At 42.8% G+C, this 115,343-nt stretch carries 97 protein-coding genes and 2 tRNA genes (1 of these 99 running past the window's edge); 60 read left to right on the top strand and 39 right to left on the bottom strand.

What is annotated here, in order from left to right:
• The 3 genes from efp to accC all read left to right on the top strand — a co-directional run.
• A protein-coding gene (efp, locus tag H1A14_RS16155; RefSeq protein WP_194777315.1) for an elongation factor P crosses the window boundary here: on the top strand, positions 1–405 show its 3' portion. The gene continues 159 nt to the left of window position 1, outside the view; the window shows 405 of its 564 coding nt (coding positions 160–564); its start codon lies beyond the left edge, outside the window; the stop codon is at positions 403–405.
• A 101-nt stretch (positions 406–506) separates the two neighbouring features.
• Complete coding sequence (gene accB, locus H1A14_RS16150) at positions 507–989, top strand: acetyl-CoA carboxylase biotin carboxyl carrier protein (protein ID WP_194777314.1); 483 nt, start codon at positions 507–509, stop codon at positions 987–989.
• 31 nt (positions 990–1,020) lie between these two features.
• A complete protein-coding gene (gene accC / locus H1A14_RS16145) occupies positions 1,021–2,370 on the top strand; it encodes an acetyl-CoA carboxylase biotin carboxylase subunit (RefSeq protein ID WP_194777313.1) in 1,350 nt (449 codons plus the stop codon).
• A 199-nt stretch (positions 2,371–2,569) separates the two neighbouring features.
• Here the strand turns inward: accC and H1A14_RS16140 are convergent, their stop codons facing one another.
• Complete coding sequence (locus H1A14_RS16140) at positions 2,570–4,384, bottom strand: serine hydrolase (protein WP_194777312.1); 1,815 nt, start codon at positions 4,382–4,384, stop codon at positions 2,570–2,572.
• A gap of 438 nt (positions 4,385–4,822) precedes the next feature.
• Here H1A14_RS16140 and H1A14_RS16135 point away from each other — a divergent pair, with 438 nt between their 5' ends.
• From H1A14_RS16135 to H1A14_RS16120, 4 genes are read left to right on the top strand one after another with little or no spacing between them, the layout of a single operon-like run.
• On the top strand, positions 4,823–7,135 hold the full coding sequence (locus H1A14_RS16135; RefSeq protein WP_194777311.1) for a PSD1 and planctomycete cytochrome C domain-containing protein: 2,313 nt from the start codon (positions 4,823–4,825) through the stop codon (positions 7,133–7,135).
• Between the two features lies 1 nt (position 7,136).
• On the top strand, positions 7,137–8,594 hold the full coding sequence (locus H1A14_RS16130; RefSeq protein WP_194777310.1) for a DUF1501 domain-containing protein: 1,458 nt from the start codon (positions 7,137–7,139) through the stop codon (positions 8,592–8,594).
• Positions 8,595–8,622: 28 nt separating this feature from the next.
• Positions 8,623–10,764 (top strand): c-type cytochrome domain-containing protein, encoded by a 2,142-nt coding sequence (locus tag H1A14_RS16125; protein ID WP_194777309.1) that lies wholly within the window; start codon positions 8,623–8,625, stop codon positions 10,762–10,764.
• An 11-nt stretch (positions 10,765–10,775) separates the two neighbouring features.
• Positions 10,776–11,510: a sugar isomerase domain-containing protein gene (locus H1A14_RS16120; RefSeq protein ID WP_194777308.1), complete on the top strand. Its 735-nt coding sequence runs from the start codon at positions 10,776–10,778 to the stop codon at positions 11,508–11,510.
• 4 nt (positions 11,511–11,514) lie between these two features.
• On the opposite strand, the gene H1A14_RS16115 is transcribed toward H1A14_RS16120, so the two are convergent.
• The 5 genes from H1A14_RS16115 to H1A14_RS16095 all read right to left on the bottom strand — a co-directional run bounded on the left by H1A14_RS16115 (position 11,515) and on the right by H1A14_RS16095 (position 22,378).
• Positions 11,515–12,255: a porin family protein gene (locus tag H1A14_RS16115; protein ID WP_228527820.1), complete on the bottom strand. Its 741-nt coding sequence runs from the start codon at positions 12,253–12,255 to the stop codon at positions 11,515–11,517.
• Positions 12,256–12,422: 167 nt separating this feature from the next.
• Entirely contained in the window at positions 12,423–16,502 is a 4,080-nt protein-coding gene (locus H1A14_RS16110) for a hybrid sensor histidine kinase/response regulator transcription factor (protein ID WP_194777307.1), read from the bottom strand.
• 437 nt (positions 16,503–16,939) lie between these two features.
• Entirely contained in the window at positions 16,940–17,962 is a 1,023-nt protein-coding gene (locus tag H1A14_RS16105) for a ScyD/ScyE family protein (protein ID WP_194777306.1), read from the bottom strand.
• Positions 17,963–18,293: 331 nt separating this feature from the next.
• On the bottom strand, positions 18,294–19,490 hold the full coding sequence (locus tag H1A14_RS16100) for a carboxypeptidase-like regulatory domain-containing protein (protein ID WP_194777305.1): 1,197 nt from the start codon (positions 19,488–19,490) through the stop codon (positions 18,294–18,296).
• Between the two features lie 293 nt (positions 19,491–19,783).
• Positions 19,784–22,378: a family 20 glycosylhydrolase gene (locus H1A14_RS16095; RefSeq protein WP_194777304.1), complete on the bottom strand. Its 2,595-nt coding sequence runs from the start codon at positions 22,376–22,378 to the stop codon at positions 19,784–19,786.
• A 597-nt stretch (positions 22,379–22,975) separates the two neighbouring features.
• On the opposite strand from H1A14_RS16095, the gene truA reads away from it, so the two are divergent.
• Positions 22,976–23,779 (top strand): tRNA pseudouridine(38-40) synthase TruA, encoded by an 804-nt coding sequence (gene truA / locus H1A14_RS16090; protein ID WP_194777303.1) that lies wholly within the window; start codon positions 22,976–22,978, stop codon positions 23,777–23,779.
• A gap of 18 nt (positions 23,780–23,797) precedes the next feature.
• On the opposite strand, the gene H1A14_RS16085 is transcribed toward truA, so the two are convergent.
• A complete protein-coding gene (locus tag H1A14_RS16085; RefSeq protein WP_194777302.1) occupies positions 23,798–25,576 on the bottom strand; it encodes an alpha-L-fucosidase in 1,779 nt (592 codons plus the stop codon).
• 103 nt (positions 25,577–25,679) lie between these two features.
• Here H1A14_RS16085 and H1A14_RS16080 point away from each other — a divergent pair, with 103 nt between their 5' ends.
• Positions 25,680–26,489, top strand: a complete 810-nt coding sequence (locus H1A14_RS16080; protein ID WP_194777301.1) for an endonuclease/exonuclease/phosphatase family protein — start codon at positions 25,680–25,682, stop codon at positions 26,487–26,489.
• Positions 26,490–26,640: 151 nt separating this feature from the next.
• Complete coding sequence (locus H1A14_RS16075; protein WP_194777300.1) at positions 26,641–27,855, top strand: glycoside hydrolase family 88 protein; 1,215 nt, start codon at positions 26,641–26,643, stop codon at positions 27,853–27,855.
• Positions 27,856–28,184: 329 nt separating this feature from the next.
• Here the strand turns inward: H1A14_RS16075 and H1A14_RS16070 are convergent, their stop codons facing one another.
• From H1A14_RS16070 to H1A14_RS16045, 6 genes are all read right to left on the bottom strand, one after another.
• Positions 28,185–29,600 carry a Gfo/Idh/MocA family protein gene (locus H1A14_RS16070; RefSeq protein ID WP_194777299.1) on the bottom strand — a complete coding sequence of 472 codons (1,416 nt, stop codon included), beginning with the start codon at positions 29,598–29,600 and terminating at the stop codon, positions 28,185–28,187.
• Between the two features lie 138 nt (positions 29,601–29,738).
• Positions 29,739–30,659 carry a hydroxypyruvate isomerase family protein gene (locus H1A14_RS16065; protein ID WP_194777298.1) on the bottom strand — a complete coding sequence of 307 codons (921 nt, stop codon included), beginning with the start codon at positions 30,657–30,659 and terminating at the stop codon, positions 29,739–29,741.
• A gap of 17 nt (positions 30,660–30,676) precedes the next feature.
• Positions 30,677–31,996: a Gfo/Idh/MocA family protein gene (locus H1A14_RS16060; RefSeq protein WP_194777297.1), complete on the bottom strand. Its 1,320-nt coding sequence runs from the start codon at positions 31,994–31,996 to the stop codon at positions 30,677–30,679.
• Between the two features lie 18 nt (positions 31,997–32,014).
• On the bottom strand, positions 32,015–33,013 hold the full coding sequence (locus H1A14_RS16055) for a formylglycine-generating enzyme family protein (RefSeq protein WP_228527819.1): 999 nt from the start codon (positions 33,011–33,013) through the stop codon (positions 32,015–32,017).
• 178 nt (positions 33,014–33,191) lie between these two features.
• Positions 33,192–33,905 (bottom strand): Crp/Fnr family transcriptional regulator, encoded by a 714-nt coding sequence (locus H1A14_RS16050; protein WP_194777296.1) that lies wholly within the window; start codon positions 33,903–33,905, stop codon positions 33,192–33,194.
• A gap of 137 nt (positions 33,906–34,042) precedes the next feature.
• Positions 34,043–34,513, bottom strand: a complete 471-nt coding sequence (locus tag H1A14_RS16045) for a type I restriction enzyme HsdR N-terminal domain-containing protein (protein WP_194777295.1) — start codon at positions 34,511–34,513, stop codon at positions 34,043–34,045.
• A gap of 51 nt (positions 34,514–34,564) precedes the next feature.
• Here H1A14_RS16045 and H1A14_RS16040 point away from each other — a divergent pair, with 51 nt between their 5' ends.
• The gene (locus H1A14_RS16040) at positions 34,565–36,196 is read left to right on the top strand and encodes an amidohydrolase (RefSeq protein ID WP_194777294.1); all 1,632 of its coding nucleotides are present in this window, start codon (positions 34,565–34,567) and stop codon (positions 36,194–36,196) included.
• A gap of 27 nt (positions 36,197–36,223) precedes the next feature.
• On the opposite strand, the gene H1A14_RS16035 is transcribed toward H1A14_RS16040, so the two are convergent.
• Entirely contained in the window at positions 36,224–36,925 is a 702-nt protein-coding gene (locus tag H1A14_RS16035; protein ID WP_194777293.1) for a ComEA family DNA-binding protein, read from the bottom strand.
• Positions 36,926–37,156: 231 nt separating this feature from the next.
• Between H1A14_RS16035 and hemA the strand changes: the two genes are divergently transcribed.
• Both hemA and H1A14_RS16025 read left to right on the top strand, forming a co-directional pair.
• A complete protein-coding gene (gene hemA / locus H1A14_RS16030) occupies positions 37,157–38,425 on the top strand; it encodes a glutamyl-tRNA reductase (protein ID WP_194777292.1) in 1,269 nt (422 codons plus the stop codon).
• An 88-nt stretch (positions 38,426–38,513) separates the two neighbouring features.
• Complete coding sequence (locus H1A14_RS16025) at positions 38,514–40,076, top strand: WG repeat-containing protein (protein WP_194777291.1); 1,563 nt, start codon at positions 38,514–38,516, stop codon at positions 40,074–40,076.
• 27 nt (positions 40,077–40,103) lie between these two features.
• On the opposite strand, the gene imm31 is transcribed toward H1A14_RS16025, so the two are convergent.
• The 5 genes from imm31 to H1A14_RS16000 all read right to left on the bottom strand — a co-directional run bounded on the left by imm31 (position 40,104) and on the right by H1A14_RS16000 (position 43,954).
• Positions 40,104–40,403, bottom strand: a complete 300-nt coding sequence (gene imm31 / locus H1A14_RS16020) for an Imm31 family immunity protein (protein WP_194777290.1) — start codon at positions 40,401–40,403, stop codon at positions 40,104–40,106.
• A gap of 62 nt (positions 40,404–40,465) precedes the next feature.
• The gene (gene floA / locus H1A14_RS16015) at positions 40,466–41,461 is read right to left on the bottom strand and encodes a flotillin-like protein FloA (RefSeq protein ID WP_194777289.1); all 996 of its coding nucleotides are present in this window, start codon (positions 41,459–41,461) and stop codon (positions 40,466–40,468) included.
• A 3-nt stretch (positions 41,462–41,464) separates the two neighbouring features.
• Positions 41,465–41,926 (bottom strand): NfeD family protein, encoded by a 462-nt coding sequence (locus H1A14_RS16010; protein ID WP_194777288.1) that lies wholly within the window; start codon positions 41,924–41,926, stop codon positions 41,465–41,467.
• Between the two features lie 137 nt (positions 41,927–42,063).
• A complete protein-coding gene (locus tag H1A14_RS16005) occupies positions 42,064–42,996 on the bottom strand; it encodes a DUF6089 family protein (protein WP_194777287.1) in 933 nt (310 codons plus the stop codon).
• Between the two features lie 85 nt (positions 42,997–43,081).
• Positions 43,082–43,954 (bottom strand): mechanosensitive ion channel family protein, encoded by an 873-nt coding sequence (locus H1A14_RS16000; protein ID WP_228527818.1) that lies wholly within the window; start codon positions 43,952–43,954, stop codon positions 43,082–43,084.
• Positions 43,955–44,160: 206 nt separating this feature from the next.
• Between H1A14_RS16000 and H1A14_RS15995 the strand changes: the two genes are divergently transcribed.
• The 4 genes from H1A14_RS15995 to H1A14_RS15980 all read left to right on the top strand — a co-directional run bounded on the left by H1A14_RS15995 (position 44,161) and on the right by H1A14_RS15980 (position 49,077).
• A complete protein-coding gene (locus tag H1A14_RS15995) occupies positions 44,161–45,702 on the top strand; it encodes a bifunctional GNAT family N-acetyltransferase/carbon-nitrogen hydrolase family protein (protein ID WP_194777286.1) in 1,542 nt (513 codons plus the stop codon).
• Between the two features lies 1 nt (position 45,703).
• Positions 45,704–46,252 (top strand): KdsC family phosphatase, encoded by a 549-nt coding sequence (locus tag H1A14_RS15990; RefSeq protein WP_194777285.1) that lies wholly within the window; start codon positions 45,704–45,706, stop codon positions 46,250–46,252.
• 166 nt (positions 46,253–46,418) lie between these two features.
• Positions 46,419–47,267 carry a 3-deoxy-8-phosphooctulonate synthase gene (gene kdsA / locus H1A14_RS15985; RefSeq protein WP_194777420.1) on the top strand — a complete coding sequence of 283 codons (849 nt, stop codon included), beginning with the start codon at positions 46,419–46,421 and terminating at the stop codon, positions 47,265–47,267.
• 160 nt (positions 47,268–47,427) lie between these two features.
• On the top strand, positions 47,428–49,077 hold the full coding sequence (locus H1A14_RS15980) for a L,D-transpeptidase family protein (protein ID WP_194777284.1): 1,650 nt from the start codon (positions 47,428–47,430) through the stop codon (positions 49,075–49,077).
• A 2-nt stretch (positions 49,078–49,079) separates the two neighbouring features.
• Here H1A14_RS15980 and H1A14_RS15975 read toward each other — a convergent pair whose 3' ends face one another.
• A complete protein-coding gene (locus H1A14_RS15975) occupies positions 49,080–49,802 on the bottom strand; it encodes a murein L,D-transpeptidase catalytic domain family protein (protein WP_194777283.1) in 723 nt (240 codons plus the stop codon).
• A 378-nt stretch (positions 49,803–50,180) separates the two neighbouring features.
• Between H1A14_RS15975 and H1A14_RS15970 the strand changes: the two genes are divergently transcribed.
• The 12 genes from H1A14_RS15970 (at position 50,181) to hemL (ending at position 61,819) form a co-directional block, all read left to right on the top strand.
• Positions 50,181–50,597 (top strand): 6-pyruvoyl trahydropterin synthase family protein, encoded by a 417-nt coding sequence (locus H1A14_RS15970; RefSeq protein WP_194777282.1) that lies wholly within the window; start codon positions 50,181–50,183, stop codon positions 50,595–50,597.
• Complete coding sequence (gene folE / locus H1A14_RS15965) at positions 50,551–51,249, top strand: GTP cyclohydrolase I FolE (RefSeq protein ID WP_194777281.1); 699 nt, start codon at positions 50,551–50,553, stop codon at positions 51,247–51,249. The genes H1A14_RS15970 and folE overlap by 47 nt, the downstream gene beginning before the upstream one ends.
• Before the next feature lie 114 nt (positions 51,250–51,363).
• Positions 51,364–52,050 carry an SDR family NAD(P)-dependent oxidoreductase gene (locus H1A14_RS15960; RefSeq protein WP_194777280.1) on the top strand — a complete coding sequence of 229 codons (687 nt, stop codon included), beginning with the start codon at positions 51,364–51,366 and terminating at the stop codon, positions 52,048–52,050.
• A gap of 83 nt (positions 52,051–52,133) precedes the next feature.
• Complete coding sequence (locus H1A14_RS15955; RefSeq protein ID WP_194777279.1) at positions 52,134–52,397, top strand: hypothetical protein; 264 nt, start codon at positions 52,134–52,136, stop codon at positions 52,395–52,397.
• 19 nt (positions 52,398–52,416) lie between these two features.
• Positions 52,417–52,860, top strand: a complete 444-nt coding sequence (locus H1A14_RS15950; protein WP_194777278.1) for a hypothetical protein — start codon at positions 52,417–52,419, stop codon at positions 52,858–52,860.
• Positions 52,860–53,486 carry a flavin reductase family protein gene (locus tag H1A14_RS15945; protein WP_194777277.1) on the top strand — a complete coding sequence of 209 codons (627 nt, stop codon included), beginning with the start codon at positions 52,860–52,862 and terminating at the stop codon, positions 53,484–53,486. Before H1A14_RS15950 ends, H1A14_RS15945 begins: the two co-directional genes overlap by 1 nt.
• Positions 53,487–53,543: 57 nt before the next feature.
• Entirely contained in the window at positions 53,544–54,548 is a 1,005-nt protein-coding gene (locus H1A14_RS15940; RefSeq protein WP_194777276.1) for a ligase-associated DNA damage response exonuclease, read from the top strand.
• 152 nt (positions 54,549–54,700) lie between these two features.
• Positions 54,701–55,456 (top strand): hypothetical protein, encoded by a 756-nt coding sequence (locus H1A14_RS15935; protein WP_194777275.1) that lies wholly within the window; start codon positions 54,701–54,703, stop codon positions 55,454–55,456.
• 121 nt (positions 55,457–55,577) lie between these two features.
• Entirely contained in the window at positions 55,578–56,477 is a 900-nt protein-coding gene (locus H1A14_RS15930) for a phosphotriesterase family protein (protein WP_262893969.1), read from the top strand.
• A gap of 583 nt (positions 56,478–57,060) precedes the next feature.
• Complete coding sequence (gene guaA / locus H1A14_RS15925) at positions 57,061–58,590, top strand: glutamine-hydrolyzing GMP synthase (protein WP_194777273.1); 1,530 nt, start codon at positions 57,061–57,063, stop codon at positions 58,588–58,590.
• A 261-nt stretch (positions 58,591–58,851) separates the two neighbouring features.
• A complete protein-coding gene (locus tag H1A14_RS15920; RefSeq protein ID WP_194777272.1) occupies positions 58,852–60,519 on the top strand; it encodes an ABC transporter substrate-binding protein in 1,668 nt (555 codons plus the stop codon).
• A gap of 10 nt (positions 60,520–60,529) precedes the next feature.
• Entirely contained in the window at positions 60,530–61,819 is a 1,290-nt protein-coding gene (gene hemL / locus H1A14_RS15915) for a glutamate-1-semialdehyde 2,1-aminomutase (RefSeq protein ID WP_194777271.1), read from the top strand.
• 106 nt (positions 61,820–61,925) lie between these two features.
• Here the strand turns inward: hemL and H1A14_RS15910 are convergent, their stop codons facing one another.
• Positions 61,926–62,420: a DUF4168 domain-containing protein gene (locus H1A14_RS15910; RefSeq protein ID WP_228527817.1), complete on the bottom strand. Its 495-nt coding sequence runs from the start codon at positions 62,418–62,420 to the stop codon at positions 61,926–61,928.
• Positions 62,421–62,513: 93 nt separating this feature from the next.
• On the opposite strand from H1A14_RS15910, the gene H1A14_RS15905 reads away from it, so the two are divergent.
• A complete protein-coding gene (locus H1A14_RS15905; protein ID WP_194777270.1) occupies positions 62,514–62,867 on the top strand; it encodes a Spx/MgsR family RNA polymerase-binding regulatory protein in 354 nt (117 codons plus the stop codon).
• A 28-nt stretch (positions 62,868–62,895) separates the two neighbouring features.
• Here the strand turns inward: H1A14_RS15905 and H1A14_RS15900 are convergent, their stop codons facing one another.
• Together H1A14_RS15900 and H1A14_RS15895 are read right to left on the bottom strand one after the other, a co-directional pair.
• Entirely contained in the window at positions 62,896–63,687 is a 792-nt protein-coding gene (locus tag H1A14_RS15900; protein WP_194777269.1) for a (Fe-S)-binding protein, read from the bottom strand.
• A 77-nt stretch (positions 63,688–63,764) separates the two neighbouring features.
• Positions 63,765–65,087, bottom strand: a complete 1,323-nt coding sequence (locus H1A14_RS15895; RefSeq protein ID WP_194777268.1) for a 4Fe-4S dicluster domain-containing protein — start codon at positions 65,085–65,087, stop codon at positions 63,765–63,767.
• A 103-nt stretch (positions 65,088–65,190) separates the two neighbouring features.
• On the opposite strand from H1A14_RS15895, the gene H1A14_RS15890 reads away from it, so the two are divergent.
• The 14 genes from H1A14_RS15890 to H1A14_RS15825 all read left to right on the top strand — a co-directional run bounded on the left by H1A14_RS15890 (position 65,191) and on the right by H1A14_RS15825 (position 80,507).
• Positions 65,191–65,263 (top strand) — tRNA-Phe (locus H1A14_RS15890).
• Between the two features lie 573 nt (positions 65,264–65,836).
• Positions 65,837–66,958 (top strand): hypothetical protein, encoded by a 1,122-nt coding sequence (locus H1A14_RS15885; protein ID WP_228527816.1) that lies wholly within the window; start codon positions 65,837–65,839, stop codon positions 66,956–66,958.
• Between the two features lie 54 nt (positions 66,959–67,012).
• Complete coding sequence (rimO, locus tag H1A14_RS15880; protein ID WP_194777417.1) at positions 67,013–68,329, top strand: 30S ribosomal protein S12 methylthiotransferase RimO; 1,317 nt, start codon at positions 67,013–67,015, stop codon at positions 68,327–68,329.
• A 96-nt stretch (positions 68,330–68,425) separates the two neighbouring features.
• Positions 68,426–69,358: a sugar phosphate isomerase/epimerase family protein gene (locus tag H1A14_RS15875; RefSeq protein WP_194777267.1), complete on the top strand. Its 933-nt coding sequence runs from the start codon at positions 68,426–68,428 to the stop codon at positions 69,356–69,358.
• Between the two features lie 81 nt (positions 69,359–69,439).
• Entirely contained in the window at positions 69,440–70,309 is an 870-nt protein-coding gene (locus H1A14_RS15870; protein WP_194777266.1) for a glycerophosphodiester phosphodiesterase family protein, read from the top strand.
• A gap of 108 nt (positions 70,310–70,417) precedes the next feature.
• The gene (gene carB, locus H1A14_RS15865) at positions 70,418–73,237 is read left to right on the top strand and encodes a carbamoyl-phosphate synthase large subunit (protein WP_194777265.1); all 2,820 of its coding nucleotides are present in this window, start codon (positions 70,418–70,420) and stop codon (positions 73,235–73,237) included.
• A 60-nt stretch (positions 73,238–73,297) separates the two neighbouring features.
• Entirely contained in the window at positions 73,298–73,549 is a 252-nt protein-coding gene (locus tag H1A14_RS15860; protein ID WP_194777264.1) for a DUF4834 family protein, read from the top strand.
• A gap of 238 nt (positions 73,550–73,787) precedes the next feature.
• Entirely contained in the window at positions 73,788–74,027 is a 240-nt protein-coding gene (locus H1A14_RS15855) for a hypothetical protein (RefSeq protein ID WP_194777263.1), read from the top strand.
• Between the two features lie 155 nt (positions 74,028–74,182).
• Positions 74,183–74,731 (top strand): hypothetical protein, encoded by a 549-nt coding sequence (locus H1A14_RS15850; protein WP_194777262.1) that lies wholly within the window; start codon positions 74,183–74,185, stop codon positions 74,729–74,731.
• 198 nt (positions 74,732–74,929) lie between these two features.
• A complete protein-coding gene (locus H1A14_RS15845; protein WP_194777261.1) occupies positions 74,930–75,862 on the top strand; it encodes a transporter in 933 nt (310 codons plus the stop codon).
• A 6-nt stretch (positions 75,863–75,868) separates the two neighbouring features.
• Complete coding sequence (locus H1A14_RS15840; RefSeq protein WP_194777260.1) at positions 75,869–77,410, top strand: phosphatase PAP2 family protein; 1,542 nt, start codon at positions 75,869–75,871, stop codon at positions 77,408–77,410.
• On the top strand, positions 77,411–78,568 hold the full coding sequence (locus tag H1A14_RS15835) for a DUF3179 domain-containing (seleno)protein (protein ID WP_194777259.1): 1,158 nt from the start codon (positions 77,411–77,413) through the stop codon (positions 78,566–78,568).
• A gap of 143 nt (positions 78,569–78,711) precedes the next feature.
• A complete protein-coding gene (locus H1A14_RS15830; RefSeq protein WP_194777258.1) occupies positions 78,712–79,260 on the top strand; it encodes a hypothetical protein in 549 nt (182 codons plus the stop codon).
• Positions 79,261–79,397: 137 nt separating this feature from the next.
• Positions 79,398–80,507, top strand: a complete 1,110-nt coding sequence (locus H1A14_RS15825; protein WP_194777257.1) for a hypothetical protein — start codon at positions 79,398–79,400, stop codon at positions 80,505–80,507.
• A 34-nt stretch (positions 80,508–80,541) separates the two neighbouring features.
• Here H1A14_RS15825 and H1A14_RS15820 read toward each other — a convergent pair whose 3' ends face one another.
• Complete coding sequence (locus H1A14_RS15820; RefSeq protein ID WP_228527814.1) at positions 80,542–81,315, bottom strand: zinc metalloprotease; 774 nt, start codon at positions 81,313–81,315, stop codon at positions 80,542–80,544.
• Between the two features lie 107 nt (positions 81,316–81,422).
• A complete protein-coding gene (locus tag H1A14_RS15815) occupies positions 81,423–83,060 on the bottom strand; it encodes a carbon starvation CstA family protein (protein WP_194777256.1) in 1,638 nt (545 codons plus the stop codon).
• Between the two features lie 187 nt (positions 83,061–83,247).
• Between H1A14_RS15815 and H1A14_RS15810 the strand changes: the two genes are divergently transcribed.
• The 7 genes from H1A14_RS15810 (at position 83,248) to murQ (ending at position 89,793) form a co-directional block, all read left to right on the top strand.
• A complete protein-coding gene (locus tag H1A14_RS15810) occupies positions 83,248–84,318 on the top strand; it encodes a mechanosensitive ion channel family protein (protein WP_194777255.1) in 1,071 nt (356 codons plus the stop codon).
• An 86-nt stretch (positions 84,319–84,404) separates the two neighbouring features.
• A complete protein-coding gene (gene accD / locus H1A14_RS15805; RefSeq protein WP_194777254.1) occupies positions 84,405–85,247 on the top strand; it encodes an acetyl-CoA carboxylase, carboxyltransferase subunit beta in 843 nt (280 codons plus the stop codon).
• 126 nt (positions 85,248–85,373) lie between these two features.
• Positions 85,374–86,678, top strand: a complete 1,305-nt coding sequence (nqrF, locus tag H1A14_RS15800; RefSeq protein WP_194777253.1) for an NADH:ubiquinone reductase (Na(+)-transporting) subunit F — start codon at positions 85,374–85,376, stop codon at positions 86,676–86,678.
• Between the two features lie 83 nt (positions 86,679–86,761).
• Positions 86,762–87,913, top strand: a complete 1,152-nt coding sequence (locus H1A14_RS15795) for a formimidoylglutamase (protein ID WP_194777252.1) — start codon at positions 86,762–86,764, stop codon at positions 87,911–87,913.
• Entirely contained in the window at positions 87,913–88,143 is a 231-nt protein-coding gene (locus H1A14_RS15790) for a cytochrome b5 domain-containing protein (protein ID WP_194777251.1), read from the top strand. The genes H1A14_RS15795 and H1A14_RS15790 overlap by 1 nt, the downstream gene beginning before the upstream one ends.
• A gap of 1 nt (position 88,144) precedes the next feature.
• On the top strand, positions 88,145–88,987 hold the full coding sequence (locus H1A14_RS15785) for an ROK family protein (RefSeq protein WP_194777250.1): 843 nt from the start codon (positions 88,145–88,147) through the stop codon (positions 88,985–88,987).
• Positions 88,984–89,793 (top strand): N-acetylmuramic acid 6-phosphate etherase, encoded by an 810-nt coding sequence (gene murQ, locus H1A14_RS15780; protein WP_194777249.1) that lies wholly within the window; start codon positions 88,984–88,986, stop codon positions 89,791–89,793. The genes H1A14_RS15785 and murQ overlap by 4 nt, the downstream gene beginning before the upstream one ends.
• A gap of 1 nt (position 89,794) precedes the next feature.
• Here murQ and H1A14_RS15775 read toward each other — a convergent pair whose 3' ends face one another.
• The 4 genes from H1A14_RS15775 to era all read right to left on the bottom strand — a co-directional run bounded on the left by H1A14_RS15775 (position 89,795) and on the right by era (position 93,002).
• A complete protein-coding gene (locus H1A14_RS15775) occupies positions 89,795–90,418 on the bottom strand; it encodes a SprT family zinc-dependent metalloprotease (protein ID WP_194777248.1) in 624 nt (207 codons plus the stop codon).
• A gap of 81 nt (positions 90,419–90,499) precedes the next feature.
• A complete protein-coding gene (locus H1A14_RS15770; RefSeq protein WP_194777247.1) occupies positions 90,500–90,709 on the bottom strand; it encodes a hypothetical protein in 210 nt (69 codons plus the stop codon).
• 76 nt (positions 90,710–90,785) lie between these two features.
• Positions 90,786–92,099 (bottom strand): ribosome biogenesis GTPase Der, encoded by a 1,314-nt coding sequence (gene der / locus H1A14_RS15765; protein WP_194777246.1) that lies wholly within the window; start codon positions 92,097–92,099, stop codon positions 90,786–90,788.
• A 12-nt stretch (positions 92,100–92,111) separates the two neighbouring features.
• Positions 92,112–93,002, bottom strand: a complete 891-nt coding sequence (era, locus tag H1A14_RS15760; RefSeq protein ID WP_194777245.1) for a GTPase Era — start codon at positions 93,000–93,002, stop codon at positions 92,112–92,114.
• Positions 93,003–93,394: 392 nt separating this feature from the next.
• Here era and H1A14_RS15755 point away from each other — a divergent pair, with 392 nt between their 5' ends.
• Entirely contained in the window at positions 93,395–93,763 is a 369-nt protein-coding gene (locus tag H1A14_RS15755; protein WP_194777244.1) for a hypothetical protein, read from the top strand.
• 125 nt (positions 93,764–93,888) lie between these two features.
• Here H1A14_RS15755 and H1A14_RS15750 read toward each other — a convergent pair.
• Positions 93,889–93,961 (bottom strand) — tRNA-Met (locus H1A14_RS15750).
• Between the two features lie 576 nt (positions 93,962–94,537).
• On the opposite strand from H1A14_RS15750, the gene H1A14_RS15745 reads away from it, so the two are divergent.
• The gene (locus H1A14_RS15745) at positions 94,538–95,098 is read left to right on the top strand and encodes a type 1 glutamine amidotransferase domain-containing protein (protein ID WP_194777243.1); all 561 of its coding nucleotides are present in this window, start codon (positions 94,538–94,540) and stop codon (positions 95,096–95,098) included.
• Between the two features lie 128 nt (positions 95,099–95,226).
• Positions 95,227–96,528, top strand: coding sequence for a M23 family metallopeptidase (locus H1A14_RS15740; protein WP_194777242.1), 1,302 nt, complete (start codon positions 95,227–95,229; stop codon positions 96,526–96,528).
• A 104-nt stretch (positions 96,529–96,632) separates the two neighbouring features.
• On the opposite strand, the gene H1A14_RS15735 is transcribed toward H1A14_RS15740, so the two are convergent.
• From H1A14_RS15735 to H1A14_RS15720, 4 genes are read right to left on the bottom strand one after another with little or no spacing between them, the layout of a single operon-like run.
• Positions 96,633–97,673, bottom strand: coding sequence for a metallophosphoesterase (locus tag H1A14_RS15735; protein WP_194777241.1), 1,041 nt, complete (start codon positions 97,671–97,673; stop codon positions 96,633–96,635).
• Positions 97,673–98,128 (bottom strand): hypothetical protein, encoded by a 456-nt coding sequence (locus H1A14_RS15730; RefSeq protein ID WP_194777240.1) that lies wholly within the window; start codon positions 98,126–98,128, stop codon positions 97,673–97,675. Before H1A14_RS15730 ends, H1A14_RS15735 begins: the two co-directional genes overlap by 1 nt.
• Positions 98,129–98,139: 11 nt before the next feature.
• Positions 98,140–99,552 carry a SusD/RagB family nutrient-binding outer membrane lipoprotein gene (locus H1A14_RS15725; protein WP_194777239.1) on the bottom strand — a complete coding sequence of 471 codons (1,413 nt, stop codon included), beginning with the start codon at positions 99,550–99,552 and terminating at the stop codon, positions 98,140–98,142.
• Positions 99,553–99,570: 18 nt separating this feature from the next.
• Positions 99,571–102,663 (bottom strand): SusC/RagA family TonB-linked outer membrane protein, encoded by a 3,093-nt coding sequence (locus H1A14_RS15720; RefSeq protein WP_194777238.1) that lies wholly within the window; start codon positions 102,661–102,663, stop codon positions 99,571–99,573.
• Between the two features lie 354 nt (positions 102,664–103,017).
• Between H1A14_RS15720 and H1A14_RS15715 the strand changes: the two genes are divergently transcribed.
• The 5 genes from H1A14_RS15715 to argJ all read left to right on the top strand — a co-directional run bounded on the left by H1A14_RS15715 (position 103,018) and on the right by argJ (position 108,373).
• Entirely contained in the window at positions 103,018–103,767 is a 750-nt protein-coding gene (locus H1A14_RS15715) for a DeoR/GlpR family DNA-binding transcription regulator (RefSeq protein WP_194777237.1), read from the top strand.
• A gap of 344 nt (positions 103,768–104,111) precedes the next feature.
• Positions 104,112–104,912 carry an acetylglutamate kinase gene (gene argB / locus H1A14_RS15710; RefSeq protein ID WP_194777236.1) on the top strand — a complete coding sequence of 267 codons (801 nt, stop codon included), beginning with the start codon at positions 104,112–104,114 and terminating at the stop codon, positions 104,910–104,912.
• 3 nt (positions 104,913–104,915) lie between these two features.
• Positions 104,916–106,127, top strand: coding sequence for an aspartate aminotransferase family protein (locus H1A14_RS15705; protein WP_194777235.1), 1,212 nt, complete (start codon positions 104,916–104,918; stop codon positions 106,125–106,127).
• The gene (gene argC, locus H1A14_RS15700; RefSeq protein WP_194777234.1) at positions 106,114–107,151 is read left to right on the top strand and encodes an N-acetyl-gamma-glutamyl-phosphate reductase; all 1,038 of its coding nucleotides are present in this window, start codon (positions 106,114–106,116) and stop codon (positions 107,149–107,151) included. Before H1A14_RS15705 ends, argC begins: the two co-directional genes overlap by 14 nt.
• Positions 107,152–107,161: 10 nt before the next feature.
• Positions 107,162–108,373: a bifunctional glutamate N-acetyltransferase/amino-acid acetyltransferase ArgJ gene (gene argJ, locus H1A14_RS15695; protein ID WP_194777233.1), complete on the top strand. Its 1,212-nt coding sequence runs from the start codon at positions 107,162–107,164 to the stop codon at positions 108,371–108,373.
• 132 nt (positions 108,374–108,505) lie between these two features.
• Here the strand turns inward: argJ and dnaN are convergent, their stop codons facing one another.
• The 4 genes from dnaN to gldA all read right to left on the bottom strand — a co-directional run bounded on the left by dnaN (position 108,506) and on the right by gldA (position 113,050).
• Positions 108,506–109,630: a DNA polymerase III subunit beta gene (dnaN, locus tag H1A14_RS15690; protein ID WP_194777232.1), complete on the bottom strand. Its 1,125-nt coding sequence runs from the start codon at positions 109,628–109,630 to the stop codon at positions 108,506–108,508.
• Positions 109,631–109,739: 109 nt separating this feature from the next.
• Complete coding sequence (gene gldG, locus H1A14_RS15685) at positions 109,740–111,419, bottom strand: gliding motility-associated ABC transporter substrate-binding protein GldG (RefSeq protein WP_194777231.1); 1,680 nt, start codon at positions 111,417–111,419, stop codon at positions 109,740–109,742.
• Entirely contained in the window at positions 111,416–112,138 is a 723-nt protein-coding gene (gldF, locus tag H1A14_RS15680; protein WP_194777230.1) for a gliding motility-associated ABC transporter permease subunit GldF, read from the bottom strand. The genes gldG and gldF overlap by 4 nt, the downstream gene beginning before the upstream one ends.
• 3 nt (positions 112,139–112,141) lie before the next feature.
• Positions 112,142–113,050 (bottom strand): gliding motility-associated ABC transporter ATP-binding subunit GldA, encoded by a 909-nt coding sequence (gene gldA, locus H1A14_RS15675; RefSeq protein WP_194777229.1) that lies wholly within the window; start codon positions 113,048–113,050, stop codon positions 112,142–112,144.
• Between the two features lie 207 nt (positions 113,051–113,257).
• Here gldA and H1A14_RS15670 point away from each other — a divergent pair, with 207 nt between their 5' ends.
• Positions 113,258–114,559 carry an amidohydrolase gene (locus tag H1A14_RS15670; protein WP_194777228.1) on the top strand — a complete coding sequence of 434 codons (1,302 nt, stop codon included), beginning with the start codon at positions 113,258–113,260 and terminating at the stop codon, positions 114,557–114,559.
• Between the two features lie 33 nt (positions 114,560–114,592).
• Here H1A14_RS15670 and H1A14_RS15665 read toward each other — a convergent pair whose 3' ends face one another.
• Positions 114,593–115,129 carry a hypothetical protein gene (locus H1A14_RS15665; RefSeq protein WP_194777227.1) on the bottom strand — a complete coding sequence of 179 codons (537 nt, stop codon included), beginning with the start codon at positions 115,127–115,129 and terminating at the stop codon, positions 114,593–114,595.
• Positions 115,130–115,343: the final 214 nt, after the last annotated feature.

Genomic DNA, 115,343 nt, shown 5'->3' with positions numbered 1-115,343 from the left:
TTCAATGCCGGAGAAAAAGTCACAACGGCTAGAGTGGAAAAAAGGCCTCATCAGTTCATTTATGCCGATGATATGGGCCACCATTTTATGGACATGAACTCCTTTGAACAGATTCCCATCGAGGAAAAACTGATACAAAGAGCTGACCTTCTGAAGGAAGGTCAGGAAGTAGACATCTTGGTCCATGATGAGACCGAAACCCCGCTTTCAGTGGAATTGCCGCCATTTGTGGAATTGATGATTACCTATACTGAACCTGGTATCAAAGGCGACACAGCCACCAATGCCATGAAACCAGCCACACTGGAGACTGGAGCAACCATTATGGTGCCCCTTTTTGTGGAGCAGGACATCATGATCAAGGTGGACACCAGAGATGGTTCTTATTCCGAAAGAGTAAAATAATTTTAAAAGCTATGCGATTTTATTAAATTACATAGCTTTAGTGTTTTTATGCAATATACCAACCCAAATACCGATACTGAGTTTCCTAAAACCAAAAAATCATGAAAGCAAAAGAGATACAGGAGTTAATAGATTTTATTTCAAATTCAGGATTGGCTGAAGTGAAAATCGAGACAGATGAGTTCAAACTCTCTATTAAGAAAAACGCGGAAGTACCTGCTGCAAAAGTTACTGAAGTCATCACTGCAGCACCCCAACAAACCCAATCCAATACCCCTGCACCGAATCCTTCCCCGGCACCTTCCACTCCACCTGCCTCCAAAGGCGAAGATCAATCCAAATACATCGAGGTGAAATCTCCCATGATCGGTACCTTTTATAGAACCCCTAGTCCTGATACTGATGCTTTTGTCAATGTAGGAGATACTATTTCAGCAGGTCAGACGGTCTGCATCATCGAAGCCATGAAACTTTTCAATGAAATCGAATCTGAGATATCCGGAAAAGTGGTCAAAATATTGGTCGACAATGCCACACCGGTAGAATACGATCAGCCTTTGTTTTTAGTAGATCCAGAAGGATAATAATTACATTGTTTCACCAACCCAAAAAACTGTGTTTAAAAAAGTACTAATTGCCAATAGAGGTGAAATCGCCCTGAGAATCATCAGGACCTGTAAAGAAATGGGAATCAAAACTGTGGCAGTCTATTCCACAGTAGACAAGGACAGTTTACATGTGCGCTTTGCTGACGAAGCGGTTTGTATAGGTCCGGCTCCGAGCAGGGAATCTTACCTCAATATTCCCAGAATCATCGCAGCTGCAGAAATCACCAACGCGGATGCGATACATCCCGGCTATGGTTTTTTGTCTGAAAATGCAGAATTCTCCCGGATTTGTGAAGAATACAACATCAAATTCATAGGTGCCAGCCCGGATATGATCAATAGAATGGGTGATAAGGCTTCCGCCAAGGCCACCATGAAGGAAGCAGGCGTGCCGACCATTCCCGGTTCAGAAGGTTTGTTGAGTTCTGTAGAAGAAGGAAAGAAAATCGCTTTGGAAATAGGGTATCCCATCATACTTAAAGCAACTGCTGGTGGAGGAGGCCGAGGTATGCGTATTGTCCGTGAAGAAAGTGAATTTAAAAAAGCTTGGGATGATGCAAGACAGGAATCTGGAGCAGCATTTGGCAATGACGGACTTTATCTTGAAAAATTTGTAGAGGATCCCCGCCACATTGAAATTCAAATCGTGGGTGACAGTGACGGAAGAGCTTGTCATTTGTCTGAAAGGGACTGTTCCATTCAGCGAAGACACCAAAAATTGCTTGAAGAGACCCCTTCCCCGTTCATTACTGAAGAACTAAGGGATGCCATGGGCAAGGCTGCCATTAAAGGGGCAGAAGCCATTGCCTATGAAGGAGCGGGAACCATAGAATTTCTGGTTGACAAACACCGGAAATTTTATTTTATGGAAATGAATACGAGGATACAGGTAGAGCACCCCATCACAGAAGAGGTGACAGACTTTGACCTGATCAAAGAGCAGATCAAGGTAGCTTCAGGAGCCAAGATCTCGGGAAAAAACTATATCCCAAAGCTATTCGCTATGGAATGCCGAATCAATGCGGAAGACCCCAGCAACGGGTTCAGACCAAGTCCGGGCAAGATCCAAAATCTACACCTCCCCGGCGGCAGAGGGGTCAGAGTAGACAGCCATGTATATGCAGGCTATGTCATTCCCCCCAATTACGACTCTATGATTGCCAAACTGATAGTGAGCGGACAATCCCGAGAAGAGGTAATAGTTAGGATGAAAAGGGCGCTGGAAGAATTTGTCATCGACGGAATCAAAACCACAATCCCTTTCCACATTGCACTTTTGGAAAACGAACAATTTCAGGCGGGTAATTATACCACCAAATTCCTGGAATCGTTTGACTTTTCAACAATCAAAAAATAATCAAAGCTGGTCTTGTACCAGCTTTTTTTCTTTAGGTCTTTACGCAAATTCAGCTTTTTTTGTGCTTTGGCTGCAAACCTTTTCTTTGAGTAATTTCCTTGTTGAGCCAAAACCCGGCAAGACATGATTCAATCCTTACACATGGTATGGAATAAAGGCAATGCATGCATGTCCTACTTTCCATAAATTCAAATTTCGTTCATTTCCGCTTCGCCACAAATACGCCATTGGGTTGGGTAAAGGTAGCTTCATTTATCTTTCCACTTTCGTCCTCCGAGAATTCTATGGAATACCCTTCCACTATTTTCAAGCTAAATTTATCTTTTCCGATAGCCAAAAGTTCATACTCAGGTTGACCGGCAACAAATAGGAACAAGGTGTTTTCATTTCCTTCCTTAAGGTAGAATTTAATGCTTTGTCCAGCAAGCTCATATTCTCCTGCATACTTTTCAAGGGTCTCTTTATCCACCGCTATCTCTTTGGGTTTTCGCTTGAATTCAATGGCATCTACGGTGGGTTCTGCTTTGAATGACAGGGAGGCAATTTCCCCCAAATCATTGATCCTGAAATTGAATTGCATAGGAGAAACGATGGTGGTATCCACCTTCCCATCTTCCATCCCCACCAATGAGAAAATATTGTAATGAAAGTGCTTCAGCCAAACTTTTTCATAAGGCGTCTGAGCAAAAAGAGAATCCCGGTCTAACAGTACCGCAATGGTTCCGTATCCCGGATGGTCATAATCCCCGGTAAACTCTGCCAAAATATGGGAGGTTTTGGTACCTTTCTTTTGGATGGATTTTGATTCTGCCCTACCGGATTCTGCCTGTTTTTTGGCTTCGTCTGCTTTTTCTTTTTGTATTTTGTTCCAATCTGTTTTTTCAACTTTCAGCATGCGGTCACTGATTATATTTCTCACTATGGCAGGAATGGGTGACCCGTTTTGATTGGCCAAAACCACAATTCCGATACTGTCTGATGGGAAAAAAGCCACATTGGCGGAAAAGCCATTGATATTTCCCCCATGTTCTACCCTGTAATGGCCTTTGTAGGAAGAGATCATCCATCCGTATCCATAGGTACTGAGGTGCATGTCGGGAAATTCCTTGTCCGGAAGACTGTTTGCCATGATCATCTGCGGACTCATCGCTTCTTTTACATAAGATTCAGGCAGGATCTGTTTTTCTTTGAATTTGCCGCCATTGATCCAGGTAATCAGCCAGTTTGACATTTCATTGACACTGCTGTTGATGCTGCCTGCAGGCCCCATGGCAGCAATGTCATAGTAGTCCATCTTCTTGATAAGGGAGTCATTTTTTACTTCGTAGCCAAAAGCAGCCTCTTTCCCATTTTTCAACCCATCAATCATTGCATTGCTGGCATTCATTTCCAAAGGGTCAAATAATTTTTCCTTCAGGTTTTCTTCCCATGTTTTTCCGGTAATCCTTTCTGTAATTACTCCCTGGGCCAAAAACATAAAATTGTTGTAATACCATTTTTCCCTGACTTGGGCAAAAGGCTCAAGGTATTGGATCCGTTGCATCAAAGTATCCCGGGACTGTGTCGTGAAAAAGTACCAGCTCAAATCATGCCTGGGAAGCCCGGTCCTGTGGGTCATCATATCCTGGATGGTGATGAGGTTGTTCATCTCATTGCTGTAAAACCGGAGTTCAGGGATGTGTTTGATGGGGCTGTCATCAAAGGACAATTTGCCTTCCTCTCTCAAAATCCCCAAAAGCCCTGAAGTAAAAGCCTTGCTGCTTGACCCGATAGCAAAAAGTGTATTGGGAGTCACCGGAATTTTTTGCTCATAATCCCTGTAACCGAACCCTTTTGAATACAAAATTTTATCTTTTTCTACTACTGCAACGGCAAAACCGGCAGCATTCCAGGTTTCGAGGACTTGGTTAAGTTCGGCATCCAGACCTGTAAAACGATTGTCATTTTTCTGTTTTTGCGCATGGGAAGGCAATGCAACCCATGATAGGAGTAAGAAAAGGATCAGTTTTTTCATGGTGTTTTTTTGAACTAGCAAATAAAAAGTGAAAGCTAATTTAAATTTATTTAATTCTTTCTCTGAAAGTCTAAAAATCATGTAGGACATAACCAGAATTATTTTCATAAGAAATTATCTGATTGGGGTAAATCGCCAACCAATTGTGGGTTTTTATCAGCAAATATAATTTGATCTGTTTAGTCAATTTTTTGGCTAGTTTACATGAAATAGGATAGCCCTACCTGGGAAAAAAACAGATAGGGAATTGGCTGTTTCCAATAGGACTCACCTCAGTTGCTTCAAAAGTCCTTTCCTGTCCCGGGGTGATAAAAATTAACTTTTCTCACAACTTATTTTCACCGCTTCTATATTTTCTAAAATTTTATGGAAGGATTGTTATTTACTTAATTTTTTACGAGATTGACCATAATGTTCTGATTACAAACCCATTGTCCGATGCACCCCAAATGGCCCCATATTTTCCTGGTCTTTACCATTCTTTTCGCAGTTTCCTGTAAGGAAAATACAGAAGTTGGGACCATTTTGAAGGATTCAGATCAGGTCAGTTACAATTTTCATGTACGCCCCATTTTATCAGACAAATGTTTTGCCTGCCATGGTCCTGATGCCAACAAGAGAGAGGCAGGATTAAGGCTCGACCAAGCTGAGGCGGCCTATGCGGCTCTATCGGAAAATCCCGGAGCCCATGCCATCATACCAGGCGATGTGGCGAAATCAGAACTGGTCAGTCGCATCTCCTCCGAGGATCCAGGAGAAATGATGCCCCCTCCTGAGTCAAACCTTAAGTTGACAGAAAATGAAATAAAGATTTTAAAAAACTGGATCAAACAGGGAGCGGTGTATGAACCCCATTGGGCTTTTGTTTCTCCAATCAAACCCAAAGTGCCAGAAGTCAAGGCCAAAGACTGGCCGAAAAACGAAATCGACCACTTTATGCTGGCTGGCATGCAGAAAATTGGACTAAAACCAAATTCACCTGCCCAAGCCCATGCGTTGCTGAAAAGAATCAGCCTCGACATCACCGGGCTGCCCCCAAGTCCTGAAATGTTGAGAAAATTTGAAGAGGACTCTGGTGAAGAGGCTTACATAAAGACGATTGATCATCTTTTGACTCAGCCCTCTTACGGAGAACGAATGGCAGTTTTATGGCTAGACATTGCCCGCTATGCAGATTCTTACGGTTATCAGGATGACAACATCAGGACACAATGGCCTTACCGGGACTGGGTCATCCATGCATTTAACCAAAACATGCCCTATGACCAGTTTATCACCTGGCAGCTGGCAGGAGACCTGCTTCCTGATGCCAACAAAGAACAGATATTAGCTACCGCCTTTAACCGAAACCATAAATATACAGAGGAGGGTGGCGTCATTGATGAAGAATACCGGGTAGAATATGTTCTGGACAAAACCAATACCTTCAGCAAAGGAATCATTGGAATCACTGCGGAATGTGCCCAATGTCATGACCACAAATATGACCCCATCTCTCAGCAAGATTATTTTCAGCTGTATGCTTTCTTTAACAATACCCCCGAAAAAGGCTACGAAGGGGATGTGCAGGAATCCAAACCTGCCAAAACCCCAATTCTCTGGATTGAACGGGAAGACATCGATGAGCTGCTGAGTTTTATCAACCATTCCGACAGCAGCAAACTGATGGTGTCTGTCATGGAAGAACTGGATACGGTCAGGACCACATACATGCTTAACCGAGGACTGTACGATGCCCCTTCGAGAGAAGTTACTGCAAACACCCCTGCGGCCATTATGGATTTTCCTGAGGAATATCCACGAAACCGCCTCGGACTGGCCAAATGGACCACAGATCCAAAAAACCCCCTTACTTCCAGGGTAATTGTGAATCTGATCTGGCAGGAAATATTTGGTCAGGGACTGGTAAAAAGCACCGGGGATTTTGGCATGCAGGGAGACCTTCCCTCCCACCCCGAATTGCTTGACTGGCTGGCAGTGGATTTTATGGAAAACGGATGGGACATCAAAAGGCTGCTCACCCAGATATTCTCTTCCGCCACCTACCAACAATCGGCCGTGGTGGATCCTAAAAAGTTTGAAAAAGATCCTGAAAACATCTACCTGTCCCGTGCCCCCCGCATCCGCATGAAGGCAGAAAGTGTAAGGGACCATGTATTGGCCAGCAGTGGACTGCTGGTCAGTGAAATAGGCGGCCCCAGTGTGAAGCCCTACCAGCCTGAAGGCCTATGGGAAGCATCCACCTCTGGAAGGGGACTCTTGGCTACCTACCAGCAGGACCGAGGAGATAAACTCTACCGAAGGGGGCTTTACACCTTCATCAAGCTCACCTCTCCACCTCCTCAGCCCATTATTTTTGATGGATCAAACCGCGACCTTTGTGAGGTCAAGCGGGGCAATACCAATACTCCCTTGCAGGCTTTGGCCATGTTGAATGACCCCCTTGTTTTGGAAGCATCAAGGGTATTGGCCGAGAGGCTTTTGATGAGCCAAGAAAATGAAAAAACCGCGCTGAAAGAAGCCTTCGAAAGAATCCTTTGCCGCACTCCTTCAAACCAAGAAATCAATTTGCTGCAGAATTATTTTGAGGAAGAAAAAATACGTTTTGAGAAGAATCCGGATAATCTGGATCCTCTCGTTCGGATAGGAGAATTCCCGATAAAGTCGACCGAAATCTCGCCGGAACTTGCCGCGCTTACCCAAGTCATCGTGGCCTTGTACAACCTGGAGGAAACCATTACCAAAAGCTGATATGGAAAAGGAAACATTGGAACATGGATTGAACCAGAACAGAAGGAAATTCCTTTCCAAACTGAGTTTGGGACTGGGTAGTGTGGCTTTGGGTTCCCTGTTGATCCCCGACTTTTTCAGGGGGAACGGTGGTATCGATGAAGGTGCCTTGATGGCTGCTGTACCGCATTTTGCGCCCAAGGCTAAAAGGGTGATCTATCTGTTTCAGAACGGTGCTCCTTCTCAGTTGGAATCCTTTGATTACAAGCCTTTATTAAGCCAATACATGGGACAGGAACTGCCTGCTTCCATCCGCATGGGACAAAGGCTTACCGGGATGACCTCCGGGCAAGATTCCTTTCCCTTGGTAGGCTCCTACTACAGATTTGACCAATACGGACAGTCCCGTGCCTGGATCAGTGAATTGTTTCCCCATACCGCCAAAATAGTGGATGACATTTGTATTGTCAAATCCATGCAGACTGAAGCCATCAACCATGACCCTGCCCTTACTTTTTTCCAAACAGGAGCTCAGGTCGGAAACCGGCCCAGTATGGGCGCTTGGCTGAGTTATGGGCTGGGCAGTGAAAACAGTAACCTGCCTGCCTTCTGTGTGCTCCTTAGCAGAGGCAAAGGCAACGGGCAGGGGGTTTATTCCAAGCTTTGGACCAATGGCTTTCTGGATTCTGTTCACCAAGGAGTGCAATTTTCAGCCAGTGAAGATCCGGTACTCTATCTGTCCGATCCCAAAGGCATGCGTAGAGAGGACCGTAGGAAAATGCTGGATCAGATTGCAGCCTTGAATGAAATGAGTTACCGGCAGTTTGGGGACCCAGAGATACAGGCTAAAATCCAGCAATATGAAATGGCCTACAGGATGCAAACAGCCGTTCCAGAAGTAACTGATATCTCCAAGGAACCCGACAGCATCATCAAATTGTATGGGCCTGATTGCCTCGTGCCTGGAACCTATGCAGCCAACTGCCTACTTGCAAGAAAATTATCTGAGAATGGAGTGCGTTTTGTCCAGCTGTACCATCAAGGCTGGGATCAGCATGGCAACCTTCCCAATGAAATGGCTGGACAGGCCAAGGATGTGGATCAGGCTTCAGCGGCCTTGATTACCGACCTCAAACAAAGAGGAATGCTCGACGAAACCCTGGTGATTTGGGGTGGGGAGTTCGGCCGGACCAACTACTGTCAAGGAAAAATGTCCGTAGACAACTATGGTCGGGATCACCATCCAAGGGCCTTTTCCATCTGGATGGCCGGAGGTGGCGTCAAATCCGGCATGGTCTATGGCGAAACAGATGAGTTTGGTTACAATGTCACCGACAATCCGGTACATGTCCATGATTTCCAGGCGACCATGCTGCATCTTTTGGGAATCGACCACGAAAAAATGACTTTCAGGCACCTTGGAAGACGGTATAGGCTGACAGATGTACACGGCAAAGTAGTTAAGGACCTTTTGGTATAGGATAGGCTGGATGAAGAAAGAATTTCCTATGAATAAAACCAGTTCGCTGATCCGACTACTCGAAAATCTGCTATTTGCTTCCCATTTTTTCATTCTGGTCCTGTTGCTGGGTGAAAGTCTGTTGGTTCTGCCAGCATGGTTTCAAGTGCTGGGTAGGATGCACCCCCTGATCCTCCATTTTCCCATCGTCCTTTTGCTATTGACAGGATTGCTACAGCTATTTCCAAACCTGATTGATCCCCCGGAAACCCATAGAAACCTTGTCAGATGGCTTTTATTAATCAGTTGCCTTCTGACTGGTATTACTGCACTGGCCGGGTTGATCTTGTCCCAGGAACCAGGATATGGGCCTGAGGAGATTGCTTACCACAAGTGGACTGGATTGGGGGTCTTCTGGATGGCTTCGCTTTGGTATGTGGTTTTTGTTAAGGAAAAGAAAGGTTTGGTCCTGATCCCGGCGTTGGCCAGTTTACTCTTGGTGACTATAACAGGACATCTTGGGGCTTCGATTACGCATGGAGAGTCTTTTTTGACCGAACCTCTGAAAAAAAACGAACCGATCAAAGTCAGTCTGGAGGAGGCGGTGGCTTTCGATCATGTCATACAGCCCATACTCGAACAAAAGTGCATCAGCTGCCATAAAGCCACCAAAAAGAAGGGCGAACTGCGCATGGATCAAATCAGCCACATGTTGGCCGGAGGAGAATCAGGGCCGCTTTTTGATCCGGAAAATCCCCAACAAAGTCTGATGCTCAAAAGAATTCATCTTCCTTTGGAAGAGGAAGAACACATGCCCCCAAAAGGGAAAATCCAGCTTACTGAGGAAGAAAAAAACCTTATCGAAGCGTGGATCATTTCAGGGGTAGATTTTGACAAAAAGGTTTTGGACTATCCGGAAGAGGAAGCCATTTTTCAACTGGCCAGCCTGAAATTCAATACTGAAAAAGGTTATGGTTTTTCGGCTGCTGATCCCGGAACGATACGAAAACTGAATAATTTTTACCGGAGGGTTGAGCCTCTTTATCCAGGATCCCCGGCTTTATCTGTCCGGTTTTTTGGTAGAGACCAATACCAAACAAGCCATTTACAGGATCTAAGTGAAATTGCTGGGCAAATAGTTTCTGTTAATCTCAACCAAATACCCCTTGCAGAGGCGGACCTTCAACAGCTGGCAGAATTCGATCAGCTTGAAAAACTTCAAATGAATTTTACGGGGGTCAATTCCAAAGATTTAAGGTTACTCCAACCTCTGAAAAACCTCAAGTCACTCTCACTTGTTGGAAATACTTTGGAAGCGGAAGTTCTGGAATTGCTGGAATCCTTCCCTGCTTTGGAAAAACTATACCTTTGGAAAACCGGCTTTGAGGAAAGTGATGTAAGTGCCTTGCAGCTTGCAAGACCTGAGATATTGATAGATTTAGGCTTTATGGATGAGGGAGAGACTTATGCTCTCAATCCCCCATCTTTGGTTTTTGACAAACCCATTTTCTCTACCGCACAGACGGTCAGCATCAAACATCCCATCGGAAGCGCAAGCCTATTTTATACCTTGGATGGGAGCATTCCTGACAGCAGCAATCATCTGGTCTATGAGGGTCCGATCACGATCACCGAAAATACCCAGCTCCAAGCCAGGGCATTTGCTCCGGGCTGGATAGGCAGTGGTGTAACCAAAGCCATCTTTCTGAAGGCAGCCCATAGTCCAGACAGTTTTTCACTAGACTTTCCTCCACATGACAAGTACAAAGGCCGGGGAGCGGAAACCTTGTTTGACCAAGAAAAGGGAGATCTGAATTTCAGTTCAGGTAAATGGCTTGGTTTTCAGGACAATCCGTTTGTCCTGGAAATGCATTTTGACGAACCTAAAGTCATCAATTCCGTCACGGTCAGTCTTTTACTCCATGAACAGTCTCACATTTTTCCTCCGGTAAAAGTCATTCAGTGGATCAAGCAGGAAGAAGGAGAATGGGAAAAGTCGCTGGAATTTAATCCTACCATGCCCAAAAATTTTTCAGAACCCCGATTGGATCAGATAAATCTTGATTTGAACGATCCTAAAAAAATTTCAGGAATCAAACTATCACTTTATCCCCTCCAAAAACTTCCCCAGTGGCATCAGTCACCGAATGACAAAGGCTGGGTGTTTGTGGATGAAATCATCATCAATTAATCTCCTTACCCATGGAAGCCCATCAGATCTATCAAAAAAAAATCGAAGAAAAGCTGAGCTTAATCAAAACGCAAAGTGAAAAAATCATGCAAGCTGCCCAATGGGTAGCTGAAACCTTAGAAAAGGAAGGTTTTATTTACAGCAGCGGCACGGGCCACTCCCACATGTTTGCCGAAGAAATTTTCTACCGTGCTGGAGGATTTGCAAGAGTCATTCCCATTTTGGATGATGCCCTAATGTTACATGTAGATGCTTCTAAAAGTACTGAAGTGGAGCGAAAAGAAGGGTATGCGGCCAAACTCCTCCACATTTTTAATATCAATGAAAAAGATTGTTTCATCATTTCCTCCAATTCCGGCCGCAATACAGTCAGCATAGACATGGCCTTGATCGCCAAAGAAAAGGGAGCCAAAATCATTGTGATCACCAACCTGAACCACAGCGCTTCCGTGGATTCCAGACATCCCTCAGGAAAAAAACTTCATGAGGTTTCGGACATTTACTTTGACAATTTTGGAGACATCGGAGATGCTTGTGTGCAACTTGAGGGAATTGATTTTAAGGTAGGCGCCACATCTACTGTGATAGGCACCGTCATCTTACAGAGCATCATGGTTCAAGCCGCTGAAAATTTAGTAAAAAAGGGAATCAGTCCGGAAATTTTCAGCAGCTCCAATGCGGATGAGGGAGAAGCCCACAATGAAGCTTTGATCAAAAAATACAAGGGTTTGGTGAAAGGATTGTGAAATTTTACTTCCTGTCCCCCAAAACCCAGATCAATCCAACTGAAGCAAAATTGATAAGGGTAAAATTATACACCTCGTCCACATTTGCCCCGCCTTCCAAGATCCTATACCCAGCCTTTATACTGACTTTTTCAGAAATCGGAGCTTTTGCTCCAATTAAAAAATCAAATGCCCTCCCCGGACCCCCAGCCAAGCCATCTCCTTCCACAAACGCACTCCAACCATTCATGTGGTAGGCAGCAAAGATATGAACCAAAGGCACAAAGCCTACATCATCTTTACGGTCTGTCTGATCACCGGATGTCAGTCTTACAGTTGCATCCCTTATCTTGGCAGTAAAACCCAAGCCAAGTGTCCATCTGTCAGTGAGCACCAAATCCCTCCGATAAGTCAATCTATAGCTATTGAATTTATAAAATCCCGCGATTTCAGCTCCTTCTTCAAACTGCGTTTGTTGAAATTGGATGGGGAAAGGGGCGTTGCCTTCATAATAGATCCCTAGAGGAGCAAAAAGTCCAAACACATGGTTTTTGCCAAAAGTATACCCTGGCCTAATCCTGAGAGGAACTACTGCCCCTCTTGCCTCAAAATCCCGATTAAAATCAAAGTTTGTGCCACCTTGATTGGGGATTCTCACCTCATTGTAACCTGGAAATCCCAATCCAGTTTCCAGATCCAAGCTCCATTGCGCAAAGACTGCTTGACCAAAAAACATAAACAAAATAATAAAAATTGTACTTTTCATAAATATTTCAGATTTTATATATCAAAAGTATGATTAATTATCAACACTAAAAAACAACCATGAAATATTTTGGAGGCTAAATAAAAAAATTAGTTCATTGGACTTTAGAATTCCCTCCAGCACTTTCTTAAGGAGGACCAATGTGACGTGTTATAAAGTTGATGAGTTTATTTTTCTTGGTTGGCCATGTTGTTTAAGTAGGCTGTCGGGCTCATACCGAATTGTTTTTGGAAGCATTTGGTAAAATAAGAAGGATCCTGAAAACCCACCATCATGGCTACTTCCGAAACATTCCCGGCCCCTTTGGAAAGCAATTCTGCGGACCTTTTTAATCGGAAAATCTTGATGAATTCCCCTGGACTGTAATCCGTAATGGCTTTGAGCTTTCGGTGCAACTGCATTCTACTCATGTTGGCTTCCTTTCCCAAATCTTCCACACCAAAAAGCGGATTATCCATGTTTGTTTCCAAAGCCAACATTATTTTTTGAAGGAACTTTTCATCCACAGAACTGATGGGTATTCCTGCAGGTTGAAGCAGGATTTCTCTGCTGAAATGTTCCCTCATTTTTTTACGGTTTTGGATCAGGTTCTTGATGCGGACCAGTAGTTCATTGGCCTCAAAAGGTTTGATGACATAATCATCAGCACCGGATTCCAAACCTTGGATTTTATGGTCTCCGGATGCTTTGGCTGTCAGCAGAATAAGCGGAATATGGGCCGTTTTCTCGTCGTTTTTTAGTCTTTTACACATCGATACCCCATCCATTCTATCCATCATCACATCACTCAAGATAAGGTCAGGAATGGTTTCCATAGCAAGTTCCAATCCCTCTTCACCATCCACCGCTTCTATCACTTGATATTGGTTTTGTAGCGCTTCTTTGATATACAAACGAATATCTCGATTATCCTCCACCAACAAAATCAATGGTAAATGATTGTCTTTCAGGAGGAATTGCCCTTTTATCCCTATGTTCTCCTCTTCTAAATCCAAATAAGGCAAATTTCTTAGGTGATCCTTTCTTGTATCTGGTTCGACAACCGCCAGTTCTTCCTGTCCGAGCATAGGCATGGGAAGCCTTACCCAAAAGGTTGTCCCCTCTCCCAAGCTGCTATTCACACGGATTTCCCCCTCATACAATTCCACCAGTTCTCTTACCATAGACAAACCGATGCCACTTCCACCTTTTCCTTTGGTTGAAAAATCATCCACTTGATAAAATCTATCGAAAATCCGCTTGAGTTGATCTGCAGGAATCCCTGTCCCTTCATCCATCACCTTTAATTCTAGCATTTTTATCGTCTCAGTGGGTTCAAAATCCGTCATCCATTTTGGTGGCTGAATTTTATCATAAGAGAGGAATTTGACCATCACTGTAACCTGACCACCTTTATCTGAAAACTTGAAGGCATTGGAAATCAAATTGGTGATGATTTTCTCGACTTTATCGGCATCGTAGTAGACGATAGGGTTTTCAGAGGGATACCTCATCACATATTTGATCTCTCTCCGCTCCGCCAAGGAAGAAAAAGACAAGATCAATACCTTAAGAAATGAAGTGATGGCCGCAGGATTGGCCTCTATTTTCATACTACCGGCTTCAAGTTTTGATAAGTCCAGCAATTGGTTGATCAAATGTTGGAGGCGACGGGCATTACGGCTCATCATTTCAAAAATCTGCCTTTGTCTGCCGATACTTGTTGGGATAATGGTTTCGAGAGGTCCCAAAATAAGGGTCAATGGGGTTCTGAATTCATGGGAAATGTTCGCAAAAAACCGTGATTTCAAATGATCGATTTCTTGCATTTTTTCAGTTTCCAGTGCTTTTAGGGCAAGTTCGTGTTTAAGTGCTTCCCTTCTTTTGATAAAAAACCTTAACCCAAACAGCAAACTGAAAGCAAACACGGTATAAATCAAATAAGCCCACCAGGTCTCCCACCATGGGGGTAGAATTTTGAAAGAGAACAAGGCCATTTGCTCTTTCCAAATTAAGTTATCCAGCGAAGCTTTTACCCTGAAAGTATAATTTCCTGGCCTTAACTGAGCATAACTGACAAACCGCCTGTCTCCACTGTATACCCAATCCGGATCCACTCCTTCCAGTTGATAGGCAAAATGTGTTTTATCAGGGGACTGAAAATTAATGGCCGTGAAGTCGAAGGAAACAAAATTTTGATCATATGGCAACTCAATCATGGAATCAATTTGTGGCAATATTTTCCCTTGTGATTGGACTTGTGTGATAAAAATGGGCAAATCCAATTCTCTATCTTGAATAGCGGCTGGATCAAATGTCAGGAATCCCTGGGGCGTACCGAAGAACATCTTTCCCTTTTTTGCATAGGAACTGTTTTCCAGAAAATATTCTACCGAAACTCCTTCACTTTTGCCAAAATTCCTCACTTCTTTGCTAATTGGATCGAAACGGGTTAATCCTTTATTGGTACCAAGCCAGAGCTGCCCAAATTCATCCTCCTCAATGCTTGTGACTCTGTTGCTTCCCAGACCTTCTTTGACTGTAAATGAGGTAATTTCTCCAGTGGACGCGTTGATAGAAGTGAGCCCTCCCTGCGTAGTTCCCAGCCAAATCATACCCTTGCTGTCTTCAAGAATACAAAGTGGGGCAATGTCATTAATCCTGAATTGGGGGGATTTTTCAAACATGTTGTATGATGAAAACTTGCTGGATTGAGGTTCCAGTTTTATCACGCCCATGGCGGCTGACACGATCCATATTGAACCAGACTTATTGGCAATCAAGTCAAAGATTCTGGTTTTAAAAGGGAAACCATCAGGCTCTGAGGAAGGACTGTAATACGTAAAAGATTCTTTGACCGGATCAAAAGAAGCCAGCCCTTTGCTGTTGCTACCCATCCAAATGTGCCCATTGGGTGCAGCGGCCAGGTTGGTAGGACTGATTTCACAGTCAAATCTTCTGAACTGCCCCTTCTCCTCTTCCCATAGAAACAAGGCTTTTTCGACGATGGTACCAGCCCATAACCTTCCTTGCTGATCTTCCACCATGGGAAATCCATATCCGGGATAAGTGGCCTTAGGGTTTACCGGGTCAAGAGGAATGATTTGGTAGGCCCCTGTTTTTCTATCAAACTTACAAATACCCAGATCATCTACCGCCAGCCACAATACTCCCTTCTGGTCTTCCAAGATCTGATAAATTTGATTTTCTTTTCGAATAAACGAGGCTGGGGCTGGGTTAAGCTGAAAAGTTTGGAAGGGATTTGGTTCTAATATTGCCTTATTTACCCCATACAAAGTTCCTACCCACAAGTTGCCAGCCCTATCCAGATAAGTGGTAAGGATTGAACCTGTACCTAGGCTGCCAGGACTGTTTGCATCCGGTACAAAATCCGCGATGCTACCATTGGCCAAATCAACCATTTGTAAACCCTCACCTGTTGAAATCCAAAGAAATTCTCCGCTTTTATAGATGCTATAAGTGCCTGAAAATGGCTCTTTTTCCAAAAAAACCTTTTCATACAAACCAGGCTTATCAACTTCCATATGGTAAAGCCCTTCTCCGTACGTTGTGATAAAAATTCCACCTGCCAGGTCCAGGGTCAGGGCTGAAGCTGTTAATAAGGTATTATCTTTTCCATATATTGGATATGAGGTGAATTCGTGGTTTTTTGGATGGAATTGATACAATACTCCGTCCTTTATACCCCATATCATATCGTTTTCATCCAAAACGACCAATGGAAAGCGGGAGTCTTTTTCCATGCCAAACACTTCAAAAGCTTTTTCAATAGGATCAAATCTTGCTATTCCACCCTCGGTACCCAACCATAGGTTACCCTTACTGTCTTCTGAGATCGTTTTGATGATATTGAGCACGTTAAGTTCATCTTGGGCAGGTTGATAAAGTGTACCCTTACCTGTGACTTTATCCATATGGATCAAGCCTATTGGTGAACCCAGCCATAGTCTCCCATTTTGGTCTTCATGCATGTGAAAAACGACATTGGAAGGGAGGGTATTTTCTGCGTCTGAGGGATCATGTTGAAAAACCACTGCCTGAAAGCCATCAAAACGAAACAAACCCTCTTTGGTGCCAAACCAAACAAATCCTTCTTTATCCTGAAGAATACTTAGAGTCACATTTTTTGGCAGTCCTCTTTGCCCTGCCATATTTTCGAAAAAAGGCTGAATGGATTGGGTATTTCCATACCAGGAAAATGCAATCCAAAAACTAAACCCCAGACCAATTTTTGTAGTGAACTTCATAGGTTTATTATTGTCTTTTGGCGGTCATATGGAATCTCGCATGAGAATGCATTGTCCATCCGTGTGTCATGCTCGATTTCATGGTATTGTAGCAGGTTATTAGAAAAGAAATTTATTTCTCAAACGCATTGGCGCTAATTGACATCTGAAGCAAAAAAAATAAACTTGGATAAAATCCTCTTAAAACGCATTACTCAGTCGTCCACCTTATATTGGCAAGTGTGGTACTTTACAGGATCTACCACCTCGCAATCAAGGTAGAAATTTCTCAGGGAATTACCTACCACACCTCGAATCAATTTACCTTAACCGTCTAAATATCAGTATCTAACCTCCTAAAGTATGACCCTTCAAGCCTGAAGTAATTCATAGTGCGATAAAAGATCCCCATAACAAAATGTCATAGGGATCCCAACTTTAATCTTGTGTAAGTTCCTCTAATAGCCTTTGGTCACCACCATGGTTACCTTTCCCTGCTTAAAGCTATTGACAAAATAGACCCCGCTACCTGCACTGACAACGGAGGTAGGTGTATCAATCAAATCCAGCAACGTGGTTTCCTGACCTTGATTGATTTGAAGCAATCTTCCGGTATTGGATGTCCATCCTGCGCCTAAGGCAAACCGGGCAAATTCAGTAATCACATACTTATCCGCGGAGACCTTTTCGATATCTGTCAAACTGCTTAAACCATCCTTATACTCACTGACTACACCGTTCAAGTCTATGGCAAAAATCTTGGCCCTACCTTCGGGAAATGGAAAACCCAGGAGGCCGGTAACCAAAAACTTTTGACCGTCAAATACGATACCTGTGGGTACCGCCTCTACAAAGGGTGGTCCTACGGGTAAGGGGTTTTGGGTTCTTGGAAGTGTGGCAAAGACACTCAAATGTCCGCTTGGATCTCTTTTGATGATGGCATTGGCACCGGCGTCAGTAATGTATAGATGTCCATTGGGACCAAAAGCCATGTTGTAGGGATTGGACATGTTGGTATCATCTTCGAAATCGTAATCCACCACAAAAGTAGCTATGTCCTCCTTTTGCAAATGACTCCAGTCTATCGTAGCTCTGCCGGGAGCAAAGCCATTGATATCTGCTTTGAACAAAAACCCTTTGTCATGAAGCATCCAAATGGTGTTGCCTTGAATCAGCACGTGGTTAAGACCAACTGAAATGCCTTCCGCTGCCCTAAATTCAGAAGGAAAATTCTGTATGGCTACAAATTTATTGCCATTGGGGAGAAAGACAGACAATTGACTGTCGTCATTACCTGTACCAGCCTCAGCTACCCATAGCCACTTTTTATGGTCCATGTCCATACCAATCGGTGCCTTCAATCCGCTGGCAAATTCCTGCGTGTCAATGGAGGGTACCAATACCGGAGGTTCTTTGATACAGGAAGTCAGCATCAGGCAAAGTAAGAGAATACCCATCGAGAAAAGAGAAGATGTTTTCATGGTTTTATAATTTAAGATTGTGAAAGAATTGTGATGGGTAAATTTAGGCAAGGAGGATACCTAGGGGCTATGAAAATTGTAACCTTAACTGGTAAATCTGTAATCAAAAGTAAGTTGGCAGGTTATAAAATTACTTTTGTAGCTAAGCTTTAATCAAAAATTGGCTATTCTGTAACATCTTAAATCGTAACCTCTTACGTCATTGGTTTTACCATTTTTATCCCATTTCGCAAATCCTGCTTTCGGATCTTTTTATGAGATGCTATTGGTATTATGCCTGTAAAGTTGACAGGTAGCTTAAATTGTTACTTGACAGATGGATTGAAAACCATCAATCCATATTGTAATCTAAAGGCAGGGCATCGCCCATTTTTTCCCAGCCCATATATCCTTGTAAAAAAATGTCAAAAGGATTTTCAGTAAGCCCTTGATGATTTATAATGGTGTAGGGAACAGTCATTTTGAGCAGGCTGGTCTGGGCCTTAGGATAGAAAGCAGAGGTAAGTCCATAATAGGCCAATTGCATTTTCTCTTCTGTATAGGTTACTTCAAGGTAATCCTCAAATCGGAGCATCAATTTATCATCTTGATTTTTCATAGTGAAGACGCTTCCATTAGAAAATGTGGTATCTCCCACTGAAATGATTTCGGGCAAATGTTCTCTACTAATATAATTTTGATATAAAGAATCTTTCTCCACGGAATTGCTGGCTTGGCTAAACTTCCTTTTGGCATCGATGATTAGTTCATCACTTGGCCTTTCAGGGTTTGGAACCCTTTTTACCTGCCTGATGAGATATCCCTCCTCCTCATCTTTGTCATAAAATATACTTTTGAGAAAATGATGAATACTTCCCCTATATGCTTGCTCACGGCTTTTTATGATTCTCCTCGGAAGTTTGGATTCATATTTTGCAAAATTTTTATAGGATGGATACCCTTGAAAATACACCTCATTGCTAATGCTATCAATTTTAAAACATATGAGGATATAATCGATTTCGTAGCCTAATTTGGGATTGGAAATCTTCAAAACATCCATTGCTTTGGCACTCAATGTGCCCGCTTTTGACTCAGAATCCAAAACCAGTACCTCAGGATTTAAAATTTTACATTTTCTCCCATTCTCACTCGTACCCAAAAACAAGGCTTTGAAAATTTCGAGATTTCTATACCACAACGCATCCCTTTCTCCATCTACTTTGATTTCACTCAGCTGTCTTGTATCTGAAATCAATCGGATTTCATAAAAGGGTTTCAATTCTTCAGTACGGATGTTTATCACCACCAATTCATATCCTAAATTTCTAACCACAACTTCATAATTACCCTTAGGAATTTTCAGCGAAAAATTGCCTTCGACATCTGCACTTACCCCAAAAGTGGTATTATTGAGAAAAATCGTAGAATATGGAACAGGTTCTCCGGTGTCATCATCCAAAACCACTCCCTTCAAAACCTGTCCGGATACACAGCAGGTAAATAAAAAGAATAAAAAAGTCAGAAAAGCGCGATTTCGAATGATCATCCTTAAAATTAACGTTGTCCATCAAAACGACAAAATTAAATTACACTTAGTCCATTGAACTGAAGACCAATGAGTTTATGGAAATAGAACTATCAAGCCCAATATAGAACATATAGACAAGACCGACTATTGCCGATACCCTACATCTCCCCATCCCCTAAATCCCTAAGTCCCTTAGTCTCTAAGTCCCTAAATCCCTAAGTCTCTAAGTCTCTAAGTCCCTAAGTCTCTAAGTCCCTAAATCTCTAAGTCCCCTAGTCCCCCCTTCTAAAGAAAATCAGATCACTCTATTTCTATTTCAAAGGCAACTGGTTTTTGGGAAAAAGCACCATCTCATTACCTGATCTCCCATTGGGAACAAACGCTTTTAAGCGGATCTCTCCTGTGACCGCCACTGGTTCAGTGTACAACTTGGATTGAGGACCGGGCTCTTTGCCATCTGTGGTGTACCTTATTTCCAGGCCCGGAGTTTCCACATTGGCATGGAGAAAACCATTTTTGATGATGGCACCTGGTTTTGGAAGGCGGAAATGATAGCCTCCATGGAGCCATTGTAGACGGGGCAATTCACGCTGACCTACTGCGTTGGCAAACTGATTCCATTCTGCCCGAAAAGCTGTTTCGCGATCATCTGCAGTCGGGATTTGTGACCAGGCAGCATCTCCTGACCAAGCCCTCTCCACCAAACCAAGCATTTTAGGCAACAGGTAATACTCCATGGACTCCTGCCCTTTAACGGTTTCTGTCCAAAGCTGACCCTGTATTCCTTTGATGTTTTGGCGGCCTTCTGTCGTAAGGCCTACTTTTTCTCTGGCAAGCGCTTCCGGGTCCAAGGAGTTGCCATACATGTCTCTTTCGTTGGATAAAAAATGATTGTAAGCGACTGTTCTCCATGATCGCTTCATATCCACCAAACCGGACCAGACATGTCCAGGTTCATCCGGATCCATGTCATAGGCAAGATCAAAGTAGATGTTGGAAGAATTGCAGACAATCACCTCATAACCGGCGTTCGCCAAACGATAGGCCATGTCCTCTCCACCCCAACCGGGAACAGAATTCCATGCATACAGTCGAAAACCTTTATTCGAAAAATCCGGATTGACTTTCGTGTCCCCGTGATTGTCCTCCGTTTCCCGTACTTGTCCTACCTCTTCCCATCCTGCCATTTGGATGCCTCTATTTTCTAAAATTGCACTTATCCGCTCTATAAAATAGGTTGATAAATCTCCGACCTCGCTGACTCCCTCTTTACTTTCAATAAAATCTTTACAAATGGGAGAATCAGACCAAACGCCATGGGGCACTTCATCTCCGCCGGTATGGAAAGTAGACAGGGGAACTTGTGCCTCTCTGTACATGGAACTGATCTCATCTATCACTTTTTCATAGAACTTATATGTGGATTCCTGACAGACACAAAGTGTATTCCCAGAGAAATTCTGGGCAGAGAGGTACTCCGACTTATCATCAAGGTCATCCAGCAAGTATTCCATTGCCCCAGTTGGGTCTCCAGATTTCATTTTTTCATTGTAACGGTGGCGCATGGATTGAATGGCCGCTCTAAAATGAGCCGGCCCCCCGATTTCAGGAATCACCTCAATGTGCCTTTCATGAGCATAACGGAGAATTTCGATCAGCTCATTCCTGAACAAAAATCCTGCGCCAGGTGGTAAATTGAGATTTGGGCCAGATCCATAATAAGGCCACAGGTTTTTGTCTTCATCAGCAGCATGGCCCCTTTGGCTACCCACCGATATCAGTTCTTGTAAACCGGGAATCTCAATCCTCCAGCCTTCATCATTGGCCAGGTTAAAATGAAATACATTCAACTTGTAAAAAGCCATCAGGTCAAGTAACTTTAGTATGGCTTCTTTATCCTGAAAATTGCGGGCTATATCGAGAAACAGGCCCCTATAGGCAAAAAAAGGTTCGTCTTTGATCTGAATAGCTGGAATTTTTACTTTTTCTTTTGGCTTTTGATGGACCTCCTCAGGAAACAAAGCCAACAAGGATTGTATTCCATAAAATATACCCTTACTGTGGTTTGCCTCAATCAGAATACCTTCATCTGGATCTACATTCAAAGCATAACTTTCTAAACCCATAGGACCTAGGGTCTTCGACAAGGTAATGTTGGCCTTGTTACCATTACTTTCTTTCACAAAATAAATATCCTCGGTAAACAGGGCTTTGAGTTGTTTACCAAGGAAGGCCGCCTCCTTTTGAAAAGATTCATCATAGGAAATGATCAGAGGGGCATTCAATTCCAAAATTCCTTCACCCCATGCCCATTCCTTTGGACTTGGTAAGAAAGGGGGAATTTCATTTTCAGGGAGTAACTTATTGTTTTCGTTTTCCTGATAGATAAATTCTGCTGTTGGAATAGGAAGTGAGGAACCTGTAGCGGCCTGGGCCAAAGCATCCAAAGTGATTTGGAAGGTAGAATAATTTTTAAAAGGAATTCCATTTGACAGATCTTTTTCCCACACCCAGTAAACGGCCTCTGGAACATGCGCATTTTTGATCATAGGGGCAGAGGCTTTGTAGCGTATGGAAAGGCTTTCTCCGGGCTGTATGTTTTGGTAATCCTCATTCGGGGAAATTTTCAAATAATCCCCCTGTAAATGGACAATTATCGCTCCTTCACTGAGCATCTCAAGGTCAGGAGGAATGAACATGCTATTGAAAAAAATGGTCCAATCTCCTTCGAGAGGCATATTTGAATAGTTGGTCAGGGTAAATTCTCCGATATGGGAATAGGACTGAAGATCAATTCCCTCTGGTAAATCCCAATGCAAAGAAAGATCATCCAAACGCATGTGGCCATTTTGCTGACAGGCCCAAAATACAATGACCAAAAAAGCGGAAACGAGTAATTGCTTCATAAAAACCCTACTAGTGATCCATAATTTAATAATTTTCAAATACAAAACCCTGATGAACAAGGTCTTTGATCATAAAAAACTAAGGATAACCCATTCCGTTCAAAAATAAGGTAATTGAATTACTCTAAACTTGAAGTATAACGGCAAATATTATGGTTACCCACTTCTTTGCCAGTAACCCAATATTTTACTTCAAACGGGTCGGAAGTATGAAGTCGGAAGCCTTCCGGTCGGCAGGCAGGGATGTGACGGACATTTTATTTTCCTGGCGAGTATTATTGTGAATTACCATTTTACTGGCTTCATTGCGTTCATACATTTTAAATGTTAAACCTTACCGGAAAATAATAACTTGTTTTAAAGCTATCCCTCTATTGACCAAGAGACAATCCTTGGAAATTAGAGCGAAGACAGACATATGTTACGTCCATTTTAACATTAAACTATCGATTTGGAAGATTTGGGAACACATATCTAAGATCAAAAATAAATCATCACAAGCCAAAAATATCAAATAACCAGTCCAAATACGGCTACGTTGGTCAGGGCTTACACTTCAAAAATAAATTCCAAGCATATTTTTTTATTTTTACCATTATGAAAACCAAACCACATACCTACTTTTTCCGGATTCAATATTTGGGTTTGGGATACCATGGTTGGCAAAAGCAGCCCAATGTAAAAACCATTCAGGGTCAACTGGAAAGGGTGCTGGGATGGGTTTTGGGTCATGATCAATTCAATATTCTGGGAGCCAGCAGAACAGACACCGGAGTCTCTTGCCAAAATGGTGCTTTTGAGCTGTTCAGCAGTCAGATTTTGGATCCACAAGCCACTATGCAGGCCTTGAATCAAATGCTTCCCGCTCATATCCGTATCTTGGAAGCTCACCCCATTTCTCCCGCATTCAATATCATTCAGCATGTGTACCAAAAAGAGTACCACTACCATTTTTCCTTTGGCGAGAAATTTCATCCTTTTGGAGCGGCTACACTGGCTTATTTCCCAGAAAACCTGAATCTGCAGGATATGATAGAAGGGGCAGGGATTTTCCAAGGAAGGCATGATTTCCGCAGATTTTGTATCAAACCCAATGAAGAGACGATCTTCCTTAGAGATATCTTAGTGTCAGAGATCATCGAAACCGCTCCGTTTATCTCGGCATATCACCCCCAACAATCATTTTGTTTTAGGGTAAAATCTTCTGGTTTTCTGAGAAATCAAGTGAGGCTGATGATGGGTGCACTTTGGGCAGTGGGAAGAGGGGATTTGTCCCTCCATGACCTTGAGGCTGCACTTGAGAGTGAAATCATATCCCCTTTGTGCCGAAAAGCACCTGCAAATGGGTTAATCTTGCATGACATTGAATTTCAGGATCTTTCCAGTTTTCTACTGGATTGAAAAACTTCAATTCCTCAACTACTCCACCCAAATCCAATTCAATTTTAAACTTTCTCTACTTCGGGTTTTGAGCTGAAATAGAACCGTATAATACCCTGGTTCGGGAATATTTACCTTACCAAGTGGGGTGTCCACAAACTCCTCTGCATAAAACTGCTGGTTGGGCTCCACGACCACTTTGCCCGTGGGTGGAAGGGATTTAGTGATGGTTTCAAGTCCCTTAATCTCTAATTGAAAATCGATGTCTTTAATTCCGGGATTGGCATAGGATAGGCTCATTTGTTTTTCTCCTGGAGCATCTACATAAAATTTCCATTCAAGCACTTCAGCTTCCTTCAATAGCAGGTGTTCAGGAGTAACCCTGTCCGCCTTCACCTTTTCGGCCTTATGGGATAATAGGTTTCTAGCATGTAGCGAAACCCCTCCAAAACTGGATTCGGCAGCCACTTCTCTATCCAAATTCAAATCTTCTCCAAATTCCAGGACCACCACTGAAACAAATGGATCTGGCTGGATCCTAGGTAAATCAATATGAAGAAATGGTCCCTTTTGGTCAAAGCTGAGATTTGTTTTCAATTTATCTGCCAGAAGATAGGCTGATTTGGGAGTGGCAGTAATCCCCGTAACCCTTAATATTTTGTCCAAAGGCCAATTGAATACTTGTAGATATAATTTCTTCCTTTCTCCCTCACTTTTATAGGTGATTTTTCCCCAATCATGTTGGGTGGGCCTGAGCGCTATTCCACCGGCTTGATAAATGGCCTCTCCATTAGTGGCAAGCCATTGCCCCATGTCCTTTAAGCGGGAAATAGATTCAAAAGGAACAGATCCATCAGCCCGTGGGCCTATGTTCAACATAAAATTACCATTGAGACTGACATTGTTGATCAATGCCTGCAGCAGTTGATTGGTGGATTTCCATTCATTTTCCAGCGCATTGTAGCCCCATGAATGGGCAATGGTTCCCGGTGTTTGCCAAGGGTTGGTTTGATAAATGGCCCCCAATTGGTTGTCTCCCAAGGTCTCAAAATCAATGTCCGGATCAGAAACAGGCAAACCCAACCTGGAATTGATCAGACAATCGGGCTGAAGCTCCCTCACCAAACTGATCACCTGCCTGACCTGATGCTCCTCCACAATGGTTTCCTGGTGGGGAATCCACATGTCAAACCAGAGCATGGCAATCTCTCCGTAATTCGTCAACAATTCCCTCAACTGAGGCATGACTTTCTCCTGCCAATATTGATCGAATTCTTCAGCACTCAAGTCATCGCTCAGCTCCCGGTTGTGGTCCCAGCCAAAAGGATGCTCCCAATCCACCCAATGGGAATAGTAAAAGCCCAATTTTATTCCATGTTTTTTGCATGCCGCTGCCAGTTCAGCGATGACATCCTTACTCTCAGGATCATATTGTTTGAAACTGTATTCACCGACTTGGGTATCCCAAAGGGCAAATCCGTCATGGTGTTTGGCTGTAATGGTAATGTAATGCATGCCTGCTTTTTTGGCCAAGATGACCCATTCTTCCGGATCAATGTCGTCCCAAAGAAATCGCTCAGCTAATTTCCCGTAGGCTTCTGTGGAGATTCGGTTTCGGTATTTGATCCATTCTGCATAATTATTGAAATGCCGGTGTTTTTCTCCTTTCCACATCCCCTCTGCCCCACTGTACAATCCCCAGTGAATAAACATCCCAAAGCGGGCATCTGTCCACCAGTCTGTTCTTAAATCTTGGGCATTTAGAACATTTGAAACCATGAATACCGAATAGATAAAAACCAGGCGAATATTTTTCATGTAGATTACATTTTGGGATAAATGAAAATGGGTCAATGCCTCTTTTAAAGGAAATTTACATTATTTTACTAAATTCAAACCATACATTATCTTCCAAATTGAAATGAAAATATTTTTGTGGACATCCTTTGGTGTACTGGTTTTGATGTTTGGTCTTTTGTCCCAACAAAAAAAAACCAAAAACTTTGTCATCCTGTCCTATAACATCTACCATGGAGAGCACCCCTATCAAAAAAATCAATCCAATGTAACTCAAGTGGCACAGTTGATCAGAAAAATTAATCCCGATCTGGTAGCCATGCAGGAGGTAGACAGCATGACCCTGCGAACTGCTACCCTTCACGATGGCACAAAAGTAAACCTGATGCAGGAATGGGCAAAATTGACAGGAATGGATAGTTTTTTCGCTAAGGCAATTACTTTTAGCGAAGGTGCTTATGGTGAAGGCTTGTTGTTGGGATATCCTGCCATTACAGAAAGTCTTTCCCTCCCAACCCCTTTGGGAGGAGAAGGCAGGGCTTTGGCTTTGGCAACCCTCACATTGGATGATGGTAGTAAACTTAGCTTTGGAGGCACCCACCTTTGCCACGAATTTGAAGAAAACCGAACCGCACAGGTAACCGCAATTTTGGCTCATGTCGAAAAAATGGACCATCCGCTAATTATTGCCGGAGATTTTAATTTTGAGATGGATGCGCCTGGATATGCCAAGATGAGCGAAAAATTCTTCGATACAGCCCTGGAATTCGGCAAACCGCAAGCCACGTATTCCTCTAAAGATCCAAAAATTCGGATTGATTACATTTGGCTTTCCAAAAACCATCCTTGGCAGATCAAATCTGCCAAAGTTTTGCCTGCTGATTATTCCGATCACCTTCCATTGCTGGTAGAGGTCAGTTTGGGTTTCTTATAGTTCACAATAAATGAATCGCTTAACCTGTCTTTTGTGTTGGGGGTGTTACTCGGCTCCTGTCTTTTCCTTTTTGGTATTTTCACTTTATTTTTCCTGCAATAAAATTTATCCATTATCTTGCTTTGATTCTTATTATTAAACCTAAAAACCTATGAAAAAAGCTTCTATAGCCATCATTTTCGTCATTTTGACGTCATTTTTATTTTCCTGCCAAACTAAAGAGACCCAATCTGAGCAGGAGGAAAGCAGCTTTGACTGGGATGGGCTGATAGAAGATCAGTTGGACAAAGCAGCAGCTCAATACAAGCATTTGTCCACTTTGGTCCCCGAAGACCGGATGCCAAAAACCTATTACCAAGACAGAGGCGAGCTGGAAACCTCCAATACAGGCTGGTGGACTTCAGGATTTTTTCCCGGTACGCTTATTTATCTTTACGAAGGTACTGGAGATAAGGAGCTCTGGGATTTGGCTATGAAAAAGCTTGAAATTTTGGAAAAAGAGCAATTCAACACGGGAACCCATGATTTGGGGTTTATGCTTTATTGCAGTTTTGGAAATGCAAACCGTCTGGAAAGCAACGAAGCGTACAAAGAAATCATGTTGAAAGGAGCTGAATCTTTGGCTACCCGTTTCAAACCGGAAGTCGGACTGATCAGGTCATGGGACCATGGATCTTGGCAATATCCGGTGATCATTGACAATATGATGAATCTGGAATTTCTTTTTTGGGCGAGTAAAGTTTCTGATGATGAAAGATTCAAGGAATTGGCCATTACCCATGCAGACCATACCATGAAAAACCATTTCAGAAATGATAACAGTTCCTATCATGTGATTGACTATGATCCAAAAAGTGGTGAAATAGTGGGAAGGTTAACCGCTCAGGGTTTGTCTGATGATTCGGCATGGTCTAGGGGTCAGGCATGGGGGCTATATGGCTACACAGTGATGTTCCGGGAAACCATGGATCCAAAGTACCTGGAACAGGCTCAGAAAATAGCAGATTTCACCCTCAATCAACCCAACTTTCCTGAAGACATGATCCCTTATTGGGATTTCGATGCAGAAGGAGGGAAAGAAACCCTTCGGGATGCTTCTGCGGGTGCTATCAATGCTTCGGCTTTGCTGGAATTGGCAAAATATGTCGATCAAGCTGAGGCAGACAAATACCTCGCTGCTGCTGAAATTATGATTCAATCCTTGTCATCTGAAAAATACAGAGCCAAAAATGAGGAATTGGGCGGCTTTTTGTTGAAACATTCTGTGGGTCACCTCAAAGCAAACAGTGAGGTGGATGTGCCACTTACATATGCTGATTATTATTTCGTGGAAGCCTTATTGAGGTATAAAAACTGGTATTTGTGATATTTGATTTTCTTTTACCATGTAAACCACAACGTATTTTTTAATCTGATTGCATGGTTTTAGCCTAACTATCTCTTGGTGTCCTTTGTGGTTTTTTTTACCTCAGAGAACACTAAAGTAAGCACAGAGTTCGCAAAGGATTATTTACTTGATACATATGGTTTAGCCTAACTCATTTCTTGGTTTCTTTTGTGGTTTTTTTTTACCGCAAAGAAAACAAATGGTAATAGAGTTCAACAAGTCTTATGAGTTCCCAAATGATTCCTTTGTGTCTTTAGTGATACCTAGTTTTCTATCTGGTTAATTTTTTCTTGGTGTCCTTAGCCTTTTTAATCAAGCCTCACCAGAGTAGTACCTCCCCCCTTAAGTGTCAATTCCACGGGACGGTTGGTTTTCCACGCACCTTGGGTAAAATCCGGAACGTCTATGGAATTGGAGCGATTGGCCACGGACCATTCACTCAATGGGGTTATGGCACTCCATAAAGCCGCATCATAGACATCCTGATCCAGTGGAAGACCGTTTCTAAGGCAATCAATCAAGCGCCAATCCATCATGAAATCCATCCCTCCATGGCCACCGATCTGCTTGGCCAGCTCACCTACTTTTTTCACAATTTCAGGGGTGAATTGATCCTCAACCTGCTTTATCTCTTTTTCATCAAGCCACCCATGCCCTTTTGAGATCATCGGTCTGGGGTATTTTTGAGCATATGCTTTGGTTCCACTTAAAGCATGTAAACGGGAATAGGGCCTAGGGGAACTCACATCATGCTGCAAAAGAATAGATTTTCCTTTTTTGGTTTTGATCAAGGTGGAATTCATGTTACCCCCAAATTTTTTCCCCGCAAAGGCTGCATAAAACTCATCCTTTTCCGCCAATTCATTGGCTTTTTTAGCCATATGGAAATCGTTGGAGGAAAGAGAGGTGAGGTAATCCATTTGATCGCCGCGGTTGATATCCATCAGCTGGCAAATCGGTCCAAGCCCATGGGTGGGATAGAGGTTGCCGTCCCGCTGATTCTCTTTGAGCCGCCACATGCGCTCATACCCATCCTCTTTGGCAAAATTCAAATCCAACAAATCGTGAATGTAGGCCCCTTCCCCGTGGATGATGTCTCCAAAATATCCCTGTCTAGCCATATGTAAGGTCAGCAGTTCAAAAAAATCATAACAGCAATTCTCCAGCATCATGCAGTGCTTCTTGGTCTTTTCCGAAGTTTCTACCAGTTTCCAGCAGTCCTCCAAAGTTTTGGCGGCGGGAACTTCCACGGCCACATGCTTACCTGCTTCCATTGCGTATACCGCCATGGGCACGTGCCAATCCCATGGGGTGGCAATGTAAATCAAGTCCAAGTCTGTCCTATCCACCATTTTCTTCCAAACATCTGCGTTGCCACTATAGCCTTCTGGCTCATGGGAAGTCCCTTCCAATAATTTTTTGGACTTATCCACCCGTTCGGCATGCAAATCGCAAAGCGCTATAATATCCACTCCCTGTATTTTACTTAAGCGGTTGACCGCTCCGGGTCCTCGCATGCCCAGCCCTATCACTCCCACCCTTACCGTATCAATTTTTGGCGCTGCATACCCCGACATATTGAACTTTTGGTATTGAGAAGAAATAGCTTTGAGATGTGCAGGTAAGACTATTTCAACTTTGGACATTCCCCTGAGGCTGCTGCCAAATAGGCCTAAACCAGCCAAACCTGAACGGATCAGGAATTCACGTCTGTTCTTGCTCATGTAGAATTGACATTAAATAGAAGTATCAAACAAAATGACAAAAAATAACCAAACACCCAAACAGACAAGTCAGATTATCTTGAGTTTGGATGTTTGGTTGTGTAAAATTGATGCGGTAGGTTATTTTGTTGACTACCTCTACTTAAAGCTGTCTGCTTTTTTGTAAGCCTCAATCAGCGCTTTTTCACCTTCTAATCCAGGTGAAGCATTACCGTGTTCCATCCCTGCAATACCCTTAAAACCCTTTTCATCAAGGTATTTAAAAACGTTTAAGTAATTGATTTCTCCGGTACCAGGTTCTTTTCTCCCAGGATTGTCGCCGATTTGGATGTAGGCGATTTCATCCCAAGCCGCCTCCATATGAGTGATCAGATTTCCTTCATTTCTTTGCATATGGTAGATGTCGTACAGAATTTTACAGGCAGGGCTATCCACGGCTTTACAAATGGCATAAGATTGGTCCGAGTTTCTCAAAAATAAGTCAGGGGTATCACTTAAGGGTTCGAGAACCATCGTCAGACCATGGGGTTCCAAAATCTCAGCCCCTCTTTTTAAGGCCTCAATGACATTGCCTGTTTGTATTCCAATGGGGATTTTCCTTTCATAAAAACCAGGGACTACGGTCATCCACTTGGCATTGACCTTTTTTGCGGCTTCAACGGACTGTTTACAGGTTGACAGAAAAGTTTCCATAAACTCATCCTTTCCAGTGGTCAAAGAAGTTTTCCAATTGTCACCCCCATCCACGACAAACACGCCCATGGTCATTCCCAGTCTTTCCAGTGCAGCACCAATTTTTTTCTGATCGGCTTCACTCCTTTTTAGTAGGCCATTGTCTTCCAAAGCCATAAAGCCTTGCTCGGACATAAAGGTCAATTGATCCACCAAATCCTCCCCAGCATGGTGTTTGAACATACCGAAATGAGGTGCATACTTGAGGTTAAAAGCGTGAGGGGCACTTGACCTATGCTCAGGGTTGGCCTTTAAGTGCTGATACCCTCCCATTCCTGCCAAAGCAGTGCTCAAACCGATATTTCTTATAAATTTTCTTCTTTGCATGGTAATGGATTTTATGATCAAACAACTTTTGTTTTACCGGGAATTGCATGAGGATAGAAACCGTCCCCATTGGGAAGCACCTTAGGCATGCTATCCCAGGTCAACTGGGCAGGCATCAAATCCATTTCGGAATTCAAGGCTTCTTCCCAAGAGACTTCTTTACCGGAGTAAGTGGCATATCTTCCCAGTATGGCCGTCATGGTACTCTTTGCCCCATGTTCGGCATCCGAATAGCGGTATTCACCTTTTACAATGGCATCAAAAAGTAAGTCATGTTCTATTTGATAAGGATTGTGGTTGACATTGGATTCGTAGCTGTAGATTTCATTGCCTGAATGATCCCATAATTTACCGCTGTTTCCACCTCCAAAATAGGCTTTTCCTTTCGTGCCTACAAAGGATTCATCCACCTTGTTTTGTGCAGCGGGGAAATGTCGGCATTCGCTGTTGATGATGGTGCCGTCAGCATAAGTGAATCGGAGGCTGTGGTGATCAAAAATTTCTCCGAATTCTTTACCTGTTCTTACTGTACGTCCTCCTGTCCCCTCTGCTTTTACGGGATACCCGTTTTTCACCCAGTTGGCTACATCCAGGTTATGTACATGCTGTTCTACGATATGGTCGCCACATAGCCAGTTGAAGTAATACCAGTTTCTCATCTGATATTCCATCTCTGTTTGGTCTGCCTGTCGAGGATTGACCCATACGCCTCCATCATTCCAATACACCTGTCCGCCCACCACATCACCAATGGTGCCGTTGTGGATTTGGGCAATGGTTTCGATGTATTTTGGATGATAGCGTCGTTGAAGCCCTACCACTACATTGAGTTTTTTCTTTTTTGCGTCTTCTGCTGCAGCCAATACCTGCCGGATCCCTTTGGCATCCGTAGCCACCGGCTTTTCCATAAATACCTGCTTGTTTTGTCGGACAGCTTCCTCAAAGTGTGAGGGCCTAAAACCAGGAGGTGCGGCCAAAATTACTACATCTGCATCCTTCATAGCTTCTTTGTAGCCCTCAAAACCAACAAATTTCCTTTCTTCGGGCACCCTGACTTTTTCAGCTCCATATTTGGTGATAAGGGGTTCATAGGATTTATCAATCCTGTCTCGAAATGCATCTGCCATCGCGACCAACTGTATGTTTTGCCCGGTATCGAAGGCTTGAAAGGCTGCTCCGGTACCCCGGCCTCCACAGCCAATCAAGGCCACTTTGATCACATCACTTCCAGAGGCATAAGCTCCTGGTAAAATGTAAGGACTCAAAACTGCGCCACCCGTTAAAACAGCACTTGTTTTTAGAAATTTTCTTCTTTGATTATTTTGGTATGGGTTCATGTTATCTATTTTTAATGGTCAATAATCATCAATATGGGATTGGTCATAATAAGCCATAATAACCTCTTCTGAGGGAGTTAGATAAGGTCTTACCACACGAAGGCCCAGAAATGGTGCTTCGGGAAACCACCACTTACTCTTAGGGATCTGAGGATCCAATTGCTTCCAAACCGGGGTAGAGAAAAACCGCTTGGCAGACCTCAAGTCTTCGGCCCCACTTTCATAATGACCTCCTCTCAAGACCCTAGGATACAGGCTGGATGGTTCAATTATGGGGTTTTTCAAGGCAATTCCATCCTGTGCTTTGGGGTATGGCGACTGATACCCGTCATAAGTCCACTCCATGACATTGCCCAATATATCATAAAGACCCCATGGGTTGGGTTTTTTCAAACCCACAGGGTGGGTGGACTCTCCACTGTTTCCTGCATGCCAAGCGTATTCATTTATTTGATCGGGATCATTACCGAAAAAATAAGTATCCTCACTACCTGCCCTTGCTGCATACTCCCACTCCGCCTCAGTGGGCAATCTATAAAAGATTCCTGTTTTGACATAAAGCCATTTGCAAAACTGAATGGCCCCATATTGGGTCATGGCGATGGCAGGTCGATTTCCCTTGCCCATACCAAAAGTCATGTCCAAATAAGGTGTAGAAGGTCTTGTCAAACCGTCCACCTCAACAGGCAATGCCTTTTCACTTACCGAAGCCTCGTAATTCTTGTCCAAAAACATTTCGAAAAGATCCCAAGTGATTTCATGGGTACCTATCCAAAAAGCATCCAAGCTCACTTTTCTTTGGGGCCCTTCGTCTTCTAATCTTCCTTTTTCGGATTCGGCGCTGCCCATTATAAATTCTCCAGCAGGAATTGGAACCATTCCAAAATATTGTTCTGTGCCGGGAATTTCCTGCTGATAGGGATCAAATGAAAGCTGAGTGGCTTTCGGCAGTAGGGGGTCTATTAAATAAGCCAGCAACAACATTAAGCTGCAACAGGCCAATGCAATGGGTTTCATTTTATTTTAGGCTTACAGGTTTTCGAAAACTAACTATTTCCAATGAAAATACCATCCTTTCAGCACCATTCAACCATAAAATATTAGCTTTTTCTAAAAAACAGGTGGTTAAAAAAGGTAAAAACCTTTATGACGGAACGGTTGTGAAATGAGATTAAAATGTCAGCCACCCTTATGCTTACCCATAAAAATCAGAAAGCCGGGCCAGGCTTTTCTTATCCAACACAATGATTTTCTTTCCCTGAAATTCAATCAATTTGTCTTTTTTGAATTCTGAAAGCAATCGGATGACCGTTTCGGTGGCAGTTCCCACCAGTCCCGCAATTTCTTCCCTGGTGAGTACAATGTCAATCTTTTGTTTTTCGTTACCATCTACCCCATAATTGTCGGCTAGCATAAGCAAAGTGAATGCCAGTCGCTCACGGATGGTTTTCTGAGTTGCATCAGTGAGCTTGTTTTCCATTACGCCAAGGTCATGGCACAAGGCCCGAGTAAGCCTCCGATGAAAGATATTGTCCTTCGTCAAAATGCTAAGAAAGGTTTCTTTAGGAATAAAGCATATTTTGGCATCCTCTAGAATGGTAGCAGTATTGGAATAGGATTCTTCTCCAATCAGTGAGGTATATCCTAGAAATTCCCCCTTTTGGGCCAATCTGATGATTTGTTCTTTGCCGTTCGAAGCTGTTTTGAATACTTTAACTACCCCAGAGTTGATACAGAAAACACCCATAGGTTTGGTGCCTTCATAATACAAAATCTGGCCTTTTTTGTGGGAAATGAAATTTTTATTTTCAGAGATATTACAAAGGTGCTCCCCGGAAAGGTCAGAAAACATAGAGAATTTCTTACTTAAACAAAGTTCGCAAGGTGTATTTTTTTCCAAAACGGCCATAGTGTTTCATTTTCCTAATGCCAAAAATATTACATAAAACTACCAAAAAAGATGACAAAAGTCACATAAAGTGAGTTTGATTTTCAAACCTCCTTTAAGTTTTGGTGAATTGGGATTTCTTTTCAACATGCTACCATCTAGGTTATGTCGGGAAAACTGTTGATTTGAAGATAAGCCTGTCCATCTGGTTCTTTTTTCAATAGAAAATGCTGATTTCCATTTGAAATGCAAATGTATTGGGCTAACAATGTTTTATTATAAAGTGCCACTTGTTCAACGGTTTTTTGGGTCAGTTTTACCTGTGGTGCCTTGCATTCCACCAATAAAAATGGAAATCCAGATCTGTCCAGCACCAAAACATCAAACCTTTTTTGCATTTGATTGTATTTGAGCCCTTTCTCTAAGGCAAATAGTCCTCTGGGATACTTTTTAAATTCAATCAAAAAATGAATGATGTGTTGCCTTACCCATTCTTCAGGGGTCAAAATCAAAAATTTCTTTCGCAATGTATCAAAAATACTTAATTTACCCTCCCTATGTTCTAGCTTAACGGGAGCTTGGGGAAGATTCAATGGCACCTTCAGGTAAGCATGTTTCTCTTCATACATGGTGCAAATATGGAGGCTAATCACCACAAATTGAAATTATCAGATTCAAGAATGAAAAACCAACTGATTCTATTCCTTTTATGCTTGGGCTTTGCGATGGCTTGTAAGCAAAAAACCAACGTTGACCTTATTTTACACAACGGAACCCTGTACACAGTCAATGAGACTTTTGATACCCAAGAAGCCATGGCTATTCAAGGGGGCAGGATTGTGGCATTGGGATCAGCAAAAGAAATTCTGAAAGATTACCAAGCCATTGATGTGGTTGACTTAGCAGGTCAGTATGTGTATCCCGGCTTTATTGATGCCCATGCCCATTTTTACCGTTACGGAACAGGGTTGCAGGTAGCCGACCTAACCGGGGCCAAATCAGAAGCTGAAATGATCGAAAGAGTAGTTCAGCACCACCAAAATCACCCGGAGGCTGCTTGGATCTTGGGCAGGGGTTGGGACCAAAATCTTTGGGAAGAAAAAAAATTTCCTTCGAAAAACCGCCTGGATGAATTGTTTCCAGACACACCGGTACTTTTGACCCGAATAGACGGGCATGCCGCTTTGGCCAATGCCAAGGCCCTGGAATTGGGAGGTGTTTCAGCCAAAACCAACCTTATGGGTGGCAAGGTGATCCTGGAAAATGGTGCTCCCACCGGAGTGCTTGTTGACAATGCCATCAGCATGGTTTCCTTCCAAATTCCTGATGAAACAGAAGAGGAAGCACAAAAAGCCCTACTGGCCGCGCAGGAAAACTGCTTCGCTGTTGGATTGACCTCAGTCGCTGATGCTGGCCTTGACAAAAAACACATCGATCTCATCGCCTCCCTACACGAAGCAGGCAGTTTGAAAATGCGGATCTATGCCATGGTCAACCCCACCCCTGAAAACTTGGAATATTATTTCGAAAAGGGCCCTATCCAAAATGATCAGCTTACCGTCAGAAGCTTCAAAATCTACGGAGATGGCGCTTTGGGTTCCAGAGGTGCGGCCTTGTTAGCACCCTACCATGACCATCGAGAGGAATTCGGCTTTTTACTCAATACTCCCGAAAATTTTGAAAAGTTTGCTTATAGCCTCTTTGAAAACGGTTTTCAAATGAACACCCATTGCATAGGGGACTCGGCCAACCGTACCTTGCTGGATATTTATGCCAGGGTCTTAAAGACCAAGAATGACTTAAGGTGGCGGATTGAACATGCCCAGGTGGTCAATCAAAAGGATGTAGCCAAGTTTGCGCAATACAGCATCATCCCTTCTGTCCAACCGACCCATGCCACTTCTGATATGTATTGGGCCGAAGAGCGGCTAGGGCCTGATAGAATCAAAACTGCCTATGCCTACAAAACGCTTTTGCAACAAAATGGCACAATTGCTTTGGGCAGTGATTTTCCTGTGGAGGACATCAATCCCCTTTATGGCTTCCATGCAGCAATAGCCAGAAAAGATGCCGAAAATTGGCCGGAGGATGGATTTCAGACTGAAAACAGCTTAACACGGGAAGAGGCATTGCGGGGAATGACCATTTGGGCCGCATTTGCAAACTTTGAGGAGAACCTCAAGGGAAGTCTGGAGGTGGGTAAACTGGCAGATTTTGTTGTTTTAGACCAAGATTTGATGGAAGCCCCTGAGGATACTTTGCGGAACCTGTCTGTCAAGGCTACCTATGTGGATGGGGCAAAAGTGTATTAGGCAACAAGTTCCTTCTTTCGAATCTGTTTAAAAAGACAAATATGGCTTTAACCGGTTTACCCAATCCTCACTCAAAATACGGATTTTAAGCAAATCATCAGCTTGGTCATATGGTCCATGCTGCTTTCGGTAAGCCACGATGACCTTGGCTTCCCCGTAAGTGATATAGGGATGTTTGGCCAACTCAGCTACTTCCGACTCGTTGATTTTGATTTTACTGATGTTGCTTGGGACAAAAGCAAAGCGATCTACCACCCTCATGGCCACCTCCTGCTCCAAACCATAAACTTCCAGCAACTGCTCTTTCCGCACAAATCCACCGAGATTTTCCCGGTATTTTACAATCCTCCCCGCCAATGTAGCCCCTATGCCGGAAACTACCTGAAGGGAAATGGAGTCTACCTCCGCCAAAGTTAGGTTCTTTTGCTGGGGAGTTGGACTGACCTTCCAGTTTTCTGGCTGATTTACATTTTGAGGAGGTGTTGTGTCAATTGACGTTTTTGATTTTAAAGATTTACCGGTTAATGCTTCTTCCTGAGCCATCAATTCCTGGACTATACCAAGGTATTGTTCTTTAATTTGCTCGGTTTGGAAACTGCTCGCTTTTCTAATTCCCCACGGAACCGCATAAAGCACAAACAATACCGGTAAAACCATCACAAATCCCTTGGCTTCCCGTTTGGTAAAACCCAAATAGTTTTTAAAAAAATAAAAAAGTTTCTGTTTCACAGCTTGGTGAATGTTAGATTTAAACAATAATCAGCCTGATAGACAGGCTCTATGAAGCATAAATTAATCATATTGGAATTATTTTCCAATTTTTACCATTTTTGTATGAGAAATCAAGAGAAAATTAACCCATCACTTATTTAGACAGATTTTAAATTACCCTTCGAAACAGGAAAATATTCCTTCTGATTGTATTGGTGATTAAATTTGTTCTCAAATTATAGGTTGATAATGCAAAGCAAATTCCGAGCCGTCAGTTTATCCTACAAAAATGCCCCTGTAGAAATACGGGAAATCATTGCATTGGATGATGCCGAAATTCACGCTTTGTTGCTCAAGCTAAAGGAATTTTTCAGCATCACCGATACCCTTATTCTTTCTACCTGCAACCGTACTGAGGTTTATTATGCTCATGAATTGGATCTCAGCATAGAAATCATCAAGCTGATCGGTCTGGAAAAAGGATTGATTGATGCGGTCAGTTATCTTGAGTATTTTGAAATATTTCATGAGGATAAGGAGTCCATTGACCATTTGTTTAAAGTGGCCATGGGACTAGAAGCCCAGGTAGTCGGAGACATGCAAATCTCCAATCAGGTTAAAAGGGCTTATCAGGCCTCCGTAGACTTGGATATGGCAGGTCCTTTCCTTCACCGCCTGATGCATACCATATTTTTCACCAACAAAAGGGTAGTACAGGAAACTGCTTTCAGAGATGGGGCAGCGTCTATGTCCTACGCCGCAGTGGAATTGATAGAAGAATTGACATCCAATACCTATCAGCCCCGGATCTTGTTGATCGGAGTAGGCGAAATAGGTGAGGATGTGGCCAAAAACATGGTTTACCTTCCCGAAGCCAAAGTAACCATTACCAACAGGACTTTTGAGAAAGCCCAAATTTTAGGTGCTGAGTTAGGTTTTGAAGTGATCCCGTTTGAAGACTGTATAGAGGCCATCAAGGAAGCTGATGTGGTGGTATCCTCCATCATGAAGTCAGAACCTTTTATCACCAAAAAACTGGTTAAATCCCTTGACATCCCGAGCTATAAGTTGTTCATAGACCTTTCGGTCCCGAGAAGCATTGAGACTGATGTTGAAGATGTCCCTGGGGTATTGCTTTACAATGTTGACAACATCCGAAGCAAGGCTTCCGAAACCTTGGAAAAAAGAATGGCAGCCGTACCGGAAGTAGAACGCATCATTGCTGAGAGCATCAGTGAATTTTACAACTGGAAAAAAGAAATGATGGTCTCTCCTGTCATCAATAAATTAAAAAATTCTTTGGAGCAAATCCGGCTTGAGGAGATGGAGCGCTATCTTAAAAACGGAAACCCGGAGCACATGGCGATCATAGATAAGATCACCAAAAGCATGATGCAGAAAATCATCAAAGTACCTGTGGTTCAATTGAGGGCTGCCTGCAAAAGGAATGAAGCAGACCAAATGATCGATTTCATCACAGATCTTTTCGACCTGGAAAAAAAGCCAGAAAATAAATAATTCTCCCCTCCACCCCGTTTCTATCGATATTTTGTCCTTTCGTTTGAAATAGCGGAGAAATATTTTACTTTTCTAAAAATTAGGCTTAATGATTCCCCCTTGGTTTAAAATTTCAGCTTGCTTTCTTTTATTGTCTTCCCCTTTGTTGGCGCAAACTCAGCAATGGGAGGTTTTTGACTATGATTTCAATTTGGTCCAAAGACTCAACAATCAAGAGTTTACCTTGCTAGGTGAGGCGGTGAGGGTCAGCAAGACTGACAAACAGCTGAAATTGCTGAACCAAAGCTACAAACCTTTTCTATCTTTGAAAGGGGAGGAAATATACCAGTACCTCTCCCCATGGATCATTACCAAAAGCGATGACCAAAAAATGGGGGTGTACCATGAGTATGGCGAGGAGATTTTTTCCACAGAGTTCGATCAAATTGAGGTCCTCAACCATCAGATCCTTGTAGAAAAAGAGGGACAATTTCAACTGTACCAGCACAGCAATAGATCCATCGCTACCTTGGGAAAATTCACGGCTGCTTATTTTGCCCCAAACGGTCATGTGATTGGACTTAAGGACACGGTCTTCTTTTTGCCTTCCTCTAAGTTGGATCAAGGCTTTGAGCTACTTCAAGTAGCCAATGAAAGTTTTATTATTGCCAAGGAATCCAGTGGGTATGGGATCATCAATCGATATGGAAAGTATATCATGGATCCTATCTTAGACCATTTAGAATCCTTGGGAGGCAATTATTTTTATGCCTATGATGGCAGGCAACACATGTTAATCAAGGCCAACAATGATTTGGCGCACATCAGCTACACCAGTTACCATAAAATCACTGTAGAAGAGGGACTCATTCTCGAGTACATCCACGGTAAGTTGAGGCGTATCATGAAACAGGATGGAATACTTCTGGACATGGCAGGTATGGAATCAGTCAATAAGATGGGTGAAGACCATTTTCTGGTCCATGCCAGAGAAAACAAAGTAGGTCTGCTGAACAAACAAGGCAAATGGGAAGTGGCGCCTGTGAAAGGTGTAGACCGGATCTATCCAGGCAAAAATGGCCTCTATCCTGCTGAAAAATTAGGACAATTCGGTTATCTGGATAAATCGGGAAATTGGGTCATAGAAGCCCAATTTGAATCAGCCCAAGTCTTTTCTGAAAACCTGGCTGCGGTCAAATCCAATGGGGTCTGGGGATACATCAATCCGCTTGGAGAATGGGTCATACCAGCTGGCCATGGTGCCGCAGGTCCGTTTCACAAAGGCCTCGCCTTGGTAAGGCAAGGGGCCAAATACAATTTGACTGATCCCACAGGGAGGCTGATATTGGATGAATATCTGAGTAATATCTATCTTCAGGACCAAGATTTCTTTCTGACCGAAGAAGAAGGACTCTTTGGTATGCTATCCCCTGAAGGATTGACCATTTCACCTCCAAAATTCGAATTTCTCCAACGGGTAGATCAAAATAAAATATTGGTTAGAATGCAGGACCGCTTTGGTATTCTTGCAGATTCTGGAGAAGTAAATCTTCCCGTTTATTACAAAAAAATCTACATCGACGAAACCAACAAAAAGGTTTTGGCTGAAACGGAAATGCATCTTGTGAATAAGCCAGTAGTAGTACTTCCGGAGAAAAAATCAAGGAAATAATCGGTATTTCATTTACAATTGTTCTTTTTAAAGCAAATTAGGGTTCATTATTTCTCCTTCTCCGCTTTCCGGATCGACTTTTACTTTAATTATTGTACCATCATAAAAATCTTCTCTTTTCATAAAATCACCTGTTTTTTCTAAACAAGTGGATGGTAAATCCCAGCTTTTCTCATTTTCGAATAGCCAAACAGTGTAAAACCAATTTTCATAATTATCTGAGGCCTTCCCTAAAATACAAGACCTCATTCCAGAGATTTTATGTTTTCGAGTCAATACATTGCTCTTGATGACAACAATCTCGTAAAAATCAAAGGGTGGGGTCATTTATAGAATAAGAATTTTTAGATTAAAAAAGCCATAACTCCGATCGTTATGGCTTTTAACTTTTACTTCTTATCTCCTTTGGATTTTCCAGAGTCGGAAGTGGCAATGGAATCCCGCATATCCGTGTCAGATTTGATATTTTCCATGCGGTAATAGTCCATTACCCCTAGGTTTCCAGAGCGGAAGGCTTCTGCTAAGGCTTTGGGTACCTCTGCCTCGGCTTCGATTACCTTGGCACGCATTTCTACATTCCTTGCCCGCATCTCCTGCTCCAAGGCAACAGCCATGGCCCTTCGTTCTTCGGCTTTGGCCTCGGCGACTTTAAGGTCTGCAGAGGCTTGGTCGATCTGTAACTTGGCACCGATATTGGTTCCCACGTCGATGTCGGCAATGTCAATGGAAAGGATCTCAAAGGCTGTCCCGGCATCCAGTCCTCTTTCCAAAACCAGTTTGGAGATTTTGTCCGGGTTTTCCAATACACTCTTGTGATTATGGGCAGAACCTATGGAAGTCACGATGCCTTCTCCTACTCTGGCCAAGATAGTTTCTTCTCCGGCACCACCAACAAGCTGGGCGATGTTAGCTCTCACTGTTACCCTGGCTTTGGCTATCAGCTGAATCCCGTCAGCAGCCACTGCGGCAACATTCGGTGTATTGATTACTTTTGGGTTTACTGAAATCTGCACGGCTTCAAATACATCCCTACCTGCCAAATCTATGGCAGTGGCCTGTTTGAAACTCAGGCTGATGTTGGCTTTGTCCGCAGAGATCAATGCCCGGATGACATTGGGCACATTACCCCCGGCGAGGTAATGGGTTTCAAGGTCATTCGTAGTCAGGTTGAGACCAGCCTTTGTGGCCGTAATCAGAGAATTTACAATGACACTGGGCGGTACCTTTCGGATTCTCATCCCGATCAGCTCTCCGATACCCACCTTTACATTGGAAAAGATGGCCGTGATCCAAAGATTGACCGGTACAAAATAGAGAAAAATAAAGAGCAGTATGAGGGCCGCAAAGGCCGCAAACAGCACAAAGGTGGTATTGCCAAGATCCATAGTTTAACTTTTTATGATGATTTTATTGTTTTCCAATCGATGTATAATAACAGCTGTACCGTTCCGGACAAAACCGGATTCGGATTTCACCTCATATATAATGTCTCCAAATTCAGCCTTTCCGAAGGGTTTGATGTCTGATATGGCTTTGCCTTTCATCCCCACCTCAAGCCCCAATAATCGGTCATCATGGCTACGGCTACTCATGGTTTCCTTGAGGGCAAAACGGGTCCAAACGCCGGAAGAAAAGCCATAAACCAATAAGCCTGTGTGGGCCAATACCATCAAGCCTAAAATGGTCCACGCTGTAGATGCCTCAAAAACCATGAAGCCGTAATAGATACCCGCTGCCGATACCAATAAACCCAAAATTCCAACAATAGTTGTTCCTGGAACAAACAAAATCTCTACCAGAACAAGTATCAAACCTATCGTTAGTAAACTGATCAATAGAAACCAAGTCATGGATAATCTTTAAAGACTGTCCAAAATAGGCAGAATTTTGATCAAAAAGAAAACAATTGAAACAATAAGCAAAAGCTGGATCAAAAAGCTTAAAATGCTTATAAAGCTAAATCGGAATAGTGAAAAACAGGAATGATTTACCAAAAACGGTAGCTTCTTCCTCTGTTTCTAAAAATCCAATTGTCCCAAACATCTTGGGCCAAATAAATTTCCACCCCAAAATTGATCGTGAGAAACCCATCATACCTATTTTCCAAACCACTGCCTCTACGCACTCTCCCGTTACTTTGGAGTATTTTATCCACATTGGGTTCACCGTTTTCCAGTACATAGTCAGGATTCCTGATAGCTAGCCTCAGTCTATCAGGATTAGGCCCCTCTCCTGCTACCCCGTAATCAGCAATCAAGTTTTCATAAAACTCACTGACATTAAATGCACTGATGTCATCCAGATAATCGGTAAGGGTAAATCGGTAATTTCCCTCCAGGAATACATCCATGTAAGGATTAGCCTTGTATTTAAACCCTAAACCCATCGGAAAAACCACAACAATGCCTTTGTAATTCTGTTCTTCGATCTGTAAAGGGCGAAGAGGAACCCACTCTCCCCTCAATCTAGCCTTGGGGTTATTGGTAGATAGACCTACCCCGACAAATATGTAAGGATTGAAAAAATGTCTGTTGAGATTATATAATTTAACGGGTTTCAAGTAATATTCATTGATGAGTGACAACTCGAAGTTTCTTGCTCTGAAATGAAGGTTTCTTGGAGGCCTGTAACTCACTGGATCCGCCTTAGGATCCTGACCCGAAATTTGGTAGTAAGTAAAATCAGACCTGACTTTTAATCTGGTACCATAGGTATATCTTCCAGTCAACTGAATGTTGTAATCAGGCTGTATGCCTTCATCGTATTTCCAGAAAGAATATAGCTCTCCAAAATATTGGGTAGCACCGGCACTTAGGGCTATAGACCAAGGTTCTTCAAATCGGAAGCGATACAAGCTTTGGGAATAAATCTCCCCGATAAAAAGTAGTACAAAAAAAAGAATAAAAGTTATTTTTTTCATTAGTAAGTTACTGAAAAACCGTAGGTTACGATGTTTCCACACCTAGAGCTGAAACAAAAATATTATTTAAATGCAAAAAATAAAATTATTCTTCAATTTCCTTTTTAAAAAAGCCACTTTTCAAGTGCAAATCCCGCTGAGGAAAAGGAATCTCTATTCCTGCTTCGTTGAACCTCTTGAATATTTCGTAATACAATTGGCTTTGTAAAACTTTTGGTTTGTTGGTGTATTCTGAAGTCCAAACCCTCAAGTCAAAATCGATACTGTTGTCTCCATAACCTCTGAAAAGCAGATCAGGTGCTGGTTTTTTAAGTACACCATCATTTTCCAAAGCCGCGTCTACAACGATTTTCTTTACTTTTGCGGGATCCTCTTTGTAGGAAACACCAATGGGGAAATTGAAGCGAATGTTTCGATCGTTATGGGACCAATTGATCACCTGACTGTCAATGAACTGACTGTTGGGAACGATAATGGTGATGTTGTCATTGGTGACCACCATGGTAGATCTTGCAGAAATTTTAATCACATCCCCATTGATCCCACCCACCTCAATCCGGTCACCCACTTTAATAGGTTGTTCAAAAAGAATAATTAATCCGCTGATGAAGTTGTTGGTGATGTTTTGAAGTCCAAAACCAATACCAACACCCAAGGCCCCTGCCAGAATCCCAAAAGCACTTAAATCAATGCCATTGGTCTGAAGGATACTGAACATACCAGCCAGAATCAAAACATATTTAATCAGCGTTCCCACCGCCTGACGGGTCCCCATATCAATTTGGTATTTGGACAATACCTTGTTCACCAGTAATTTTCTAACCCATTCTGCTACAATCAATAAAAGCGTTACAGAAACGACCAAAGTGACTATCAGTCCGATCGTTAAACTGTGATCGGAAACTGTGAACAACTTGATCGACATGAAATCATTGAACAAGTCCAGAAACTTTCCCATTTGTTTTTTAAGTTTAAACCATCTATCTATTCCTGAAGAAACGGAATTTCCTTTGAGGTATTGATGTTTTCAAGTTAATAAATATTTTTTCGATACAATAATTTCATTTCTCTTTGGTCCAACAGCCGATTCGAAATAAAGTTTCGTCAAGAACATATTTTGATACACAACTATTTTAGTCAGGTATAATTAATTATTTTTGAATCATGAGTAAACAAAAGGAAGAACTTGAGCACAGACTGAAGTTACGGAACATAAAATTATCAGATTACAATGACATCAGGGAAATCATGGTTTCTATCTATAAGGAACCTGGTGGTGCCTGGACCAAAGAAGAATTGAAGAATCAGATCAAGGCTTTTCCTGAAGGTCAGATCTGTATTGAAGATAATGGAAAAGTAGTCGCCGCAGCCTTGAGCCTTATTGTTGACTATGGAAAATTCGGAGATAACCATACCTATGATCAAATCACAGGATACGGGAAATTCGATACACATGATGATGATGGGGATACCTTGTATGGAACCGATGTTTTTGTGCATACTGAATACCGAGGCATGCGTTTGGGCAGAAGGTTGTATGATGCACGAAAAGAGCTTTGCGAGAACCTTAATCTCAGGTCGATCATAGCCGGTGGAAGGATACCGGGATATACCAACTTTGCGGACCAAATGACCCCTAGGAAATACATTGATCAGGTCAAAAGCAAGGAAATATATGACCCTGTTCTTTCCTTTCAGCTGGCCAATGAATTCCACGTTCGAAAAGTCATTACCAAATACCTGCCTGAAGATACGGATTCCAGAGCCTACGCCACCCTCTTGGAATGGATCAATATCTATTATGAAAAGGACGAGAAACTCATTGGTAACAAAAAGACCATCGTCCGGCTGGGCCTGGTTCAGTGGAAAATGAGGCGCTTCAACAGCATCGATGATCTGATGCAGCAGGTGGAGTTTTTTGTGGACACGGTGTCGGGTTACAAATCCGACTTTTGCCTGCTTCCGGAATTTTTCAATGCACCATTGCTGGCAGAATTCAACGATATGGATGCTTCTGAGGCCATCCGAAATTTGGCTGACTATACCGAAGAGATCATCAATCGGATGAAGGAATTGGCCTTGTCCTACAATGTCAACATCATTGCAGGGAGTATGCCTGAATATGACAACAAAAAACTCAGGAATGTGAGCTATCTCTGCCGGCGGGACGGTACCATGGACAAGCAGTACAAACTTCACATCACCCCGGACGAACAATCCTATTGGGGTCTTCAGGGAGGAAATGGCATCAGGGTTTTTGAAACCGATGCGGGTAAGATAGGTATTTTGATTTGTTATGATGTGGAATTTCCCGAACTTGGCAGAATTCTGGCCGAGCAGGAGATGGACATTCTTTTTGTCCCATTCTGGACGGATACTAAAAATGCTTACCTGAGGGTAAGTACCTGCGCTAAAGCGAGGGCAATAGAAAACGAATGCTATGTGGCCATCACTGGATCTGTAGGAAACCTACCCCGCGTAGAAAACATGGACATACAGCATTCAAGGGCGGCCATTTATTCCCCTTCGGATTTTTCCTTTCCCCATGACAATGTCATCGCAGAAGCTTCAGAAAACACCGAGACTACCATCGTAGCTGACGTGGACCTTGATCTGTTGACTAAGTTGAGGAAGGCAGGTTCAGTCAGAAACCTTGAACAAAGAAGGTTGGACCTGTATTCCATCCATTGGAAGAAAAAGAAATGACATGCTAGACCATTTAGAAGGGATTGCTTCTCATATTTTTGAAAAAGCGAAAGCCATTAAACTGATCATTACAGACATAGACGGTGTGATGACAGATGGAGGGATCATTTATGATGACAATCAACTAGAATACAAAAAATTCAACGTCAAGGATGGATTGATCGTTCATCACCTACAGCACCATCACATCAAAGTGGGGGCCATTACTGGCCGAGACTCACTTGTTGTGAGAAACCGCTGTGAGGAGTTGAAGTTTGACTTTCACCTACACGGTGTAAAAAATAAAATGGAAAAACTTCACGAGGTGTTGGGAATGTTGGGCATCTCTTTGTCTGCCTGCGCTTATTTGGGTGACGATCTCATAGATCTGCCAATCCTTACCAAGGTAGGCTTGTCCGTTGCACCAGCCGATGCCCTGCCCTACGTGCAGGCAAAGGTAGATCATGTAAGTACTAAAAAAGGCGGCGAAGGTGTTTTCAGGGAGCTGGCTGATATTATTCTTCATGCTCAGGGGCATTTAATTCCTTTGATAGAAAAACATGCTAAATGAAATATATGGTTATCCGCTTCTTTGCCACTAACCCAATATTCTTCTTCAAACGGGTTGGAAGTCCGAAGTCCGAAGTCTGATGTACCGGACATTTCAATTTGCTGGCGAGAATTATATTGAATTACCATTTTACTGGTTTCATTCCGTACATACACAATAAAATATGATGAAAAAATATACACAACCCATGCAAATCACCGAGTCCATCACTTTGGGGGCAGGCAATCCGGTACTTTTTTCAGGTCCTTGCGCAGTAGAAAGCCTGGATATTTGTTTGGAAATAGGAAGCACTGTCAAATCCTTGGCTGCAAAATTTGGGTTTGATTATGTTTTCAAAGCCTCATTTGACAAAGCCAACCGAACTTCATCCGGCTCTTTTAGGAGCATTGGCATGGACCAGTCTCTTCAAGTCTTACAGAAAGTAGGTCAAGAACTCAAGGTCCCATTGGTTACTGACATCCATGAAAGTTACCAGGCTGAGGAGGTAGCTCAGGTGGTGGATGTATTGCAGATCCCAGCTTTTCTTTGTCGCCAAACGGACCTGTTACTCGCTGCAGGAAAGACAGGGAAGGCTGTTAAAATAAAAAGAGGGCAGTTTATGGCTCCTGAAGACATGCAGTATGCCGTAGACAAGGTAAGGTCAACCGGTAACCCCAATGTCTGCCTGACAGAAAGAGGTTTTTCATTGGGCTATCACAACTTGGTAGTGGACATGAGGGGATTGCCTATCATGCGCCAATTTGCCCCTGTCGTGTTTGACATTACCCATAGTGTACAACAACCTGGCGGTCAGGGAGGGAGCAGCGGTGGCCAGCGGGAGTTTGCACCGGTACTGGCCCGAGCAGCTGCCGCTACCGGTATTGACGGGTTTTTCATCGAAACCCATCCTGATCCTTCCAAGGCTTTGAGTGATGGTCCGAATTTGATACCCCTACATAAGATGGAGAGTTTTCTGGAAATGCTGCGTGCATCTTGGGAACTCGGGCAAAGGTATCAGGATTTCCAGGTGGAATAATCGGTTTCCTTCCTTTAAGGAATGATCCTTTACATCTTCTCCGCTTTTGCTTTCATCCAAAGTTAAAGTTAAAAGGCATCTGATGGCATAATATCAACTTCAACCTTCTTAAATTTCCTGCCGAATTTCTTAATCACCATATTTGACAAATTTGTTACCTATGAAAAATCAGAATTGCTTACTTTTTTTTATACTGATCAGCTTTCAAGTCTCGGGTCAAGAGTGGCAGGAATCTGTATCCTTTGAAATCAGAAACACCCTTGAAAACCAATTTCTGGATGAACGGGTTATCTTGCAGCAAATCCCTTTGTACAGTTCGGAAACTATGCTTAGGTTCTACACCAACAGGGCTTTTGATCCAGCCTGGTTTGAGCAAGGAAAGCTGACCTGCAATGCCTATGAAATGCGGTATCAGATTCAACAATCTTTTTTTGATGGGTTGGTGCCAGAGGACTACCATCTCGGCATCATCAATGATTATTTTGAAACTTTGGAAAAAGATCAAGATGAGTATACGGTCAAGCAGCAAGCCAATCTGGATATTTTTCTAACAGATGCCTATATCATGTTATCCACCCATCTTTTTACAGGAAAGCTTAATCCAGATGAGATGGCAGCGAACTGGAACATCCAAAGAAAAAATTCCAATCTGTTGATTGATCCGAGGTTGGAAGAGGCCATTCAGGGCAATAAAATCAAAACCAGCCTTCAAGAACTTTGGCCCAGTTTCAGGATTTATCCCAGGATGCGTGAGAGCCTTCGGGAGTTTCATGAGATCAATAAAAAAGAAAAGCCTAAATGGAACAAACTGACTGTTGAAAAATCTTTGAAACCAGGAGAGAGAAACCCTATACTACATCAGATCAGAGAACGGCTTATCTTTTGGGGAGACCTCGAACCTTATGAGGCGCCTGACCTTAACCAATATGACTCAATTCTTCTCTCCGGAGTGCAACGCCTTCAGGTCAGAAATGGACTCCTGCCCGACGGGGTATTGGGAGCGGGAACCCTGGAGGCACTCAACAAGTCCCCTCAGGATCTGATGGGTCAGGTAGCCGTAAATCTAGAAAGACTCAGGTGGTTGCCAGATTCTTTGAAGTTTGATAAGTTGATATTGGTCAACATTGCCAATTTTCAAATGGATTACCTGAAAGATCGTGATACCTTATTGACTTCCAATGCCATCGTGGGCAAGGATTATCGGGCCACTCCGGTTTTTGATGCAAGGATGTCTTACCTGGTTTTCAGCCCCACTTGGACGGTGCCCCCCACCATTCTAGCCAATGATGTGATCCCAGCTGTCAAACGGGACTTGGGTTATTTGGCTGCAAAAAAAATGCGCATCTTGACGCATTCAGGCGTTGAAGTGGATCCCAAATCCATTGATTGGAGTAAAATCACTGCAAGAAATTTCCCTTATATGGTAAGGCAGGATCCAGGCCAGCAAAATTCTTTGGGTCTGGTGAAATTTATGTTTCCCAACAAATACAATGTCTATATCCATGACACCCCTACCCGCTCCCTTTTTAGTAGGGACAACAGGGCTTTGAGCTCAGGATGTATACGAATAGAGAAACCAATTGAATTTGCCAAATTACTCTTGGAAGAGTTCCCACAATGGGATGAAGAAGCGATTAAAAAGGCAATGAATTCAGGCAAAGAGCGCACCGTTAACCTTAAAGAGAGTATCCCTGTGGTGATTTTATACCTGACCTTCTGGACAGATGGAAAAAACGAAATGCACGTACGCAATGACCTCTATAAAAGGGATGGAAGGATATTGGCTGAGTTATACAAAACCAGAAATTAAGGTCAGCTGAGGGCAGGTCGGATCAAAGGAGATTCGCCAAGATATTGAAGATCATTTCCAAAGATGAAAAGCACACACTGTTCTTTGATCAAGTCTATGATTTCTTTGGACTGGGTTTCCGGCAATGCGGGGCATCCAAGACTTCTTCCTAATCGGCCTGTGGTTTTGACCACCTCCTCTGAAGCATATTCAGCCCCGTGAATGACAATTGCCCGCTCTCTAGCTTTGTCGTTAAATCCTTCTTCCAAACCATCTAACCTAAGAGAATATCCGTGCTTTCCTTGGTAGGTTTCCGCAGTCAAATAAAACCCAAGACTGCTCATAAAACTCGAAGGGGTATTTGAAAACATTTCTGCATGAAGATTTCCGGAGTTCCTTCCATGAGAAACCAAAGAAGTCTTGAGGATCTGACCTGAATTGACGTCAATGATCCACATCCTTTTTTCAGAAGAAGGCAGTGAATAATCAATGATGGTCAGCGGTTTGTCCAATGTCATTTGATTTTCTGAAACAAGTTTTAAAAAACCCGTCAGACCCAATTCCAATACGTTTGAACTTGGCAATGTAAGGGATTGGTTTTCTTGATGATCTAAAATTAATTCAACCATCCTACCTGTCAGATCCATACTAATTGTCCTGCTGGGCTCTTGTTCATTTTGAAGCGTCAGTGGACTCCAAAAAGAAGAACAGGTAAAAACTATCAATAAGGCAAAAATTCTCAGCATTGCATTATAAAGAGGGTAACCGATCTTGCAAATTAACAAAATCAATATCAATACAACGCTTCCTTGATGGTAATATTTTAGGGGTTTTAGAAATGGAACTCAAAATTCAACTTACATTGTTACTATGCTGATTTATCAGTTGAATGTTTCTAATGAGACAAATGGACATTATGATAAGTATATTTGCCATATGAATCAGTAAAATAACAGCCAGTAAAGATTTGGCAACAAATGAATTAGGTTATTTTGTTTAACTATTGGAGAAAAAATTTAAACATTATATCAGGATTCAAGTTCGTATTAAAAGAATTCAAAACTTAGGGAATAACAACAATTTAAACACATTGGATTTCCATTAGCCCAGCAAAGTAAAAATTAATGAAGGTTGCCGTCTACAGAAAAGAGCATTTCAATGCTGCCCACAGATTACACAATCCAGATTGGTCCGAAGAACAAAATACCCGTGTCTTTGGCAAATGCAACAATCCTCATTTTCACGGCCACAATTATGATTTGATCGTAAAGCTTGTTGGAGAAATAGACCCTAATACAGGTTACGTGTATGACATGAAGATCCTCAGTGATCTTATTAAAGAAAATGTACTGAATAAATTTGATCATAAAAACTTAAACCTAGATACCGATGAATTTAAAAACCTTAATCCAACTGCGGAAAACATTGCTGTGGTTATTTGGAATATTCTGAGAAATAAAATTGATACTAAATACGAAATAACAATTCGACTATATGAAACAGAAAGAAACTTTGTTGAATACAACGGGAATGATATTTGACCATACCATAGAGGAAATTGGCGATGAACACATTGGGACCTCCCATGAGACCCCCCTTAGAGAAGATGCCTTTGAAATGGATGACGAGCTCAAGATGGAGTTGATCGAAAAGCATTTTAGGGAAATCATGCATGTTCTCGGTTTGGACCTTACGGATGATAGCCTAAAGGGAACGCCAAGAAGAGTGGCCAAGATGTACATCAAGGAAGTCTTCAGCGGTTTGAATCCCAAAAACAGGCCAGATGTCAAACTTTTCGAAAACAAATACAAGTACAACGAGATGTTGGTAGAGAAAGACATTACTTTTTTCTCCAACTGCGAACACCATTTTGTACCCATATATGGCAAAGCACATGTAGCTTACATTTCCAATGGCACGGTGATTGGTCTATCCAAAATAAACCGCATTGTCCAATATTTTGCTAAAAGACCTCAGGTACAAGAAAGATTGACCATGCAGATAGGCAATGAATTGAAAGAAATGTTGAAAACTGATGACGTGGCTGTAATCATAGATGCCCATCACATGTGCGTTTCTTCGAGAGGTATACAGGATGTCAGCAGTAGCACAGTGACTTCCTTTTATAGTGGGAAATTTGAACAAGATGAACAATCCAGAAATGAATTTATGAAATATATTTCTTTGGAATAACTTTAATACAACTGAACCAACAAAGCCGAAATGTAATGTTTCGGCTTTTTTATTGTTTAAAAAATCAAACAATTTAGGTTCTAAGGTACTTAATTATGGAAAAGAAACTGATACATGAAAGATAAAAATATTGTTATCATCGGAGGAAACTCAGGGATTGGTAAAAGCATCGCAACCATGTTGGAAAATAAGGGTGCCAATTTGTATTTGTACAGCAAGAGCGGAAATGGCACTCAACAACTGGATGTAGAATCGGATTTTTCAGAAATTGAAGGTTTGCCCGAAAAAATAGACGGACTGGTATATTGTCCCGGGACAATCAACTTAAAACCTTTTCACCGTTTGAGCTTGGATGAGTTTCAAAGAGACCTTAACATTAATGTTTTAGGAGCCGTAAAAGTGCTTCAATCTTGTATGAAAGGACTTAAAAAAGCAGACAAAGCTTCGGTGGTTTTGTTCAGCACTGTAGCCGTTCAGGTTGGATTGGGTTTTCATGCTTCTATTGCCAGTGCCAAAGGGGCTCTAGAAGGCCTGACAAGGTCATTGGCCGCAGAATGGTCAGCCTCCAAAATAAGGGTGAACGCCATTGCTCCCTCTTTGACAGATACCTCCCTTGCCAGCCAACTGCTTTCTACAGACGACAAAAAAGAAGCCTCCAACAAGAGACATCCATTGGGACGTTTTGGCCAGCCAGAAGACATCGCTTCCGCAGCAATTTACCTGTTGAGCGGTGAATCCACTTGGATGACCGGACAAATTTTACATTTGGACGGCGGTATGTCTTCGGTAAGAAATGTATAAAAATTCCCATTTTTTAAAACAATCAGATTAAAAAAGTGTAGTTGGAATAGGGTATGATCCCAATTGATTAAAGTATGATGATTATGAAGACCCCACCGGAATCATTTTTGATTTTCAAGGAAGAACTTAAGAAAGCCCAGCTTGAAAAAGAGCGGTTGAAAAAGGAATATGACCTCAAAATGGCAGAAATGAATCAGGAATTACACCGCTTAAAAGAACAGATCAATTCCCAACAGGAAATGATGAAAACCACGCTAGAATACGCCATTAAACTGGAGGAAAACATGGATCAGTTTCGTGAAGAAATGACCCATAAGCACAATTTGAAAAGAAACACATTCCTATAATACCAAAACCTAAGCCATCATGAATGACCTGATCAGTATAACGGAAAACCACCATTTCCAATTGGTTTTTGAAGAGAAATACAGCAAAGTCCTTGCTGACGGTGACAACGGAATCATTATCTGTGAATTATTGGTGGACTATGTACCTATAGAGGACTTCAAAGAGACTTTCCATAAAATTTCAAAAATTGTAAAAGGTGGAAAATACCACAAGTTCATTTTTGATAAACGTGCCCTGAGGGCTTTTCACCAGCCAAGTATGGAATGGTATTTCCTGGTGTGGAAAGCAGAGATGTTGGAATACGGCCTGAATGTGCACCGAAAAATTCTTCCTTCTGAAAAGTGGTTTGAGAAAATGGTGATGATTGCCAAGGCTCAAATCATCCAAAACCATCCAGATAATGTCATCGACCGACTAGACATTCAGTATTGCGACTCTGTTGAGGAAGCGATTCTTACCTAATGAGACATATTACCAGAAAACAGCTATTGGATGCGCCGAGTGATTTCAGAAGAAATCTTGTCAATAGCATCACTGGATACAAAAGCCTCCACCTAATCGGCTCCCAGAACAGGAATGGAGAGACAAATTTAGCCCCATTTTCACAGGTATTCCACATTGGAGCTACCCCGCCCCTGATAGGAATCTTATTCAGACCCCATACCGTGGAAAGGCACACCCTTGAAAACATTCTGGATACGGGGTATTTTACCCTCAATCATGTGAGTTCCTCCTTTTATAAAGCAGCTCATCAGACAGCGGCAAGGTATGCTGTTTCAGAATTTAAGGCCACAGGATTAGAAGAAGTTTATCTGGAAGACTTCCCTGCACCATTTGTTGTTCCCTCTCAAGTAAAAATGGGTTGTTACCTCGTTGAAAACCAAACCTTAAAAGTCAATGACACCGTATTGGTCATAGGGGAAATTCAACATTTCTGGGTTGCGGAAAAGGGGTTGGGTTTTGACGGAATGTTGGACTTGAATGTTCTTGATACCGTAACTGTGAGTGGGCTGGATACTTATCATATCGGCAAAAAACTGGGACGTCTCAGCTACCCCAAACCTGATCAGCCAATACAAGAGATTTAGGACTGAAATCAAGCTGATATTTTTTTGCTACATTTAACAAGCATCTCATCAATCCTCATGGCTAAATCTCTGATCGAATTGACTGAAAAAGGGCTTTATTGTCCACAAGCAGGGTTATTTATTGATCCTTGGAAACCTGTGGACAAAGCGGTCATCACCCATGCCCACGCAGACCATTCCAGATGGGGTATGAATCACTACCTTGCCCACAAGCAATCAGCAGAGGTGATGAAATTAAGACTCGGGCCTGAGATTTCATTACAAACCCTGGACTACAACTCACCGGTCTACCTCAACGGGGTCAAACTCTCTCTTCATCCTGCCGGCCACATTCCCGGTTCTTCCCAAATAAGGTTGGAGCATGAAGGGAAGGTCGTGGTGGTAAGTGGCGATTACAAAACTGAAGATGATGGTTTTTCGACAGCCTTTGAACCCATCAAATGTCACGAATTTGTATCAGAATGCACCTTTGGTTTACCTATTTATCGCTGGGAACCTCAAGAGAGCATATTTGCTGCCATCAATGAGTGGTGGCGAAAAAATGCAGAACATGGCAGGGCTTCTGTCCTTTTCGCCTACTCTCTTGGCAAAGCCCAAAGGATATTAAGAGGATTAAATCAGGATATCGGGCCATTGTATTGCCATGGGGCTATTTGGAATACCAATCAGGCGCTGTTGGCCAATCAACTTGATGTGCCTGATGTAACAAAAGTGTCGGGAGATATTACCAAAGAAAATTTTCGAAAGGCCATGATTTTGGCTCCACCTTCAGCGATGGGCACACCTTGGATGCGGAAATTCAGCCCCTATCGGACTGGCATCTGTTCTGGATGGATGGCTGTAAGGGGAACCCGAAGGAGAAGAGCTGCAGACATTGGTTTTATCTTATCGGACCATGCAGATTGGGATGGATTGATCACTGCCATCAAGGCGACCCAAGCTGAAAAAGTATACCTTACACATGGGAACTCGGCTGTTTTTGGTCGGTATCTGGAAGAAGAGGAAAATATAAGCTCGGAGGAACTTAATACGCTTTTTGCCGGAGAGCAGGGTGATGATTGAAAAAAACGTTTTTACCAAAATTAGCATAATCACCAAGTTTAGAATAGGGAATAGCATCACTCTACTTCCCAGAAAAAGTGCCTATTTATTACACTTTTTCTCATAGAATGAATAATTTCGAGTACTAAACATACATACTACTCAACCCGACCATGAAAAAGGAACTCTGTATAGCCTTAACGATTATGGGTTTTCTCACTGCCTTTCCCAACCTTTTTGCACAGGGTTTCCCAACAAAGGTTGATGCTCAAAAAACCCTTTTGGTTTCCATTGAACATCCTCGGTTTACGCTTATTCTTGAAAAGTTCGATAAAACAGGCCTACAAGGAATTAGTAGTTCAAGTGGACCCGAATTTAAGCAAGTGGGCGGAAAATTATCCCAGATCATGGAGGAGGTATTTGGTCAAAATCAATATGAATTCGGCAAGGGTGTCAATCGTGAAAATTACTTTTTGACTCTTAAGCATCCCGGTCAAGAGCGCAGTGAGGAATTTCTGAAATTGGTCTTGGATACATGGGTCGAAGAGGGTTCATTCAATATTCAGAGAGAGGAATTACTAATGGTGAAAACCTGTATCAGACTTGAAGACCGCACTAAATTAAAAGCCGCCCTGTATCAAACCGAAAAAGGCATTCTGCAAAAAAGCCAATATAGCGGTCAAAATTTGGAAATGACTGGATATACCCTGGAGGAAATCGCTGCCCGCATCAGTTATGAAACCAAGGAAATGTATGCCATGGATGAAACAGGAATTAGGAATCATTTGTATAAAGTGAGAATTAATTTAAAGAGCGCAAACACCATCAGAGAATCACTAATGAAAGTAGGACTCAAAACCTATACCTGCAAACAAATGACCACCCTGATCAAAATTCCAGATGAGCCACAACTCTCCATGCAACAATAAGAATAATTGCAAACAATTAATTTGTTTGCAATTATTGATCGGTTTTTTGATTATTTCTTTAATTTCCTGCCAAAAGAACGTCCAGATTTATTCGGTTGATGGCATTGTCAACAGTAAAAATTTGGGCAAAACATTGATCCATGAGCATATTTTGGTGAATTTTATTGGTGCTGAGGAAGTAGGTTACCATCGCTGGAACAGAGATTCGGTAATGGAAAGGGTTCTCCCCTATTTATTGGAATTAAAAGCTCATGGTGTGAACACCATAATTGAATGCACACCGGCATATTTGGGAAGAGATCCTGAACTTCTCCAGGCATTAAGCAAACGTACAGGAATACAATTTTTGACCAATACAGGATACTACGGCGCGGTTGATGGCAAGTATCTTCCCGTGCATGTCCATATGGAAACCGCAGAGCAATTGGCTTCCAGATGGATTTTTGAATTTGAGAATGGTATTGAAGATACAGGCATCAAACCAGGTTTTATCAAAATTTCTGTTAATGCCCAGGACCCATTGTCTGAAGTAGATCAAAAAATCGTAAAGGCCGCTGGGCTAACCCACCTGGCAACAGGCATGGTCATAGCTTCACATACCGGGCCATGGATGGCAGCCAAGCAGCAATTGGACATCCTTCAATCGGTAGGAGTCAGTCCTGATGCGTTTATCTGGGTACATGCCCAACAAGAAAAAAATTTTGACCTTTATATGGAGGGAGCCAAAAGAGGTTGCTGGATCAGCTTAGATGGGGTTGTATGGGATGTGGAAAGGCATGTTGAGCGACTTGTTTTTGCCAAAGAAAATCAAATTTTAGATCATGTGCTCATTTCCCATGATGCAGGTTGGTACAGCCCGGGAGAACCTGAGGGTGGTGACTTCATAGGTTTTACTGCCATTTTTGACACACTCATTCCCATCCTCCAAAAAGAAGGATTCTCCGACCAGGATTTTGATGACCTATTGGTGAAAAACCCCGGATTGGCTTTTGGGTTGAGGGCAGTGAAAAAAGGGCAGTAAAAGCTCGCTTTCTTTTCGTGGTCGCCCATTCAAGATTGAAAAAAACACACCTTCAATGCAATTTCTCCTTCAGTACCTCCTGAACCAGTAATATTTTTGGTCAAGTGCAATATTTTTTTGGAATTTCTGAATGAATATTCCTTCTTCTATGAAAATCATCTGGGAAGATATTTATTTAGCCATTCTTTGCTTGTAAAGAGAGGCACCATCAATGACGACATTTTCCTTTTCTGGATTGGGTAGCACCAGGATACCTCGAACTTGCCGGATGGAGAGAAAGTTTTGGTCACTCCGTCATTTCCCACCCTAACATAAGATTGACCCCGGTGGAGAGGTCATTCTCTCATGGTTTAGACAGGTTAGATCTTTACGTGAAATTTACGGTAGGTACCTTGCCATTTGGAACCATGAGTGATCAGAGAACCCCATTCAATAACCTATTTTTCAATATCAATTTAGGTATAGGGTTCTCAAATGTTGTATGTGACCTTTAGTAGCATATAAGGGCTAGGACTACAAAATAATATTCTGAAAAATAACCCTGATCATTTTCTCCTTTTAAGGGTCCTATGTACCTTTGCGCATGGCAGAACAAATCCTGATTTTAGACTTCGGTTCCCAATATACACAGCTGATTGCACGTAGGGTAAGGGAACTCAATGTATATTGCGAAATCCACCCATTCAACAAAATTCCAGAAATCACCCCAGACATCAAAGGAATCATTCTCTCCGGAAGTCCCTGTTCAGTGAGGGACGAAGGATCTCCGGATTTGGACCTTGACCAGTTTAGAGGCAAACTACCCATTTTGGGGGTCTGCTACGGATCCCAACTGATGGCCCAGAAATATGGGGGTGAAGTACTCCCTTCCGAAATCCGGGAATATGGAAGAGCCAATCTGACTCACTTGGACACTCATTATGATCTTTTGAAAGAAATGACCCATGGCACCCAGGTGTGGATGTCACACGGGGACACCATCAGAGAATTGCCTGAAGGTTTTAAGGTCATTGCCAGTACCCCTTCTGTCAGGGTAGCAGCATTTAAAATTGAAGGGGAGGATACTTATGGTATCCAATTTCATCCAGAAGTCACCCATTCCACGGAAGGAAAGAATCTTTTGAGAAACTTTGTAGTCCAAATCTGCGACTGCTCTCAAGATTGGACTTCTGATGTTTTCATCGATGCCTCTATCGCAGAACTCAAAGAAAAAATAGGGAATGATAAAGTAGTCATGGGACTTTCCGGAGGAGTAGACTCCTCGGTAGCCGCAACGCTCATCCACCGAGCGATCGGCAATAACCTCACCTGCGTTTTCGTGGACAATGGACTACTCAGGAAAAATGAATACCAAGAGGTGCTGGATTCTTACCAGCATTTGGGATTAAATGTTATTGGAGTAGATGCTAAAAAGCGTTTCTATGATGCTTTGGCGGGCATCAGTGATCCAGAAGCCAAACGAAAGGCAATCGGAAGAGTGTTTATCGAGGTATTTGATGATGAATCCCATAAGATTCCAGGAGTGAAATGGCTCGGACAGGGAACCATTTATCCAGATGTGATCGAATCTGTTTCCGTCAATGGACCTTCTGCTACCATCAAATCTCACCACAATGTGGGTGGTTTGCCTGATTTCATGAAACTCCAAGTGGTCGAGCCACTCAATACCCTTTTCAAAGACGGGGTCAGGGAGGTGGGAAGAGCCTTGGAGATCCCGGAAAGCATTGTAGGACGCCATCCCTTCCCGGGTCCTGGTTTGGCCATCCGTATTTTAGGAGACATCACTCCCGAAAAAGTGCATACCTTACAAGAAGTGGATCATATTTTTATTCAGGGTCTGAAAGAAAGTGGCTTGTATGACGAAGTTTGGCAAGCGGGAGCCATCTTACTGCCTATTCAGTCGGTAGGAGTGATGGGCGACGAACGGACTTATGAGCGTGTCGTTGCGCTTCGGGCGGTAGGTTCAGTAGATGGCATGACAGCCGACTGGATTCACCTTCCTTATGAGTTTCTTGGTAAAATCTCCAATGAAATCATCAATAGGGTAAAAGGGGTCAACCGTGTGGTCTATGACATTTCTTCAAAACCACCGGCAACCATAGAGTGGGAATAGGCCTTTGTACTACGTGAAAGCTACTTTGTGTAATAATTTATGAAATAAAGTTGTTTCCCTCAAGACTATCTTCAGGGTCAATCCAAATTTGCAAAACAACTTCAGCGCATTAGATCCTGAAAACCTTATTTGAACCAATCGATTTAATTGGTTTTTCCCAAATAGGCTTTTCGCTTGTTTAAGTCCGCCAAAAAGTTTTAATTTCGGATCAGGGAAATTAAGGTATAATATTTGATTTTATTTCCGAAATCCAATCAACACATGAGAACTACTTTCATCCTATTTTGGTCCATATTTTTTTTTAATGTCCAAATCCTCCAGGCCCAAGATGAACTGGCAAGCTATAAAAGAGCGAAAACCCTGATCGGTTACGGTAACTTTTCTGAAGGGATGGACCTCCTCCGGCCTTACATGGATAGCAGGAACTATGGCCCGCTTTCCCAATACGCAAGGTACCATTTTGGACGTGCAGCTTTTCAGAATGGACAATTTGAATTGGCAAAAACCTCCCTCCAACCTTTATTGGAAAATGGGGATTGGGTAAAGAAAGATGATGCCAGATACCTTATGGCCCTGGCCAATTTTGAGGAAAAAAAATACAATGACGCTCTGAACATCATTGATCAAATCAAAGATCCGAACATTAGAGAAGAAGCCGAAAAAGCCAGTTTCAAATACCTTGATGATGCTTCGGTAAGCTTTCTTGTCGGTAATCTAAATAAATATCAAAAAAATCGGGGATACATTGTTGCTCTCAAAAATCAACTTGAAAGACAATCAATCATGTCTGCCTCGGAAGCGACTGCATATGGCAGAATCAAAAATATCAATGCCCAGGGTGAGTTGGGTGAAGTTCCGGAAACCAGAACCCTAAACAAAACCCTGGAAGTGGCAGTCATTTTGCCTTTCAATTACAGCGGAGGCAGTGGCACTAGCCGACTAAACGGCAATAACTTTGTTTTCGAACTTTATCAGGGCATCAATATGGCTGCCGTAGAGGCCAAAGATGCTGGCGTAGATATCGTGATCCGCACTTTTGACACTGAGCGGAAAACAGATCGAGTAAAGCGTATCCTCAATGATCCCTTTTTAAAATTGGCTGATGTGATCATTGGCCCCATTTACCCTGAAGAATCGGAGTTGGTTTCTACTTTTGCAGAGATCCACAAAATCCCATTTATTAATCCTCTTTCCAATTTAAATAAGGAAATGCAGACAATGGAATTCTCTTATCTATTCAGGCCCTCTGTGGAATCCATTTCCCAAGGAATTCTTCGTTATTTTCAGGCCAATCTTCCTGGGAGAAGAGTGGCCATTGCCTATTCTGGTAGTACACGAGATGAGGTGCTTTCCAAGGAATTTGCAACTTTGGCCCAGGAAAAGGGTTATCAAATAGTGAGTAACAAGAAAGTAGATGAGCGGGATATGAGGAATTTTTTCGCAGATTTGGGCATTAGGGGGCAAGGCGAACTTCAAGCAGATCAGTTGGTGATTTTTTCTGACGATCCCAATGTAGCTTCATCCACTTTTTCGGTTCTGGAATCCATTACTTCAGAAGTTCCCGTGATCGTTATGGACAGCTGGCTCTACTTTAATTTTGCCAGCTTTGAAATGCTGGAATCAGAAAATTTCCATTTTGTGGCCAACAATACAGTTGACTTCAACAATGAACATGTGGATGATTTCCGTAACCAATTTTTTGAACAATACCATATTTATCCTTCCTACAATACCCATCTCGGTTATGATTTGCTTCATTGGGTGGTGGAATCCATCAATCAGAAAGCCGGATTTGACTTAAGAAAAAACTTGGACAAAAATGGTTTTAAAAAGGGTAAGGTGACGTTAGGATATGATTTCTCCCGAACCCGGTTCAACAAACATGTGCCAATAATTACTTTAGAGAATGGTAACTTGGTAATTGATTAACAAACTACTCATGCAGACGCAACAAAGTCATAAGTTATTCGAAAAAGCCCAGCATTTTATACCCGGTGGAGTGAATTCACCCGTTAGGGCATTTAGGGCTGTAGGGGGAAATCCAATTTTTATCAAAAAGGCCAAAGGTGCATACATTTATGATGAGGATGACAATGCTTACATTGAATTGATCAACAGCTGGGGGCCCATGATCCTAGGCCACAATCCTGAAATGATTCAGGAAGCTATCCGAAAAGCCATTGAAAGCGGCACTTCCTTTGGGGCTCCCACGGCTCGGGAAGTGGAAATCGCCGAACTGATCACCCAAATGGTTCCTTCTGTTGAAAAGGTAAGAATGGTCAATTCCGGCACTGAAGCCACCATGTCAGCCATCCGGGTAGCCAGGGGCTATACGGGAAAGGATAAATTCATCAAAATGGAAGGCCATTACCATGGTCATGGAGATTCTTTTTTGATATCAGCAGGCTCTGGAGCTATCACCATGGGGCAACCCGATTCTCCGGGCGTCACTAAGGGAACTGCCAAAGACACCTTATTGGCCCCTTTCAATGACTTTGAAGCACTCGAAAAACTAATTGAAGCCAATAAAGGGGAAATAGCTGCTCTGATTTTAGAACCTGTTCCTGGAAACATGGGATTGGTTTTACCAAAAAAAGGCTACCTCGAAGCTATTCGGGATCTTTGTACCAAGGAAGCGATCGTGTTGATTTTTGACGAGGTCATGACTGGTTTTAGACTGGCTAAAGGCGGTGCCCAGGAACGTTTCGGGGTAACACCTGACATGACCACTTTAGGTAAAATCATAGGAGGAGGATTGCCTGTTGGGGCCTATGGAGGCAAAAAAGAAATCATGGATTTTGTATCTCCTGCAGGACCAGTGTATCAGGCCGGGACCCTATCCGGCAATCCAATTGCCATGGCAGCAGGACTCACCATGCTGCACTATTTAAATGACCATCCTGAAGTTTATCCCAAATTGGACCAAATAGGGGAAAAAATCACAAAGGGCATCAGGGAAAATCTCCATACCAATGGTATGAATTATACCCTCAACCACATCGGCAGCATGTATTCGCTTTTCTTTACCCAAGAAAAGGTTTATGATTTTGAATCTGCCAAAAAATCTGACACTGTATTGTTTGGAAAATATTTCCAGGAAATGCTCCATCAAGGCATCTACCTCGCCCCTTCACAATTTGAGAGTCTGTTTCTTTCCACCGCATTGGGCGAGGAAGAAATCAGCAAAATTCTGAATGCCCACCAAGAAGCCATAAAGTCAATTACTTAAAATTGTGTATTTTGGTGTTAAGCATTCCTTAAAGAACAAAGTGTTTTTTTAAACAAAAAAAAGTAAGCCATTTTGACTTACTTTTTAAAGTGAAGTGAATCAATAATTATTCATCTTCTTGCAACATTTTGTCCACTTTGGCCCTTACTTCCTCATTTTGGTTATAGGCCATGGACATTTGTTGGAATTTTTCCATTGGAAACTCATGTTCCATGATTTTCTTCTGTATGGTTTGTTGCGCTTCTTGTTGCACTTCCATTACCTTCTGTCCTGCTTCATTGAATTTAGCGATCTCTTCAGGATCTTCTGATACATCAGTGATTTTACCAGCCTGTTGAGCCTGAGCCATCTCTTGGAAACGATTGACATCCATTCCTTTGCCTTCGATTTCCTTTAACATGGTCTCTTGAGCATCCTGTTGAATAGGAATGATTTCTTTGTTGATCTTCACAAATGCCTTGTAATCATCTTCTGAAAAATTTACATTGGCTTGTTGTTGTGGCGCAGGTGGTAATTGCTGCTGTGACATTGCTCCGAATGCAAAAACAAAGGAGAATAAGGCCGATAAGGTGAAAATCTTGGTTAGTTTTGAATAAGTCATGATGATTTATTAAGTTATTATTGATTTAATTCACAATTAAATGTACAACTTTGATGCCTGAATATTGTTTTTACAAATTTAATTCATGAAAATATGCTAAAAATATATGGAATCAAGAATTGCAACACCATGAAAAACACTTTCGCCTTTCTGGAGGAGGAAGGGTTTGTTTATGAATTTCTTGATTATAAAAAAGTAAAACCTGATGAAAACCTGCTAAAGGCTTTTTTGGAGAAAGTAGCTTTTGAGGATCTGGTGAATAAGCGCGGAACCACTTACAGAAAGCTTGCTGAAGAAGAAAAAGCCATTTTGGAAAGACCGAACGATCAGGCTTTGAGTTTGCTTTCAGAAAAGAACAGCATGATAAAAAGACCTTTGATCATTTATCCTAATGGAAGCATTTCTTTAGGATTTGATGAAGCAACCATAAAGGAAAAAATGGGCTAAACAAATCATCTCCTTAAAAGAAAGCAGCTTACAGACCTTGGTCCTTGGCAATTAGCTCAGCCAAGTCATAAACCTGCACTTCGTGTTCCTTTTCCTTGTTCTTGACCCCATCGGACATCATGGTGAGACAGAAAGGGCAACCGACTGCAATGGCTTTGGCTCCAGTCGCCAAGGCTTCCTCGGTACGTTCTATATTGATGTCTTTTTTCCCTGGTTCGGGCTCTTTGAACATCTGTGCTCCTCCGGCTCCACAACATAGTCCTTTGGTCCGACAACGCTTCATTTCGACCAATTCAACATCCAATGCTTGGATAACTGCTCTAGGGGCCTCATACACATTGTTGGCCCTTCCGAGGAAACAACTGTCATGGAAGGTAATTTTCTTCCCTTTAAATTCTCCTCCACCCTTCATGACGATTTTTCCAGCATCTATCAGCTGTTGCAAAAACTCTGAATGGTGAATGACCTCATATTTGCCTCCCAGAGCCGGATATTCGTTTTTGATCGTATTAAAGCAATGCGGACATGCTGTCACCACTTTTTTGACATCATATCCATTCAATACTTGGATATTGGCTACAGCTTGCATCTGAAACAAGAATTCGTTCCCGGCTCTTCTTGCCGGATCACCTGTGCAAGCTTCTTCAGGGCCTAAGACTGCGAAATTAACCCCTACCTGATTGAGTATTTTGACAAATGCCAAGGTGACTGCTTTGTATCGGTCATCAAATGAGCCTGCACATCCTACCCAAAACAGAACTTCAGGAGCATCGCCTGATGCAGCTTTTTCAGCCATGGTGGGAACTTTATATTCTGACATACTTGAATTTTTCTTGGTTAATATTTTATTGATTGAATATGAAGAGAACTAAACACCTTCTTTTTTTGGCTATCATTCTATTCTTTAAGTTTATCCGCCCAATTGAACCTGTCTGTAGGAGCGAATTTCCAAGGTGAAAAACTGGTTTCCATGTTCTGAAACATGGCATTCCATTGTGCAGGAGTTCCACTTTCCTCCATGGCTACATACCTTCTCATCTGAAGGATGATGGCCAGTGGATCTATGTTCACAGGACAGGCCTCCACGCAGGCATTGCAACTGGTACAGGCATTGATCTCCTCTTTGGTGGTGTAGTCGCCCAATAAAGACTTTCCGTCTTCCAAGCCAGGCCCCCCTGCATCAAGGCTTTTGCCAACTTCTTCGGCACGGTCTCTGACATCCATCATTATTTTTCTGGGAGATAATTTTTTGCCTGTGATGTTGGCAGGACATTCTGCCGTGCATCTTCCACACTCTGTACAGGCATAAGCATTCATGATATTGACCCAACTCAAGTCATTGACATCTTTTGCACCAAACCGGGCAATTTCCGCAGGTGGCTCCGTGCTACTTTCAGTAGGCATCCCCAGCATCATTTTCACCTCATTGGTGACTTCATCCATGTTCTTCATCTCCCCTTTTGGTTTCAGGTTGGTGTACCAAGTATTGGGGAAAGCGAGAAAAATGTGTAAGTGCTTGGAATAGGTGACGTAAATGGCAAATGCCAAAATACCCACAATGTGGAACCACCAGGCAAACCTTTCTACAAAAACCAAAGCGCCATCACCTAAACCCTCGAATAAAGGCCTGAGCAAGCCACTGAAAAAGAGGCCGGAAACTGGAAGATAATAACCCACTCCTCGGTCTGCCAAAATCTGGTCTGCCGCATTCATGCTGAGAATGGCCAGCATCAGGACGATCTCAATGATCAGAATCAGGTTGGCATCCAAAGCCGGCCACCCACTTAGTTCCCTCATCGTCAGACGGGGGACTCTGGTGATGTTCCTCCGAATTAAAAAGGCCACACAGGAAACCAATACTGCGATAGCCAGGAATTCAAAAATATTCATCGCCACTGAATACGAGGCACCTAAAAATGGGGCGAATATCCTGTGAGAACCTGACAAACCATCGATAACAAATTCCAGCACTTCCAGATTGATGATGATAAAGGCCACATAGATAAGCAAATGAAGAAAGGCAGGTCCGATCCGTTTGAACATTTTCTGTTGGCCCAAAGCCACCAATCCCATCGTCTTCCAGCGCTTCTCCGGCTGGTCATTTCTGCTTTCGGCCTTACCTAAAAGAATGTTTCTACGCAGGTAGCTGACCCTTTTGTATAAGATCCATCCCGCAATGGCAAAAATCAGCAAGAAAGCTATTTGAGGTAATATACTCATAATGATATCATTAGTTTAATTTGGGTTACCGGGTTTGATATTTTTTTTTCAAATGATTTGCTCGAAAAAAACAAATACCTACCTTTGCATCACTTTAACGGCTGGTGATGTAGCTCAGTTGGTAGAGCATCGGACTGAAAATCCGTGAGTCGGTGGTTCGAATCCACTCATCACCACAAGCCTTGATATCCATCAAGGCTTTTTTTATGCCCTTTTCCATTTGAATATTTTTGAGTGGTAGCACTTCTTTCCTCTTGAACAACTCCAATTCCATAGTGCTAAGGTAACAAATAGTCTGCATGCATACTATTTGTTTTGGCAATTTAAAATCAATCTAAGTTGGTTGATTTTAGAAAAAAAAAAGCGTCGATTCACATCGACGCCCAAAAATAATGCAAGGAGTTAAAAAAATGTTCGTTTGCTGTACGAGTTCAAAAGTAGGTATAATACATGGCCTGAAAGCAAATTTATCATTAAGGAACCTTTAATTTAAAGTCAATAAAACCCTCAAATGTTAATGTTTTAATAATATCCCAACCATTTTTTGCACTGTTTTTTCAATCATCTTTTATTGGGATTTGGCCAGAAAGCCAATATGAATTAACTTGATAAGTGTTTGCTACAATGGTAATATGCTCACAGAAAATCAGAACGGGCACAGCTGCTAATCTATTTATCTTTTGAATGCATCTGTCCATCAATTAATTAGTCAAAATATAAAATCAACCCCTATTTAACCGGATTTGAAAATGTATTCAGAAAAAAGAAATTTCCAGAAATATCAAGTGCCCCTACTGATCTTCTCTCTCCTATTGTTGGGTCCAATACAGCAAAGCATTGCCCAGCAAAATAGGGCCACAGAAGTCGAAATCAGGCAGAACAAATTCTTTATCAATGGCCAAGCCACCTATCAGGGAAGGGAATGGAACGGATATACCATCGAGGGCCTTCTTCTAAACTCCAGGATGGTCCAAGGGGTATTTGATGACTTGAATCCAGAGACCCGAGACCAATGGAAGTATCCTGATACGGGCACTTGGGATGCAGACCGCAATACCGATGAATTTGTTGCCGAAATGGAAAACTGGCTCGCCCACGGCATGCTTTCCTTCACCATCAATCTGCAGGGTGGCAGTCCTTATGGTTATTCGGAAAGCCAGCCATGGCACAATTCCGCTTTTACAGATCAGGGAGCCTTGAGACCTGAATTTATGGGCAGACTTGAACGCATCTTAGATCGGGCAGATCAATTGGGGATGGTGCCTATTTTGGGGCTATTCTATTTTGGGCAGGACGAAAGACTGGAAGATGAAGCAGCGGTAATCCGCGCTGTCACCAACAGCATCAACTGGCTGCATGACAAAGGGTACAGGAATGTATTGATAGAAATCAACAACGAAGCCAACATCAACTATGACCATGACATCCTCCAACCGGAACGGGTCCATGAACTCATCGAACTGGCCCAATCCATTGAACAAAACGGAGCCAGGTATTATGTCAGTACCAGTTACGCAGGCGGGGTGGTCCCTAAGCCCAATGTGGTGAGTAAGTCAGACTTTATTCTACTCCATGGCAACGGAGTGCACAATCCTAAGGGCATTGTCAGGATGGTGGAAGAAACCATGACCGTGGAAGGTTACAATAACAAACCCATTTTGTTCAATGAAGACGATCATTTCGATTTTGATGCTGAGTGGAACAATTTTATCGCAGCAGTGTCAGTGTACGCCTCTTGGGGTTACTTCGATTACCGGATGAAAGATGAGCCTTTCGAGGAGGGCTATCAGAGTGTACCTGTAGATTGGGGGATCAATTCGGAAAGAAAAAAAGGCTTTTTCAACCTGATGAAGGAAATTACAGGCAAATAGAACTCCCCTTCTTAATATTGCTTACCTTTGCACCTCATTACCAAAGGGAACCTAGTGAAAGCGAGAACATTAAAGAAAGACAAGGTCAATATCATCACCATGGGTTGTTCCAAAAACCTGGTGGATTCGGAAGTATTGCTTACCCAGCTCAAAGGAAACGGCATCATGGCAGCGCATGAGTCCGATAGCGGGGACAACAACATCATCATCATCAATACCTGTGGTTTCATAGACAATGCCAAGCAGGAATCCATCGATACCATCCTTCAGTACGTGGATGCCAAAGAAAAAGGGTTGGTAGAAAAAGTCTATGTGACCGGATGCCTTTCGCAACGATACAAAGACGATCTTGAGAAGGAAATCCCTCAGGTAGATGCATTTTTCGGAACCCGTGACTTGCCTGCACTATTGAAAAAATTCAAGGCGGACTATAAACATGAATTGGTCGGGGAAAGGCTCCTTACCCACTCTGCCCATTATGCCTACATGAAAATTTCGGAAGGCTGCGACCGACCCTGTTCTTTTTGTGCCATCCCCCTGATGAGAGGCGGTCATGTTTCCAGACCCATTGAAGAATTGGTAAAAGAAGCCCAACATAAAGCGGCCAACGGGACCAAAGAACTGCTTTTGATTGCCCAAGACTCCACTTACTACGGACTGGATCTGTACAAAAAAAGACAGTTGCCTGATTTGTTGAGGGCCTTGTCGGATGTGGAGGGCATAGATTGGATCCGTTTGCACTATGCCTATCCAACGGGTTTCCCAATGGAAGTCATTGAAGTCATGAAAGAGCGCGCAAATATCTGTAATTACTTGGACATACCCCTACAGCACGGGTCCTCCGAATTGCTCAAAATCATGAGAAGGGGAACCAGCAGGGAAAAGCAGGAAGCCTTGATCCATTCCATCCGGGACATTCTTCCGGAAATTGCCATCAGAACCACCCTGATTGCGGGGCATCCAGGTGAAGGAGAAGCAGAATTTGAAGAAATGCTTCAGTTTGTTGAAAAAATGAGGTTTGAGAGATTGGGGGTGTTTACCTATTCCCATGAGGAAAATACCCATGCCCATACCCTTCAGGATGATGTCCCCCAGGAAATCAAACAAGCCCGGGCCAATCAATTGATGGAAATGCAGGAACAGATTTCCTTTGATCTCAATCAAGCCAAGGTTGGAAAGACCTTCAAAACCCTGATAGATAAAAAGGAGAATGGATACTTTGTAGGTAGAACTGAATATGATTCAGTGGAAGTGGACAATGAGGTTTTGATTGATGCAGCAAGGCATTATTGCAGAATTGGGGATTTTGTAGACGTCAAAATCACAGATGCCACTGAATTTGACCTTTATGGGGAGGTCCAGGAAGCTTAATTTTCACCACGATATAGAACATGAAAAGCGAAGGAAACCCTTCGCTTTTTCTTTTGACCTTATTTTTCTAATTTACAGGAACAACTTACCCAAAAGATGGACCGAAGAAAATGGATCAAAAGCAGTGCCTTGCTTGGGGCAATGACGATCACCGGCAACCAAGCACTTGCCAAAGCAGTATCCAACCTTAAAAAGCTGACCCCCATAGCGGTGTCCACCTATTCCTATTGGCACTTCAGAACCGAAAAGTATCCCATAGAAAAAGTCATTGAAAATGCCGCTTTCCTAGGATTTGACGGGGTGGAAATTCTTCACCGGCAGATGCAGGATGAAACCCGGCCCTACATGAACCGGCTCAAAAGATTGGCCTTTGATGCAGGACTCAGTTTGCCGATGTTGTCCATCCACCAGGATTTTGTCTCCCCTGACAAGCAAGAAAGGCAAAAAAACATTGACCACACCAAGCATTGCATCCAATTGGCAGTCCAAATGGGCATCCCTGCCATTCGATTGAATTCAGGCCGCTGGGGAACCATCTCCTCCTTTGATGATCTGATGGAGGCCAAAGGGCAAGAACCTCCCATAGAAGGGTACACCGAGTCGGATGCCCTGCAATGGTGCATAGATGCCATCGGAGAATGTCTGAAGACGGCTGAGGAAGAAGGAGTGGTTTTGGCTTTGGAAAACCACTGGGGCCTTACCACCAAAGTAGAAGGTTTGCTGCATATATATAAGGCATTGGCTGACCATCCATTTATGGGTTTGAATCTGGACACGGGAAATTTTGTAGGTGATCCCTACTCCCAAATTGAACAATTGGCACCTTATGCCAGCATTGTCCAAGCCAAAACTTACTTTGGAGGGGGAGAATGGTACACCTTGGATCTGGATTACCCCCGCATTGCCAGGATTCTTCAGCAGGCAGGATTCACCGGCTTTGTATCCCTGGAAATGGAAGGCAAGGAAAATCCGGAAACGGCTGTTCCCAAAAGTCTGGAAGTCTTACAAAAAGCCTTCAACCCTGCCTAGGTCCATGAACAGTCCTCAAGGTTAACAATATCATAAAGTACCAAACATAACCAATCAGAAAAAAGCCCCTAATTTTGGAAAATGCGTCAAATCCTATTTATCCTCATCTTTTGGCTTCCCATGGCTGTACATGCTCAATTTTCCTATGATTTACAAGGCCACAGAGGAGCCAGGGGATTGATGCCGGAAAACACCATCCCTGCCATGATCAAGGCCTTGGATCTGGGTGTGACGACATTGGAATTAGACCTAGCGGTCACCAAAGATGGCATTGTGATCGTATCCCATGAGCCATGGATGAATGGGATCATCTGTCTGAAGCCTGATGGGACCTCCATCGATAAAGATGATTACAGCCACAACATTTATCAAATGAGTTACCAGGAGGTATTGGCTTATGACTGCGGGTTCAAGCCCCATCCAGGTTTTCCCCAACAGGTTAAGTTCCATACCAGAAAGCCCAGTCTTCAGGATTTGTTTCAAGAAGTGGAGAAATATGTGGCAGACCATAAACTGGTTCCTCCCAATTACAATATTGAAATAAAAAGTTTACCGGATGGGGATGGGGTATATCATCCTGCTCCGCCAGATTTTTCAGATCTGGTGTATGCCTTACTCCATGAACTCTTGGAATGGGACCGGGTCACAATACAGTCCTTTGATTTTAGGGTGTTGCAGTATTTTCACAAAACTTATCCGGATGTAAGACTGGCCATGCTGGTCGAGAATGCAGGTAAGTTTGAAGTGCAATTGAAGGAATTGGGATTTAAACCAGCCATTTATTCTCCATATTACCCTGCACTTACTGCTGAATCGGTTGCTATATTGCATGAAAAAGGGCTCAAAGTGATTCCTTGGACGGTCAATTCCACAGAGGCCATGGAGAAATTATTGGACATGGGCGTGGATGGCATCATCACGGATTACCCCAATTTGGCACCAAAAAAATAAGCCACTCTTGGGTCTTTATTGGAATTTTAGGATGCTCCTTTCATTTTTTTACTTAATTTTGCACCAATTTATCCATAAGTAGCTCCTAACCAAAACCCCCACCAAGGCATGCCTAAAGACAGCAGCATCAAGCACGTACTCATCATCGGATCAGGTCCCATTGTCATCGGTCAAGCTTGTGAATTTGATTATGCAGGTTCACAGGCCGCAAGATCCCTCAGAGAAGAGGGCATCATTGTGACATTGATCAATTCCAACCCAGCCACCATCATGACCGATCCGGTCACCGCAGATCATGTGTACCTGCTTCCCTTGGAGAAAAAATCCATCGTCAAAATACTTCAGGATCATCCGGACATCGATTGTGTATTGCCAACCATGGGTGGGCAAACGGCATTAAACCTTGCCATTGATTGTGAAAATGCCGGGATCTGGAAGAAATTCAATATCAAGATGATCGGTGTGGACATCGATGCGATTGAAACGGCCGAAAACCGGGAGAAATTCAAGGCCTTGATGGAAAAATTAGATGTGGATGTTTGTATCGGCAAAACCGCAACTTCTTTCCTTCAAGGACATGAGATTGCTCAAGAAATCGGCTTCCCCTTGGTGATCCGCCCTTCCTATACGCTAGGGGGGACTGGAGGCGGTTTTGTAGATAAAGCTGAGGATTTTGAGAAAGCGCTCACCGCCGGTCTAACTGCCTCCCCTACCCATGAAGTATTGATAGAACAAAGTATCATGGGTTGGAAAGAATATGAACTGGAAGTCCTCAGAGACAATATCGGCAACATGGTGGTGATCTGTTCCATTGAGAACTTTGATCCCATGGGTGTGCATACCGGGGATTCTATCACGGTGGCACCTGCCATGACCCTTCCGGACACGGTGTATCAGGAAATGAGAAACAGGGCCATCAAAATGATGAATGGCATCGGGAATTTTGCCGGAGGATGCAATGTGCAGTTTGCGGTAAGTCCCGACAATAAAACCATCATCGGCGTAGAAATCAATCCCAGGGTTTCCCGATCTTCTGCTTTGGCCTCCAAAGCCACCGGATACCCCATCGCCAAGGTGGCTGCCAAGCTGGCCATCGGCTACAATCTGGACGAATTGAAAAATTCCATTACAGGCAATACATCAGCATTTTTTGAGCCAGCCATTGACTATGTGATCGTAAAAATACCTCGCTGGAACTTTGATAAATTCAAAGGGTCAGACAGAAGACTGGGACTTTCCATGAAAGCAGTCGGCGAAGTAATGGGCATTGGCAGAAATTTTCAGGAAGCCTTACAAAAAGCCTGTCAGTCCCTTGAGATCAAAAGAAATGGATTGGGTGCTGATGGCAAAGAACTTAAAGATCAGGATAAAATACTTTACAGTCTGGCCAATCCCAGTTGGAACAGGCTATTTCACATCTATGATGCCTTTAAATTGGGCATATCCTTCAGAACCATTCAGGACCTTACCAAGATCGACAAGTGGTTTTTGAAACAAATCGAGGAATTGGTGCACCTGGACAACAAACTGGCTACCTACACTTTGGACACCATCCCAAAAGAGATGATGTTGACAGCCAAATACAAAGGTTATGCAGACAGACAGATCGCCCATCTGCTGGGTTGTCTGGAAAGTCAGGTTTTTAACAAGCGTCGGGATGAAATGGATATCAAGCGGGTCTACAAACTCGTGGATACCTGCGCCGCTGAATTTGAAGCCCAAACTCCCTATTACTATTCCACTTTCGGTGAGGAAAATGAATCCATTCCTTCGAACAAGAAAAAAGTGGTCGTCCTCGGTTCAGGACCCAACCGGGTCGGACAGGGCATCGAATTTGATTATTCCTGTGTCCATGGGGTCTTGGCAGCCAAAGAATGTGGCTATGAAACCATCATGATCAATTGTAATCCGGAAACCGTTTCTACGGATTTTGATGTTTCGGACAAACTCTATTTCGAACCTGTTTTTTGGGAACATATTTATGAAATCATTCTTCTTGAAAAGCCCATCGGTGTAATCGTTCAGCTTGGTGGACAAACTGCCTTGAAATTGGCTGAGAAGTTGGAAAAATATGGCATCCAAATCCTGGGTACCAGTTTTGAGGCTTTGGATTTGGCTGAGGACAGAGGCCGTTTTTCCAATTTGCTTAAGGACAACAACATCCCTTATCCTGAGTTTGGCACCATCCACAATACGGATGAAGCCCTGGAGCTGTGCAAAACCATTGGTTTCCCCCTTTTGGTAAGACCATCTTATGTATTGGGTGGGCAGGGAATGAAAATCGTAATCAATGAAAAAGAGTTGGAGCAGCATGTGGTAGGCGTACTCAGGGACATCCCCAACAATGAAATCCTATTGGATCATTTTCTGGAAGGAGCCATTGAAGCGGAGGCGGATGCGATCTGCGACGGAGAAAATGTCTACATCATCGGCATCATGCAGCACATTGAACCTGCCGGTATACACTCCGGGGATTCCTATGCAGTGTTGCCTCCCTATAATCTAGGGGATTATGTCATGAGGCAGATTGAGTCCTATACCGAAAGGATCGCACTGGCCTTAAAAACCAAAGGATTGATCAACATACAGTATGCCATTAAAAACGACAAAGTCTATGTGATTGAGGCCAATCCCAGAGCATCCAGGACCGTACCCTTTATTTGCAAGGCGTATCAGGAACCCTATGTCAATTATGCCGTAAAGGTAATGTTGGGTGAAAATAAAGTGACGGATTTTGAATTCAAACCGGTCAAAAAGGGTTATGCTATCAAAGAACCGGTTTTCTCTTTCCACAAATTCCCCAACGTCAACAAAGAACTTGGCCCGGAAATGAAATCAACAGGAGAAGCTATTTATTTCATAGACGATTTGTTGGACGATTATTTTCTGAAGATTTATTCAGAAAGGAATTTGTACCTGAGCCGGTAAAAGGTTTGGCAAGGCCAAATCCTTACATTAAATTAGCCAACGATCCCAAAATATTGTACCATGGGTTTTATCTTAAAGTTTATATTGATCTCCATTGCTCTATCGTGGATTTTCTCCAAGTTGTTGGAGTATTTTATGAAAAGCAAATTCAAGAAATTTGTAGATCAGATGAAAGCCACGCAGCAGGAAAACCAACCCAAAAGGAAACCTGCTGACGGGAATGTCAATGTGGATTACATTCCTAAGGAACACCTCCACAAAAAAGAGATCAAAGGAGGAGATTATATCGATTATGAAGAAGTGAAGGAATAATCCTTCACTTCTCTTCTATTGACCATTTTCAATTGTAACCAATTTTAAATTTAACTTACTTTTCTATACTATTTGTTTACCTGGCCAAACTTCACCTTTTCTTCCGGAAGGTTCCTGTGAAGTTTTTTGAAACATTTTTTTTAAGTTAGATTACCTAAATTTGAGAACTTAGATCTTTTTGATGCAATCCAAATGGACAAGATTTAATTATATTTAAAAACTGATTTGAGAAAATAAGATGGATATACAAGTGATTAAGTTGGAATTGATAGAAATGCTACTCAGAACCGATGAGGAAAGTGTTTTGCAAAAAGTAAAATCAATACTGCAGAATTCATCCGAAAAAGATTTTAGGCTGACAGAGGATGATTATAAAATTCTGGACCAAAGGAGGGAAAGACACATTTCAGGCCAATCAACCTCCTCCTCATGGGATGAGGTCAAAAAAGAGGCGAGAAGTGCTGTAAAATTAAGTTGAAGTTTATTTTTTAAAATAAAGGCCAAAACAACAAAAACTCAAAAAAAAAGATCAAAGGAGGAGATTATATCGATTATGAAGAAGTGAAGGAATAATCCTTCACTTTTTTTATTTTGTTTCAAAATTATTTATAACTTTCCGCAAATAATGTAACGTTGAGAAGATTTTCGGCCATATTGTTATTGTGCTGCTTTGCCCTGTATCATTTCGGGTACTATGTCTTCTATTTTTCCTATCAATACAAAATCGAGCATACCTGGCAAGCCAAGGTGTTTGATGAGAATCCGGATTTCAGTCAAAAGGAAAGATTGATGGAAATTCCCCTTTCTCTCCCCTATGCCTCAGATCAGGAAGATTTCAAGGCAACCAATACTTCCTTTGAAAAAAACGGGGAATACTACAGGGTAGTCAAACAACGCTATGCCAATGACACCCTTCAGATCATTTACATCCCGGATACTGCCAAAAACAGGCTGGACCAAAGTGTCAGGCAATGGATCACTTCCTTGGTCAAGGATGATCTTCCGGACGGCAATGGCAATCAGCTAATTGCCAAGTTGTTTCCAAAAGACTACACCCAGCCGCATCAGGAGATCATATGGGAACGTACCACTGAAGAACAAAAACTTTCAATAGGGTTTATTTTTTTAGCTTACCAAAATCAAGTCAAGGACCTCCATTCTCCCCCTCCTGAGTTCTGCTGATTTTTTAAACCACATGTAATTGACTTCTCTTTCTGAATGGTTTCTTTTTAAGGGCCAATAGACTCACTTTCCCTGTGTATGCAGATCGGGAAATTGTCTGGTTGGGCCTTAAGATTAAACCATGTCAAATAAGGAACACCTTACAGTGAAACCGTCAATTCACTTATTTTAAAATCCCATCATTTAATTCACATTACAATGAAGAAACTTTATTGGCTGATGAGCCTATCGGTCATCTATTTATGGATCATGCCTAATTCGGCAGAAGCCCAATTGCCTTTTGATGAAATCATGATGAACAAAGGCGAAGTCTGTGCGGCTTTGTTGTATGAACACGGCAGTTGGAATCAATATTGGGAAGGCAACAATTTGCGTGGAAATGCCAATATAGGCACCCTGACCAGGCAAATGGTCATGCCTATGGTAGTCGTTGGCATCAGTGAAAAACTGAATATCATCGCAAGCCTTCCTTACGTAAGCACAGACCCATCCGGCGGCACCCAGGTGGGCCAACGGGGCATTCAGGACTTGAGCCTTTCTCTGAAAGTCGAATGGCTGCAAAAACGTCTGGGCAAAGGAAATCTGATTCTTTTGTCCAACACAAATTTCAACACGCCTTTAGGAAATTATCTGTCCGACTACCTTCCCTTTAGTGTAGGTCTTGGTGCACCTGAAATAGGCATGAGAGGTATTGCAGGTTACAGAATGGACAATGGGCTGGTTTTTAGGACAGCCTTTGCCTACCTATGGAGAGGTCAGACTGAGATCGAGAGAAACTTTTACTATCAGGATGGTGGAGTGTATTCTAATTTTATGAATGTTCCCAATGCAGTGAATTTTCACGCAGCAGTGGGTTATTGGACCCTTGACAACCAACTGCGATTGGAAGGGACCTTTATGAGTCTCAATTGTGTAAGTGGAGATGATATCAGGGCCTACAATGCCCCTCAGCCCACCAACAAAATGAATATCAGTCAGGTAGGATTTTGGGGGCAATACTACATCAAGGGCAGAAAAGGTTTGGGAGCAATCGCCTACTGTAACTATACCGTCAATGGCCGGAATGTCGGCAAAGCTTCCAATTTGGGAGTCGGACTCACTTATCAATTCCAAGCATTCGCCAAAAAATAATTTGTCATGAAAAAGCATTTACGCAAATATATTGTAATCATTCTGGTGTTTTCCTTATTCATTTCTTGTCTGGAAGAGACACCCCGCTATTTGGAATTTGAGGACTATTCCTTTCAGGGGATAGATGATAAAGGGGGAACATGGAAAAGCATCATCTTGGTTGCTCCGGATCAGTTTATCGTCCCTGCTCCTCAGGAAACCAGCAGCAGTTCTTATCAACAGGAACTGACTAATTTGAAACAGGAGATGGCCTCAGTTTCAAACGAACAAAAAAAAGCTGTGGTGTATTGGTCCAGCAATCCCATTCTGAGATGGAATGAGATCGCCTTGGAATTGGCAGCAAAATACAACTTGATCCCGGGACCAAATCTGGACGGCACCTACACTTTGCCCAATCCTGCCAGTCCGGAAGGCCCTCCACCCTTTCCTTTTGCACATCCTCCCTACACCAGCAGAATGTTGGCGTATCTGAGTGTGGCTCAATTAGACGGTTTGATTGCCGCATGGCATTACAAATTTGAATACAACAGACCTGCCCCCTACCAAGTGGACAGCTCCATTGAACCTGCTTACCCAAAAAACACACTTCCTTCTTATCCTTCTGACGGGGCGGTGGTTGCCATGGTTTCCAAGGAAATCCTATCAGCCATGTTTCCCTTGGAAAAAGCCTATCTGGAAGCTTTGTCCCAAGAACATTTAAATAGCTTGGTCCATGCGGGTATAAATGTGCAGAGTGATATAGAGGCTGGAAAAACCATAGGTACAGAAATGGCCAAACTAGCGCTTCAGAGGGCTTCCACAGATGGTATGTCCAAAGCACAAACCCCTAAGGCAGTATCAGATTCAATAAAGAATGCAGCATTTGAAAACTTTGGCTGGGTGTGGGAAAACATGGAAAACCCTGTCAGACCCGTTGGATTGACTCCGCTTTTCGGTAAAGTGAAAATGTGGAATGTCCCAACAGTCGAAGAGGTTAGGCCAGGCCCTCCTCCAGCCCCAGGATCTCCAGAATTTCTGAAGGATGTGGAAGAATTGAAAAATTATGCCAAGAACCTGACTTTAGAACAAAGAAGAATTGCCAATTGGTGGCAGGACGGGTTAAATACGTACACTCCACCAGGCCATTGGAATAAATTTGCCAAAGAAGCCATTATTAAAAACCAGCTTAACCCAATCCGTTCAGCCAGGGTATTTGCTTACATGAATATGGCCATTATGGATGCTGGAATCAGCTGTTGGGATGCAAAATACTATTACCATTACCCAAGGCCCATTCAAACCATACCAGGTTTCAAAACCATTTTGGGAACCCCCAATTTTCCTGCTTACACCTCTGGCCATAGCACCTTTTCCGCTGCTGGGGCAACAGTGTTGTCTTACTTTTTTCCAGCGGATGCAGCACAATTTACCAAGTGGGCACGAGAGGCTGCAGATTCCAGGTTATATGGTGGCATTCACTACAGGTTTGACGCAGATGTAGGGATCGAACAGGGCAAAAACGTAGCAAAGTATACAGTAGAAAAAGCAAAAAATGACGGTGCTCAGTAAATGAAGGCATTTTTTTACATAGGATTGATTGGACTGGCCCTTTATGAATTTGTCAGGGTTTATTTCATCATGCCAATGCCAGGGAGTCAGCAATGGGACTCTCTGGCTTTTGCCTATGCTTTCCATTCCTATCGGTGGATTATCCGAGGAATGATGATAGTATTCATTCTGATTGGTGCTAAAAAGGCTTTTTCTACCAAAAGAAAAGTGGTGCCCATAGGGCTTATCCTTTTTTCATTGACCATCTACTTCCTCTTCAATTTCCGTCTTTCTGCTGAAAAAATGTTTCTGGAGCCCAGTCAGCTCTCTTTTTCAACCCAAGAATCCACCACTTTGGCCGATAGCAGTTTGGTCATCGCCGTTTCAACTGCCCATGAGGCCAAAGCCTACCCTATCCGTTACATTGCCTACCACCACCAAGTCAGGGATGAACTTGCTGGCAAAGAAATTATGGTCACTTATTGCAGTGTGTGCAGGTCTGGGAGGGTATTTGAACCCCTGGTAAAAGGTAGGTCAGAAAAATTCCGCCTGGTGGGGATGGATCATTTCAATGCCATGTTTGAGGACCAAACTACCGGTTCCTGGTGGCAGCAGGCCAATGGGGAAGCCATTATCGGACCACTAAAAGGGGAAAGCCTTCCTGAATTGGAATCCACTCAACTGACCTTGGCCAAGTTTTTCAGCCTGTATCCTAGTGGGCAGGTCATGGCAGCTGACCCCAACTCCTTACATCAGTATGATAGCTTGGGCAAATATGAATTTGGGCTTAGCCAAAGCAAACTTACAGGAACAGACAGCTTGTCCTGGACGGAAAAATCATGGGTAATAGGCATCCGACTCGGCGACAAATCCAAAGCCTATGACTGGAATGATTTGCTGGCCAATCAGATCATCCATGATAAAATGGGAGACGTCCCTTTAGTGATAGTCCTTTTTCGGGATCAACAGAGCTTTAAGGCCTATTTGAGGGAAGAAAATACGCAAATCATGAAAATCCTTGAAGGTGACCTGCTTGTGGCCGGTAAGGATACGCTTGATTTCCATGGGACCAATGTCAGGTTTGGGGAACAAGTTCTAGTGCCATTACTTGCGTACCAGGAATTCTGGCACAGTTGGCGGACATTCAATCCCACGACGGAGGTTTACAAAAACAATTGAATCAAATATGAGAGCACGGGAAATTGGTAAAAACCCAATACAGACCGCTATTTCAGATAAAATATTGGGAAACCGGGAAAAACACCAAATTATAGCTATATGTTTTGTGTAATTTTACTTACCTTCCATCAAATTAATTCACATTGAGAAGATTTTCGGCCATACTGCTATTGTGCTGCTTTGCCCTGTATCATTTCGGGTACTATGTCTTCTATTTTTCTTATCAATACAAAATCGAGCATACCTGGCAGGCCAAGGTGTTTGATGAAAATCCGGATTTCAGTCAAAAGGAAAGATTGATGGAAATTCCCCTATCTCTCCCCTATGCCTCAGATCAGGAAGATTTCAAGGCAACCAATACTTCCTTTGAAAAAAACGGGGAATACTACAGGGTAGTCAAACAACGCTATGCCAATGACACCCTTCAAATCATCTACATTCCGGATACTGCCAAAAACAGGCTGGACCAAAGTGTCAGGCAATGGATCACTTCCTTGGTCAATGATGATCTTCCGGATGGCAATGGCAATCAGCTAATTGCCAAGTTGTTTCCAAAAGACTACACCCAGCCGCATCAGGACATAATATGGGAACGTACCACTGAAGAACAACAACTTTCAATAGGGTTTATTTTTTTAGCTTACCAAAATCAAGTCAAGGACCTCCATTCCCCGCCTCCGGAATGGGTTTAATGTAAATTTATCTTCCTGGTTTCAATTGAAGCAGGACTGCGTTGAGGGTGTCTCATATGGCAAAATCAATGCTTTCAGGCATTTGCATTTAGGCAAATACCTGTCAAAAAATCTCATTAAACCTAAAATTCCATAATATGAAATCACCTTTATTAGCCATAGTTGGTCTGTTTATCTTTTGCAGTACCACACAAAGCAATGCACAGGGATGTGTTGCTATACGACAGTTTTCTGGTATTGGCAATGCCGTTGGCCAGGGCAACATTCTCGAAAAGGGAGAATGGAATGTCAGTGCAAATTACCGTTATTTCAAATCCTTCCGCCATTTTAGAGGTCGTGAAGAAGAACCTTACCGGATAGAAAACAATACTGAAGTCATCAACTGGTCCCATGGACTGGACTTTGTAGTCAGTTATGCTTTCAATGAACGCATCTACGGCATTGCTTCATTGCCATTCGCATACAATGAGAGAAGTTCTCTGTACGAACACGGTCGAAATTCCAGGCACATGACTTATTCAGGGGGATTGGCAGACATGCGGATAGGGGCAGGATATTGGCTGCTATCCGGTGAAAAAGCCAGGAAAGGCAACACGGCTGTGGGTTTGGGATTAAAGATTCCTACAGGAAATTACAATGCCGAGAGCACATTCTTTAATGTTGGCCCGGAAGGATCTCCGGAGAGAAGACCTGTCGATCAGTCTATCCAACTCGGTGATGGTGGCTGGGCACCGATCATAGATGTCCAAGGGATCTGGAACCTGCCCGGTAGTTTCTTCTTGTATTATGATGGTTTTTACATGATCAATCCCAGAAATACCAATGGCACATTTACCAACAGAGGAAGGGAAAGTGAGTGGTTCATGAGTGTGCCTGATCAATATGCCTTCAGGTCAGGGGTATTCAAACCGATTCAGGCCATTCATGGTCTCGGGTTTTCACTTGGTGGACGAGTTGAAGGCATCCCTGTCAGAGACTTGGTTGGAGAAAGCGACGGGTTCAGAAGACCTGGGTATATTGTTTCAGTAGAACCAGGCATAAGCTATATGTTGGGCAATTTTACCGCTACTGTCAATGTTCCCGTGGCTTTGATCAGAAACCGGACAAGAAGTCTGACCGATATAGCAGATTCCACCCCTGAAAATTTCCGCCATGGTGATGCGGCTTTTGCGGATTATCTGGTCAATGTAAATCTGGCTTGGCGGATTCCGAGAAAAGTCAAAGAGGTTTTCAATTTAGCAGAATAAAAAAGATAAGCGGTGCGTACAAGCACCGCTTTTTTTACTTTCCCCCATTGGCCTTCAGGTCATCCAAGCAATTTTGATCCAAAGTGGGTATCGAGCCTCCCAAAAAATTGAACAAAAGGCTGGTTTCCACCCTCCAATTCATCAGGCAATTTTCATTGTCACAATGGGACTGATTATCCGGATCTTCGTGGTCATGGACCATGGCTGACCCGATGTTGACCAAACCCATCAGGTGGCCCATTTCGTGCAAAATCACGGTAGTTTCCAAAACTTGAGGGGTTGGTCTTCCCAATGTCCCTGAGTTATCCTTGATCCGCTTACCGAACAAAACCGCCGAGGTATTTCGGTAGGCTGCTCCTAATACAAAGGAATTTCCGGTATCTTCTTCGTAGGTTCCATCCAGAATAAGGATATACATGCCCAATTCATTTCCCATGTTGTAGGCCGTACGGTTGCTGTCTTCTATTCTTCTGATGTCAGCTATGGAATAAGACGTTTTTTCCTCACTTTCAATTTCCCGCAACACCAAGTTGATCCCGGAGGATTTGTTCAGTCGGAACTGAAGGAATTGACCCAGATTTTCTATCATTTCAGGGTGAGGCTCAAAACCAGGCATGTATTGAATTTCTAAGGTCATCCTGGTAAAATACTGGTCCGATAACATTTCATTGGCTGATTGGCCCACCGCTCTCTTGGCAGCGGTTATATTGGGAAGGTTGTCCCCATTGCCATCCTTGTTTCCCTCACAGGAAAAAATAAGCAAAAGTATTAAAACCAATAAATAATAAGAATAGGAGTGATATTTCATTGGATTTAAGGTATGGAAACAATAACGATACAACTGTAAATTCGGATGTTTTTTTCCAAAACTGCTTGAAAAATCATCCTGTTGTTCAAATCAAGTTGGCATAAATGTTATTTCAAGACTTTCTGCGGCTTTTCCAATTCGGTCTTCAAACTTTTCCTGGCCAGCACAAATAAAGCGATGGAAAGCACAAACAGCAACGCTGCAATCAAAGAAAGCACATAGACCTTTTCCTGGAAATTTTTCCAAGCAAAAAGACCAAGGGAAGTCAGGGTAACCGAAAACATGAAAAACATAGGGATAGTGACAAAGGTGGCGTTTACTTTTTTTCGGATCAGCCAAACTGCCACGGCCAACAGGGCCAAGGCAGCCAAAAGCTGATTGGCGGAACCGAAAATCGGCCAAAGCGTGGTGAATTCTCCGGACTGCAACAACAACACAGACAAAACCACTACTATACTGGTGGAAACATACCTATTTTGGGATATTTTGGCACCAACCGGGTTTTTTACATCTTCAAAATACTCCTGAAGGGTAAACCTGGCCAATCGGGTACAGGTATCCAAAGTAGTCAAAGCAAAAGCCGAAACCGTCAAGGCAACAAAACCCACAGCAAAACTTTCAGAAATACCCAAAGCAGCAATGATGGAACCCAATCCGTCCGCAAACATAGTCACCGGACCTTTGCTCGCTAAGTTACTGATATAATCCTGCCTACTGATCACAATCACCGCACCCACAGATATGATGGCCAAAAACGATTCAATCAACATACCCCCAAACCCCACCAGCTTCACATCACTTTCCTTGTCAATTTGTTTGGAGGTAGTCCCGGAAGCAACCAAGGAATGAAAACCACTGATAGCCCCGCAGGCAATGGTGACAAAAAGGACCGGGAAGATGTAGCCCAAGGAGTCAGAACTGATGTGGATTTCAGAATCCATTTCGATCACTGGATCAGCAACCATCACGCCTACTACCGCAAAAAGAATCAAACCGTAAAGGAGGAAACTGTTCAAATAATCTCTTGGCTGAAGCAACAAAGAAACCGGTGTTACCGAGGCCAAAAAAGCATAACCCAATAACACATAGATCCATACCTGATAGTCTAAAACAAACGGCAGCTGCATGCCTAAATAAACAAAATAGTACATCAGAACTACCCCAATGACAGATACGATAAGAAATGCACTTTTTTTGTGGGAAGTTCGCCTGTTGACAATCCCAAAGAGTATGGCCAAGACAATAAAGAAAATCGAGGCTGATGCCACCCCGCCGTTGTTGACGAAGGTTTTGGCAATGATATCCGCAAATACGCCGATAATCAGGATAAGGGTGGAAAAACTGAAGAGAATGAAGAGTTGTTTTCCCCGCTTTCCAATGTTGTTTTGGATGATGACTCCGATGGATTTTCCTTCATTCCTAAGGGAGGCCACCATACTTCCCAGATCATGTACCGCTCCAAAAAAGATCCCTCCTACCAGAATCCAAATGACAGCCGGAATCCAGCCAAAAGTCACGGCAATGATGGGTCCAACAATGGGGCCCGCTCCGGCAATTGAGGCAAAGTGGTGCCCAAGTACCACAATGGGTTTGCTGGGCACATAGTCAATCCCGTCTTCCAGTGTATGGGAAGGTGTTACATTGTCATCATTGATTTTGAATTTCTTGAAAACATATTTGCCATAGAGAAAATAGGCAGCAAAGAGGATAATGGCAGAAAAAAGGAAAAGGGTTATCAAGGACATATTGCTATGGGTAAATTCGCTTGAATTTCAGGGTAAAAATTTGATTTTCCAAAAATGCCTGCATAGTGGTATGCTCCCTTAATTTAGGGTTTCCCCATTTTTTTGTAACTTTAAACCTAAATATCAGAAGCATCATTCAATAAGCCCACTTCAAATTTAATTCTTAAATTCCTAAAACTACTGGAACATGCTCCATGAAGAAGTGATTTTTATATTGATCCTGCTGGGAATAGTAGTGTCAGCACATATTGTCGTTGCACTTACTTTTAATTTTCTGGCCAGACAGTTCTACAAGCCCAAAACTGAAAAGGGCAAAAGGTCATTAAGTAAATTTTCCCAGTCTTTGAAATGGGGCCTTTTTTTTGTGATATGGCCCATTGTGGAACCTTTTATTTCACCGGAGCACTTATCCTACATCCGCTCCCACCCGCTTTTTCTCATCCTGTTTATTGTTAACTTATCTTGGATTTTGATCGAGTTGAGTAATGTACTACGGTATCATTTTATAGACCATTATTCAATTGACAAAGAAGATAACCTCCGTGAAAGGAGTCTTTTTACCCAGATCAATTTTATCCGGAAATTGGTCGTCATCATCATTTTGATCATTTCTTTTTCAGTGATCCTGATGAATATTGAATCTGTGAGAAAATTTGGTACCGGGTTATTGACCTCTGCTGGGGTACTGGGCATAATTGTTGGTTTTGCGGCCCAAAAGTCCATTGCCAACCTGCTTGCAGGTTTTCAAATTGCCTTTACCCAGCCTATCCGAATAGATGATGTGGTGGTCGTAGAGGGGGAATGGGGGAAAATTGAAGAAATTAACCTAACCTTCGTAGTGGTGCGGATATGGGATCAAAGAAGGCTGGTCCTACCCATCAATTACTTTATAGAAAAGCCCTTTCAAAACTGGACAAAGACTACCGCTGATATCTGGGGGACAGTATTTCTCTATGTGGACCATACCATTCCGGTGGCAGACCTGAAAAACAAATTGGCTGAATTGCTTAAAGGATCTCCGCTTTGGGATGGGAAGGTACAGGTGCTTCAAGTTACCGATGTGAAGGAAAGCACTATTGAGCTACGCTGCCTGATGAGTGCCAAAGACAGTCCGACGGCCTTTGACCTTCGCTGTATGGTAAGGGAAGAGATGATCCTTTACATTCAGAAAAAGTATCCCCACACCCTCCCCAAAACCCGGGTATGGTTTGAGAATAAACCCCTAATTTCAGACTCTTCTACCGGTGCTGAACCCTGAAGTTGAAAGAATAGATTTTATTTAATGGATTTAACCTTTAAATTTGCTTCTCCTGAAGCTTGGCTTCAACATAACCCGAATAAAATATGGCTTGGTTTAAAAGAACAGACAAAGGAATCAAAACTTCGACCGAAGAAAAAAAAGATGCTCCCGATGGCTTATGGTTTAAAACCCCAAAAGGCAATATCATCCATACCCGGGAGCTAAAAAACAATTCTTATGTCTGCCCTGATGACGATTACCATGTGAAAATAGGGTCCAAAGAATACTTTGAGATCCTATTTGACGGTAATAAATTCAAGGAATTGGATGAAAACATGACCTCAGGGGATCCCCTCAATTTTGTCGATTCCAAGCCCTACACCGCTAGGATAGAGGCCACCATTTCTAAAACCAACCTTAAAGATGCTGTCAGAACCGGTGTAGGCAAAATCAATGGATTGGATCTGGTCATCTCCTGTATGGATTTCAACTTTATCGGGGGATCCATGGGTTCCGTAGTAGGTGAAAAAATCGCCCGTGCCATAGATTATTCCCTTAAAAACAAAATTCCTTTTCTGATGATCTCCAAATCCGGGGGAGCACGCATGATGGAAGCGGGCTTCAGTCTGATGCAAATGGCCAAAACCTCCGCAAAATTAGCCTTGTTGGACGAGGCAGGCATTCCTTATATTTCCTTATTGACTGACCCTACTACTGGAGGTGTGACTGCATCTTATGCGATGTTGGGAGATTTCAACATTGCCGAACCAGGTGCTTTGATCGGATTTGCCGGTCCTCGTGTCATACGGGAAACCATCGGCAAAGACCTTCCAAAAGGCTTTCAAAGTTCTGAATTCGTATTGGACCATGGTTTTCTGGACTTTATCATCGATAGGAGGCAGTTGAAAAACAGATTGACCACCTTGCTAAACTTATTGAACAATTAATTAGTTTCCTACATAACGGGACATAGAAAATATGCCATTTTCTATCCGAATTTACCGAGATTATAAATATATTTGTAACGCCTTTGCAAAAGGCAATTCCAAAAAAAACAGTAAAAATAGTTTTAGATGAGTCCAGTAATCCTTACCTCGATCATAGCATTTACCCTGATCATCCTGATGCTCGTATTGATCCTTCTTTTTGCCCAATCCAAACTTGTGGCTTCCGGAGATGTGAAAATCGTTGTCAACGGTGATGAAGACAATCCCATCGTTGCCCCAGCGGGAACCACACTTTTGTCCACATTAGGCAACAAGAAAATTTTTCTACCCTCTGCCTGTGGCGGAGGCGGTACCTGCGCCATGTGCAAATGTGTCATTGAAGAAGGCGGAGGCGAGGTTTTGCCCACAGAAGTCGGCCATCTTAGCCGTACCGAACAAAAAAACAATGTCCGACTTTCCTGTCAGGTAAAAGTGAAACAGGACATGAAAATAAGGATTCCTGAGGAAATCTTTGGTATCAAGAAATGGGATTGTGAGGTGGTTTCCAATTACAACGTTTCTACTTTCATCAAAGAATTTGTGGTGAAGCTTCCAGAAGGTGAAAACCTGGATTTCGAGTCCGGCGGTTACATTCAGATAGATGTACCCCCGATTACAGTGAACTTCAAGGACATGAATATTGATCCACATCCAGATTTGGGACACCCCAAAGATGTGTACAAAAGCGATTGGGATAAATTCGGTCTTTGGGATCTGGTCATGAAGAATGACGAAGAGCTTTTCAGAGCCTATTCTATGGCCAATCATCCTGCTGAAGGAAACATCGTGATGTTGACCATCAGGATTGCCACCCCGCCATGGGACAGAGCCAATAACAAATGGATGGACGTCAACCCAGGCATCTGCTCTTCCTATGTATTCGGCTGTAAAAAAGGTGATAAAGTTACCATTTCCGGACCTTATGGAGAATTCCATATCAATCCTACAGATAGAGAAATGGTTTACATTGGTGGTGGGGCAGGCATGGCTCCGCTAAGATCGCATATCTTCCATCTGTTCCATACGGAAAAAACAGAGCGAAAGGTTACGTATTGGTATGGTGGTCGATCAAAGAAAGAATTATTCTATGTTCCTCATTTCAGAGACATCGAAAAAGATTTCCCTAATTTTAAATTCTATGTGGGTCTTTCAGAACCGCTACCGGAGGACAACTGGACCATCAAGAAGGCCTTGGACGATGAAGAGGGTGATGGTTATATAGGTTTTATTCACCAAGTGCTCTATGACAATTACCTCAAAGATCATCCTGAGCCAGACGAAGTGGAGTTTTACCTATGTGGACCTCCATTGATGAACTCTGCGGTTTTAAAACTATTGGATGACATGGGGGTACCCAAAGAAAACATCAGATTTGACGACTTCGGTGGTTAAATGACAAAGGTTCTGCAAAAGCAGGACCTTTTTTATTTACCTCCCATTTTTTTCCTTAATTTTAAACCCATAAACCCCCACTTATGGATTTATCTTTATTCTTTAATCCGGTAGAAGATTCTTTACTACAACAAGAGTACCCCCTCAATGCATTTTTCAGTCACATCCATCACCATGGGGAAGAGTTTCCGGATTTGGAAGGCATTCAAATCGCCTTGATCGGGCTAAGCGAGAACCAAGGCGGTGACACGGAAGATGGTTTGGATGATGCGGTCTATTTTATCCGTAAAAAACTATACAGGCTGAAAAAGGGCCTTGCACATTATAGGATTGCCGACTTGGGAAACCTGAGGAATGGTGTGGATTTAAAAGAAACCTATTTTAGGATTCAAAACGTCGGTGAGCACTTGATGAAAAAACAAATACTCCCCGTATACATAGGTGGCACCCATGACTTGGACTATGGCCAATACCTGTCCTATGAAGGCATGAAGAAACTGGTGAGCATGCTTACTGTAGATGCCAAAATTGACATGGAAGATCAGGGAAAGCCTTCTGACACCCACTCCCAAGACATCGTATTGCATCAACCCAATTTTCTATTCAATTATACCCAATTGGCTTATCAGAGCTTTTTGACTGATAGGGAATTGATCCATGTGATGGAAAAGCTGCACTTTGACCATGTTCGCTTGGGACAACTCAGAGACAATTTCAAGGAAATCGAACCCTTGGTCAGAAATGCCGACCTGATCAGCTTTGATTTAGGCTCCATTCAGTCCGCCGACGCTCCGGGGGCATTGGATGCACAGCCTTTTGGACTAACTGCTGAAGAGGCCTGTCAGATTTGCTGGTTTGCGGGAATGAATGAAAAGTTGAGTTCGATGGGCATCTATGGCTATCAGCCTTCCTATGATGATGCACGACACAAAACGGCATCGGTCGTGGCCACCATGATCTGGTATTTTATGGAAGGCTTTTATCACCGAAAAGACAGCCTGTCTTTCCAAAGCAACGATTATACAAAATATACGGTTTCCCTTGACACCAAACCGACGGTTTTGGTATTTTACAAAAGCAAACTTAGCGGCAAATGGTGGATGGAAATACCGCATGGCGAAAAGGCCAAATATGCCAGGGACACCATCATTCCATGCAGCTATCAAGATTATCAAACTGCTCAAAGGGGTGAAATTCCGGAGAGGTGGATCAATTCACAGCTCAAACTGTATTGATGAAAAGCTATACCCGGCAGCAACTTGCACTGAGAAACGGTCAGGACAAACCGGAAATATGGATTGCCTACAAAGGATTGATTTATAATGTGGGTACTTCCAGACTCTGGAAAAACGGACAACATTATGAACATTGGGCAGGACAGGACCTTACGGAGGAGCTAAAAGACGCTCCCCACAATGAAAATGTATTTGACAAATTTGAACCCATAGGCCAATTAATTTTATAGCATGATTCTGATAGCAGACAGTGGCTCGAGCAAAACCGATTGGAGAGTCATCAACCCAAATGGGGACATTCATCAATTCAGAACCTTTGGCTTCAATCCTTATTACCAAACCAAGGGAGAGATGCAGGTGGAGATGGACCAGCCCGAACTAAGGGAACTCAAAGGTAAAATTGAGGAAGTGTATTTTTATGGAGCGGGTTGTTCGACTCATGAAAATAAAAGCATGGTCTCTGAAGCGATACAGATCGTTTTGGGTAAGGTTCCTGTACATGTGGACCATGACCTGATGGCTGCAGCCCGGGCTACCTGTGGGCATAAGCCAGGTATCACCTGCATTTTGGGAACGGGATCCAATAGTTGTGACTATGATGGGCAGCAGATTACCGACAGCAAACCTTCACCCGGATTTATTCTGGGAGATGAAGGCGGGGGCTGCCACGTGGGCCGCAAATTGCTTGTGGATTTCATCCATGATGAAATGCCAGCGGAAATCCGGAAAGATTTGGTCAAAAGCTATGGAGTAACCAATGAAATCATTCAGGAAAATGTCTATAAAAAACCTTTTCCAAATAGGTACATGGCCAGCTTTTGCAAATTCATCTCTGACCACAAAAGTCATCCCTATTGTTACCAACTATTTCAGTCCAGTTTTGAAGAATTTTTTAAAAAAACGGTCATGAAATATCCAGATTACAAATCCAAACCGGTCAATTTTGTAGGTTCTATAGCCTTTCACAACAGTGACATATTAAGAGCAACTGCCAGTAAATTGGGACTTCAGGTACACCTGATCTTAGAAACCCCAATTGCTGGTTTAACCCTTTATCACCAAGAAAAAATATGAAGACAACAGAAAGCAGTTCATATTACGACAACTTGGAGCACATGAGCATTCCAGAGTTGATCGGAAACATCAACCGGGAAGACCACACTGTCGCTGTTGCCGTCGGTAAGGTACTTCCGGTCATCGGCCAATTGATAGAGCAGATCGTGCCTAGGATGCAGGCCGGTGGGCGATTATTTTACATCGGTGCCGGCACCAGTGGGAGGTTGGGTATTTTGGATGCATCTGAATGTCCACCCACCTACGGTGTCCCTTTTGACATGGTCATAGGCATCATTGCCGGTGGGGATGTGGCCATCAGAAAGGCTGTGGAAAATGCGGAAGATGATCCTGAGCAAGCCTGGGAAGACATTAAGGAATTTGGCATCCGTGAAGAGGATACAGTGATCGGAATTGCCGCCAGTGGCACCACTCCCTATGTCATAGGTGGTGTAGAAATGGCCAAGAAAGCAGGTTTACTTACGGGATGCATCACCTGCAATTCAGACAGTCCGCTGTCCAAAGCGGTAGCTTATCCGATAGAGGTTATTGTTGGGCCGGAGTTTGTGACTGGAAGTACCCGAATGAAAGCAGGGACTGCCCAAAAAATGGTGCTTAACATGATCTCCACTGCCGTAATGATCAAATTGGGAAAAGTCAAAGGCAACAAAATGGTGGATATGCAACTGTCGAACGAAAAGCTGGTCATAAGAGGAACAAAAATGGTGATGGAAGCCACTGGCTTGGATGTAGAACGTGCCCAACACCTGTTGTTGAAATGTGGCTCTGTAAGGGCTGCTGTGGAGAATTTCGAGTCCAGCAGATAAGTCAGGCCAGGTTAATCTGGGCAGTGGCGGGAATCAGGTATTTCCTTCCAGTCTTGACCTCAAGGCACAATACCCGGGTTCTTCTGGTCGATTCTTTTTTGAAAAGCCTGCCTTTCAGCTCAAAAGCTGCACCCGGCTTCAAATCAGCCAGCAAAGTAAATGATTCATTGTTTCCAGACAGAGGATCATATTTTCTGATTTCCCGATTTAGAAACAAGTCCGTGCCACTACTGGCCTTGGGATTGGTCAAATGTCTCTTCAGCGGAATCAGAATGTCCTTAGGAAATACCAAATCCGAAAGCAAAGGTTCCATCAGCTTCTGAAAAGTAGTCTTCCATTCCCAACCATGGGGTTTTATGGCTCGCCCATGGGTTTTGAAGGCCCGGTGGTGGGCTACTTCATGGACATAGGTAATCAGGAATTGATAGGGATTGAGGTCATGGTTGATGGTGATGGTTTGTACCGGTTTGTTGATGTGGTACCTAAAATCCCCCAGCTTGGTAGCCCGGCTTCGGCTGATGATAAAATGAAAGGGGTCTGCTTTCCAAAGGTCCCAGCAATATTGCGCAGCCCGTATCGGCACTTTTGATTCCAAGGCCTTGTATACCTGTTGATCGATGGTCATCACTCCCAAATATGCGGAAAATCAGGACATAAAAAAAGCACTTTGATTGCTCAAAGTGCTCTGTTGAATGCTAATTTTTAATTAACCGTTTACTTCAGTAGTGTCTTCAACGGTTTCTTCTACTTCTTCAGCAGCTTCTTCCAAAGAATCAGTAGCATCTTCCAATACTTCCTCAGTATCTTCGATGATCACTTCAATCTCTTCGTTGGTTTCTTCAGCAGCATCCTTGTTTCCACAAGAAGCTGAGAACAATAAACCTGCTACAGCGAATAATGCAAATACTTTTTTCATGTTGTTTTTTGTTTCTTAATTTAAGCCCACAAAGATACCACCTATTAAGGGATTGTCAAGTAAAGTGGCATTTATTTTATTTTTTCTTAAATACTATTTTCATCGGAACCCCTTCAAAATCAAAATGTTCCCTGATTCTGTTTTCCAGATACCGAGTATAAGGTGCCCTGATGTATTGGGGTAAATTACAGAAAAAAGCAAAAACCGGATTTTTGGTTGGAAGTTGGGTGGTGTATTTGATCTTGATGTATTTGCCTTTGTAAGCCGGGGGAGGATAGCGCTCGATTTCACCGAGTAGTATATCGTTCAACTTAGAGGTAGCTATTTTCTTGTTTTTGTTTTCGTAGACTTTTACGGCCAGTTCGATCGCTTGAAAGATCCGCTGCTTGGTCTCCACGGAGGTGAAGATGATGGGAATCCATTTGTTTTCTCCCAGCCTTTCAAACATGTCTTCTTTGATCTTGTTCATGGTCTTGTGGTCTTTTTCGATCAAATCCCACTTGTTGACCATGATCATGATGCCTTTGTTATTTTTGATACCCAAGGAAATCAGGTTGACATCCTGTGCTTCAAGCCCTCTCGTGGCATCCACCATGATGATGATGACATCAGACTCTTCCAAAGTCCGCAAGGAACGCATGACGGAATAAAATTCCACATCTTCCTTGACCTTGGCCTTTTTACGGATCCCGGCTGTATCCGTAATGATAAAGTCCTGCCCGTATAAATTGTATCGGGTATGGATCGCATCCCGCGTGGTACCCGCCTCATCGGTGACAATGGAGCGCTCTTCACCCAGAAGGGCATTCAAGAAGGAAGATTTCCCTACATTAGGCCTCCCGAGAATGGTGATTTTGGGCACGCCAAAATCAGGATCCTCTACCCCTTCTTCAGGAAAATGCTTGATCACCTCATCCAAAAGGTCCCCGGTGCCACTTCCACTAACCGCTGCGATGGGAAAAACTTCATTGTCACCCAATCCCAAACCGTAAAACTCATTGGCCATCAATAACCTTTCCTGAGTATCTGCCTTGTTGGCTACGATAAAAATAGGCTTTTTGGAGCCCCTCAGTTCCTGGGCAAACTCCTTGTCCAAGTCGGTAAGACCATCAAAACAATCTACCACAAAAAGAATCACACTGGACTCTTCTATGGCCAATTTTACCTGTTTTCTGATTTCGGATTCAAACAAATCCTCCGAACCGCTGACATAACCCCCGGTATCAATGACAGAAAAGAATTTGCCACCCCATTGGGCATGACCGTAGTGCCTGTCCCTGGTGACTCCACTCATATTGTCTTCGATGGCCTTTCTTTCCTCTACCAATCTATTGAAAAAGGTAGACTTACCCACATTGGGTCTGCCCACGATTGCTACTATATTAGCCATATCATTCCTTAATTATTGGTCGTAACCAAATTTTCTTAACTTGTTTTTGTTTTTCCTCCAATCGTCCTCCACCTTCACGAAGGTTTCCAGGAAAATTTTCTTACCGAAAAATCTCTCCATTTCCAGCCTGGCCTGAGTGCCTACCCTTTTGAGGGCATTTCCTTTTTCTCCGATGATAATCCCTTTCTGACTGCTCCTTTCCACATAGATAAGGGCTCGGATCCGGATGATGTTTTCCTCTTCATGGAATTCCTCTATGGCTACTTCAGAACTGTAGGGGATTTCTTTTTTGTAATTGAGAAATATTTTTTCCCGGATGATTTCGGAAGCAAAGAAGCGTTCCGGCTTGTCGGTAAGTTCATCCTTGTCATAAAATGGCGGATGATAGGGCAAACGGTCCAGAATTTCCTGCAGGATGCGCTCGGTGTTGAAACTTTCGGTAGCAGAAATGGGAATTACCGTCTCAGCTTTGATACGGGCGGTCCAGTAAGCGGTCACTTCATCCAGTTGATTTTCCTTGGAAAGGTCAATTTTGTTGATGACGAGAATGACAGGAACACCTGATTGGTTGATCTTTTCAATTACGTCTTCTATTTCCTCATCGGATTCATATAGATCGGTTACGAAAAGAATCACATCTGCATCCTCCAGAGACATGTGCACAAAACTCATCATGCTTTTGTGCAGCTCATATTTGGGCTTTAGCATGCCAGGGGTATCCGAAAAAACCACCTGGAAGTCAGGGTCATTGATCAGGCCCATGATCCTGTGACGGGTGGTTTGGGCCTTGGAGGAGATGATCGAAAGTCTTTCACCGATCAGCACATTCATTAAGGTGGACTTGCCTACATTGGGTTTTCCCACGATGTTGACAAAGCCGGCTTTGTGTGTGTTTTCGGTCATGACTACAATTTTTTTACAAAGGTACTTGATTTTTTTTGATGATGGAGTTTATTCCCAACTTAGAGTGGTGTATGGCACTGGTAAACAATATCGGTCAGGTTCTTTTTATGCTTAGGTAACCCTAAGTATAATTGCCCGTCTTCTGTCCGGGACAGGCTTTTGACCTCTTAAAGTCTAAAATAGAAGGTGTCGGCAAATCGGTAGATCTGTCTCTTGCCAACTGGCCTTTCCTACAATTGGCATAGAGTTATGTAATTGTTGTTTTGTGGTGAATAAAAAATCCCGGAAATTATTTCCTTTGATTTACTTGGAAAAAACTGGTTTTTTTATCTTCTTAGTTAAGGAATTTTAATGACAAATATCAATTTATTGTATTCTAATCTGTTTCTCCGATGAGATTTAAATTTATAAAACTGGCTATTTTTGGTGTGCTTATTATGAGCTGTAAATGTGGTCTGGAAGATGTCGACGATATATCCCAGTGTGATTTAACGGATCTTGTAAAGTCAGTTTCAGAAGCCAACGGTACAATATGGTTTGACTCGCAGGCCCAAGCTTATGCGATATTCAAGGGAATAGAAGGGACTTTTGATGGACAGGACATTGGGGTCGTATGCGATCTTCCAGACGACTACAAAGAAGAAGGGCTTAAAGTTATTTTTGGTGGAAAGTACTTTGAAAATAAAACGTTCACCACTCAGATTCCAGGTCAGAAATATTACAATTTAGAATTGACAAGCATTGAAATGAAACAGGAATGATTGCTGGCCTGTACTTCTTAAGCTAACAATCCTTTCTTTCAAGCGTGTTTAGCACTCGCTCCCAACAGTTACCAAGTTACGGCCGCACGACAAAAAAAGCCAAGCATTTCTGCCTGGCTTTGTAGTAGCGGGAACAGGACTCGAACCTGTGACCTTTGGGTTATGAGCCCAACGAGCTACCAACTGCTCCATCCCGCGATATATCTTTGGTAATTATTTCTATTTTAAAACAGCCATTTGCTGATTGGTGTACAAAGGTACTATTTTAAATTTAAACCACAAATTTTTAAAAACAATTCTTAGAGAACCCTAATGCTGACCGGAGGAATTTTTTGAGATTTTCCCAGGTCTATTCTTAGTTTTTAGGGAGGTAATGACTTCATTCAGTCATGCTTTTTGCCATTCCAATCCCTAAAGTCATGACAGTGACTAACCTATATTTCTTCCAATAAATATTTAAACCCATTTATTTTTGGATGAATGGAAACTGCTAGAATTCGCCTCTCCTACCCTATTTCAAATACTTTTGGTTTGTTTTGGCGAGAGTTGACCACCTCTATTGTTCAAACAGCCAGCTCCATATTTTAAATTTGCCTACCCTCTTTTATTTTGGAATGGTTCTTGCACTTTTTTGGATCATATTTGTTTTGAAATATTAATTATTGGAAATTTTATGATTTTATATTTTAACAATCATTTATCATAAAATTTTTCGGATAATTTTATTTAATTTCAAATCTAAAATATAATTAATTTACTAAACCAACAACAATCATGTCAAAATTAAGCAACAAAACCATCGCCATTTTAACGGAAACCGGATTTGAGGAAAGTGAACTTTTGAGCCCGAAGGAGGCCTTGGAAAAAGAAGGCGCTACCGTACATGTCATTTCTCCGGCCGACCGGATCAAAGGCTGGAAAAACGGCAACTGGACCGAAGAAGTCCGTATCGACAAAGGATTGGGCAAGGCCAATCCGGACGATTACCACGCCCTTGTCATTCCGGGAGGAGTCATCAACCCCGACAAGTTGAGGGCCAACGAACACGCCGTTGCCTTTATCAAGGCCTTTTTTGCACAGGGTAAGCCGGTTGCAGCCATCTGTCATGGCCCCCAGGTATTGATAGAAACCGGTGCACTTGATGGGAGAACCATGACCTCATGGCCATCCATCAAAACTGACCTGATCAATGCCGGGGTTAACTGGGTCGATGAAGAGTGTGTATGTGACTCAGGACTGGTGACTGCCAGAAAGCCTGATGACCTGCCTGCCTTCAACAAAAAACTGATTGAGGAAATCAGAGAGGGTGTTCATCAGGAGCAGAATACCCTATAAAATACAGAAAGGCTGTCCTCTTCCCGCAATACCGGTTTTAGTGGTAGAGTATCGGGTGTTTGCGACAGCCATTCTACTTTTTAGAACCTGGATGTATTTTTTCCCTCACATCCCATCATCATTAAACCATGAAAAAGTTAATTCAATTGTTGGCTGTTTTGAGCCTGATGGCCTGTAAGGGCAGCGGGCTTGATCAGGTCTTTAAACCTTCAAGTCCCTATGAGACTTACCTCAGACATCTGACCAATGGTCCTTTGGAAAAGGCAGCCTTTGTAAGGGATTGGAAATTGGCAGGGGATAATGCTTTAAAGGATTCCACTTTAGTAAGCTTGCCTTATCAGGAGCTAGGCTATTTGGATCCTGCCAAACCCAATGCCTTTATGTTAAGATTCCCCGTTGAAGAGGGTCAGGAACTGCAGATTTCATTCACACCTATTTCAGAACCGGATGCTCAGGTATTTCTGGACCTGTTTGAACTACAATCCAATGGGGATTTGAAAAGGCAATCTTCGGCGGAAGAAAGCCTTCAGATTGTCCATCGTGTGAGGAGGTCCGGTAAATTTGCCCTTAGGGTACAGCCAGAAGTACTTAGGGGGGGAGTATTTCAACTGGACATCAATTTTGCCCCTACCCTGGCTTTCCCTTTACCGGAAAAATCCAGTGCCAACATCGCCAGCTTTTATGGTGCGCCAAGGGATGGTGGCGGACGTCAGCACGAAGGAGTGGACATTTTTGCTCCAAGAGGAACTCCCGCTTTGGCGGTTGGTTCTGGCCGGATCAGCAGGGTGGGCAACAACAGGCTTGGGGGGAAAACCGTTTCCCTATCCAGCGAAGGATATTCATTTTATTATGCCCATCTCGACAGTCAGTTGGTTTCATTTGGTCAGGAGGTCAAGTTGGGAGATACGCTTGGATGGGTGGGAAATACGGGAAACGCCATCACCACGGCCCCACATCTGCATTTTGGTATTTATATTCGAGGCAGAGGTAGCTTGGATCCCCTCCCTTTTTTAAAAAGTGCACCTGCCCTGTCAACTGTAAATGTATCTGACAGTACGGACTTGGGAGAATGGACAAGAATAGTGGGTAACCTGGTGAATTTCAGACAATCCCCTTCCACATCCAGTCCGGTAATCGGTCAATTGAAAAAAAACACAGCGCTTCTGGTTGAAGGGAAAGCAGGCGATTGGTACAGGGTCAGGTTACCTAATCAAAAACTGGGATTTGTTTCTTCCACCTTATTGGAGTCTGCAGATGGCCCTCTCAATGAGTTTTCTTTAGGTCTGGAGGACAATTTGAAAAGCACTTGGTCAGGCCCTGTCTATCAAAGTGAATTCGAGACCGGAAAGGCAACCATCCACGGCGAATATGCAGATTTCCATTTGGTCAGAACAATAGGTGGTAGGATGATTTGGAGGCAGGTAATTTAAACGTTGGGTTAATTCTTAGCAGAAACCAAAAAAAGCAAACCTTGCAAAGGTTTGCTTTCTGTTTTTAAAATCATGAAGGTGGAAGAAACCGAAATTTATTGGATTCAACCAGAATAAACAGAATCTCTTTCCTCTTCCAAAAGCCTTTTCTGCTGCGCCTGAAAGGTTTTATATTCCCGGATTCTATCCCGCTCCAGATCGTCTTCAGGTTCCAATTGGGCTTCCCAATCGAAATCTATTTTTTCCCAGGAAAGCTCCTCTCCTTTCACATGGAATTGGGTGAATCCGGGCTTGTAACCTTTCCAATTGCCTCCCCACCAGGCCGCACTCACCGACTGACTGGTCAGGTACCAAATCCCGTTGAATTCATAGTCTTCCGGCACATGGCTATGCCCTTGCAGGACGGCTTTGACATGGTGCCGCTCAATGATATGCCTGAATTCCCTGGTGTCTGATACGACCATGTGGTTCATTGCCAACAAATCCGGACTGGCATTCATCTGACCGATATGGTTGAATGCGGCGATATGGGTAACAATAACTGTTGGTTTGCCATAATTCGCTCCCAAGTCAAACCTCAACCATTCCAATTGCTCTTCCCCAAAGGCATGGGTTTGGGAAGGTCCGTGATCGGAATCTACTTCCAGAAGCGAATCCAATATTACAAAATGCCAATCCTTGTGGTTAAAACTGTAATAGGGACTTTCCATTCCAAAGGCATCCATATACAACTGCTTTCCTATGTCCGGATCATCAGCTGGCACTTTCCTCCTTGCGCTCCTTCCAAAGACATCATGGTTGCCAATGCAATGGTAGTAAGGCATCTCAAATCCATCTGACACGGATTTAAATATTTCGATTTGATCCAGGTATTCTTCTTTTTCCGTGTACATGCCGTCGAAAACCTGATCTCCTCCCATAAGGATAAAGTCTGCTTTTCTGGGCAGTCCATTGACTTTTTCCACACAGGTGGCATATCCAAGATGGCCCTTCCGCTTCCTCCTGACATGTGCATCCGTAAGGTGCAAAAAGGAAAAGGCATCTTCGCGTTTTGGGGCAGAGGCTATTCCCGAAGCAGGAATTCCCACTCCTGCCCCGGCAATGGCCACTTTTTTGATAAATTCCCTCCGATTAAAAAAAGTCATTACTGTACAGTTACATTAACAATCCGTGTCACTGCATAATCAGGTAAATTTTGGTTGGTCACCCTTGCCTCTACGCCTATGACCGTACCTGCCGCCACGTCATTGGGTATGGTATAATTGAACAGGAGAGAATCTGTTTTGGTAACATTGGAAAAGGCAGGTTGGTAATCCGACTCCTGAACCTGTACTGCTGCTGCGTCTCCTACCTTTACCCAAAACCGAATTTTGTCTATTTCGCCCTCAGACCAATACCTCAGGTCAAACCTACATTCGGTTCCCGGGGTGGTTGCAGTGGGCACAGGAGCTGATAAAGTAAAATTGGCAATGACCGGAATATACCCCTTGTCCTCTTGGATGATATCCAAAAGCGCATCAGTTGGGCCGATGTCACATGAAGTAATGGCTCCCGCAAACATGGTCAGTATGGCTAAGCAATATATTTTTATTTTTTTCATGACTTTGGAAATTAATTGTTGAACAACCACAAAATGATTCCTTGATTAGGTACTTCTGGCAAGCAGGTATTGGTGCCCGGTTCATCATCGGCGATATTGGAACGCTGAATCCATGGGCTTCCAGGAATCTGATTCAAGATGGGTTGGGCTAAACCCGGATACACCTCAGTATCATATTGGTAGCGGCGCATATCCGTCCAAGTTTCGATTTGAAGGTACAAAGCAATGTATTTTTGAAGCATAATGTCTTTTAACTCCAAATTATCAGCCCCAGTCGCTATCATAGGGTCGGACAAGTACGCGTTGATCGCACTTTCAGCAACCCCTACTTTGGCCATACTCGCTCGGATACCATTTAAGTATGCATCATAAGCTGCCCCTCGGTTGGAATCAAACTGCGCTTCTGCCTTGATAAATTCGATTTCGGCAAAAGTCAGCATCTGTAAGGGTGCAACATTTCTACTGAACCAAGTATCAGCTGTTAAATTCACATTGACCGCAGGATTATCCCCTACCAATTGGCCGGGAACCACTGCAATGTAATTGTCCGGATCTGCGCTGTTCATGTAGAAAGGCAATCTGGGATCATCCAAACCGGGGTATTGGGCAGAACCATCCATCATGTTGGTGATGAAAGTGGAAGGCTGCATGATTTTATTGACCGCATTTCCAAGGAAGGAAAACCAGGGATTTTGAATATCTTCCGTATAGGTCAATTGCAGGTCATCGGCATTGCTCGTAAAAGAGAGGGCTGCATCGGCCACCGCATTGGCCAGGAGAGATGGATTTTTCTCAGCAAGATGGAGATGATACCTGGCCCTGACCCCATATGCGGCTTTCAGCCAATTGGCCAAGTTGCCACCATAAATGTAATCATTGCTTACATTTCTTAGTGAAGGCAATTCAGGAAGTGGTCTTTGAAGTTCCTCAATGGCTTCATTGATCAAATTCGGAATGTGCACCTCATACATTTCCTGCATGGGATCATAACAGGGATAGAGATTTGTGGTCCCTTGGTTCGCCTGGGTATAGGGTACATCTCCATAGATATCTGTAGCCGTCATCATGTTCATCGCCAACAGCACCTTGGCCACACCGCTGTAGTTAAATGCCCCCTGGGCTTCAGCCCTTTCAATGATTTCCTGTAAACTTGGAATGACATCCGTATACAAGGGTCTCCAAATCTGGTCAAAACCGTAGGGAGTATACTGGCTAATGGCTTGACCTCCTAGATATTGTGGATATTGCACACCGTACTGGGAAGCACCGAATTGGGCACTTGCGGTGTTACGTATAGCAGCTGGAAGCAAGGTTTGAACAGTGACCTGATCTTCCGTTATTCTACCGGGATCCTGATTGACATCCAAAAAGCTGTCGCAGGAAACCAGATAAAGTGCGAAAACAAGAATTAATATCTTTTTCATGATTTTTTCCATTGATGGTTAGAAGGTGAAATTCAGACCGAAAAATACGCTTCGGGTTGCCGGTACATTGGTACCAACATAGCCAAAAACATTACTTCCGGGACCGTAAGCACTTTGCTCCGGATCAAACCCGATAAAGGGAGTGCTAATCCAAAGGTTGTTGGCCGTCACAGAAGCAGTGATCTGGGTAAATGGCGTTTTACTCAGCAAGCTACCTGGAAGGGAGTAATTGAGCGCCACATTTTGAAGCCTCAGCCAACTTGCTTCCTGAAAGCCGTTGAATTCAGAAGCCAATCTATAACGAAATGCATTGCCATAAAGGCTACTCACACCGATTGGAACCTCAGCGGTATTCGGTTCCCAAACGGGTGCCTCGACTGAACCCGTGTTGGTTACCCCATTGAAAACAACCAGTCTGTTTCTGAGCTCGGTCTCGGCGCCTGTTGGCGCCTCTCCACCTGCTTGACCATACCGCAACCTCCTGTTGATGTCAAAAACATATCCCCCCTTTCTAAAAGTAAAGAGAAAAGAAAACTCGAAATTCTTATACCGCAAGGAGTTGTTCCATCCACCTTCCCAGTCAGGAAAAGCATTTCCAATGTAGGAATCCTCAGCCAATGGGGTTCCGTTCCAGTTGTTATTTACATCAGGATATCCGTTGACGATGACCAATTCACCAAAGAAAGGACTGCTCGGGTCCTCTACCCGGCTGAGTGGCCAACCATACCAGTCACCTGGGCGTCCTCCCACTTGTACACGCTGCTTGACCCAGGGGGTTTCCGGTTGAAACACAATCTGCTCCAAGCCATCCGGTAAAGAAACAACCCTACCCCTCAGCCTGGACCAGTTAAGGATAGAATTCCATTGGAATTTTTCATTTCTTACCACCGCTACGTCAGCAGTCAATTCCCAGATGTTGTTTCTGATTTCTCCTGCATTGATTACAAAATTGGTGAAACCAGTTGCCCTAGAAACAGGAATAGGAACGATTTGGTCAACGCTGGATTGAATAGCATATGTCAGATCAAGTTTTAATCTATTGTTGAACATGCCCAAATCCATACCGAATTCCAAACCTCTAGTCCTTTCTGGCCGGAGTGTTTCAGAACCGATTGTAGGGCTTCTCACCACGCCAACAACCCCTCTAAATGGAGCCAGTGTACTGTAATAATTTCCGATTAGGAAAGGATTAGCATCTTTTCCTACTTCTGCAAAGGAAGCCCTTACTTTACCGTAAGAAAGTATTTTGGGGGAACTTGGCCTAAATGTCTCTGTGAAAATATAAGACATACTTACCGAAGGATAGAAGAAAGAACGATTGGCCTTGGGAAGTGTGGATGACCAGTCATTCCTTCCTGTTACATTTAGGTAAAGGGTTTGCTTATAGTCAAACATGGCATCTGCAAAAACCCCAATGATACTCCTACTGGTAGGAAATGACCTTGCTGTGTACTGACTGAGGTTATTGACAGACCAGAAATCAGGAATAACAAAATTGGTCCCAGAACCTGTCAAATTGGTAGAATTGATTGTGGTTACCTGATTTCCTAAAGTTATGGTTGCTGATATATCTTCACTCAATTGTCTCCTGCCAGTAATTAAGAGGTTGCTGTTGATTTCTGAATAGCCAATGACCTGCTCTGAAATGCTACCATTGCTGCCTGCTCCTATCAACGTAGTGGGGCTGGTCAGTACAAATCTGTCATTGCTATATTGGTCAATGCCTACTCTATAATTGACGCTCAACCAATCGTTGATGTCATAGTTCAATCCCAGATTACCCAGAAACCTGTTTAACGTTTCTTCCTGAAATGCATTTTGGGCAAAATACAGGGGGTTATCCAGTTGGGTAGAATATCGGATTGGTGTGCCGTCTGCATTGATAAAATCACTGATGTTTACGTCTGGAGCATACCTCGAAGCGTAAGAAATTACCCCTGCACCTCCCACACCCATTCGGGGATTGGTACCATTGGAATTGATATAGGTAGCTGAGCCATCAATGGTCAATCTTTCAGTAGCCTTTAAAGACCCGGATATCTTTACAGTAGTCCTGTCAAAATCTGAATTGGGTAGCACGCCAGACTGATCCAACCTAGACAGAGAACCGAAAAATGAAGCCTTGTCATTACCTCCTGAAAAAGAAAAGGCATTTTGGAATTGATTTCCAGTATTAAAAGTTTCATCCCATTGGTTATAAATGGGTGTTCCTTCCGGAATTGGCGGACCATCAGCCCTATAATCATTGGGATTGTACAAGCCATTGAAGCCCCTCAAATAACGGTCCTGCATCGGGGGCCTTTTACCAACCTCGTCAGCACTGTAACTGGTACGAAAGTTAAAGACAGTCTTCCCACTCTTTCCGGATTTGGTGGTAATCAGTACCGCACCATTGGCTGCTCTCAAACCGTATAGAACTGATGCTGCAGGTCCTTTCAAAATACTGATGTTTTCGATATCATCAGGATTAATGTCCGCAGCCCTGTTGGTGTTGGTGAAATTGGATCCTCCCCTGCCCCCTGTTATGTCCGTTTCATTACTAACCGGGATACCGTCAATGACAAAAAGTGGTTGGTTGTTTGCGTTTGGGTTGAGGGAATTGATGCCTCTGATCACTATGTTTGTTCCAGCGCCCGGTGCACCCGAACTACTGGTAATGTTGACTCCGGCAAACCTTCCTCTCAGCGCGTTCAATGCATTGGGTTGGTTGGTTTCCATGATGAGTTTACTGTCCACATCCTGTACGGCATAGCCCAATGATTTTTTCTCCTGTTTTATACCAAAAGCTGTTACCACCACTTCGGATAGCGCTTCTAAAGTAGGCTCTAAGGTCACATCCAATTGAGTCTGCGTACCCACCCGGACTTCTTTGGACCGATAGCCGATGTAGGAAAACTGAAGCACACTCTCAGAAGAAGGCACCGTAATGGAAAAATTACCTTCAATGTCCGTGATAGCCACTGTATTGGTGCCTTTCAGAACCACATTTACGCCAGGAAGTTCTTCTCCGTCGTCAGAAGAAACCACCTTTCCAGTAATTGCTGTCTGGGCAAGAACTTGCAAAAAAGCCCCCAAAAACAGCAAAATGATCATTGATAAACGTTTTTTCATGTTGGTAGATTAGTTTTACATTTATTGATTATTTATTTTATTAAAAGTAGTTTAATGGGTCTTTATTTATTTTTAAAGTGTTATAATTTCTTTTTTCATCATCAAATAATAATTGATATGATTTTTACTTTTTATAATATGCTTTAATTAAATGATATGAGTTTCATTTAATATTTCAATTAATTGATTATAAGAAAATGGGGTATATTGGAAATATCAAGTAAAATAAAAATTGATGGAATTGCAATTTTATGCTGTTTTATTTTTTTTAAATTTACATTAACAGGAATTTACACCTTATTTGTTGCTGTTTTTTGCTGTTTTTAGTAACTTGATTTTTTTCACAAATCAGCTATGCTCAAGCAAGAAAGACAGAAAATCATCCTTGATCAGGTGTATTTGCACAATAACGTGCTATTGATTGATCTGGCCAATCAGTTGGAAGTTTCCATAGACACCATAAGGAGAGATGTGGTGGAGTTGGAAAGTGTGAAAAAAATCAAAAAAGTACATGGTGGAGCTACCACATATGGTTTTAATTCGATAGATCCAAAGGAATCCAACATTTTCCTTATCGAGAAGAAAAAGGCAATTGCATCCAAAGCACTTAGCCTGATCAAAAAAGAGCAGACCTTATTGATCAGTGGTGGCACGACCAATTTAGAACTGGTAAAGATTTTACCAAAAAAACTTACTTTGACGGTTTTTACTCCAAGCTTGCATATTGCATTGCATTTGATGGAATTCCCAACCGTAGAAGTCATCTTCTTGGGCGGCCATTTGCTTCACGGTGCTAAATTCGCTGTAGGGAATTCTGTGATCCAATCCCTTTCTGAAATCAAAGTAGATTTGTGCTTCTTAGGAACGGGATACTCTCACCCTACCGAAGGGCTGACCGAATTTGAGGAAGAGGTCGCTGAAGTAAAAAAAGCCATGGTCAGAGCCGCCAAACAAACGGTTATCCTTTCTGTTTCAGACAAACTTCACACGGTACAACGATTTAAATCATGTGGATTGGAAGAGGTGCATTACTTGATTACTGAACTGAATCCCTCAAATCCTTTGCTGGATGATTATAGTGTCCGCTCATTTCAGATTCTTTGAAATCTCAGTCTATCGATTTTAAATAAAATCTCCAGGCTTTCCAATTCGTGACCTCATTAGAGTAAATTTTTTCTTTCCAAAAATTGACACTTTGGCTGACTTTTAAAATAAACACATTAAAATAAAATTATTTATATATTTTATTATATTATATAACCAATTTTTTATTACAAATTAAATTAAATGAATTGAAGTACCCCATGGTACCATTATTGCTTTATTTGGTATAAAACTTGTTTTCCTGTTAAAATCAAAATATTATTTCTTTAAAATAGCATAAAACAAGGTTAGCACTTCCTTTTAAGTTTCAAAATCTCGAACGAATTCACTTAAAAATCATTCCCATGGTTCAACATAAAATTCTAATTAAGTATGGAGGGAATGCCATGGTTGATACAAAAACCCAATCCCAAATTGCCGTCCAACTCCGAAGGCTGAAAAAGGCTGGCCATCAGATAATTTTGGTACATGGGGGAGGTCCATTTATCAATAAATCTCTGGCCAGATCCCACATCAAATCAGATTTCCATCTAGGACAACGCATTACTTCCCCGGAAGCCTTCAATGAAATACAGAAAACGTTGGTTGGAGAAGTGAATTGTAGCCTTGTCGGCATATTGAATCTAAAAGGCTTGAAGGCTGTTGGACTCAGCGGAAGAGACGGAATGTTGGTCAAGGCTAAAAAACTCGTTCCTGAAGACCGGTTTGACCTAGGCCGAGTTGGAGAAGTTGAAAGCATAGATCCTTCTCTGATCCATGTTTTGACCGATAATGGTTTCACTCCTGTGGTCACCTGTATAGCGGATGATCAAAACGGAAAAGGCCATAATATCAATGGGGATAATTTTGCAGGTGCTTTGGCTGCAGCTTTCCAAGTGGATCGTTTTGTATTGCTAACAGATGTAGATGGACTGTATGCAGAATATCCCGACCCGAACTCCATCATATCTTACCTTAGACAACCTGAGCTTGCCAGTCAATATCAACAAAACATCACCGGAGGCATGATTCCAAAAATCCAGGCCTGTGAAGCGGCTCTTTTAAAAAAGGTTCCCAAAGCAGTAATCCTCAACGGCACCAAACCGGAGCAATTGACGGATTACCTTCTTGAAAATAAACCAATTGGAACAACTTTGACCCTTTAAACCATGAATATTACCAACCAATCTCTACACGAACTGGACAAAAAAAACTATCTGCCTACATTCAAGAGGTTTCCTTTGGCCTTCATAAAAGGAAGGGGAAGCAGACTCTGGGATGCAAACGGAAAAGAATACATCGATCTATTGGCAGGAATAGCAGTCAACAACGTAGGTCATTGCCATCCAAAAGTTATAAAGGCCATCCAAGAACAAGCTCAGGAACTGATCCATGTTTCCAATTTTTTTGTCAGCCCCCCTCAAGTTGCGCTTAGTGAATTACTCGTGAAATTGACTGGGTTGGAAAAGGTGTTTCTGACAAACAGTGGGGCTGAGTCAGTGGAAGGAGCATTCAAAATTGCCAGAAGGTATGCACACGCCAAAGGCAGAGGGGGGAAAATTATCTCGATGCAGAATTCCTTTCATGGCCGCACTCTGGCAACTATCGCAACAGGGCAATCCAAATACCAAACCGGTTTTGCACCCATTCCGGCAGGCTTTGAACAAGTTGCCTTTAATGAACTGGAGGAATTAAAATCGAAAATTTCAGATGAAGTGGCTGCAGTCATCTTAGAGCCAATTCAAGGGGAAGGTGGCATCAATCCAGCCAAAGTGGCTTACCTTAAAGCGGTAAGAGCGTGGTGTACTGAAAATGATATACTACTGATTTTCGATGAAATTCAGTGTGGAATCGGTAGAGCCGGTCATTGGTTTGCCAAAGATCATTATGGGGTACAGCCTGATATCATGACTTTGGCCAAAGGCTTGGGTGGAGGTTTTCCTGTTGGTGCATTCCTTTGTAACGAAAAAGTAAGCAAAGCCATAGAATACGGAGATCATGGGACTACGTTTGGTGGTAATCCACTAGCAGCAGCGGCGGCATTGGCTACCCTAAAAGTCATTTCCGATGAAAAGCTATGCACTAAAGCCTCCAAAAAAGGGGCTTGGCTAAAAAAAGCTTTTCTCAAACTTCAGCAAACGCATCCATGCATCCTTGAAGTTCGGGGAATGGGCCTTATGATCGGAGTTCAGTTTGATCAGGAGGTGGCTCCGATTGTCCATAAGCTCATGGAAGAAGGCATCATTGCAAATGCCACTGCGGGATCAGTATTAAGAATTGTTCCACCATTGAACATACCACAAGCTGATTTGGAAACCTTTATTGACACACTCGAAAAAATCCTCAAAAACCAACCCAATCTTACCCATGAAAACCTATAAAATTGCAATCGTTGGTGCTTCTGGTTTCACAGGTTCTGAATTGGCTAGACTTTTAGTCAGTCACCCGGCTGTATCTATCGAACACATCACCTCAGAATCCCATGCCGGAAAGTCATTTTCAGACCTGCATCCTCAATTTTACGGGATACTTGAGAAGTCACTGGTATCATCAGATCAACTACCATTAGCAGGGCAAGACCTAATTTTTCTGGCCTTACCTCATGGCGTCTCTATGGAGTTTGTAAGAAAATGGTCGAAATCAGCCACCAAGATAATCGATTTGTCCGGGGATTTCCGGCTTTCAGGTCAAAGTGCGTATGAAAAATGGTACCAAATAGAACATACCTTCCCTGATGGTTTCAAGGATGCAGTATATGGCCTACCTGAATTAAATGCCTCATCCATTAGGAAAGCAAAACTTGTGGCCAATCCAGGCTGTTTTCCTACCGCATCCATTTTGGCGTTGGCTCCACTTTTTGCAGCTGATATAATTAGGGAAAATACAGTGATCATTGATGCCAAATCAGGCTTGACAGGGGCAGGGGTAAAAGCAACTGCCACTACCCATTTTTCTCAGGTCAATGAGAATTTCAAAGCCTATGGGATCAGCAAACACCGACATACTATTGAAATAGAAGAGCAATTGGAGTTGCTCAGCCAAAAATCCAACTTGGTTCAGTTCACCCCGCACCTGTTGCCTTTAGACCGTGGGATTTTGGTCACTGCTTATGCAGGGTTGAAGGAGGATATGGATCAAAATAAACTTGATGCTTTGTACAGAGGATTTTATAAGGATCAACCATTTGTGCGATTGAGAAAGACGCCCCCAGGAATCAAGGATGTGAGAGGCAGCCATTTTGCAGACCTCTATCCTGTATGGGACGAACGGACCAAAAGAGTCGTTGTTCTATCGGCGATTGACAATTTACTGAAAGGGGCCGCAAGTCAGGCAGTCCATAACATGAACCTGATGCTGGATCTCCCCGAAAACACAGGCCTCAATCAAATTCCCTTAAAACCATAAAATAACAGTTATGATCAATAATATTACCAATGTAAAAGGCTATAAATGCTGGGGAGCCCATACAGGAGTAAAATCCATGAAGCGGGATCTAGCCATCATATACTCGGAAGTTCCCGCTGCGGCAGCTGCCACCTATACCCAAAACAAAGTTCTAGCAGAGCCTATCAAAGTAACCAAAAAAAATCTGGAGAACCATAAAGCCCAGGTCATCATATGTAATGCAGGAAATGCAAATGCCTGTACCGGTGAACAGGGAAGACTCGGGGCTGAAGCCATGGTAAATGTAACCTCTGAACTTCTAGGAATTTCAAAAGACCAGGTTATTGTGGCTTCTACGGGTCTGATAGGTGAACCGTTTCCTACCCAAGAAGTGGTGGAAGGCCTTAAGGTCAACATCCCAAAACTAAGTTCACACACCAAAGCAGGTTCTTTTGTGGCCAATGCCATATTGACTACAGATACTTTTGCCAAAGAGGGATTTGTGGATTTTGAATGGGAGGACAAAACCATCAGTCTAGGTGGTGTCGCAAAAGGATCCGGTATGATCCATCCCAATATGGCCACCATGTTGGCCTTTGTAGTCACCGATTTTAAAATTGAAAACAATTTGTTACAAGAAACTTTGTCCTACTGCGTAGACAGAACTTTTAATATGATCACAGTAGATGGTGACACCTCTACCAACGACATGGTAGCCATAATGGCCAACGGAATGGCTGAAAACAAAATGGTTAGGTCCAAAAGTGACCCTTGTTATCATTTATTTAGGGAGAAATTAATGGAACTGCTTACCCATCTGGCCAAATTGATTGTATCCGATGGGGAAGGTGCTTCAAAATTCATTGAGTACAAGGTTTCTAAGGCCAGAAATGAAGCCATCGCCCGAAAACTAGTTCGGGAAATTTCCGATTCCACTTTAGTGAAAACCGCCATGTTTGGTCGGGATCCCAATTGGGGTCGTATTGTGGCAGCATGCGGAAATGCAGGCGTTCCTTTCAATTACAAAAAAATATGCCTCTACATCGGTGATAATAACCAATTGGTCAAGGTGTTGGAAAAAGGTACCCCAATGAAGTTTGATAAGAATTTTATGAAAAAATTACTTCGGGAGTCTCATATCAGAATTCATTTGGAATTGAACAGCGGAAAAGAAAGTGCTGTCGGTTGGGGCAGTGACCTTACCACGGATTATGTCCTATTCAATTCAGTTTATACTACTTAAATGAATGGAAGTCCAAGTGTAAGCTTACTGGAAAAATCTGTTTGGCTTCCTTCGAATATCCTTGGGATGCTTTCTGCAATTTATAAAAAAAGCCACCCTGTACAATGGGCGGCTTCTTCGAGTTGGTTTTAACTATACGTAATTGTTCAACATGACTGGCATGACCAGCATGAGGATATCTTCATTTTCATCGATTTCAGATGGAACGATAAGCCCTGCCCGATTGGCAGCGCTGAACTTCAAGGTTACCTCTCTGGAAGCAATATTGCTGAGCATTTCTATCAAAAACTTGGCGTTGAATCCGATTTCTATGTCTTCTCCTTCATGGTCGCAGGAAAGTCTCTCATTGGCTTCATTGGAAAAATCAAGATCTTCTGCCGAAATCTGCAGTTCCGAACCTACCAATTTCAACCTCACTTGGTGGGTGGTTTTGTTGGCATAGATGGAAATCCTTCTCAGTGAACTCAAAAATTCCATCCTATCGATGGTCATGTCATTGTTGTTGTCCAAAGGAATCACATTTTCATAATCCGGAAATCTTTCATCGATCAATCTACAGATCATTTTGATGTTCCCAAAATTGAAATAAGCATTGGAACTGTTAAATTCCACTTTGACGGATACATTCTCGGAAGGTAGGGTTGTTTTCAGCAAGTTCAGTGCTTTTCTGGGAATGATGATGCTGGAAGCTTCCGGCGAAGCAATATCCACTCTTCGGTACCGTATCAAACGGTGGCCATCCGTTGCAACGAAAGTCGTATTGGTATCGGAAAGGTTGACAAAAACACCGGTCATGGCTGGCCTTAACTCATCATTGCTCGTAGCAAAAATGGTATTGTTAATCGCACTGCTCAACACCTCTGTCGACATATCTACAGTAGTGGCATTGGATACTGTGGGAATCTTCGGAAAATCAGTGGCATTTTCCCCTGAAAGCTTGTAACGGCCATTGTCAGAACTGATTTCAATGCTGTAGGTATCGCTGTCAATACTGAATGTCACCGGCTGCTCTGGCAGGTTTTTCAGGGTATCAATCAAAATCTTGGCAGGTACGGCAATATTGCCATCTTCCTTGGCTTCCACCTCAATTTCTGTCATCATGGATGTTTGCAAATCAGAGGCTGTAATCGTCAGTTTACCGGCTTTGATTTCAAAAAGAAAATTTTCCAGGATAGGCACCACCGGATTGGTAGTTACCACTCCATTGATGGCCGATAGCTGCTTGAGCAGGGCTGAGGAAGAAACAATGAATTTCATACGGTTAAGGCTTATTTATAGGATGTTTTAATAACAGGGTAAATTTATAAATAAAATTATAAAAGCAGGTACATGTGGGAGGTTTCTGTGGAAAAAAAGCAAACTATATTCATTTGGTGTACCTTCGCTTCCTCCAATAGATTTTCGCCAAGCCTACGATCAAAACTAAGGCAACAGGAAAGGCTACATTTAAGGTTTGCCAGTAAGCTTTCTCTTGGCTCACCTTCACTTTATTCAAAGGCCTGATTTTAAAACTTTTGGCTCGGGAGGCCATGATGCCTTCCGGTTCGATCAGAAAGCTGATCACATTTTGAAGCAGCTCCCGGTTGGCGTTGCCCATTTCATCAAAGGGATCTACACCTAAGGGTATAGGTTCTCCTGATTTTTCATCGATCAAACTTTTAAACAAACTTCCATCTCCTGCCACCAATACGCTCCCTTTGTTTCCTGATTCAAGAAATTCTTCCTTATCGACTCCGTCGGGCAAAAATCTATTTTTAAAAAAAGAAGTAAATTCTCCGTCAAGCAGGTAAAGTAAGGGCAAATGTTGCAGGTTAAACTGGGCCACATTTGGCGGTTCGGCCATGTCCTCAAATGCAATGCGAACAGGAGCGGAAAGCCTCCTGCTATATTCAGAGCTGAAAATCAAAGGGGTCTTCTTCACCCCATCGGCTTTAACGGTATCCATAGAGCTTACAAAGCGGAAGCTAATCTGGTCCAGTCCCTTGGTGATAGGATGAGCAGCCATGAGCCCTGCCTGAATATGGAATGGCCAAGGTAAGGGGACTATTTGGCTTTGATCCCCAAAAGTGCCTGCCACTACGGGATAATAACCAAAATTCATATCTTGGATCAAGTCCTTATTGATTCTGATCCCATACCTGAAAAGCAAACCCTCCAAGCCGGTTTCGAAAGGCATACCTACCGTTCCGTCCCCACCGGCTTGCTTCAGGTCGATGGCCAATTGATCGATCAAAAAAACCAAATTCCCTCCATGCATTAAATATTGATCCAAAAGATAGATTTCCCGCTCAGTATAAGCTTCTTTAGGACCCTTGATCATCAGGACCTCAAAAGTCAATAAGTCTTGGACGGATTTGGCCTGTTCCATGGGGATTTTATAAACTTCATAATCCTCAATCAAACCCTCCACTACACCGAAACCATCGTCTTCCTCCATTTCTCCATGCCCTACAATCATTCCAACAGCATATTTCTGTTTATTGATGAGCCTCCGAATGGAATTGATCAATTCAAATTCCAGGTTTTCAATGGACAAATTAAGGATTTCATCAGGCCCCATTCCCTTTTCCCCCTTAAGCACCAAAGTGCCCACTTCAAAAAGCTCATCCCGCACGACTACGCCTGGAAAGATCATCTGAGACCTTTGACCTGCCCCTTCGCTGACAAACAAATTGGTAGGATTGATGCCATATTCTGCCAGTCCGACAATATAATCTTCTCTAACCTCTTGAGGCAGTTGGAGGGGATCAAGATAAGAAGCACTTATTTTTTTGTTGCTGTAAGCATTGAAGGTCCTGATGGTTTCTTCAATTGATCTTTGAAGGCGGCGCATGCCACCCGGCAATTTACCTGTCAGCAAAATATCCACCTCAATAGGGGATTCCACTTCTTGCAGGACAGCGATGGAAGCAGGATGAAGGGAATACCTTCTTTCTTCGGTCAGGTCAAGTCTAAAGGGCAATAAAACATGAACCAGAATCAGGATCAGGGCCAAGCCCAGAAAACCTAACAAATACTGATTCAATCCTTTTGAATGCTGCTTCATTTTTTCTTGATGACACATAAGGTTGAACCCAAAAAGACTAAAATCAAAAGAAAGAAATAAAGCAAATTACCGGAATCCACTACCCCTCTGCTTAGGCTTTGGTAGTGGTAACTCATGCTGATTTCTTCCAAAAATAGTGCTGCGGCACTCATAAATTGCAGTTGCACCAGAGCTGTCAGACCAAAATAAAGCAGAAAACTTAAAAAGACCCCAATGACGAATGCTACGATCTGATTGTCAGTCAGGGAACTGCTGAAGATCCCAATGGCAGCAAAAACAGCCCCTATTAAAACCAAGCCAATGAAGGACCCGAAGAATCCCGCATGATCAATATTGCCGGGAGGATTCCCCAGTTGAACCACGCTGTAATAATAGATCAAGGTGGGTAAAAGGGACAACAAAATCAAAGTGAATGCTGCCAAATATTTGGCCAATAAAACGGACAAATCACTCAAAGGAGAGGTCATCAGCAATTCCCAGGTTCCGGTTTTCTTTTCCTCCGCTATCATTCTCATCGTGACCGCTGGAACCAGAAACGTGAAGACGAAAGGGGTGTAAACAAACAAAGGTTCCAAATCTGCAAAACCATATTCCAACACACTGCTATCTGGAAAAACCCAGACAATCAGTCCCAAGGCAATCAAAAAGACCGAAATAATGAGGTATCCTGTAAGATTATTGAAAAAAACATTGATTTCTTTGAGGTAAAGACTGTTCATGGATCAAGCTTGAGTCAGTTGCTGAAAAATGTGTTCTAGGTTTTTTTCTATTTGCTGTATCCGCTGTAAGTTCAAGGATTTTTCCTGAACAATCCCTAGAAGAAGCTTTCTGACCCTTTGGGGATCTTTGGTTTGAATTTCTACCTGATTGGGAGCGATGAGTACAGCATGTTCTACGCCTTGTAGGTCAAACCAAGCTTTTTCAAGATTTTCTTCTGTTTCCATCAGTAAGATACTGTTCCCTACCGCCTTCTTCAACTGAATCAAAGAATCCTTGGCAACGATTTTACCTTTGTTGATGATCACTACCTGATCGCAGATGGCTTCCACTTCCTGCATGATGTGCGTACTGAGGATCAAGGTTTTATTGATACTCACCTGCCTGATGAGTTTTCTGATTTCCACCAATTGATTGGGATCCAAACCTGTGGTAGGTTCATCCAAAATGATGACTTTAGGATCATGGATCAATGCTTTTGCCAAACCGACCCTTTGTCTATACCCTTTGGACAACTGTGCGAGTTTCTTCTTTTTTTCCAGCGAAATGCCACATTGATCAATCAGTAATTCAACCCTTTTTTTGAGATATTTGCCTTTGAGGCCATAGAGACCCCCTATAAATTCCAGAAATTCTTTGACATACATGTCCAAGTAAAGCGGATTGTGTTCCGGCAAATAGCCCACCAATTTGCTGACCTCATTGGGTTTTTGCAAAACCGAAATGCCATGGACCAGCACATCCCCTTCATCCGGCAAAAGGTAACCGGTGGCTATTTTCATGGTGGTGGATTTACCAGCGCCATTCGGTCCCAAAAATCCCAAAACCTGGCCGGGCAGAGCCTCAAAGGAGACCTGATCCAATGCTTTCTGTTGCTGATATTTTTTAGTCAGGGAGCTTACTTCCAGAGACATCAGGTTTTGGGTGAGTGCTTTGAAACATTTGAAATGACTTAGGCAAAGTTAATTACAAAGACGTAATCTGCAACAAATGAAAACAATAATACAAGTTTGGGTTGATTTGCACCCAAATCAGGGATGCCTTAGTCCGATTTTACAAAAAGCTTTTTAAAACAGATCAATTTCCCTATTTTGTTTTCCTGTTTCTATTTAAATCTGATTATGATAAATAAAACCTTTCTTTGCCTATTCTTTTTGGCTACGTCCACTGTTCTCGGCCAATCCAAACTCAAACCCACCATAGATCAAAAAGCCTCCGCCATCGAGGACAAGGTCATCGAATGGCGAAGGGATTTCCACCAATACCCTGAATTGGGCAACCAAGAAACCCGCACCGCGGGGATCGTTGCTGAGCACCTGCGTTCTCTTGGGATAGAAGTAACGGAAGGAGTTGCCGTAACTGGGGTGGTGGGTGTATTAAAAGGAGGCAAACCAGGACCCACTGTAGCCCTTAGGGCAGATATGGATGGATTGCCTGTCACAGAAAGAAATGACCTGCCATTCAGATCAAGGGAGGTAGCAGAATACAATGGACAAAAAACCGGCGTGATGCATGCCTGCGGTCATGACACCCATGTAGCCATACTCATGGGGGTTGCTGAAGTATTGGCTGGCATGAAAAAAGATTTAGAAGGTACCGTAAAGTTTTTCTTTCAGCCTGCAGAGGAAGGTATCATGGATGGAAGTGTGGACACTTGGGGGGCCAAACAAATGGTGGAAGAAGGAGTGATGCAAGATGTGGATGCGGTTTTTGGTTTACACATCAATTCCCAAACAGAAGTTGGCTCGATTAAATACCGCTCAGGACCTGCCATGGCAGCTGTTGACAATCTTGAAATTGGAATCAAAGGAAGACAGGCACATGGTGCAGCGCCATGGTCTTCTGTAGACCCGATTGTGACGGCCTCCCAGATGGTAATGGGATTGCAGACCATTATGAGTAGAAATGTCAATATCACACAAGACCCAGCTGTGGTGACCATCGGCGCAATTCACGGAGGAATCCGACACAACATCATCCCAGAGCAGGTTGATATGATCGGTACCATCCGGACCTATACGGATGAACAGCAGGATTTGGTCCATAGAAGGATTAAAGAAATCGCGGAAGGCATCGCCACAAGTGCCGGCGCAGAAGCAAATGTACAGATCAGCAAACTGTATCCTGCGACGGTCAATGATCCTGAACTTACCACCAAAATGTTGCCTACGCTGGAACAGGTGGCAGGTAAAGATAAGCTAATCGCTCATGAACCCATTACCGGAGCAGAAGATTTCAGTTTTTTCCAAAGGGAAAAACCCGGTCTTTTCATTTTCTTGGGAGGGATGCCGGAGGGAGGAGATCCTATTACAGCGCCGTCCCATCATACCCCTGACTTTTTCATAGATGAAAGTGGATTTCTCTTGGGAGTTAGGGCATTGAGTTATTTGACGGTTGACTATTTGGGCATGAAACAAAAATAGCCTAGGTTTAACAAAGCTATTATACCTTTCATTTTAACGCACAAAAAGGTAGACCAAAGGAACAGAAAGCCACGCTTTGGTATCAAAATCGTAGAGCTCCTGAACCGTCTCCACAACGATGGTTCCGAGGGCATCTCTTGTTATTTTTTCTATGCTTTGTAAAGTGTTAACATCAGAAGGTTGGTTTACCAATACAAACTCGCCGCTATCAACTTCATACTCAACCAAAATAGAGATGGTTCTTTCGGTGAATCGGATAACAGGGGTGCCATCTCCCTGCGTGGTCTGAACAGCACCCACCAATAAAGGCATGTTGAAAGAATCAGGATTTCCGGGGTTGATAAAAAGCGTTTGATCTGAGAGCGTTTGGGAACTAAGGACTTGTTCCAAAAGATCCCTAGACACTACCCCATCATTGGTAAAATCTCCTTCAGTAATCGCAGTAAGAGACTCCAGTTGATATATTCCGTAGAAATTAAAGGTTGGGGGAGTTTGGCTATCATCACTTCCACACGCATTTAGAACTAGGAATGGCAGCAATAGAAACCAAAAATTTTTACGGGTTTTCATAATTTTGTGATTTAATCGAAACATGCCTTTTCAGGTATTCACTTGAGGAGGGCAATTTACGAAGGCGAAAATTGAAAAAAGAATAAACCTTTAAAAATGGTCTCGAATCCACTGAATAGTAAAAGCCAATCGAACCTCCTTGTAGGCATATTTTGGAGGAAAAATGGTTAATTCACGAGTTACTTAAAAGTAATGGAAGGTAAGCCTTTAGGGG

Source organism: Pararhodonellum marinum, assembly GCF_015354735.1.
Lineage (GTDB): Bacteria > Bacteroidota > Bacteroidia > Cytophagales > Cyclobacteriaceae > Pararhodonellum > Pararhodonellum marinum.
The sequence above is the reverse complement of the archived record's forward strand: the minus strand, read 5'-3'. Positions and strand labels throughout refer to the sequence as shown.

Excerpts from the sequence above, each read along its gene's own strand:
- accB (WP_194777314.1), top strand. The coding sequence starts at position 507 with ATGAAAGCAAAAGAGATACAGGAGTTAATAGATTTTATTTCAAATTCA.
- H1A14_RS16140 (WP_194777312.1), bottom strand. The coding sequence starts at position 4,384 with ATGAAAAAACTGATCCTTTTCTTACTCCTATCATGGGTTGCATTGCCT.
- H1A14_RS16135 (WP_194777311.1), top strand. The coding sequence starts at position 4,823 with ATGCACCCCAAATGGCCCCATATTTTCCTGGTCTTTACCATTCTTTTC.
- H1A14_RS16130 (WP_194777310.1), top strand. The coding sequence starts at position 7,137 with ATGGAAAAGGAAACATTGGAACATGGATTGAACCAGAACAGAAGGAAA.
- H1A14_RS16125 (WP_194777309.1), top strand. The coding sequence starts at position 8,623 with ATGAATAAAACCAGTTCGCTGATCCGACTACTCGAAAATCTGCTATTT.
- H1A14_RS16120 (WP_194777308.1), top strand. The coding sequence starts at position 10,776 with ATGGAAGCCCATCAGATCTATCAAAAAAAAATCGAAGAAAAGCTGAGC.
- H1A14_RS16115 (WP_228527820.1), bottom strand. The coding sequence starts at position 12,255 with ATGAAAAGTACAATTTTTATTATTTTGTTTATGTTTTTTGGTCAAGCA.
- H1A14_RS16110 (WP_194777307.1), bottom strand. The coding sequence starts at position 16,502 with ATGAAGTTCACTACAAAAATTGGTCTGGGGTTTAGTTTTTGGATTGCA.
- H1A14_RS16105 (WP_194777306.1), bottom strand. The coding sequence starts at position 17,962 with ATGAAAACATCTTCTCTTTTCTCGATGGGTATTCTCTTACTTTGCCTG.
- H1A14_RS16100 (WP_194777305.1), bottom strand. The coding sequence starts at position 19,490 with ATGATCATTCGAAATCGCGCTTTTCTGACTTTTTTATTCTTTTTATTT.
- H1A14_RS16095 (WP_194777304.1), bottom strand. The coding sequence starts at position 22,378 with ATGAAGCAATTACTCGTTTCCGCTTTTTTGGTCATTGTATTTTGGGCC.
- truA (WP_194777303.1), top strand. The coding sequence starts at position 22,976 with ATGAAAACCAAACCACATACCTACTTTTTCCGGATTCAATATTTGGGT.
- H1A14_RS16085 (WP_194777302.1), bottom strand. The coding sequence starts at position 25,576 with ATGAAAAATATTCGCCTGGTTTTTATCTATTCGGTATTCATGGTTTCA.
- H1A14_RS16080 (WP_194777301.1), top strand. The coding sequence starts at position 25,680 with ATGAAAATATTTTTGTGGACATCCTTTGGTGTACTGGTTTTGATGTTT.
- H1A14_RS16075 (WP_194777300.1), top strand. The coding sequence starts at position 26,641 with ATGAAAAAAGCTTCTATAGCCATCATTTTCGTCATTTTGACGTCATTT.
- H1A14_RS16070 (WP_194777299.1), bottom strand. The coding sequence starts at position 29,600 with ATGAGCAAGAACAGACGTGAATTCCTGATCCGTTCAGGTTTGGCTGGT.
- H1A14_RS16065 (WP_194777298.1), bottom strand. The coding sequence starts at position 30,659 with ATGCAAAGAAGAAAATTTATAAGAAATATCGGTTTGAGCACTGCTTTG.
- H1A14_RS16060 (WP_194777297.1), bottom strand. The coding sequence starts at position 31,996 with ATGAACCCATACCAAAATAATCAAAGAAGAAAATTTCTAAAAACAAGT.
- H1A14_RS16055 (WP_228527819.1), bottom strand. The coding sequence starts at position 33,013 with ATGAAACCCATTGCATTGGCCTGTTGCAGCTTAATGTTGTTGCTGGCT.
- H1A14_RS16050 (WP_194777296.1), bottom strand. The coding sequence starts at position 33,905 with ATGGCCGTTTTGGAAAAAAATACACCTTGCGAACTTTGTTTAAGTAAG.
- H1A14_RS16045 (WP_194777295.1), bottom strand. The coding sequence starts at position 34,513 with ATGTATGAAGAGAAACATGCTTACCTGAAGGTGCCATTGAATCTTCCC.
- H1A14_RS16040 (WP_194777294.1), top strand. The coding sequence starts at position 34,565 with ATGAAAAACCAACTGATTCTATTCCTTTTATGCTTGGGCTTTGCGATG.
- hemA (WP_194777292.1), top strand. The coding sequence starts at position 37,157 with ATGCAAAGCAAATTCCGAGCCGTCAGTTTATCCTACAAAAATGCCCCT.
- H1A14_RS16025 (WP_194777291.1), top strand. The coding sequence starts at position 38,514 with ATGATTCCCCCTTGGTTTAAAATTTCAGCTTGCTTTCTTTTATTGTCT.
- imm31 (WP_194777290.1), bottom strand. The coding sequence starts at position 40,403 with ATGACCCCACCCTTTGATTTTTACGAGATTGTTGTCATCAAGAGCAAT.
- floA (WP_194777289.1), bottom strand. The coding sequence starts at position 41,461 with ATGGATCTTGGCAATACCACCTTTGTGCTGTTTGCGGCCTTTGCGGCC.
- H1A14_RS16010 (WP_194777288.1), bottom strand. The coding sequence starts at position 41,926 with ATGACTTGGTTTCTATTGATCAGTTTACTAACGATAGGTTTGATACTT.
- H1A14_RS16005 (WP_194777287.1), bottom strand. The coding sequence starts at position 42,996 with ATGAAAAAAATAACTTTTATTCTTTTTTTTGTACTACTTTTTATCGGG.
- H1A14_RS16000 (WP_228527818.1), bottom strand. The coding sequence starts at position 43,954 with ATGGGAAAGTTTCTGGACTTGTTCAATGATTTCATGTCGATCAAGTTG.
- H1A14_RS15995 (WP_194777286.1), top strand. The coding sequence starts at position 44,161 with ATGAGTAAACAAAAGGAAGAACTTGAGCACAGACTGAAGTTACGGAAC.
- H1A14_RS15990 (WP_194777285.1), top strand. The coding sequence starts at position 45,704 with ATGCTAGACCATTTAGAAGGGATTGCTTCTCATATTTTTGAAAAAGCG.
- kdsA (WP_194777420.1), top strand. The coding sequence starts at position 46,419 with ATGAAAAAATATACACAACCCATGCAAATCACCGAGTCCATCACTTTG.
- H1A14_RS15980 (WP_194777284.1), top strand. The coding sequence starts at position 47,428 with ATGAAAAATCAGAATTGCTTACTTTTTTTTATACTGATCAGCTTTCAA.
- H1A14_RS15975 (WP_194777283.1), bottom strand. The coding sequence starts at position 49,802 with ATGCTGAGAATTTTTGCCTTATTGATAGTTTTTACCTGTTCTTCTTTT.
- H1A14_RS15970 (WP_194777282.1), top strand. The coding sequence starts at position 50,181 with ATGAAGGTTGCCGTCTACAGAAAAGAGCATTTCAATGCTGCCCACAGA.
- folE (WP_194777281.1), top strand. The coding sequence starts at position 50,551 with ATGAAACAGAAAGAAACTTTGTTGAATACAACGGGAATGATATTTGAC.
- H1A14_RS15960 (WP_194777280.1), top strand. The coding sequence starts at position 51,364 with ATGAAAGATAAAAATATTGTTATCATCGGAGGAAACTCAGGGATTGGT.
- H1A14_RS15955 (WP_194777279.1), top strand. The coding sequence starts at position 52,134 with ATGAAGACCCCACCGGAATCATTTTTGATTTTCAAGGAAGAACTTAAG.
- H1A14_RS15950 (WP_194777278.1), top strand. The coding sequence starts at position 52,417 with ATGAATGACCTGATCAGTATAACGGAAAACCACCATTTCCAATTGGTT.
- H1A14_RS15945 (WP_194777277.1), top strand. The coding sequence starts at position 52,860 with ATGAGACATATTACCAGAAAACAGCTATTGGATGCGCCGAGTGATTTC.
- H1A14_RS15940 (WP_194777276.1), top strand. The coding sequence starts at position 53,544 with ATGGCTAAATCTCTGATCGAATTGACTGAAAAAGGGCTTTATTGTCCA.
- H1A14_RS15935 (WP_194777275.1), top strand. The coding sequence starts at position 54,701 with ATGAAAAAGGAACTCTGTATAGCCTTAACGATTATGGGTTTTCTCACT.
- guaA (WP_194777273.1), top strand. The coding sequence starts at position 57,061 with ATGGCAGAACAAATCCTGATTTTAGACTTCGGTTCCCAATATACACAG.
- H1A14_RS15920 (WP_194777272.1), top strand. The coding sequence starts at position 58,852 with ATGAGAACTACTTTCATCCTATTTTGGTCCATATTTTTTTTTAATGTC.
- hemL (WP_194777271.1), top strand. The coding sequence starts at position 60,530 with ATGCAGACGCAACAAAGTCATAAGTTATTCGAAAAAGCCCAGCATTTT.
- H1A14_RS15910 (WP_228527817.1), bottom strand. The coding sequence starts at position 62,420 with ATGACTTATTCAAAACTAACCAAGATTTTCACCTTATCGGCCTTATTC.
- H1A14_RS15905 (WP_194777270.1), top strand. The coding sequence starts at position 62,514 with ATGCTAAAAATATATGGAATCAAGAATTGCAACACCATGAAAAACACT.
- H1A14_RS15900 (WP_194777269.1), bottom strand. The coding sequence starts at position 63,687 with ATGTCAGAATATAAAGTTCCCACCATGGCTGAAAAAGCTGCATCAGGC.
- H1A14_RS15895 (WP_194777268.1), bottom strand. The coding sequence starts at position 65,087 with ATGAGTATATTACCTCAAATAGCTTTCTTGCTGATTTTTGCCATTGCG.
- H1A14_RS15885 (WP_228527816.1), top strand. The coding sequence starts at position 65,837 with ATGTATTCAGAAAAAAGAAATTTCCAGAAATATCAAGTGCCCCTACTG.
- H1A14_RS15875 (WP_194777267.1), top strand. The coding sequence starts at position 68,426 with ATGGACCGAAGAAAATGGATCAAAAGCAGTGCCTTGCTTGGGGCAATG.
- H1A14_RS15870 (WP_194777266.1), top strand. The coding sequence starts at position 69,440 with ATGCGTCAAATCCTATTTATCCTCATCTTTTGGCTTCCCATGGCTGTA.
- carB (WP_194777265.1), top strand. The coding sequence starts at position 70,418 with ATGCCTAAAGACAGCAGCATCAAGCACGTACTCATCATCGGATCAGGT.
- H1A14_RS15860 (WP_194777264.1), top strand. The coding sequence starts at position 73,298 with ATGGGTTTTATCTTAAAGTTTATATTGATCTCCATTGCTCTATCGTGG.
- H1A14_RS15855 (WP_194777263.1), top strand. The coding sequence starts at position 73,788 with ATGGATATACAAGTGATTAAGTTGGAATTGATAGAAATGCTACTCAGA.
- H1A14_RS15845 (WP_194777261.1), top strand. The coding sequence starts at position 74,930 with ATGAAGAAACTTTATTGGCTGATGAGCCTATCGGTCATCTATTTATGG.
- H1A14_RS15840 (WP_194777260.1), top strand. The coding sequence starts at position 75,869 with ATGAAAAAGCATTTACGCAAATATATTGTAATCATTCTGGTGTTTTCC.
- H1A14_RS15835 (WP_194777259.1), top strand. The coding sequence starts at position 77,411 with ATGAAGGCATTTTTTTACATAGGATTGATTGGACTGGCCCTTTATGAA.
- H1A14_RS15825 (WP_194777257.1), top strand. The coding sequence starts at position 79,398 with ATGAAATCACCTTTATTAGCCATAGTTGGTCTGTTTATCTTTTGCAGT.
- H1A14_RS15820 (WP_228527814.1), bottom strand. The coding sequence starts at position 81,315 with ATGAAATATCACTCCTATTCTTATTATTTATTGGTTTTAATACTTTTG.
- H1A14_RS15815 (WP_194777256.1), bottom strand. The coding sequence starts at position 83,060 with ATGTCCTTGATAACCCTTTTCCTTTTTTCTGCCATTATCCTCTTTGCT.
- H1A14_RS15810 (WP_194777255.1), top strand. The coding sequence starts at position 83,248 with ATGCTCCATGAAGAAGTGATTTTTATATTGATCCTGCTGGGAATAGTA.
- accD (WP_194777254.1), top strand. The coding sequence starts at position 84,405 with ATGGCTTGGTTTAAAAGAACAGACAAAGGAATCAAAACTTCGACCGAA.
- nqrF (WP_194777253.1), top strand. The coding sequence starts at position 85,374 with ATGAGTCCAGTAATCCTTACCTCGATCATAGCATTTACCCTGATCATC.
- H1A14_RS15795 (WP_194777252.1), top strand. The coding sequence starts at position 86,762 with ATGGATTTATCTTTATTCTTTAATCCGGTAGAAGATTCTTTACTACAA.
- H1A14_RS15790 (WP_194777251.1), top strand. The coding sequence starts at position 87,913 with ATGAAAAGCTATACCCGGCAGCAACTTGCACTGAGAAACGGTCAGGAC.
- H1A14_RS15785 (WP_194777250.1), top strand. The coding sequence starts at position 88,145 with ATGATTCTGATAGCAGACAGTGGCTCGAGCAAAACCGATTGGAGAGTC.
- murQ (WP_194777249.1), top strand. The coding sequence starts at position 88,984 with ATGAAGACAACAGAAAGCAGTTCATATTACGACAACTTGGAGCACATG.
- H1A14_RS15775 (WP_194777248.1), bottom strand. The coding sequence starts at position 90,418 with ATGACCATCGATCAACAGGTATACAAGGCCTTGGAATCAAAAGTGCCG.
- H1A14_RS15770 (WP_194777247.1), bottom strand. The coding sequence starts at position 90,709 with ATGAAAAAAGTATTTGCATTATTCGCTGTAGCAGGTTTATTGTTCTCA.
- der (WP_194777246.1), bottom strand. The coding sequence starts at position 92,099 with ATGGCTAATATAGTAGCAATCGTGGGCAGACCCAATGTGGGTAAGTCT.
- era (WP_194777245.1), bottom strand. The coding sequence starts at position 93,002 with ATGACCGAAAACACACACAAAGCCGGCTTTGTCAACATCGTGGGAAAA.
- H1A14_RS15755 (WP_194777244.1), top strand. The coding sequence starts at position 93,395 with ATGAGATTTAAATTTATAAAACTGGCTATTTTTGGTGTGCTTATTATG.
- H1A14_RS15745 (WP_194777243.1), top strand. The coding sequence starts at position 94,538 with ATGTCAAAATTAAGCAACAAAACCATCGCCATTTTAACGGAAACCGGA.
- H1A14_RS15740 (WP_194777242.1), top strand. The coding sequence starts at position 95,227 with ATGAAAAAGTTAATTCAATTGTTGGCTGTTTTGAGCCTGATGGCCTGT.
- H1A14_RS15735 (WP_194777241.1), bottom strand. The coding sequence starts at position 97,673 with ATGACTTTTTTTAATCGGAGGGAATTTATCAAAAAAGTGGCCATTGCC.
- H1A14_RS15730 (WP_194777240.1), bottom strand. The coding sequence starts at position 98,128 with ATGAAAAAAATAAAAATATATTGCTTAGCCATACTGACCATGTTTGCG.
- H1A14_RS15725 (WP_194777239.1), bottom strand. The coding sequence starts at position 99,552 with ATGAAAAAGATATTAATTCTTGTTTTCGCACTTTATCTGGTTTCCTGC.
- H1A14_RS15720 (WP_194777238.1), bottom strand. The coding sequence starts at position 102,663 with ATGAAAAAACGTTTATCAATGATCATTTTGCTGTTTTTGGGGGCTTTT.
- H1A14_RS15715 (WP_194777237.1), top strand. The coding sequence starts at position 103,018 with ATGCTCAAGCAAGAAAGACAGAAAATCATCCTTGATCAGGTGTATTTG.
- argB (WP_194777236.1), top strand. The coding sequence starts at position 104,112 with ATGGTTCAACATAAAATTCTAATTAAGTATGGAGGGAATGCCATGGTT.
- H1A14_RS15705 (WP_194777235.1), top strand. The coding sequence starts at position 104,916 with ATGAATATTACCAACCAATCTCTACACGAACTGGACAAAAAAAACTAT.
- argC (WP_194777234.1), top strand. The coding sequence starts at position 106,114 with ATGAAAACCTATAAAATTGCAATCGTTGGTGCTTCTGGTTTCACAGGT.
- argJ (WP_194777233.1), top strand. The coding sequence starts at position 107,162 with ATGATCAATAATATTACCAATGTAAAAGGCTATAAATGCTGGGGAGCC.
- dnaN (WP_194777232.1), bottom strand. The coding sequence starts at position 109,630 with ATGAAATTCATTGTTTCTTCCTCAGCCCTGCTCAAGCAGCTATCGGCC.
- gldG (WP_194777231.1), bottom strand. The coding sequence starts at position 111,419 with ATGAAGCAGCATTCAAAAGGATTGAATCAGTATTTGTTAGGTTTTCTG.
- gldF (WP_194777230.1), bottom strand. The coding sequence starts at position 112,138 with ATGAACAGTCTTTACCTCAAAGAAATCAATGTTTTTTTCAATAATCTT.
- gldA (WP_194777229.1), bottom strand. The coding sequence starts at position 113,050 with ATGTCTCTGGAAGTAAGCTCCCTGACTAAAAAATATCAGCAACAGAAA.
- H1A14_RS15670 (WP_194777228.1), top strand. The coding sequence starts at position 113,258 with ATGATAAATAAAACCTTTCTTTGCCTATTCTTTTTGGCTACGTCCACT.
- H1A14_RS15665 (WP_194777227.1), bottom strand. The coding sequence starts at position 115,129 with ATGAAAACCCGTAAAAATTTTTGGTTTCTATTGCTGCCATTCCTAGTT.